This window comes from Streptomyces sp. NPDC029296, assembly GCF_055569255.1.
The window spans coordinates 86,214-195,119 of sequence record NZ_JBVHXT010000001.1 but is presented as its reverse complement, the minus strand read 5'-3'; the positions used below and the strand labels follow the sequence as shown (position 1 = coordinate 195,119).

108 protein-coding genes and 2 pseudogenes are annotated in these 108,906 nt (G+C 74.7%); 44 read left to right on the top strand and 66 right to left on the bottom strand.

The window, feature by feature from the left end; all coding sequences use genetic code 11:
- Positions 1-25: 25 nt before the first annotated feature.
- Positions 26-574, bottom strand: a complete 549-nt coding sequence (locus ACZ4W9_RS00770) for a sigma-70 family RNA polymerase sigma factor (RefSeq protein WP_189989244.1) — start codon at positions 572-574, stop codon at positions 26-28.
- Positions 575-790: 216 nt separating this feature from the next.
- Here ACZ4W9_RS00770 and ACZ4W9_RS00765 point away from each other — a divergent pair, with 216 nt between their 5' ends.
- Positions 791-1,954 carry a CapA family protein gene (locus ACZ4W9_RS00765; RefSeq protein ID WP_467932245.1) on the top strand — a complete coding sequence of 388 codons (1,164 nt, stop codon included), beginning with the start codon at positions 791-793 and terminating at the stop codon, positions 1,952-1,954.
- Here ACZ4W9_RS00765 and ACZ4W9_RS00760 read toward each other — a convergent pair whose 3' ends face one another.
- Together ACZ4W9_RS00760 and ACZ4W9_RS00755 are read right to left on the bottom strand one after the other, a co-directional pair.
- The gene (locus tag ACZ4W9_RS00760) at positions 1,955-3,379 is read right to left on the bottom strand and encodes an amino acid permease (protein ID WP_467932244.1); all 1,425 of its coding nucleotides are present in this window, start codon (positions 3,377-3,379) and stop codon (positions 1,955-1,957) included.
- Between the two features lie 158 nt (positions 3,380-3,537).
- Positions 3,538-4,008, bottom strand: coding sequence for a universal stress protein (locus ACZ4W9_RS00755; RefSeq protein ID WP_467932243.1), 471 nt, complete (start codon positions 4,006-4,008; stop codon positions 3,538-3,540).
- A 191-nt stretch (positions 4,009-4,199) separates the two neighbouring features.
- Between ACZ4W9_RS00755 and ACZ4W9_RS00750 the strand changes: the two genes are divergently transcribed.
- The gene (locus tag ACZ4W9_RS00750) at positions 4,200-5,036 is read left to right on the top strand and encodes a polysaccharide deacetylase family protein (protein ID WP_467932241.1); all 837 of its coding nucleotides are present in this window, start codon (positions 4,200-4,202) and stop codon (positions 5,034-5,036) included.
- A gap of 18 nt (positions 5,037-5,054) precedes the next feature.
- On the opposite strand, the gene ACZ4W9_RS00745 is transcribed toward ACZ4W9_RS00750, so the two are convergent.
- Complete coding sequence (locus ACZ4W9_RS00745) at positions 5,055-5,726, bottom strand: class F sortase (protein ID WP_467932240.1); 672 nt, start codon at positions 5,724-5,726, stop codon at positions 5,055-5,057.
- 330 nt (positions 5,727-6,056) lie between these two features.
- Here ACZ4W9_RS00745 and ACZ4W9_RS00740 point away from each other — a divergent pair, with 330 nt between their 5' ends.
- On the top strand, positions 6,057-7,007 hold the full coding sequence (locus tag ACZ4W9_RS00740; RefSeq protein ID WP_467932239.1) for a hypothetical protein: 951 nt from the start codon (positions 6,057-6,059) through the stop codon (positions 7,005-7,007).
- Between the two features lie 176 nt (positions 7,008-7,183).
- Here the strand turns inward: ACZ4W9_RS00740 and ACZ4W9_RS00735 are convergent, their stop codons facing one another.
- Both ACZ4W9_RS00735 and ACZ4W9_RS00730 read right to left on the bottom strand, forming a co-directional pair.
- Positions 7,184-7,948 (bottom strand): bestrophin-like domain, encoded by a 765-nt coding sequence (locus tag ACZ4W9_RS00735; RefSeq protein ID WP_467932237.1) that lies wholly within the window; start codon positions 7,946-7,948, stop codon positions 7,184-7,186.
- 31 nt (positions 7,949-7,979) lie between these two features.
- A complete protein-coding gene (locus ACZ4W9_RS00730) occupies positions 7,980-8,108 on the bottom strand; it encodes a hypothetical protein (RefSeq protein ID WP_318200072.1) in 129 nt (42 codons plus the stop codon).
- An 847-nt stretch (positions 8,109-8,955) separates the two neighbouring features.
- On the opposite strand from ACZ4W9_RS00730, the gene ACZ4W9_RS00725 reads away from it, so the two are divergent.
- The gene (locus tag ACZ4W9_RS00725) at positions 8,956-9,456 is read left to right on the top strand and encodes a hypothetical protein (protein ID WP_467932236.1); all 501 of its coding nucleotides are present in this window, start codon (positions 8,956-8,958) and stop codon (positions 9,454-9,456) included.
- 8 nt (positions 9,457-9,464) lie between these two features.
- Here ACZ4W9_RS00725 and ACZ4W9_RS00720 read toward each other — a convergent pair whose 3' ends face one another.
- Positions 9,465-9,680 carry a hypothetical protein gene (locus ACZ4W9_RS00720; RefSeq protein ID WP_467932235.1) on the bottom strand — a complete coding sequence of 72 codons (216 nt, stop codon included), beginning with the start codon at positions 9,678-9,680 and terminating at the stop codon, positions 9,465-9,467.
- A 125-nt stretch (positions 9,681-9,805) separates the two neighbouring features.
- Between ACZ4W9_RS00720 and ACZ4W9_RS00715 the strand changes: the two genes are divergently transcribed.
- Together ACZ4W9_RS00715 and ACZ4W9_RS00710 are read left to right on the top strand one after the other, a co-directional pair.
- The gene (locus tag ACZ4W9_RS00715) at positions 9,806-10,618 is read left to right on the top strand and encodes an SAM-dependent methyltransferase (RefSeq protein ID WP_467932234.1); all 813 of its coding nucleotides are present in this window, start codon (positions 9,806-9,808) and stop codon (positions 10,616-10,618) included.
- Entirely contained in the window at positions 10,615-12,759 is a 2,145-nt protein-coding gene (locus ACZ4W9_RS00710; RefSeq protein WP_467932233.1) for a putative bifunctional diguanylate cyclase/phosphodiesterase, read from the top strand. The genes ACZ4W9_RS00715 and ACZ4W9_RS00710 overlap by 4 nt, the downstream gene beginning before the upstream one ends.
- 447 nt (positions 12,760-13,206) lie before the next feature.
- Here ACZ4W9_RS00710 and ACZ4W9_RS00705 read toward each other — a convergent pair whose 3' ends face one another.
- The gene (locus tag ACZ4W9_RS00705; protein WP_467932231.1) at positions 13,207-14,142 is read right to left on the bottom strand and encodes a LysR family transcriptional regulator; all 936 of its coding nucleotides are present in this window, start codon (positions 14,140-14,142) and stop codon (positions 13,207-13,209) included.
- 129 nt (positions 14,143-14,271) lie between these two features.
- Here ACZ4W9_RS00705 and ACZ4W9_RS00700 point away from each other — a divergent pair, with 129 nt between their 5' ends.
- Complete coding sequence (locus ACZ4W9_RS00700; protein ID WP_467932230.1) at positions 14,272-15,162, top strand: NAD(P)H-binding protein; 891 nt, start codon at positions 14,272-14,274, stop codon at positions 15,160-15,162.
- 8 nt (positions 15,163-15,170) lie between these two features.
- Here ACZ4W9_RS00700 and ACZ4W9_RS00695 read toward each other — a convergent pair whose 3' ends face one another.
- The gene (locus tag ACZ4W9_RS00695) at positions 15,171-16,055 is read right to left on the bottom strand and encodes a LysR family transcriptional regulator (protein WP_467932229.1); all 885 of its coding nucleotides are present in this window, start codon (positions 16,053-16,055) and stop codon (positions 15,171-15,173) included.
- A gap of 120 nt (positions 16,056-16,175) precedes the next feature.
- Between ACZ4W9_RS00695 and ACZ4W9_RS00690 the strand changes: the two genes are divergently transcribed.
- From ACZ4W9_RS00690 to ACZ4W9_RS00670, 5 genes are all read left to right on the top strand, one after another.
- Complete coding sequence (locus ACZ4W9_RS00690) at positions 16,176-16,847, top strand: succinate dehydrogenase (protein WP_467932422.1); 672 nt, start codon at positions 16,176-16,178, stop codon at positions 16,845-16,847.
- A 2-nt stretch (positions 16,848-16,849) separates the two neighbouring features.
- Positions 16,850-18,796: a fumarate reductase/succinate dehydrogenase flavoprotein subunit gene (locus ACZ4W9_RS00685; protein ID WP_467932228.1), complete on the top strand. Its 1,947-nt coding sequence runs from the start codon at positions 16,850-16,852 to the stop codon at positions 18,794-18,796.
- On the top strand, positions 18,793-19,542 hold the full coding sequence (locus tag ACZ4W9_RS00680; RefSeq protein WP_467932227.1) for a succinate dehydrogenase/fumarate reductase iron-sulfur subunit: 750 nt from the start codon (positions 18,793-18,795) through the stop codon (positions 19,540-19,542). The genes ACZ4W9_RS00685 and ACZ4W9_RS00680 overlap by 4 nt, the downstream gene beginning before the upstream one ends.
- A 245-nt stretch (positions 19,543-19,787) precedes the next feature.
- Positions 19,788-20,558 carry a GNAT family N-acetyltransferase gene (locus tag ACZ4W9_RS00675; RefSeq protein WP_467932226.1) on the top strand — a complete coding sequence of 257 codons (771 nt, stop codon included), beginning with the start codon at positions 19,788-19,790 and terminating at the stop codon, positions 20,556-20,558.
- Positions 20,558-21,424 carry a lysophospholipid acyltransferase family protein gene (locus tag ACZ4W9_RS00670; RefSeq protein WP_467932225.1) on the top strand — a complete coding sequence of 289 codons (867 nt, stop codon included), beginning with the start codon at positions 20,558-20,560 and terminating at the stop codon, positions 21,422-21,424. Before ACZ4W9_RS00675 ends, ACZ4W9_RS00670 begins: the two co-directional genes overlap by 1 nt.
- A gap of 26 nt (positions 21,425-21,450) precedes the next feature.
- On the opposite strand, the gene ACZ4W9_RS00665 is transcribed toward ACZ4W9_RS00670, so the two are convergent.
- From ACZ4W9_RS00665 to ACZ4W9_RS00655, 3 genes are all read right to left on the bottom strand, one after another.
- The gene (locus ACZ4W9_RS00665; protein ID WP_467932223.1) at positions 21,451-23,781 is read right to left on the bottom strand and encodes an ATP-binding cassette domain-containing protein; all 2,331 of its coding nucleotides are present in this window, start codon (positions 23,779-23,781) and stop codon (positions 21,451-21,453) included.
- A 29-nt stretch (positions 23,782-23,810) separates the two neighbouring features.
- Entirely contained in the window at positions 23,811-24,005 is a 195-nt protein-coding gene (locus ACZ4W9_RS00660) for an antitoxin (protein ID WP_467932222.1), read from the bottom strand.
- 78 nt (positions 24,006-24,083) lie between these two features.
- Positions 24,084-25,091: an LLM class flavin-dependent oxidoreductase gene (locus ACZ4W9_RS00655; protein WP_467932221.1), complete on the bottom strand. Its 1,008-nt coding sequence runs from the start codon at positions 25,089-25,091 to the stop codon at positions 24,084-24,086.
- Between the two features lie 278 nt (positions 25,092-25,369).
- Here ACZ4W9_RS00655 and ACZ4W9_RS00650 point away from each other — a divergent pair, with 278 nt between their 5' ends.
- Positions 25,370-25,861, top strand: coding sequence for a phosphatase domain-containing protein (locus ACZ4W9_RS00650; RefSeq protein WP_467932220.1), 492 nt, complete (start codon positions 25,370-25,372; stop codon positions 25,859-25,861).
- Positions 25,862-25,877: 16 nt separating this feature from the next.
- On the opposite strand, the gene ACZ4W9_RS00645 is transcribed toward ACZ4W9_RS00650, so the two are convergent.
- Positions 25,878-26,093 carry a dodecin gene (locus tag ACZ4W9_RS00645; protein WP_467932218.1) on the bottom strand — a complete coding sequence of 72 codons (216 nt, stop codon included), beginning with the start codon at positions 26,091-26,093 and terminating at the stop codon, positions 25,878-25,880.
- Between the two features lie 211 nt (positions 26,094-26,304).
- On the opposite strand from ACZ4W9_RS00645, the gene ACZ4W9_RS00640 reads away from it, so the two are divergent.
- Positions 26,305-27,564, top strand: a complete 1,260-nt coding sequence (locus tag ACZ4W9_RS00640) for an extracellular solute-binding protein (RefSeq protein WP_467932217.1) — start codon at positions 26,305-26,307, stop codon at positions 27,562-27,564.
- A gap of 10 nt (positions 27,565-27,574) precedes the next feature.
- Here the strand turns inward: ACZ4W9_RS00640 and egtD are convergent, their stop codons facing one another.
- The 4 genes from egtD to egtA are packed head-to-tail and all read right to left on the bottom strand — an operon-like array spanning position 27,575 to position 31,960.
- Positions 27,575-28,537 (bottom strand): L-histidine N(alpha)-methyltransferase, encoded by a 963-nt coding sequence (gene egtD / locus ACZ4W9_RS00635; protein WP_467932216.1) that lies wholly within the window; start codon positions 28,535-28,537, stop codon positions 27,575-27,577.
- Complete coding sequence (egtC, locus tag ACZ4W9_RS00630) at positions 28,534-29,313, bottom strand: ergothioneine biosynthesis protein EgtC (RefSeq protein WP_467932214.1); 780 nt, start codon at positions 29,311-29,313, stop codon at positions 28,534-28,536. The genes egtD and egtC overlap by 4 nt, the downstream gene beginning before the upstream one ends.
- A complete protein-coding gene (egtB, locus tag ACZ4W9_RS00625; RefSeq protein ID WP_467932213.1) occupies positions 29,313-30,650 on the bottom strand; it encodes an ergothioneine biosynthesis protein EgtB in 1,338 nt (445 codons plus the stop codon). Before egtB ends, egtC begins: the two co-directional genes overlap by 1 nt.
- Positions 30,647-31,960: an ergothioneine biosynthesis glutamate--cysteine ligase EgtA gene (egtA, locus tag ACZ4W9_RS00620; protein ID WP_467932212.1), complete on the bottom strand. Its 1,314-nt coding sequence runs from the start codon at positions 31,958-31,960 to the stop codon at positions 30,647-30,649. Before egtA ends, egtB begins: the two co-directional genes overlap by 4 nt.
- Positions 31,961-32,189: 229 nt before the next feature.
- On the opposite strand from egtA, the gene ACZ4W9_RS00615 reads away from it, so the two are divergent.
- The gene (locus ACZ4W9_RS00615) at positions 32,190-33,023 is read left to right on the top strand and encodes a TIGR02452 family protein (protein WP_467932211.1); all 834 of its coding nucleotides are present in this window, start codon (positions 32,190-32,192) and stop codon (positions 33,021-33,023) included.
- Positions 33,024-33,109: 86 nt separating this feature from the next.
- Here ACZ4W9_RS00615 and ACZ4W9_RS00610 read toward each other — a convergent pair whose 3' ends face one another.
- Together ACZ4W9_RS00610 and ACZ4W9_RS00605 are read right to left on the bottom strand one after the other, a co-directional pair.
- On the bottom strand, positions 33,110-33,556 hold the full coding sequence (locus ACZ4W9_RS00610; RefSeq protein ID WP_467932209.1) for a type II toxin-antitoxin system PemK/MazF family toxin: 447 nt from the start codon (positions 33,554-33,556) through the stop codon (positions 33,110-33,112).
- Positions 33,557-33,600: 44 nt separating this feature from the next.
- Positions 33,601-34,047 carry a cupin domain-containing protein gene (locus tag ACZ4W9_RS00605; protein WP_467932208.1) on the bottom strand — a complete coding sequence of 149 codons (447 nt, stop codon included), beginning with the start codon at positions 34,045-34,047 and terminating at the stop codon, positions 33,601-33,603.
- A 109-nt stretch (positions 34,048-34,156) separates the two neighbouring features.
- Between ACZ4W9_RS00605 and ACZ4W9_RS00600 the strand changes: the two genes are divergently transcribed.
- Together ACZ4W9_RS00600 and ACZ4W9_RS00595 are read left to right on the top strand one after the other, a co-directional pair.
- On the top strand, positions 34,157-34,828 hold the full coding sequence (locus ACZ4W9_RS00600) for a helix-turn-helix transcriptional regulator (protein ID WP_467932207.1): 672 nt from the start codon (positions 34,157-34,159) through the stop codon (positions 34,826-34,828).
- A 136-nt stretch (positions 34,829-34,964) separates the two neighbouring features.
- A complete protein-coding gene (locus ACZ4W9_RS00595; RefSeq protein WP_467932206.1) occupies positions 34,965-35,393 on the top strand; it encodes a hypothetical protein in 429 nt (142 codons plus the stop codon).
- Between the two features lie 311 nt (positions 35,394-35,704).
- Here ACZ4W9_RS00595 and ACZ4W9_RS00590 read toward each other — a convergent pair whose 3' ends face one another.
- Positions 35,705-36,262 carry an NAD(P)H-dependent oxidoreductase gene (locus ACZ4W9_RS00590; protein WP_467932204.1) on the bottom strand — a complete coding sequence of 186 codons (558 nt, stop codon included), beginning with the start codon at positions 36,260-36,262 and terminating at the stop codon, positions 35,705-35,707.
- Positions 36,263-36,361: 99 nt separating this feature from the next.
- On the opposite strand from ACZ4W9_RS00590, the gene ACZ4W9_RS00585 reads away from it, so the two are divergent.
- Entirely contained in the window at positions 36,362-37,042 is a 681-nt protein-coding gene (locus ACZ4W9_RS00585; protein ID WP_467932203.1) for a TetR/AcrR family transcriptional regulator, read from the top strand.
- Between the two features lie 176 nt (positions 37,043-37,218).
- Here the strand turns inward: ACZ4W9_RS00585 and ACZ4W9_RS00580 are convergent, their stop codons facing one another.
- Together ACZ4W9_RS00580 and ACZ4W9_RS00575 are read right to left on the bottom strand one after the other, a co-directional pair.
- The gene (locus ACZ4W9_RS00580) at positions 37,219-38,367 is read right to left on the bottom strand and encodes an FAD-dependent oxidoreductase (protein WP_467932202.1); all 1,149 of its coding nucleotides are present in this window, start codon (positions 38,365-38,367) and stop codon (positions 37,219-37,221) included.
- Positions 38,364-39,044, bottom strand: coding sequence for a TetR/AcrR family transcriptional regulator (locus ACZ4W9_RS00575; RefSeq protein WP_467932201.1), 681 nt, complete (start codon positions 39,042-39,044; stop codon positions 38,364-38,366). The genes ACZ4W9_RS00580 and ACZ4W9_RS00575 overlap by 4 nt, the downstream gene beginning before the upstream one ends.
- Positions 39,045-39,170: 126 nt before the next feature.
- Between ACZ4W9_RS00575 and ACZ4W9_RS00570 the strand changes: the two genes are divergently transcribed.
- The gene (locus ACZ4W9_RS00570; protein WP_467932420.1) at positions 39,171-40,184 is read left to right on the top strand and encodes a LacI family DNA-binding transcriptional regulator; all 1,014 of its coding nucleotides are present in this window, start codon (positions 39,171-39,173) and stop codon (positions 40,182-40,184) included.
- Between the two features lie 23 nt (positions 40,185-40,207).
- Here the strand turns inward: ACZ4W9_RS00570 and trxA are convergent, their stop codons facing one another.
- Positions 40,208-40,585 (bottom strand): thioredoxin, encoded by a 378-nt coding sequence (gene trxA / locus ACZ4W9_RS00565; RefSeq protein ID WP_467932199.1) that lies wholly within the window; start codon positions 40,583-40,585, stop codon positions 40,208-40,210.
- 140 nt (positions 40,586-40,725) lie between these two features.
- On the opposite strand from trxA, the gene ACZ4W9_RS00560 reads away from it, so the two are divergent.
- Positions 40,726-42,156 (top strand): dihydrolipoyl dehydrogenase family protein, encoded by a 1,431-nt coding sequence (locus tag ACZ4W9_RS00560; protein ID WP_467932198.1) that lies wholly within the window; start codon positions 40,726-40,728, stop codon positions 42,154-42,156.
- Between the two features lie 8 nt (positions 42,157-42,164).
- Here ACZ4W9_RS00560 and ACZ4W9_RS00555 read toward each other — a convergent pair whose 3' ends face one another.
- Positions 42,165-42,806, bottom strand: a complete 642-nt coding sequence (locus tag ACZ4W9_RS00555) for a peptide deformylase (protein WP_467932196.1) — start codon at positions 42,804-42,806, stop codon at positions 42,165-42,167.
- Between the two features lie 149 nt (positions 42,807-42,955).
- Here ACZ4W9_RS00555 and ACZ4W9_RS00550 point away from each other — a divergent pair, with 149 nt between their 5' ends.
- Positions 42,956-43,354, top strand: coding sequence for a BlaI/MecI/CopY family transcriptional regulator (locus ACZ4W9_RS00550; protein WP_467932195.1), 399 nt, complete (start codon positions 42,956-42,958; stop codon positions 43,352-43,354).
- Positions 43,355-43,359: 5 nt separating this feature from the next.
- Complete coding sequence (locus ACZ4W9_RS00545) at positions 43,360-44,289, top strand: M56 family metallopeptidase (RefSeq protein ID WP_467932194.1); 930 nt, start codon at positions 43,360-43,362, stop codon at positions 44,287-44,289.
- A gap of 367 nt (positions 44,290-44,656) precedes the next feature.
- On the opposite strand, the gene ACZ4W9_RS00540 is transcribed toward ACZ4W9_RS00545, so the two are convergent.
- Together ACZ4W9_RS00540 and ACZ4W9_RS00535 are read right to left on the bottom strand one after the other, a co-directional pair.
- Positions 44,657-45,481, bottom strand: a complete 825-nt coding sequence (locus ACZ4W9_RS00540; RefSeq protein WP_467932193.1) for a cytochrome c oxidase assembly protein — start codon at positions 45,479-45,481, stop codon at positions 44,657-44,659.
- Complete coding sequence (locus tag ACZ4W9_RS00535) at positions 45,481-46,041, bottom strand: DUF2243 domain-containing protein (protein ID WP_467932191.1); 561 nt, start codon at positions 46,039-46,041, stop codon at positions 45,481-45,483. The genes ACZ4W9_RS00540 and ACZ4W9_RS00535 overlap by 1 nt, the downstream gene beginning before the upstream one ends.
- 277 nt (positions 46,042-46,318) lie before the next feature.
- Here ACZ4W9_RS00535 and ACZ4W9_RS00530 point away from each other — a divergent pair, with 277 nt between their 5' ends.
- The 3 genes and pseudogenes from ACZ4W9_RS00530 to ACZ4W9_RS00520 all read left to right on the top strand — a co-directional run bounded on the left by ACZ4W9_RS00530 (position 46,319) and on the right by ACZ4W9_RS00520 (position 46,877).
- Positions 46,319-46,489, top strand: coding sequence for a chaplin family protein (locus ACZ4W9_RS00530; protein WP_467932190.1), 171 nt, complete (start codon positions 46,319-46,321; stop codon positions 46,487-46,489).
- Positions 46,486-46,569: pseudogene (locus ACZ4W9_RS00525) on the top strand (chaplin family protein); the annotation flags it as partial. The gene ACZ4W9_RS00530 and the pseudogene ACZ4W9_RS00525, both read left to right, overlap by 4 nt.
- A 140-nt stretch (positions 46,570-46,709) precedes the next feature.
- On the top strand, positions 46,710-46,877 hold the full coding sequence (locus ACZ4W9_RS00520; protein ID WP_467932188.1) for an LPXTG cell wall anchor domain-containing protein: 168 nt from the start codon (positions 46,710-46,712) through the stop codon (positions 46,875-46,877).
- Positions 46,878-47,030: 153 nt separating this feature from the next.
- Here the strand turns inward: ACZ4W9_RS00520 and ACZ4W9_RS00515 are convergent, their stop codons facing one another.
- Together ACZ4W9_RS00515 and ACZ4W9_RS00510 are read right to left on the bottom strand one after the other, a co-directional pair.
- Positions 47,031-48,245, bottom strand: a complete 1,215-nt coding sequence (locus ACZ4W9_RS00515) for a cytochrome P450 (RefSeq protein WP_467932187.1) — start codon at positions 48,243-48,245, stop codon at positions 47,031-47,033.
- 399 nt (positions 48,246-48,644) lie between these two features.
- Positions 48,645-50,138, bottom strand: coding sequence for a DHA2 family efflux MFS transporter permease subunit (locus ACZ4W9_RS00510; RefSeq protein ID WP_467932186.1), 1,494 nt, complete (start codon positions 50,136-50,138; stop codon positions 48,645-48,647).
- 144 nt (positions 50,139-50,282) lie between these two features.
- Between ACZ4W9_RS00510 and ACZ4W9_RS00505 the strand changes: the two genes are divergently transcribed.
- Positions 50,283-50,714 carry a MarR family winged helix-turn-helix transcriptional regulator gene (locus tag ACZ4W9_RS00505; protein WP_467932185.1) on the top strand — a complete coding sequence of 144 codons (432 nt, stop codon included), beginning with the start codon at positions 50,283-50,285 and terminating at the stop codon, positions 50,712-50,714.
- A gap of 624 nt (positions 50,715-51,338) precedes the next feature.
- On the opposite strand, the gene ACZ4W9_RS00500 is transcribed toward ACZ4W9_RS00505, so the two are convergent.
- From ACZ4W9_RS00500 to ACZ4W9_RS00475, 6 genes are all read right to left on the bottom strand, one after another.
- Complete coding sequence (locus ACZ4W9_RS00500) at positions 51,339-51,842, bottom strand: hypothetical protein (protein ID WP_467932183.1); 504 nt, start codon at positions 51,840-51,842, stop codon at positions 51,339-51,341.
- A gap of 95 nt (positions 51,843-51,937) precedes the next feature.
- The gene (locus ACZ4W9_RS00495; protein WP_467932182.1) at positions 51,938-52,291 is read right to left on the bottom strand and encodes a hypothetical protein; all 354 of its coding nucleotides are present in this window, start codon (positions 52,289-52,291) and stop codon (positions 51,938-51,940) included.
- Entirely contained in the window at positions 52,288-52,971 is a 684-nt protein-coding gene (locus ACZ4W9_RS00490; RefSeq protein ID WP_467932181.1) for an RNA polymerase sigma factor, read from the bottom strand. Before ACZ4W9_RS00490 ends, ACZ4W9_RS00495 begins: the two co-directional genes overlap by 4 nt.
- Positions 52,972-53,915: 944 nt before the next feature.
- Positions 53,916-54,893: a D-cysteine desulfhydrase family protein gene (locus tag ACZ4W9_RS00485; RefSeq protein WP_467932179.1), complete on the bottom strand. Its 978-nt coding sequence runs from the start codon at positions 54,891-54,893 to the stop codon at positions 53,916-53,918.
- 122 nt (positions 54,894-55,015) lie between these two features.
- Positions 55,016-56,377 (bottom strand): VWA domain-containing protein, encoded by a 1,362-nt coding sequence (locus tag ACZ4W9_RS00480; RefSeq protein ID WP_467932177.1) that lies wholly within the window; start codon positions 56,375-56,377, stop codon positions 55,016-55,018.
- Positions 56,374-57,231, bottom strand: coding sequence for an AAA family ATPase (locus tag ACZ4W9_RS00475; protein ID WP_467932176.1), 858 nt, complete (start codon positions 57,229-57,231; stop codon positions 56,374-56,376). The genes ACZ4W9_RS00480 and ACZ4W9_RS00475 overlap by 4 nt, the downstream gene beginning before the upstream one ends.
- Before the next feature lie 193 nt (positions 57,232-57,424).
- Between ACZ4W9_RS00475 and ACZ4W9_RS00470 the strand changes: the two genes are divergently transcribed.
- The 3 genes from ACZ4W9_RS00470 to ACZ4W9_RS00460 are packed head-to-tail and all read left to right on the top strand — an operon-like array spanning position 57,425 to position 59,735.
- Positions 57,425-58,102 (top strand): ABC transporter permease, encoded by a 678-nt coding sequence (locus ACZ4W9_RS00470; protein WP_467932175.1) that lies wholly within the window; start codon positions 57,425-57,427, stop codon positions 58,100-58,102.
- On the top strand, positions 58,099-58,773 hold the full coding sequence (locus ACZ4W9_RS00465; RefSeq protein ID WP_467932173.1) for an ABC transporter permease: 675 nt from the start codon (positions 58,099-58,101) through the stop codon (positions 58,771-58,773). Before ACZ4W9_RS00470 ends, ACZ4W9_RS00465 begins: the two co-directional genes overlap by 4 nt.
- Positions 58,770-59,735 carry an ABC transporter substrate-binding protein gene (locus ACZ4W9_RS00460; RefSeq protein WP_467932172.1) on the top strand — a complete coding sequence of 322 codons (966 nt, stop codon included), beginning with the start codon at positions 58,770-58,772 and terminating at the stop codon, positions 59,733-59,735. Before ACZ4W9_RS00465 ends, ACZ4W9_RS00460 begins: the two co-directional genes overlap by 4 nt.
- 6 nt (positions 59,736-59,741) lie before the next feature.
- On the opposite strand, the gene ACZ4W9_RS00455 is transcribed toward ACZ4W9_RS00460, so the two are convergent.
- From ACZ4W9_RS00455 to rhaI, 7 genes are all read right to left on the bottom strand, one after another.
- Positions 59,742-60,896, bottom strand: a complete 1,155-nt coding sequence (locus ACZ4W9_RS00455; RefSeq protein WP_467932171.1) for an ATP-binding cassette domain-containing protein — start codon at positions 60,894-60,896, stop codon at positions 59,742-59,744.
- A gap of 77 nt (positions 60,897-60,973) precedes the next feature.
- Positions 60,974-61,615, bottom strand: coding sequence for a LutC/YkgG family protein (locus tag ACZ4W9_RS00450; protein ID WP_467932169.1), 642 nt, complete (start codon positions 61,613-61,615; stop codon positions 60,974-60,976).
- Positions 61,612-63,090, bottom strand: coding sequence for a lactate utilization protein B (locus ACZ4W9_RS00445; protein ID WP_467932168.1), 1,479 nt, complete (start codon positions 63,088-63,090; stop codon positions 61,612-61,614). Before ACZ4W9_RS00445 ends, ACZ4W9_RS00450 begins: the two co-directional genes overlap by 4 nt.
- Positions 63,087-63,842: a (Fe-S)-binding protein gene (locus ACZ4W9_RS00440; protein ID WP_467932167.1), complete on the bottom strand. Its 756-nt coding sequence runs from the start codon at positions 63,840-63,842 to the stop codon at positions 63,087-63,089. Before ACZ4W9_RS00440 ends, ACZ4W9_RS00445 begins: the two co-directional genes overlap by 4 nt.
- Before the next feature lie 94 nt (positions 63,843-63,936).
- Positions 63,937-65,403: a rhamnulokinase gene (locus tag ACZ4W9_RS00435; protein WP_467932165.1), complete on the bottom strand. Its 1,467-nt coding sequence runs from the start codon at positions 65,401-65,403 to the stop codon at positions 63,937-63,939.
- Positions 65,400-67,439 carry a bifunctional aldolase/short-chain dehydrogenase gene (locus ACZ4W9_RS00430; protein ID WP_467932164.1) on the bottom strand — a complete coding sequence of 680 codons (2,040 nt, stop codon included), beginning with the start codon at positions 67,437-67,439 and terminating at the stop codon, positions 65,400-65,402. The genes ACZ4W9_RS00435 and ACZ4W9_RS00430 overlap by 4 nt, the downstream gene beginning before the upstream one ends.
- Positions 67,440-67,548: 109 nt before the next feature.
- Positions 67,549-68,709, bottom strand: coding sequence for an L-rhamnose isomerase (gene rhaI, locus ACZ4W9_RS00425; protein ID WP_467932163.1), 1,161 nt, complete (start codon positions 68,707-68,709; stop codon positions 67,549-67,551).
- 292 nt (positions 68,710-69,001) lie between these two features.
- Here rhaI and ACZ4W9_RS00420 point away from each other — a divergent pair, with 292 nt between their 5' ends.
- The 5 genes from ACZ4W9_RS00420 (at position 69,002) to ACZ4W9_RS00400 (ending at position 74,047) form a co-directional block, all read left to right on the top strand.
- The gene (locus ACZ4W9_RS00420; RefSeq protein WP_467932161.1) at positions 69,002-69,322 is read left to right on the top strand and encodes an L-rhamnose mutarotase; all 321 of its coding nucleotides are present in this window, start codon (positions 69,002-69,004) and stop codon (positions 69,320-69,322) included.
- A gap of 15 nt (positions 69,323-69,337) precedes the next feature.
- The gene (locus tag ACZ4W9_RS00415) at positions 69,338-70,681 is read left to right on the top strand and encodes a BNR repeat-containing protein (RefSeq protein WP_467932160.1); all 1,344 of its coding nucleotides are present in this window, start codon (positions 69,338-69,340) and stop codon (positions 70,679-70,681) included.
- Positions 70,682-70,728: 47 nt separating this feature from the next.
- On the top strand, positions 70,729-71,748 hold the full coding sequence (locus ACZ4W9_RS00410; RefSeq protein ID WP_467932159.1) for a LacI family DNA-binding transcriptional regulator: 1,020 nt from the start codon (positions 70,729-70,731) through the stop codon (positions 71,746-71,748).
- A gap of 100 nt (positions 71,749-71,848) precedes the next feature.
- Positions 71,849-73,147, top strand: a complete 1,299-nt coding sequence (locus ACZ4W9_RS00405) for an alpha/beta fold hydrolase (RefSeq protein ID WP_467932158.1) — start codon at positions 71,849-71,851, stop codon at positions 73,145-73,147.
- A 57-nt stretch (positions 73,148-73,204) separates the two neighbouring features.
- Positions 73,205-74,047, top strand: coding sequence for a pentapeptide repeat-containing protein (locus ACZ4W9_RS00400; RefSeq protein ID WP_467932156.1), 843 nt, complete (start codon positions 73,205-73,207; stop codon positions 74,045-74,047).
- On the opposite strand, the gene ACZ4W9_RS00395 is transcribed toward ACZ4W9_RS00400, so the two are convergent.
- Positions 74,009-75,613: a cytochrome P450 gene (locus ACZ4W9_RS00395; protein WP_467932154.1), complete on the bottom strand. Its 1,605-nt coding sequence runs from the start codon at positions 75,611-75,613 to the stop codon at positions 74,009-74,011. The genes ACZ4W9_RS00400 and ACZ4W9_RS00395 overlap by 39 nt on opposite strands.
- Before the next feature lie 117 nt (positions 75,614-75,730).
- Here ACZ4W9_RS00395 and ACZ4W9_RS00390 point away from each other — a divergent pair, with 117 nt between their 5' ends.
- Both ACZ4W9_RS00390 and ACZ4W9_RS00385 read left to right on the top strand, forming a co-directional pair.
- A complete protein-coding gene (locus ACZ4W9_RS00390) occupies positions 75,731-76,339 on the top strand; it encodes a TetR/AcrR family transcriptional regulator (RefSeq protein ID WP_467932153.1) in 609 nt (202 codons plus the stop codon).
- Positions 76,340-76,430: 91 nt separating this feature from the next.
- Positions 76,431-77,156 (top strand): DUF2470 domain-containing protein, encoded by a 726-nt coding sequence (locus ACZ4W9_RS00385; protein WP_467932152.1) that lies wholly within the window; start codon positions 76,431-76,433, stop codon positions 77,154-77,156.
- Here the strand turns inward: ACZ4W9_RS00385 and ACZ4W9_RS00380 are convergent.
- The 4 genes from ACZ4W9_RS00380 to ACZ4W9_RS00365 form a co-directional block, all read right to left on the bottom strand.
- Positions 77,124-78,263 (bottom strand): lactonase family protein, encoded by a 1,140-nt coding sequence (locus tag ACZ4W9_RS00380; RefSeq protein WP_467932419.1) that lies wholly within the window; start codon positions 78,261-78,263, stop codon positions 77,124-77,126. The genes ACZ4W9_RS00385 and ACZ4W9_RS00380 overlap by 33 nt on opposite strands.
- 182 nt (positions 78,264-78,445) lie before the next feature.
- Positions 78,446-79,657: an FUSC family protein gene (locus ACZ4W9_RS00375; RefSeq protein WP_467932418.1), complete on the bottom strand. Its 1,212-nt coding sequence runs from the start codon at positions 79,655-79,657 to the stop codon at positions 78,446-78,448.
- Positions 79,658-79,807: 150 nt separating this feature from the next.
- Positions 79,808-80,296 carry an FBP domain-containing protein gene (locus ACZ4W9_RS00370; protein ID WP_467932151.1) on the bottom strand — a complete coding sequence of 163 codons (489 nt, stop codon included), beginning with the start codon at positions 80,294-80,296 and terminating at the stop codon, positions 79,808-79,810.
- Between the two features lie 99 nt (positions 80,297-80,395).
- Positions 80,396-81,043 (bottom strand): PAS domain-containing protein, encoded by a 648-nt coding sequence (locus tag ACZ4W9_RS00365; protein WP_467932149.1) that lies wholly within the window; start codon positions 81,041-81,043, stop codon positions 80,396-80,398.
- Between the two features lie 263 nt (positions 81,044-81,306).
- Between ACZ4W9_RS00365 and ACZ4W9_RS00360 the strand changes: the two genes are divergently transcribed.
- Both ACZ4W9_RS00360 and ACZ4W9_RS00355 read left to right on the top strand, forming a co-directional pair.
- On the top strand, positions 81,307-84,507 hold the full coding sequence (locus ACZ4W9_RS00360; RefSeq protein ID WP_467932148.1) for a bifunctional cytochrome P450/NADPH--P450 reductase: 3,201 nt from the start codon (positions 81,307-81,309) through the stop codon (positions 84,505-84,507).
- Between the two features lie 215 nt (positions 84,508-84,722).
- A complete protein-coding gene (locus tag ACZ4W9_RS00355) occupies positions 84,723-86,012 on the top strand; it encodes an ROK family protein (RefSeq protein ID WP_467932147.1) in 1,290 nt (429 codons plus the stop codon).
- Positions 86,013-86,165: 153 nt separating this feature from the next.
- Here ACZ4W9_RS00355 and ACZ4W9_RS00350 read toward each other — a convergent pair whose 3' ends face one another.
- From ACZ4W9_RS00350 to ACZ4W9_RS00325, 6 genes are all read right to left on the bottom strand, one after another.
- The gene (locus ACZ4W9_RS00350) at positions 86,166-86,423 is read right to left on the bottom strand and encodes a hypothetical protein (protein WP_467932145.1); all 258 of its coding nucleotides are present in this window, start codon (positions 86,421-86,423) and stop codon (positions 86,166-86,168) included.
- Between the two features lie 36 nt (positions 86,424-86,459).
- Entirely contained in the window at positions 86,460-87,491 is a 1,032-nt protein-coding gene (locus ACZ4W9_RS00345; protein ID WP_467932144.1) for an SDR family oxidoreductase, read from the bottom strand.
- A 181-nt stretch (positions 87,492-87,672) separates the two neighbouring features.
- Positions 87,673-88,260: a nucleotide exchange factor GrpE gene (gene grpE, locus ACZ4W9_RS00340; RefSeq protein WP_467932143.1), complete on the bottom strand. Its 588-nt coding sequence runs from the start codon at positions 88,258-88,260 to the stop codon at positions 87,673-87,675.
- Positions 88,257-90,155, bottom strand: a complete 1,899-nt coding sequence (dnaK, locus tag ACZ4W9_RS00335) for a molecular chaperone DnaK (RefSeq protein WP_467932141.1) — start codon at positions 90,153-90,155, stop codon at positions 88,257-88,259. Before dnaK ends, grpE begins: the two co-directional genes overlap by 4 nt.
- Positions 90,156-90,251: 96 nt before the next feature.
- Complete coding sequence (locus ACZ4W9_RS00330; protein ID WP_467932416.1) at positions 90,252-91,073, bottom strand: VOC family protein; 822 nt, start codon at positions 91,071-91,073, stop codon at positions 90,252-90,254.
- Between the two features lie 135 nt (positions 91,074-91,208).
- A complete protein-coding gene (locus tag ACZ4W9_RS00325; protein ID WP_467932140.1) occupies positions 91,209-91,883 on the bottom strand; it encodes a YdcF family protein in 675 nt (224 codons plus the stop codon).
- A gap of 105 nt (positions 91,884-91,988) precedes the next feature.
- Here ACZ4W9_RS00325 and lpxA point away from each other — a divergent pair, with 105 nt between their 5' ends.
- The 3 genes from lpxA to ACZ4W9_RS00310 are packed head-to-tail and all read left to right on the top strand — an operon-like array spanning position 91,989 to position 94,605.
- Positions 91,989-92,771: an acyl-ACP--UDP-N-acetylglucosamine O-acyltransferase gene (lpxA, locus tag ACZ4W9_RS00320; protein WP_467932139.1), complete on the top strand. Its 783-nt coding sequence runs from the start codon at positions 91,989-91,991 to the stop codon at positions 92,769-92,771.
- Complete coding sequence (locus ACZ4W9_RS00315; protein WP_467932137.1) at positions 92,768-93,820, top strand: UDP-3-O-(3-hydroxymyristoyl)glucosamine N-acyltransferase; 1,053 nt, start codon at positions 92,768-92,770, stop codon at positions 93,818-93,820. The genes lpxA and ACZ4W9_RS00315 overlap by 4 nt, the downstream gene beginning before the upstream one ends.
- Positions 93,817-94,605, top strand: coding sequence for a UDP-3-O-acyl-N-acetylglucosamine deacetylase (locus ACZ4W9_RS00310; protein ID WP_467932135.1), 789 nt, complete (start codon positions 93,817-93,819; stop codon positions 94,603-94,605). Before ACZ4W9_RS00315 ends, ACZ4W9_RS00310 begins: the two co-directional genes overlap by 4 nt.
- 26 nt (positions 94,606-94,631) lie before the next feature.
- On the opposite strand, the gene ACZ4W9_RS00305 is transcribed toward ACZ4W9_RS00310, so the two are convergent.
- The 6 genes from ACZ4W9_RS00305 to ACZ4W9_RS00280 all read right to left on the bottom strand — a co-directional run bounded on the left by ACZ4W9_RS00305 (position 94,632) and on the right by ACZ4W9_RS00280 (position 99,771).
- Entirely contained in the window at positions 94,632-94,802 is a 171-nt protein-coding gene (locus tag ACZ4W9_RS00305; protein ID WP_467932134.1) for a hypothetical protein, read from the bottom strand.
- Positions 94,803-95,558: 756 nt separating this feature from the next.
- Positions 95,559-96,467, bottom strand: a complete 909-nt coding sequence (cynR, locus tag ACZ4W9_RS00300; protein ID WP_467932133.1) for a transcriptional regulator CynR — start codon at positions 96,465-96,467, stop codon at positions 95,559-95,561.
- 52 nt (positions 96,468-96,519) lie between these two features.
- Positions 96,520-97,020: a nucleoside deaminase gene (locus ACZ4W9_RS00295; RefSeq protein ID WP_467932131.1), complete on the bottom strand. Its 501-nt coding sequence runs from the start codon at positions 97,018-97,020 to the stop codon at positions 96,520-96,522.
- Positions 97,021-97,155: 135 nt separating this feature from the next.
- Positions 97,156-97,626: a cyanase gene (gene cynS, locus ACZ4W9_RS00290; RefSeq protein ID WP_467932130.1), complete on the bottom strand. Its 471-nt coding sequence runs from the start codon at positions 97,624-97,626 to the stop codon at positions 97,156-97,158.
- A 79-nt stretch (positions 97,627-97,705) separates the two neighbouring features.
- Positions 97,706-98,290 carry a carbonic anhydrase gene (locus tag ACZ4W9_RS00285; protein ID WP_467932129.1) on the bottom strand — a complete coding sequence of 195 codons (585 nt, stop codon included), beginning with the start codon at positions 98,288-98,290 and terminating at the stop codon, positions 97,706-97,708.
- 146 nt (positions 98,291-98,436) lie between these two features.
- On the bottom strand, positions 98,437-99,771 hold the full coding sequence (locus tag ACZ4W9_RS00280; RefSeq protein WP_467932415.1) for an MFS transporter: 1,335 nt from the start codon (positions 99,769-99,771) through the stop codon (positions 98,437-98,439).
- A 138-nt stretch (positions 99,772-99,909) separates the two neighbouring features.
- Here ACZ4W9_RS00280 and ACZ4W9_RS00275 point away from each other — a divergent pair, with 138 nt between their 5' ends.
- A complete protein-coding gene (locus tag ACZ4W9_RS00275; protein ID WP_467932128.1) occupies positions 99,910-100,269 on the top strand; it encodes an ArsR/SmtB family transcription factor in 360 nt (119 codons plus the stop codon).
- A gap of 189 nt (positions 100,270-100,458) precedes the next feature.
- Here the strand turns inward: ACZ4W9_RS00275 and ACZ4W9_RS00270 are convergent, their stop codons facing one another.
- From ACZ4W9_RS00270 to ACZ4W9_RS00245, 6 genes and pseudogenes are all read right to left on the bottom strand, one after another.
- Complete coding sequence (locus tag ACZ4W9_RS00270) at positions 100,459-100,707, bottom strand: twin-arginine translocase TatA/TatE family subunit (protein ID WP_467932414.1); 249 nt, start codon at positions 100,705-100,707, stop codon at positions 100,459-100,461.
- A gap of 13 nt (positions 100,708-100,720) precedes the next feature.
- Positions 100,721-101,296, bottom strand: a complete 576-nt coding sequence (locus ACZ4W9_RS00265) for a TerD family protein (RefSeq protein WP_467932126.1) — start codon at positions 101,294-101,296, stop codon at positions 100,721-100,723.
- Between the two features lie 154 nt (positions 101,297-101,450).
- Positions 101,451-102,446: a sporulation protein gene (locus ACZ4W9_RS00260; protein ID WP_467932125.1), complete on the bottom strand. Its 996-nt coding sequence runs from the start codon at positions 102,444-102,446 to the stop codon at positions 101,451-101,453.
- Between the two features lie 640 nt (positions 102,447-103,086).
- Entirely contained in the window at positions 103,087-103,800 is a 714-nt protein-coding gene (locus ACZ4W9_RS00255; protein WP_467932123.1) for a B3/B4 domain-containing protein, read from the bottom strand.
- 40 nt (positions 103,801-103,840) lie between these two features.
- A complete protein-coding gene (locus tag ACZ4W9_RS00250; RefSeq protein WP_467932122.1) occupies positions 103,841-104,488 on the bottom strand; it encodes an FMN-binding negative transcriptional regulator in 648 nt (215 codons plus the stop codon).
- Between the two features lie 30 nt (positions 104,489-104,518).
- Positions 104,519-105,073: pseudogene (locus ACZ4W9_RS00245) on the bottom strand (EamA family transporter); the annotation flags it as partial.
- Positions 105,074-105,201: 128 nt separating this feature from the next.
- Here ACZ4W9_RS00245 and ACZ4W9_RS00240 point away from each other — a divergent pair.
- A complete protein-coding gene (locus tag ACZ4W9_RS00240; protein ID WP_467932121.1) occupies positions 105,202-105,786 on the top strand; it encodes a helix-turn-helix domain-containing protein in 585 nt (194 codons plus the stop codon).
- Between the two features lie 307 nt (positions 105,787-106,093).
- Here ACZ4W9_RS00240 and ACZ4W9_RS00235 read toward each other — a convergent pair whose 3' ends face one another.
- Positions 106,094-106,750, bottom strand: coding sequence for an HAD family hydrolase (locus ACZ4W9_RS00235; RefSeq protein ID WP_467932119.1), 657 nt, complete (start codon positions 106,748-106,750; stop codon positions 106,094-106,096).
- A 51-nt stretch (positions 106,751-106,801) separates the two neighbouring features.
- Positions 106,802-107,839: a PHP domain-containing protein gene (locus ACZ4W9_RS00230; protein WP_467932118.1), complete on the bottom strand. Its 1,038-nt coding sequence runs from the start codon at positions 107,837-107,839 to the stop codon at positions 106,802-106,804.
- Between the two features lie 157 nt (positions 107,840-107,996).
- Between ACZ4W9_RS00230 and ACZ4W9_RS00225 the strand changes: the two genes are divergently transcribed.
- Entirely contained in the window at positions 107,997-108,785 is a 789-nt protein-coding gene (locus ACZ4W9_RS00225) for an SDR family oxidoreductase (RefSeq protein ID WP_467932117.1), read from the top strand.
- Positions 108,786-108,906 lie beyond the last annotated feature (121 nt).

Here is a 108,906-nt window from a genome sequence, read left to right as displayed (position 1 = left end):
CCGAGACTTGACCGGCCTCGCGGTTTCACCGCAGGTCGGCCGCGTAACCCGGCAGGACCCGGCGCAGGGCACGCAGCGCGTAGTACGCGCGGGACTTCACGGTACCCGGTGGAATCCCCAGGGTTTCGGCCGCTTCCGCCACACTGGCCCCGCGGAAATACACGAGTACGAGCACGTCACGGTGGGCGGGAGTGAGTGTCTTCACAGCCTCCCGCACGTCGAGCATCGCCGCGGCCCGCTCGGCGTGGTCGGCGGTCACCCGGGCGTTCTCCGGAACCTCGTCGCCGGTCTCGGGCGGCCGAGCCCGCCGCGCCCGCCGGGCGTCGATCGCGAGCCGCCGGGCCACGGTCAGCAGCCAGGGCCGTACCGAGTCGAAGTCGTCGGCGTGCAGGGCCTCCGGATGCTGCCAGGCGCGCACCAGCGTCTCCTGGACGAGGTCCTCGGCGCGCTGGCGGTCTCCGTCGCACAGCCTGAGCAGCAGGGCGAACAGCGGACCGCCGTGCTCGCGCTGGAGCGCGGCCAGCTCGTGCTCGGCGGTCGTCGTCCCGTGGGTGAGTGAGGTTCCGGCCGTCATGGCCGTATGCCAGCGCAGGCCGTGCCCGGCGGACAGGGGGCGGACCGGGTCGTGCGACGGACGGTCGATCGCGTCGGCGAACGGTCGGCCGGGCGGTACACCGGGCCACCGGACGGGCTAACGACGCGACCCGGACTGTTTATCCGACGCATCAGCTTCATACCCATATGCCCGTCACGGCTTCGTCTGTACGGACGACGACCCTGGGGTGAGTTGATGATCGGACGCAGAAAGCAGGTGGCGCTGGTCCTGACCGCCGTCCTCGCGGCGGGGGCGGCCTGCCGGAACCAGCACGAGGAATCCGGCGCGCCGGGAGCCGCGGGACCCCCGGCCTCCCCGGCGCCCGCCGCGGCCGGACCCTTCACCCTCGTCGCCTCCGGGAGCATCCTGCCGCACGCCACCGTCGTCGAACGGGCCGCGTACGACGCCGGCGGCGACGGCCACGACTTCCGCCCCATGCTCTCCGGTGTCCAGCCGGTCGTCTCGGGCGCCGATCTGGCGCTGTGTCACCTCGCCACCGGCTACGGCCCGGCCGGGGACCCCGCGGGCGGGCCCCCGCTGACCGCCCCGCCGCGACTCGCCGAGGATCTCGCCGCCACCGGCTACGACGGCTGCTCCACCGCCTCCGCCCACGCCCTGGACGACGGCGCCGACGGTGTGCGGCGCACCCTGGACGCCCTGGACCGGGCCGGGCTGCGGCACGCCGGGACCGCCCGCAGCGAGACCGAGGCCCGCTCGGTCATGATGCACCGGGCGGGCGGCGCCCGGGTGGCCCATCTGGCCTACGCCGCCGCCTCCGGCCAGCCGCCGCCCGCCGGCCGGCCCTGGGCGGTCGGCCTGATCGACGCCGACCGGATCGTCGCCGACGCCCGCGCCGCCCGGCGGGGCGGCGCCGACGTGGTCGTGGTCTCCCTGGACTGGGGCACCGAGGGGCAGGACGAACCCGACCCGCTCCAGCTCACCCTCGCCGGGCGCCTGACCGCCTCGGCCACGGACGGCCACCCCGACATCGACCTGATCCTCGGCACCTGTCCCCACGTCCCGCAGGCGTACGAGAAGGTCAACGGCACCTGGGTGGTCTACGGACTGGGCGACCAGATCGCCGGCCCGCGCCACGACGGGCGGGGCGCCCCGGACCCGCGCGGCAACGAGTCCACCCTCGGCCGCTTCACCTTCGCCCCGCCGGACCGGCCGGGCGGACCCTGGCGGGTGGTGAAGGCCGAGTTCGTCCCCCAGCTCTACGACCTCGACGCCGGCCGGGTGCTCGACCTCGGCCGGGCCATCGCCCAGGGCGCCGAGCTGGAGGGCGCCCGCGACCGGATCAGGGACGTGGTCCTCAGCCGCGGGGCCGCCCAGGACGGCCTGGTCATGGCGGAGTGATCAGCCGCCGCTCCGCCCGCGGGCCAGCACCGAACGCCGGTAGGAGTAGGCGAAGTAGACGACACAGCCGAGCGCGAACCACACCGCGAACCGCAGCCAGGTCTGCCACTGCAGGAACGTGATCAGCCAGATGGAGAAGAGCACCCCGAGCGCGGGCACGACCGGCATGCCCGGCGTCCGGAAGGTGCGCGGCAGCTCCGGCTGCCGGTAGCGCAGCACGATCACCGCCGCGCACACCACCACGAACGCCAGCAGGATGCCGATGTTGGTCAGCTCGGCCGCCTCGCCGATCGGGACGAAACCGGCGATGAGCGCGGACGCCACCCCGATGATCCAGGTCACCCGGGTCGGCACGTGCCGCGTCGGGTGGGTCTTGGCGAACCACGTGGGCAGCAGCCCGTCCCGGGACATCGAGTACCACACCCGGGTCACGCCCAGCATGAACGTGAACATCACCGTGAGGATGCCGATGATCGCCCCGACGGCGATCACGTCCGCCAGCGCGCCGAGCCCCACCGACTTGAACGCGGTGGAGAAGCCGCTCTCCTTGTCGATCTCCTTGTAGTTCTGCATGCCTGTCAGCACCAGGCAGGCCGCCACGTACAGCACCATCGAGATCACCAGCGAGTAGATGATCGCCTTCGGCATGTGCCGCTGGGCGTCCTTCGACTCCTCGGCCGCCGTCGACATCGCGTCGTAGCCGAACACCGCGAAGAACACCGTCGCCGCGCCCGTGAAGGCCCCGCCGACGCCGTAGGGGAAGAACGGGTGGTAGTTCCCGGTGTTGATGTGGAACACGCCCACCCCGATCACCAGCAGCACCACCAGCACCTTCAGGGCGACCACGAACGTCTCGAACCGGGCCGCGCTGCGGATGCCCAGGGTCAGCAGCCACGCGATGAGCAGGCACAGCACGGCCGCGAACAGGTCGACCCGGTGCCCGCTGCCGGTGCCGGGCGCGCCCAGCATCCACCGCGGCAGATCGGCGCCCAGCTCCCCCACCAGGAACCCGAAGTAACCGGAGATGCCGATGGCCACCACGGACACGATCGCCGTGTACTCCAGCAGCAGGTCCCAGCCGATGAACCAGCCCGCGAACTCGCCGAGCACCGCGTACCCGTAGGTGTAGGCCGACCCCGCCTTCGGGATCATCCCGGCGAACTCGGCGTACGACAGCGCCGCACACGCGCTCGCCACACCGGCGATCAGGAACGACACCAGCACCGCGGGGCCGGCGGTGCCGTTGGCCACCGTGCCGGCCAGCGTGAACACGCCCGCGCCGATGATGCCGCCCACCCCGATCGCGGTGAGCTGCCAGAGCCCCAGCGACCTCTCCAGCCGGGTGCCCTCGCCGACCTCGGTCTCCTCGATGTGCTCGATGGGTTTGCGACGGAGGATCCCCTCACCCGCGCGGAGCCTGCCCATGCGCCTCACCTCTTCGCCGACGGCAACGCCTGACGGCGGATCATGATGTCTCAGCGCCGCCGCCCTGGGAAGACGCCACGCACGGGCCGGGTACGAGGCGCCGTGATCCCTTCCGCGCGGTACGTGCCGGTGCGGTCGCGGGCGTCGCCGACGGCGGCCTACGGCACCACCGTCACCGGCCAGCGGCCCGCCTTCACCAGCCGGATCGCGACCGAGCCGATGATCCGGTGGCCGGCCTGCTCCGACGCGCCCACCACCACGGCGTCCGCCTTCAGTTCGTCCGCCGCCCGCACCAGCCCGCTGTAGGGGTCGCCGCGGAAGGTGTGGAACTCCCAGCGCACCTCGAATATCCCCTTGACCCGCTCGGCCGCCTCCCGGATCTGCGCGATCAGGTCCTCGGCGATCTCGTCGGTCGCCTCCGCCACCGGCGCCCCGAGCGCCGCACCCGCCGCGAGCACCGGCTGCACGTACACCACGGCCAGCAGCGCGTGCTGGCGCCGGGCCAGACCGCCGGCGTACGCGGCGGCGCGCAGCGAGGAGTCCGAGCCGTCCACCCCGACGAGGACGACCTTCGGGCCGTCCGTGCCCCGCTCGAACGTGTGCGAGGGCTGTTCGTGCTGTTCCGTCACGCCCCGAGGCTAGCGGAATCCCCGGTTCCCACCCAGTGCCGGGGCCCGCCCGCCGAGGGCGGGGCTGGTCGTGGACATGGCGGGAAGGCCGCCGGGGGAAGCGTCCCCCGGATCCGCTGTCCGGGTGCATTACCGCCGCCGCACCGATGGCGTTGCGGTGCGGCGGCGTCCGGCCGGGCGACTGATGAGTCATGCAGAAGGATCAGTTGTTCACGCGGCGCCGGATGCTCCTCGCCGGTGTCGCCGCGCTCGGTTCGGCGGGCACGGCGGGTGCCGTGCTGGCGGGTGACGGCGAGGAGACCGTCCGGGCCGCCGTGGCCCCCGCCCCCGGTCCCCAGGCCCGTCCGGCCCTGGGGCCCTCCGTCTTCCGGCTCCAGCCGCTCACCGGATACGGGCCACCGCGCACCCCGCCCCGCAAGCTCAAGGTGCGCAAGGAGCCCATCCTGCGGATCTCCGGACGCGGCCGGCGCATGGTGCTGACCTTCGACGACGGGCCCCACCCCGACTACACCCCGCACATCCTCGACACCCTCGCCCGATACCACGTCCGGGCGATGTTCTTCGTCTGCGGGGAGTGCGTCGTGGACAACCGGGAACTGCTGGCGCGGATGGCCGACGAGGGCCATGTCGTCGGCAACCACACCTGGACCCACCCGCTGCTGACGTCCCTCGGCCGCAAGGAGATCCGCTCCGAGATGGAGCGCACCAGCGAGGTCATCGAGGACACCTACGGCGAGCGCCCCCAGTGGTTCCGTGCGCCCTACGGCGCCTGGAACCGGGCCGCCTTCCAACTGGGCGCCGAGATGGGCATGGAGCCGATGGCCTGGACCGTGGACACCACCGACTGGATGGAGCCCGGCACCGCCACCATCGTCGACCGGGTGGAGAGCGGCGCCGCCCCCGGTGTCGTGGTGCTCTCCCACGACGCCGGGGGCGACCGCTCGCAGACCGTCCGCGCGGTCCGCGAATGGCTGCCCTACCTGCTCGACTCCGGCTACCGGCTCACCGTGCCGAGCCGCCGGGTGTGAGGGCCCCGGCGGGGCGGTTCAGACGACAGCGGCCAGACGGGCGAAGACGACGACGTTGCCCTCGTAGCCGTTCTGCTTCGAGAAACCGCCCCCGCAGGTGATGACCCGCAGCTCCGGTGTGCCCTTGGAGCCGTACACCCGGTCGCCGGGGAAGTCGTTCTTGGCGAAGACCTCGACGCCGTAGATCTCGAACACGGCGGTCTTCCCGTCCTGGCGCGCGACCTCGACCTGGTTGCCCTTCTTCAGCGCCCCGAGGCCGTAGAAGACGGCGGGGCCCTGGTCGTTGTCGACATGGCCGACGATGACCGCGGTGCCCTTCTCGCCCGGGGACACGGCGCCGGTGAACCAGCCGGCCTGGCCCGGGTTCTCCGGCGGCGGCGCGGCGACCCAGCCGTCCGCGTCCAGTCCGACCTGGATGACGGGGGCGTCCACCCGGATCGCCGGGATCCGCACCCGCCGCACGGGCGAGAACGGCAGCGCGGCGGGCGCGGGCGCGAGGGTGCCGAGGGTGGCGCGGGCGTCCGGGGCCGCCGCCGAGGCGGGCTGCGGCGGACCGACGTCGAACTCCCCGGAGCCGTTGCGGATGAGGGCCAGACCGGTCAGCAGCGCCAGCGCTATCACCCCCCACGGGGCGCGCCTCCTCCGCCGCTCCTCCTCCTCGGCAAGCAGGGCCAGCTTGGACGCAGACATTCGCCATCCCCTCTCGACGCGGTCCCGCCACGTCCATCGCGCATGGGAAAACGCTAAGTCCCGCACGAGCGGCGGGCGACGGGGCGATCGGCGAACGGGTGGCCGGCCGCGCGCTCGGTGCGCCATCCGAGTTGCCGTTCCCAGGAATTTTCTGACGGTCCGTGACCTGCGGCAATATCCGATTGTGTGGTGATACGCCGGTGTGTCGGCTCACCAGGACGGACCATTCTCGACATGCGGGCGTGTTCCGCGCGCCCGAGTGTCGTCCCGGGAGGTGCTTCTCGCCGATCCACCGGGGACGGGACCCGGTGACCTCCCGCGGAGGATCACATGCGCAACCAACGTGCCCTGACGGCGGCGTGCACCACGATCGCCGTCCTCGGGCTCGCCGTCCCCGTGGCCGTCGCGGACGGCATGGGAAACGGGGGCGGCCCGAGCGGCGGCACCGACACCACTGTCATCGTCCCCGGCACCGGCAACATCGGCACCTTCAGCGGGAACGGCGTCTTCCCGGGGAACGGCAATGCCAACGGAAACGGCCACTTCAACGGGAACGGCAACGGCAACGGCAACGGCAACGGGAACGGGAACGGGAACGGGAACGGTAACGACAACGGGAACGGGAACGGGAACGGCCATGGCGATGGGGGCTTCGGCAACGGCCGGGGCGGCGAGGGGAACGGGCGCGGCGGCGAGGGCAACGGCCGGGGTGGCGAGGGGAACGGCCGCGGGGGTGAGGGCTTCGGCAACGGCCGGGGCGGGGAAGGCGGGGGCAACGGGCGCGGTGGCGAGGGCGGGGGCAACGGCCGGGGCGGCGAGGGCTTCGGCGACCGGGGCGGCGACTTCGGGCACGGGAACGGCGGCGAGGGCCGGGACGAGGGCTTCGGCAACGCGCACGACATCTTCGTCACCCCCGATGTGCTGCCGGCCGGGGGCCGCCTGACCGTCATCGTCAACGGCTGCCGGGGCGGTACGGCGAGTTCCGACGCCTTCGGCACCATCCGGCTGGAGTCGTTCCGCGACGACACGGCGCGGGGCGTCGCCATCGTCGACCGCGACGCCCGCCGCGGCCGGTACAGCGTCACCGTCCGCTGCGACGGCCGCACCCTGACCCGCCGGGACGCCTTCACCGTGCTCGGCGGCGTCAACGGCGGTCTCGGCGGGAGCCGGACCGTCGGCGCGACCCCCACCGACATGGCGATCGGCGGCGGCCTGGTGACCGCGGCCCTGGTGGGCGGAGGCGCCTTCTGGCTGCGCCGCCGGCACGAGAAGGGGGCCTGAGCCGCCGGTGCCCCCGCGTCCCGCCGCCGGGCACCCGCACCACGGCCGGCCCACGCCCCGGTTCCGCGTTCCGCGCCGGAAGCGGGGGCGCGGGCCTGTCGCGGCCGGGCTCGGGCGAGCGGCTCCGGCGGCCCGGCTCCGGCGGCCGTGCCGGTGGCCGTGGCCGTGGCCGGAAGCTAACCGGTGATGCCCGGGAACATGGTGACGAACGGTTCCGGGGTCACCGCGATGCCCCGGCTGTACGGCGCGTCGAAGTCCCAGATGAGGAACAGCATGAAGGCGATGGTGGCCGAGAACAGCCCGGCGAGGATCAACTCCCGCCCGGTGCGCCGGATCTGGAGGGCGAACACCATGCCGATGGTGATCAGCCCACCGGTGATCAGCCCCCACCACACCACCGGCGGCATGGTGGCCCCGGTGGAGTCGGCGCGCGCGTTGCGGGCCTGGTCGGCGGCGGCCATCTGGTCCAGCAGCGGCTGGTAGGCCTGCGCCTCGAAGTCGTCGCGCGGGCGGTAGTCGGTGACGTCCGCCCGGACCCGGCCCAGCAGTTCGGCGCCGCGCTCCGTGACCTGCTGCTCGCCCGCCATCCGGCGCCACTCGGTGTGGACGACGTACCCGGTGTAGGCGTTCACGTCCTCGCGGACGCGGTCGCGGACGTCCGGCGGGTACACGCGCACCCGCTCCGAGATCTCGTGCAGCGCCTGCGCCTCCGCCTGCACATGGTCCTGCGCGGAGCTGCGGGCCTCCCACACGCCGGCGATGGCCAGGCCCAGGACGATGGCGTAGATGACGCCGATCCACATCGTCATGTACTCGATGACGTCGGGGGTCTCGCTGGGGTCCTCGTCCTCGGACGCCGTCCGCTGCCGCACCAGTGTGATGACGACCACGACGGCGAAGGCCCCCGCCATCGCGAGGACGAGAACAAGCCAATCCGACAACTGGTGCCTCCAGGGGTGAGGGGCCGGTGCGTCAGCGCGGGCGCAGGGCGGCGACGGCCACGATCGCGGGGATGGTGATGAGCAGGACGTAGGTGACGGGAGTGGTGTGGCGGCGCGCCGGGCGGCGGACGGTGTGCGGGTGGTACACCGGGTAGCTCACGGGAGTCGCGGAGGGCCGTGGGGTGGGCTCGGGCGTGGGTTCCGGCGACGGTTCCGGTGGGGGCGCGGGGGTTCGGGCCGGGGTGGGTGCCGGGCGCGGGGCCGGGGGTGCCGGGGCGGGCCGGGCGGGTGGCCGAGGCGCGGGCGCCGGTGCCGGTGTGTGGTGGGTGGGCGTGGGGCTGGGGGCCGGCTCCGGCGGGGTCGGTGACGGCGGGGGCGTCGGCTCGGGGGGCGGTGTGGGCTTCGGCGGGGGAGTGGGCGTGGGCGTGGGCGTCGATTCGGGCGGGCACGGGGGCGGGGGCGGCGGCTTCGGGCAGGGCGGGTCGGGCCAGTGGTGACCGCCGGGCGGGTGGGGACGGTGATGGCCGCCGGGCGGGTGGGGGTCATGGTGGCCGCCGGGCCGGTGGTGGCCGCCGGCGTGGGCCACCGCGACCGTGCCGTCCGGGCCCGTCGAGGCGTACGCGCAGGCGTCGGCCGACGCGCTGGCGGCCGGCCAGCCCACCAGGGCCCAGGTCAGCGTCAGCAGGGCCACCACCCGTGCGGCGGGCGCACGGCGGGTCACTCGGGGTCCATGCACGACGCAGATCATGAGGCGTGGGCGACCGTATTACCCCGCAGTGGCCCGAGATTGCTCCGAAAGAGGGAGATCGAGCGATCCAAGGTTTGCCGCGCGAAAGAGCGGCATATGCGAAACGGGCCCCTGCGGCCCGCCCGCCCCGGGCGCCCCCCCCGCTCCCGGAAAGAACGCCCGGCCGGCGTCGAACGCGGCGGCCCCCTTGCTCCGTACCCATGGCCGTGCGGTGGCGCGGCAGGCGTCGCGGTATCCAGGTGACGATGGGGAGCTGACGATGAAGACCTCCTGGCGGACCGCCTCACTGGTGGCCACGGCCGCCGCGGTACTGGCGCTGACGACGGCGTGCGGTCAGGACGACACCACCACTCCCGCGTCGGCGGTCCGCGACGCCGGGGCGACGGTCGCGGCGGGCGACGGCGGCAACCCGGGCGACGGCACCGCCATCGGCGCGGGCAACGGATACGGCGCCGACGGCGACCAGGGTTCCACGGCTTCGGGCGCCCCGGCCGGCAAGCTGACCGTGGCGGGCGGCCCCGAGTCGGGCAAGGTGCTGACCGACGGCTCCGGCCTGACCCTCCACCGGTTCGACAAGGACACCGCCGACCCGCCGAGGACCAACTGCGCCTCCACCTGGCCTCCGGTCCAACGCCGCCGGTGCCGGGATCGACAAGGCGCTGCTCGGCGAGGTCGAGGTCACCCACGCCGACGGTTCCAGGCAGCTCACCATCGGCGGCCGGCCCGCGTACCGCTACGCCAAGGACGTCAACACCGGTGACGCAACGGTCAGGGCGTGGGCGGCACCTGGTACGCCGTCTCGCCCGACGGCAAGCCGGTCGGCGCGCCGGGCGCGTAGACCACCTCCCCGGGGTCGATCACCCCGTCCCGGCCCGGCGCGCGGCCGAGGATCCGCCCCCTCCGCACCGAGCGGAGGGGGCGGTCGTCGTGCGGGCGGAAGCCGTACGGGTCCCGCCCCGTCACGCACCGGGGTCGCATGGGCACTTGCCGCAGGCAGTGACCGGGAACGGATGGTCAATTTCCGTTTCGGGTCGCTCCTTTGGCGGGCGATCAGTAGCCTCAGCTCGAACACCGGATCGCCTACACCTGTCCACGCTTTGGAGACATACATGGAGCGTCCTGCCTGGGCCCCACGCAGCATCGACATCTCGGTGCCGAGCGTCTCGCGGATCTACGACTACTTCCTGGGCGGTTCGCACAACTTCGAGGTGGACCGGGAGGCGGCGCGCCGGGCGATGGAGTTCATGCCGGGCCTGCCGAAGGTCATGCAGGCCAATCGGGCGTTCATGCGCCGCGCGGTGCGGTTCGCGGCCGGCGAGGGCATCACCCAGTTCCTCGACATCGGCTCCGGCATCCCCACGTTCGGCAACGTCCACGAGGTGGCCCAGGCCGCCGTGCCGGGCGCCCGGGTGGTCTACGTCGACCACGATCCGGTGGCCGTCGCGCACAGCGAGGCGGTGCTCGCGGACAACGACGACGCGGGCGTGATCGCCGCCGACCTCCGCAAGCCCCGGGAAATCCTGTCCAGCCCGCGGCTGGAAGAGCTCATCGACCTGAAGCGGCCGGTGGCGCTGCTGCTCGTTGCCATACTGCACTTCGTGGACGACGCGGACGACCCGTACGGCGCGGTGGCCGAGCTGCGCGAGGCGCTCGCGCCCGGCAGCCTGCTGATCCTCACCCATGCCTCGTACGAGGGAATCCCGCTGCCCGCCGAGCGGGCCGAGGGCGCGGTGGACGTATACAAGGACATTCGCAACCCGCTGATCATGCGCTCGCGCGAGGAGATCGCGCGGTTCTTCGAGGGGTACGACATGGTGGAACCCGGACTGGTGCAGATGCCGCACTGGCGCCCGGATTCGGCGCCGGAGGACGAGGATCCGTATGCCTTCTCCGGGTTCGCCGGCGTGGGGCGTCCGGCGTGAGCGCGGAACCGGACGGGCCGGAGGACAGACTCCACCGGCTCACGACCATCTGGAGCCGGGCGGTCTACCCGGTGACCTCCACCTCGCTGACCCGCGCCGAGTTCGCGGAGGAACTCCTGCCGCTGGCCCGCCGGTTGAGCGAGCTGCTGCGCGCCCGCAACTTCGACGCGGACGCGGCGAAGGCGGTCGGTGCCGCCCTGGTCGGCGCGCACTGCACCGACCCCGAGGCGCTGGCCCGCACCCTGGACTGCGTGGACGCCTATCTGGTCCTGTACTGCGGCGAGGACGGCCCCCAGGACGAACTGCGGCTGCGGTCCTCGAAGTTGCAGCACGCGATGGCCGCCGGCTACGCGCAGGCGCTGCGCGTGCGCACCCGTGCCGAGCAGGAGGCCATCGCCCAGGCCGCGTTGCGGGCCCAGGGCGTGGTCGCCCAGGCGCTGCACGCGAGCGAGGCCCGGTTCCGCGCGGTCTTCGAGGGCGCCGCCATAGGGATCGGCATCGCCGACCTCGACGGCCACGTCCTCCAGGTCAACGAGGCGCTGCTGCGGATGTTCGGCCTGTCCGAGCAGACCCTGCGCGGCCGGCGCGTCCAGGACTGGGTGCACCCCGAGGACGCCCCGCAGATCCGGCGGCTGTACGAGGAACTGGTCCGCGGCGAGCGCGAGCACTACCACGTGGAGAAGGCGTTCAACCGGCCTGACGGAACGGTCCTGTGGACCAATCTGACGGTCTCGCTGCTGCGCGACGCCGACGGGCGCCCGCAGTACCAGCTGGCCCTGATGGAGGACACCACCGAGCGCCGGCTGCTCAACCTGCGGCTGCGCTACGAGGCCACCCACGACGCCCTGACCGGCCTGCCCAACCGCACCCTGTTCTTCGAGCGGCTGGAGAAGGCCCTGAACGCGGGCGAGGGCCAGCGCTTCGGCCTGTGCTACCTGGACCTGGACGGCTTCAAGACCATCAACGACAGCCTGGGCCACGCGGCCGGCGACCGGCTGCTGGTGGAGGTCGCCGACCGGCTCCAGTCCTGCGCGACCGCGCCCGGAGAGATGGTCGCCCGGCTGGGCGGCGACGAGTTCGTGGCCCTGACCACCGGCCCCGGCACCGAGCGCGGGGTCGACGAACTCGCCGAGCGCATCATGAACGCGCTCGTGACCCCCATCAGCGTCGACGGGCGTGACCTGCTGGTCCGCGGCAGCCTGGGCATCGTGGAGGGGCCGGCCGGCGAGCGTACCGCCGCCGAGGTGCTGCGCAGCGCCGACATCACCATGTACCGGGCGAAGTCGGCGGGCGGCAACCGCGCGGAGCTCGCCGACCCCGAGGCCGACGCCCGCGCCATCACCCGGCACGGCCTGACCACGGCGCTGCCGACCGCCCTGGAGCGCGGCGAGTTCTTCATCGAGTACCAGCCCCTGGTGCACCTCGGCGACGGCAGTGTGCGCGGCGCCGAGGCCCTGGTGCGCTGGCTGCACCCGCAGCACGGGGTCCTCGGCCCGGACCGGTTCATCCCGCTCGCCGAGCACACCGGCCTGATCGTGCCGCTGGGCCGCTGGGTGCTGGAGGAGTCCATCCGGCAGGCCCGTGCCTGGCGTGAACGGCACGGCGGGCCGGCCGGCGCCGGACCGCTGCGGATCAACGTCAACCTCTCGCCCTGCCAGCTCGGGCACCCGGGGCTGGTGCAGGACACCGTGGAGATCCTCGAACGCGCGGGGGTCACCCCGGACGCGCTGTGCCTGGAGGTCACCGAGTCCGCGCTCATCGGCGCCGACGACGACCTCCTCAAACCCCTGCGCCGGCTCGCCGAGATGGGCGTCGACATCGCCCTGGACGACTTCGGCACCGGCTACTCCAACCTCGCCAACCTGCGCCGGCTGCCGGTCAGCATCCTCAAGCTCGACCGCTCCTTCACCCAGGGCATGCAGCGGTTCCCCGCCGACCCCGTCGACCTGAAGATCGTGGAGGGCATCGTCTCCCTCGCCCACAGCCTCGACCTGGCGGTCACGGTCGAGGGCGTGGAGACCGGCGCCCAGGCCGAGCAACTGCGCATACTGGGCTGCGACACGGCCCAGGGCTGGTACTACGCCCGCCCGGGCCCACCGGAACGGCTCCACGACCTGGCCCTGGTGGACGCGACGGGCTGAGCGGCGACGGGATTCCCGTGGCCGCCGGTCCTTTCGCCATGAGCGGCGCGCCCCGCCCGGCGCGGAGGTCTCCGCCCGACCCGAGCGCGCCGACGGCGGGGGGCCGCACGACCGCGCCGGCATTCCGCCCGCCGCGCGTGGCCGGGAGCGGCCCGGTGGCGCCCGGTCCCGGTGTCCGTCACGCCGTCCTGTCCCTCGTGCGAGGGGACGTGGCGGTCTCGTGCTCGCGAGGGGGTGGACTGCCGTAGGTCCGCCGGGCCGGTCGGCTACGTGTGGGCGCCCGGGAGCGGCCGGGTGGCCGGGGTCCGCCGCCCGTGCGTGGCCGGAAGCGGCCCGGTGGCGCCCGGTCCCGGTCGATCGTCACACCGTCCCGTCCCTCGCGCGCCGGGACGCGGCGGTCTCGTGCTCGCGAGGGGTGGACTGCCGTAGGTCTGCCGGGCCGGTCGGCTACGTGGCCGGATGGCCGGTGTCCGCCGCGCCGGTCCGCCGCCCGTGCGTGGCCGGGAGGGGTCCGGCGGCCGTGTCCGCGGAGACCGGTACGCCGGCCCCCGCGCCGCGCGTTCCCGCGGCCACGCTCGTGGCCGACCGCACCAGCGCCGCCGTGGCCAGGGAACGGGACTGCTGCGGCCAGGCGATGGCCAGCACCGAGGGCGGCGCGTCCGCGACCGTCCGGTAGACGACCCCGGGACGCGGATAGCGGCCGGCGACGGAGGCCGGCAGCACGGCCACCGCGTCGCCCAGCGCGATCAGCGTGAGCAGTTGGGCGAGGTCCCGGCCCGCGCTCCGGGTCTCCTCGAGGAACCGGTGCAGCTCCCCGGGCCGCAGCCCCAGGTCGCCGAGGGTGACCCCGTCCCGGGCGGCCAGGGGGTGGGCCGCGCCGAGGGCGGCGACCCGGTCCTCGACGAGCAGGGGCTCGCTGTCCAGCCCGGTGCGGTCGAACGGCTCGTGCAGCAGCGCCACGTCGGCCTCCCCGCGCCGCAGCAGCCGGGGCTGTTCCCGCCAGGCGCACAGGCGGACCGCCACCGGCAGCGCGCCCGGCCGGGCGGCGTAGTGCTCCAGGAGGGGCTCCAGCAGGCCCGCGTCGCCGTCGGCCTTCACCGCCAGGACCAGCTTCCGGTCCGGCCCGGCCGCGCGCCGCGCCCGCCGCCCGGCCGCCTGGAGGGCGTCCAGCGCGAACCGCGCCTCGGGCAGCAGCACCTCACCCGCCTCGGTCAGCGCGACGTGGTGCGTGGTCCGGTCGAACAGCGGCACGCCCAGCTCGGCCTCCAGCCGGCGGATCGCGCGGGACAGCGGCGGCGGGGAGATGCCCAGCCGCTCGGCGGCGCGGGCGAAGTTCAGTTCCTCGGCCACGGCGACGAAGTAGTGCAACAGGCGGGAGTCCACCCGCACCCCCTCCGCTCGGTATTGCCCCGAGGGTAACAACCCTGAGCCGGCCGGACCTTCAGTTCCCGGAGGCCCACGGGCAGGCTCGGGCACGTCTTCCTCCCGCCGCAGACCCTTACGGAGCCCCTCATGATCCTCGTGACCACCCCGACCGGCCGGATCGGCGGCCAGGTCCTCGCCTCCCTGCTCGCCGCCGGGGACGCGGCGGGGCCGGTGCGCGTCGTCGTCCGCGACCCCGCCCGGCTCGCCCCGGAGGTACGCGACCGCGTAGAGACCGTCCCCGGCTCGCACGCCGACCCCGACGTCATGGCCAAGGCGTGCGCGGGCATCGACCGGGTGTTCTGGCTGGTGCCGCCGTCACTCGCCGCCGACAGCGTCGAGGGCCACTTCCGCGCCTTCGCCCGGCCGCTGGCCGACGCGGTCGCGGCGCAGGGCGTCGAGCGGGTCGTCGCCGTCTCCACCCTGGGCCGGGGGGTCGCCGAGCGGGCCGGGCAGATCTCCGCCGCGCTGGCCGCCGACGACGAGATCCGGGCCACCGGCGTCCACCACCGCGCGCTGTGCCCGCCCTACCTGATGGAGAACCTGCTCACCCAGGCCGCCGCCCTCCGCGACGGCGGTGAGCTGACCATGGCGGTGCCCGGCGACCGGGTGCTGCGCACCTGCGCCACCCGGGACATCGGCGCCACGGCCGCGCGGCTGCTGCTGGACGGCTCCTGGACCGGCCAGGCCGACGTACCGCTGGCCGGTCCCGACGACCTCACGCCCGAGGGCATGGCGCGGGTGGTGTCCGAGGTGCTGGGCCGGCCGGTCCGCTTCCGCCGGATCGACGCCGACGACCAGCGGGCCGCGCTCCTGCGGTACGGCGCGAGCGAGGACGCCGCCCGGGGCCTGGCCGACATGATGCGCGCCCTCACCCGCCAGGACTTCTACGGCGCCGGCGTGCCCGTCACCCCCGACACCGCGCCGACCGGCTTCCGCCGGTGGTGCGAGGAGGTGCTCAGGCCCGCCCTCCTCGGCTGAGCCCGGGCTCAGCGCTCCAGCAGCATCCGCTGCAACTCCCGCGCCGCCCGCGGCGGGGCCACGTCGCTGCGGTGGGCGAGCGCGATCGTACGGTGCAGACCGGGCCGGGCCAGCGGGGTCACCCGCAGCCCGCGCCCGGCCCGGGTGGCGACCATGCGCGGCACCACCGCCACCCCCAGCCCGGCCCGGACGAAGCCCAGCACCGCGTCCATCTCGCCGCCCTCCACCGCGAAGTCCGGCTCGAAGCCCTCGGCCCGGCACGCGGCCACGGTCAGCTCCCGCAGGTCGTAGCCGTGCCGGAACATCACCAGCCGTTCGCCCGCCAGGTCGGCGATGCGGATCACCCGCCCGCCTCGGCCGGGCGCGGGTGCCTCGGGCGAGGACACCACCACCAGGTCCTCGCGCAGCAGCTCCACCGTGGTCAGCGCGGGCGCCGGCGTCGGCAGCGGCAGCACGACCAGCGCCAGGTCGAGCGCCCCGCGCGCCAGCTCCCGCACCAGGTCGTGCGAGCCGCCCTCCTCGATCAGCAGCCGGATGCCCGGGTACCGGTCGTGGAAGGCGTGCAGCACGTCCGGCAGCAGCCCGGTGCACAGGCTCGGCGTCGCCCCCAGCCGCACCCGCCCCCGCCGCAGCTGCACCAGCTCCTGCACCTCGTGCCGGGCGGTGTCCGCGTCGGCCAGGATCCGCCGGGCCAGTGGCAGCAGCGCCTCGCCCGCGTCGGTGAGCGTGATGTTGCCCCGGGCGCGCAGGAACAGATCCGCGCCCAGCTCCCGCTCCAGCGCCTTGATCTGCTGCGACAGCGACGGCTGGGCCACGTGCACGCGCTCGGCGGCCCGGGTGAAGTGCCGGGTCTCGGCGACGGCCACGAAGTACTGGAGCTGTGGGAACTGCATCCAGCCACAATAGCCACAGACTATGGAAACAAGCTGCATCATGTCTTGGACCGATCGGGACCTTCGGCCCTAGCGTGCTGTCCCATGGCTCTGGCAACGCGGACGGACCGACGGCCGTCCATGGCGCGTACCGTGTGGGACAGCTCCGTCGGCAAGAAGACGGTCATGGCCGTCAGCGGCGTGATCATGCTGCTGTACCTGGTCGCCCACGTCATCGGCAACCTGAAGATCTTCTTCGGGCCCGACGAGTTCAACCACTACGCGCACTGGCTGCGCACCGTCGGCGAACCGTTCATGCACTACGAGTGGACGCTCTGGCTGATCCGGATCGTCCTGATCGTCGCCGTGGTCGCCCACGCCACCTCCGCCTACCAGCTCAGCCGCCGCGACCTCAAGGCCCGCCCCACCCGCTACGTCCACGCCAAGCCGCGGGCGAGCTACGCGACGCGCACCATGCGCTGGGGCGGTGTCATCCTCGGGCTGTTCATCGTCTGGCACATCCTCGACCTGACCACCGGCACCGTGCACCCCGGCGGCTTCCAGGAGGGACACCCGTACCAGAACGTCGTGGACACCTTCTCCACCTGGTACGGCAACGTCGTCTACATCGTCGCGATGCTCGCGCTCGGCCTGCACATCCGGCACGGCTTCTGGAGCGCCGCCCAGACCCTCGGCGTCGGCAGCCGCGCCCGCGACCGCGCCCTGAAGACCGTCGCCGACGTCCTCGCGCTGCTGCTCACGGCCGGCTTCATCGCCGTACCCGTGGGCGTCATGACCGGAGTGGTGAGCTGACCATGACCTACACCGACTACGCGACCGGTGCGCCGGTGGCCGACACCAAGGCCCCGTCCGGCCCGGTCCACGAGCGCTGGGACAAGCGCCGGTTCGAGGCCAAGCTGGTCAACCCGGCCAACCGGCGCAAGCACACGGTGATCGTGGTGGGCACCGGCCTCGCGGGCGGCTCCGCCGGCGCCACCCTCGCCGAACAGGGCTACCACGTCGTCCAGTTCTGCTACCAGGACTCCCCGCGCCGGGCCCACTCCATCGCCGCGCAAGGCGGCATCAACGCGGCGAAGAACTACCGCAACGACGGTGACTCCGTCCACCGGCTGTTCTACGACACCGTCAAGGGCGGCGACTTCCGCGCCCGCGAGTCCAACGTGCACCGCCTCGCGCAGATCTCCGTGGAGATCATCGACCAGTGCGTGGCCCAGGGCGTGCCGTTCGCCCGCGAGTACGGCGGCCTGCTCGACACCCGCTCCTTCGGCGGCGTCCAGGTCTCCCGCACCTTCTACGCCCGCGGCCAGACCGGCCAGCAGCTCCTGCTCGGCGCCTACCAGGCGCTGTCCCGGCAGATCGCCGCCGGGAACGTGGAGCTGCACCCGCGCACCGAGATGCTGGACCTGATCGTCGTCGACGGACGGGCTCGCGGCATCGTCGCCCGGGACCTGGTCACCGGAGAGATCGGCACGTACTTCGCGGACGCCGTCGTCCTCGCCTCCGGCGGCTACGGCAACGTCTTCTACCTGTCGACCAACGCCATGAACTCCAACGCGACCGCGATCTGGCGGGCGCACCGGCGCGGCGCCTACTTCGCCAACCCCTGCTTCACCCAGATCCACCCCACCTGCATCCCGCGCACCGGCGACCACCAGTCCAAGCTGACCCTGATGAGCGAGTCGCTGCGCAACGACGGCCGGATCTGGGTGCCCAAGGCCAAGGGCGACACCCGGCCGCCGCACCGGATCCCCGAGGACGAGCGCGACTACTACCTGGAACGCATCTACCCCTCCTTCGGCAACCTGGTGCCCCGGGACATCGCCTCCCGCGCCGCGAAGAACGTCTGCGACGAGGGCAGGGGGGTCGGCCCCGGCGGCCAGGGCGTCTACCTGGACTTCGCCGACGCCATCGAACGCATGGGACGGGGGGCCGTCGAGGCCAAGTACGGCAACCTCTTCGACATGTACCAGCGGATCACCGACGAGGATCCGTACCAGGTGCCGATGCGCATCTACCCGGCCGTGCACTACACGATGGGCGGCCTGTGGGTCGACTACGACCTGCAGACCACCATCCCCGGCCTGTTCGCCATCGGCGAGGCCAACTTCTCCGACCACGGCGCCAACCGGCTCGGCGCCTCCGCCCTGATGCAGGGCCTGGCCGACGGCTACTTCGTGCTGCCGGCCACCATCAACGACTACCTCGCCCGCAATCCCCACCAGGACCCGGTCACCGACGCGCACCCGGTCGTCCAGGAGGCGCTGGCCGAGACCGAGGACCGGATCAACCTGCTGCTGGCCGTGGACGGCGACCGCACCCCGGACTCCTTCCACCGCGAACTCGGCGAGCTGATGTGGGAGTTCTGCGGCATGGCCCGCACCGACACGGGGCTGCGCAAGGCCCTGGAGCGCATCCCGCAGATCCGCGAGGAGTTCTGGCGGCGCATCAAGGTGCCCGGCACCGGCGAGGAGTTCAACCAGTCGCTGGAGAAGGCCAACCGCGTCGTCGACTACCTGGAGCTCGCCGAGCTGATGTGCCTCGACGCGCTGCACCGCGCCGAGTCGTGCGGCGGCCATTTCCGCGAGGAGTCCCAGACCCCCGACGGCGAGGCCGCCCGCAGGGACGAGGAGTTCTCCTACGCCGCCGCCTGGGAGTTCACCGGCACCGGCGAGGCTCCCGTCCTGCACAAGGAAGACCTGGTCTTCGAGTACGTCCATCCCACCCAGCGGAGCTACGCATGAAGCTCACCCTGCGCGTCTGGCGGCAGAAGAACGCCGGCGCCGAAGGAGCGATGTCCACCTACGAGGTGGACGACATCTCGCCCGACATGTCCTTCCTGGAGATGCTGGACGTCCTCAACGAACAGCTCATCCTGTCCGGTGAGGAACCCGTCGCCTTCGACCACGACTGCCGCGAGGGCATCTGCGGCGCGTGCAGCCTCGTCATCAACGGCGACGCGCACGGGCCGGAGCGCACCACCACCTGCCAGCTGCACATGCGGTCCTTCGCGGACGGCGACACGATCGACGTCGAGCCGTGGCGGGCGTCCGCGTTCCCGGTGATCAAGGACCTGGTGGTGGACCGCTCGGCGTTCGACCGGATCATCCAGGCCGGCGGCTACATCACCGCCCCCACCGGCTCCGCGCCGGAGGCCCACGCCACCCCGGTGCCCAAGGCCGACGCCGACTTCGCGTTCGAGCACGCCGAGTGCATCGGCTGCGGGGCGTGCGTGGCCGCGTGCCCCAACGGCGCGGCGATGCTCTTCACCTCCGCCAAGGTCAACCACCTCAACGTGCTGCCCCAGGGCGCACCCGAGCGGGAGACGCGGGTGCTGGACATGGTGGCCCAGATGGACGCCGAGGGCTTCGGCGGGTGCACGCTCACCGGCGAGTGCGCCACGGCCTGCCCCAAGGGCATCCCGCTGGTGTCCATCACCGGCATGAACAAGGAGTGGCTGCGGGCCACCCGCAAGGCGGGCAAGAGGTAGCCGCCACCTGAGGACGTTCGCCGACCAGTGGCGGGCGGGCGGGGCCGGGGAGGTGCTCACCCGGCCCCGTCTGGTGTTCCGGGCCCCGCCCGCCGAGGACGGCCGACCAAGGCGTTCACCACCCCCACATCCGCGCTCCTGGCACCGGTCACACGCGCGCCAACCGGTCTCGGAAGAACAGGAACGGCGGGCCGCACGCACGGGCCCGCCGCCCCTGCCGACCCGGCCCGTGCCCAGGAGTAGCCATGACCGGCGTTCCCACCCTCGACCGTTCCCCGCAGCCCGCGGCACCCGCCCGCTACACCGTAACCCTCGCCCGCGACGAGGCCGACGTGCGTGCCGCGCAGCGGCTGCGGCACGACGTCTTCGCCGGGGAGATGGGAGCCCTGCTGGGCACCCCGGAACCGGGGTACGACATCGACGCCTTCGACGCCTACTGCGACCACCTCCTCGTCCGCGAGGAGACGACCGGGCAGGTCGTCGGCACCTACCGGCTGCTGCCGCCCGAGCGGGCCGCCGTCGCCGGGCGGCTGTACTCCGAGGGCGAGTTCGACCTCGCCGCGCTCGACACGATCCGGCCGCACCTGGTCGAGGTCGGCCGCTCCTGCGTCCACCCGGACCACCGCGACGGCGCCGTCATCGGCCTGATCTGGGCCGGCATAGCCCGCTACATGACCGAACGGGGCCACGCGTGGCTGGCGGGCTGCTGCTCCCTGCCGCTCGCCGACGGCGGCGCCCTCGCCACCGGCACCTGGCAGCGGGTGCGCGAACGCCACCTGGCGCCCGAGGAGTTCCGGGTCCGGCCGCTGCTGCCGTGGACCGCGCCCGCCGGCGCCCCGGCCGCCCGCACCGAGCTGCCCGCCCTGCTGCGCGGCTACCTCCGGCTCGGCGCCTGGGTGTGCGGCGAACCCGCGCACGACCCCGACTTCGGCGTCGCCGACCTCTACGTCCTGCTGCCGATGCACCGGGTCGACCCCCGCTACCTGCGGCACTTCCTCTCCCTCGTCCCGGCCTGATGAGCGGCTGGCTGCCCACCGCGCCGTGCACCCCGGGCGCCTGCGTCCAGCCCGCCCGGGCCGCCGCGTCCGTCCCCAGGGCCGTGCTGCGGCTGACCGCCGTCGCGGCCCTGGTGCTGGCCGGGATCGCGCTGTCCCCCTTCGGGGAGAGGATCCCCGCCGAGTGGATCCGGCGGTGGTGCCGGCTGATCGTGCGGGCCGCGGGGGTGCGGGTCCGGATCACCGGCGCCGCCCCGCCGGGCGGCGGGCTGCTGCTGGTCGCCAACCACGTCTCCTGGCTGGACGTCCCGCTGCTCGCCGCCGTACGCCCGGCCAGGATGCTCGCCAAGGCCGAGGTCCGGCGCTGGCCCGTGGCGGGCGCGGTCGTCGCGCGCGGCGGGACCCTGTTCATCGACCGGGACCGGTTGCGCACGCTGCCCGGCACGGTGGCCCGGATCGCCGGCACCCTGCGCGGGGGCGGGGCGGTGACCGTCTTCCCCGAGGGCAGCACCTGGTGCGGGCGCGCCCAGGGCCGCTTCCGCCGCGCCGCCTTCCAGGCCGCCCTCGACGCGGGCGTGCCCGTCCAACCGGTCGGCCTGCGCTACCGGCGGCACGACGGGGGCCCCGGCACCGCGGCGGCCTTCGTCGGCGAGGACACCCTGGCGGCCTCGCTGTGGCGGGTGGCCCGGACCCGCGGCCTGGTCGCCGAGGTGGAGATACGGCCGCTGATCCGGCCGGGCACCCACCCCGACCGGCGTACCCTGGCCCGCGCGGCCCAGCCGGCCGCACCCGAGCCCGCCTGGACCCACGCGGCCCTGGTCGCCGGCGCCCAAATCCGGCCGCCCGGCCCCGGCCGACGGGCGGGCCGTGCGGCACTCGGAGCCTGACGGCGGATCCGTGGCGGCCACGGCGCTCAGGGCATGACCCGCGCCAGATAGGGCGCCGTCGCGCTGTCCCCGGCCCGGGACACCCGGTCCGGCGGGCCTTCCGCCACCACGCGGCCGCCCCGGTCGCCGCCGCCCGGGCCGAGGTCGATCACCCAGTCGGCGCCCGCGACCACCGTCATGTCGTGCTCCACCACGACGACCGTGTGCCCGGCGTCGACCAGCCCGTGCAACCGGTCCGTCAGCACCTCCACGTCGGCCGGGTGCAGTCCGGTCGTCGGCTCGTCCAGCAGGTACAGGGTGTGGCCCCGGCGCCCCCGCTGGAGTTCGCTCGCCAGCTTGATCCGCTGCGCCTCCCCGCCGGACAGCTCGGTCGCCGGCTGCCCGAGCCGCAGATACCCCAGGCCCACGTCCAGCAGGGCGCCCAGGCTCCGGGCGGCGCCCGGGGTGTCCGCGAAGAACTCCGCCGCGGCCTCCACGGTCAGGTCCAGCACCTCGGCGATGTTCCGGCCGCGGTAGGTCACCCGGAGCGTCTCGGGGCGGTAGCGGGCGCCGGCGCAGTCCGGGCAGGGCGCGTAGGTGCTCGGCAGGAACAGCAGCTCCACGCTGACGAACCCCTCGCCCTGGCAGGTCTCGCAGCGCCCTCCGGGCACGTTGAAGGAGAACCGCCCGACGCCGTACCCGCGCGCCCGCGCCTCCTCGGTGCCGGCGAACACCTTCCGGACGACGTCGAACAGGCCCGTGTACGTCGCCAGGTTGGAGCGCGGGGTGCGCCCGATGGGCCTCTGGTCGACCCGGACCAGCCGCCCCACCCCCGGCAGCTCCTGCGTCAGCTCCCCGACGAGCGTGGACTTCCCGGAACCGGAGACACCGGTGACCGCGGTGAACGCGCCGAGCGGGAACCGGGCCGTCACCGCGCGCAGGTTGTGCCGGGTCACCGGGCCCACCGTCAGCCAGCCGCGCGGCTCGCGGACCTCGCGCGTCGGCCCGGGCGCCTCGTCGAAGAGGTAGGCGGCCGTCGCCGACCCCGCCACCGACGCCAGCTCGGCCGGCGGCCCGCTGTACAGCACCCGCCCGCCGTGCTCGCCCGCGCCGGGGCCCACGTCCACCACCCAGTCGGCGCCGCGCACCACGTCCAGATGGTGTTCCACCACGAACACCGAGTTCCCGGCCGCCTTCAGCCGGTCCAGGACGGCGATCAGCGCCTCGGTGTCCGCCGGGTGCAGCCCGGCGGACGGCTCGTCCAGCACGTACACCACGCCGAACAGCCCGGACCGCAACTGGGTGGCCAGCCGCAGCCGTTGCAGCTCGCCCGCGGAGAGCGTGGGCGCGGCCCGGTCCAGGCTGAGGTAGCCGAGGCCCAGTTCGACCACCGGCGCGATCCGGGACTTCAGGTCGGCCGTGAGGACCCTCGCCGTCTCGTCGTCCCCGTCCGGCAGGTCCGCGAGGCCGGTCAGCGGCAGCGCCGCCAGCTCGGCGATGTTCCGGCCGCCGTAGGTCACCGCGAGCGCCTCGGGCCGCAGCCGGCTGCCGCCGCAGGCCGGGCACGGGGTGCTGGTCAGGAACCGCTCGGCCTTCGCCCGCAGGGTGGCCGACTTGGTGTCGGAGAACGTCTTCAGCACATACCGGCGGGCGCTCGTGTAGGTGCCCTGGTAGGGCCGCTGGATGCGGTCGGCGTCCCGCACCGGGTGGACGGTGACCACCGGCTGCTCGTCGGTGAACAGGATCCAGTCGCGCTGCTCGGCGGGCAGCTCCCGCCAGGGCCGGTCCACGTCGTAGCCGAGCGTGTCCAGGATGTCCCGCAGGTTCTTGCCCTGCCAGGCGCCCGGCCACGCCGCGATCGCCCCCTCGCGGATGGACAGCGAGGGGTCCGGGACCAGGAGTTCCTCGGTCGTCCCGTGCACCTGCCCGAGGCCGTGGCAGCGGGGGCAGGCGCCGGCCGCCGTGTTCGGTGAGAAGGCGTCCGAGTCGAGCCGCTCGGCGCCGGGCGGATAGCGGCCGGCCCGGGAGAACAGCATCCGCAGTGAGTTGGAGAGGTTGGTGACCGTGCCCACCGAGGAGCGCGAGGTGGGCGACGAGCGGCGCTGCTGGAGCGAGACCGCCGGGGGCAGCCCGGTGATCTCGCCGACCTTCGGGGCCCCGACCTGGTGGATCAGCCGGCGCGCGTACGGCGCGACCGACTCGAAGTACCGCCGCTGGGCCTCGGCGTAGACGGTGCCGAACGCCAGGGAGGACTTCCCCGAGCCGGAGACCCCGGTGAACACGGCCAGTACGTCGCGGGGGATGTCCACGTCCACGCTCTTGAGGTTGTGCTCGCGGGCGCCGCGGACGCGGACGAAGGGGTCGTGGGGGGTGTGCACCGGGGAACTCTATCCGCCCCCGTGCGCCACTACCGCGGGGGGTTGCCGGGGTCCTGCGGCCGGGTGCCGAACTTGTCCCTCAGCTTGTCCTGACCGGTGTCGACCTGCGACCGGTACTTGTTCCCGGTGCGCTGGTCGAGATAGTCGCCGCCCTTGTCGATGCCCTTGTCGGCCGTGCTCTCGTGGCCCTTGAGCATGCCCTTGATCTTGTCCATGAAGGACATGGCAGCCCTCCTCGTCGCTGACAGGCTTGCCCTCCCAGAGTCACCGGCCCGCGCCGGAACCGCATCTCGGAACGGCCTTCACCGGCCGGGCGCGAACAGCGCGGCGAGCCGCCGGTAGGAGTCCAGCAGGGCCGTGCGGTCGTAAGTGCTGGTCGTGACGAGCACCTCCTGGGCGCCCGTCTCCGCCAGCACCGTCTCCAGCTCCCGCGCGACCCGCTCCGGGGTGCCCGCGAGGTGCCCGGTGAGCGCCGATTCGTAGAGGTCCCGTTCCCTCGCCGTCATCGTGCGCGCCCGAACCGACTCGGCGGGAGCGAGCGGCGGGAAGGTGCCGTGGGTGCGGGAGTACGCCAGCGACCAGGCCTCGGGGACCAGCAGCCGGCGCGCCTCGGCCTCGGTGCCGGCGACCGCGACCGTGCCGGAGATCACCACGTACGGCTCGGCCGCCCAGCGCGAGGGGCGGAACAGGGAGCGGTACTGGTCGATGCCGCGCAGCATCTTCTCCCGGCCCCGCAGATTGCCGATGACCAGGGGCAGGCCCGCGCGGGCCGCGACGCGTGCGCCCTCGCCCAGCGCCAGCACGAACGGCGGCACGGTCAGGCCTTCCGAGGGACGGGCCCGCACCCCGGTCGGCGAGCCGCCGGTGAACCAGTCGAGCAGTTCGCCGAGCTGCGCCGCGAAGCCCTCGGCGTCGCCCTTGTCCCGGCCGAGCGCCTTGCGCACCCCGTCCGTGAACCCCACGGAGCGGCCGAGCCCCATGTCGATCCGCCCCGGGAACAGCGCCTCCAGCACCCCGAACTGCTCGGCGACGACCAGGGGCCGGTGGTTGGGCAGCATGACCCCGCCGGTGCCGACCCGGATGGTGCGGGTGGCCGCGGCGACGGCGGCGGCGAGCACGGTCGGCGCGGACCCGGCGACGCCCGGCACCCCGTGGTGCTCGGACACCCAGAACCGGTGGTAGCCGAGCGCCTCCGCCTCCCGGGCCAGCGCGACGGTGTCCCGCAGCGCCTCGGCCGGCGGGCGGCCCTGACGGGTGCGGGAGCGGTCGAGGAGGGAGAACCGGGTCCGGCTGATCACTGTGCTGCTCACACGGGGTTCAACGCGCGGACGCGCACGGGATTCCCGGGCCCGCCCCGGTCGGCGTGCGGCTACGCGCGCGGCCGACCGTGCGGTGCCCCGCGCGGAGGCCGGCGGCAGGGGGCCGGCGCGGCTCGGCGCGGTGGCCGGGCGCAGGCCGGGGCCGAGGCTTTGCGCACGAGGCCGCGCGGACGGCCGGCGGCCCGGTCCGTCCCCGGGCCCCGGCCCCGTTGGCCCCCCGGCCGTCCGGGCGGGTTGCCGGGCGCCGGGGACTGACTAGGGTGGCCCGTGTGACCGACCGCAGCGGGCCGCCGATCGCCGTGTTCGACCTCGACAACACGCTGGCCGACACCGCCCACCGCCAGCACTTCCTGGAGGGCCGGCGGCGGAACTGGGCCGCGTTCTTCGCCGCCGCGCCCGCGGACCCGCCGCTCGCCGAGGGCGTGGCGCTGGCCGTGGAGAGCGCCCGTGCCTGCGAGGTCGTCTATCTGACCGGCCGCCCCGAGCGGTACCGCCGGGACACCCTGGAGTGGCTCGCGGCCCACGGACTGCCGAAGGGCCGGGTGTTCATGCGGGACGACGCCGATCGCAGACCGGCCCGGCTCACCAAGCTGGGGATCCTGCGCCGGCTCGCCCGGGGCCGCGAGGTCCGGGTGCTCGTGGACGACGACGAGCTGGTCTGCGACGACGCCGAACGCGCCGGTTTCGCCGTCGTACGGGCGCGCTGGGCGCGGAAGTCGGCCGCGCTGGAGGAGGCACAGGAGCGGGAGGGCCGCACCTGACGCGCGCCGGGGCGGCTCAGGCGCCGTCCTCGATGCGGAAGCCGACCTTCAGGCCCACCTGGTAGTGCTCGATCCGGCCGTCCTCGATCTGGCCGCGGACCTGGGTCACCTCGAACCAGTCCAGATTGCGCAGCGTCTGGTCGGCGCGGGCGATGCCGTTGCGGATGGCCTGGTCGACGCCCTCGTGCGAGGTGCCGACGATCTCGGTGACCCGGTAGGTGTGGTTCGTCATGCGGGTGCTCCTTACGTGTCACGCCGTACTCCACCGTGCACCATCCGCGCGGTCCGCGCACGGCGTCCCGGGCGTACCACGCGGTAGCGCTTGACCTCTCGATTGGTCCATACCAAAATCCAGCACACCCGTACGAGCCCCCGCGCTCCGCCCCCCACGTCGGGCCCCCACCCCTGTCCCAGGACCCTCGCCAGACAGAACAGGACCCCTCGTGAGACGTCGTCTGCTCGCCCTCCTCTGTGTCACCGGCTCCCTCGTCAGCGCCTGCGGGATGCTCCCCGGCGGCGACGAGGAGCGGACGACCGTCACCGTCTGGCTGATGAAGGACAGCGCCTCCAAGGAGTTCCTGCGGCGGTTCACCGAGGACTTCGAGCGCACCCACGACGACCTGCGCCTCGACATCCGCATCCAGGAATGGACCGGCATCGTCGAGAAGGTCCGCGGCGCGCTCAAGGCACCCTCCGGCGACGGCCCGGACGTCATCGAGGTCGGCAACACCCAGGTGCCGCTGTACGCCGACGGCGGCCGGCTGGCGGACCTCACCCTGGAGTCGATGCGGGACTGGGGCAAGGACACGTGGCTGCCCGGCCTCGCCGAGCCCGGCAAGGACGGCAACAAGCAGTACGGCATCCCCTGGTACGCGGCCAACCGGGTCGTCATCTACCGCAAGGACCTGTTCCGGCAGGCCGGCATCACCCGCCCGCCGCGGACGCGCGGGGAATGGCTCGCCGCCACCGAGAAGCTGAACAGCGGCGGGAACCAGGGCATCTACCTCGCGGGCCAGGACTGGTACACGCTCGCCGGGTTCGTCTGGGACGAGGGCGGCGAACTCGCCGAGGAGAAGGACCACGAGTGGCGGGGCACCCTGGACAGCCCGGCCGCGCTGCGCGGCATGGACTTCTACCGGCGGCTCCAGGCACTCGGCCGGGGCCCCGCGGACGCCGACGAGGAACACCCGCCGCACGCCGGGGTGTTCGCCGGCGGCGAGGTCGCGCAGATCATCGCCCTGCCCGGGCTCGCCCAGTCGATCGTCCGGCAGAACCCCGGACTCAAGGACAAGATCGGCTTCTTCCCCGTGCCCGGCCGCACCGCCGGCCGGCCCGGCACCGTCTTCACCGGCGGCTCCGACCTCGTCGTCCCGCGCAACACCGACGACCAGTTCGCCGCGACCACCGTCGTCGGGGCGCTCACCGGCGCCAAGTGGGACACCGAACTGGCCCGCGCCATGAACTACGTGCCCAACAAGACCACGCTGGCCGGCGAGGTCACCGGCGCGGAGGGGGTCGCCGCCATGGCCGCGGGCGCGGCGCACGGCCGGGCGACCCCCACCACCCCTCAGTGGGCCGACGTCGAGGCCGACAACCCGATCAAGGAGTACATGACCCGGGTGCTCCGGGGCGCCGACCCGGCGACCGAGGCCCGCCGTGCCTCCCGGAAGATCACCGAGGCGCTCGTCCCGGACGTGGGCTGAGCCGCCGCGCTCACCGCGCCACGCTCAGCGACAGCGCGAAGCGGCCCGCCGCGTCCGTCCACCAGTGGGTCAGCTCCAGGCCCGCCGCGGCCAGTTCGGCGGTCACCCCCTCCTTGCGGAACTTGGCCGACACCTCGGTGCGCAGCTCCTCGCCCGCCGCGAAGTCCACCGCGAGACTCAGCGCGGGCACCTTCACGGTCTGGGCGGTACGGGAGCGCAGCCGCATCTCGATCCACTCCCGCTCGGCGTCCCACCGGGCCACGTGGTCGAACGCCTCCGGATCGAAGTCGGCACCCAGCTCACGGTCGATCACGGCCAGCACGTTCCGGTTGAACGCGGCCGTCACCCCGGCCGCGTCGTCGTACGCCCGGACCAGTACCCGCTCGTCCTTGACCAGGTCCGTGCCGAGCAGCAGTCCGTCGCCCGGGGCGAGCAGCGCCCGCACCAGGGTGAGGAACCGGGCGCGCTCGGCGGGCAGCAGATTGCCGATCGTGCCGCCGAGGAAGGCCAGCAGCCGGGGTCCGGGGGTCGCGGGCAGGGCCAGCGGGGCGGTGAAGTCGGCGATCAGCGCGTGCACGTCCAGCCCCGGACGCTCCTCGACGAGCGCCCGCCCGGCCCGGGTGAGCGCGCTCTCGCTGACGTCGACCGGCACGTACGCGGCGAGCGCGGGCAGCGCGTCGATCAGATGGCGGGTCTTCTCCGAGGAGCCCGAGCCCAGTTCGACCAGGGTGCGGGCACCGCTCGCGGCCGCGATCTCCCCGGACCGGGTGGTGAGGATCTCCCGCTCGGCCCGCGTGGGGTAGTACTCGGGCAGCTCGGTGATCCGCTCGAACAGCTCGCTGCCGCGGGCGTCGTAGAACCACTTGGGCGGCAGCCACTTGGGGGTGTCGGTGAGGCCGCGCAGGACGTCGGCGCGCAGCGCGGCCTCCGTGGCGTCCTCGGGAAGGGTGCGGGTGATGTGCAAGGGGCTCAACGGCAGGGCTCCTTCGAGGGTACGGCCGCCGGATCCTCCAGCGGGGCGAGCAGCACGCCGGTGCGGCTCGCGGTGAGCACGGTGCGGTCGGGGACCTCCCGCCAGAGCGGATCGTCGTCGTACGGCTCGGAGGCGACGACCGTGCCCCGGCCGGGCTCCGCGCGGTACCAGAGCGAGTCGCCCCAGGCGGTGGCGGTGATCGTGTCCCCGTCGGTCAGCAGCAGGTTGAGCCGGGAGGCCGGGGCCGCCCGGGCCAGTTCGCGCACCGCGTCCCCCAGCGCCCCCTCCGGCGCCCGACCGGCCCGCAGCCGGTGCAGGACCAGGGCCCAGACGAACGCCGAGTCGGTGCGGGCCTGGAGCGACAGCAGCTCGACCGGGGGCAGCGCGGACACCAGCGGCGCCGCCGCGTCCGGCCAGCCCGCGATCAGCCCGTTGTGGCTGAACAGCCACCGCCCGGCCGCGAACGGCGCCGCCGCGGCCTCGGCGTCCGCCCCCGCCAGGGTGGCGTCCCGGACCGCCGCGAGGACGGCGCCCGAGCGCACCACCCGGGCCAGGTCGGCGAAGGACAGGTCGGCCCAGATCGGCCCGGACCGCCGGTAGCGGGCCGGCGCCGGATCCCCGGGCGCGTACCAGCCGACGCCGAACCCGTCGGCGTTGACCGTTCCGTACCGCTGCCGGCGCGGCGCCCACGACTGCCGGTACAGCCCGTGCGGGGGCTCCACGAGGAGCCGGCCGAGCGGCTCCTCGGGACCCAGGTAGGCGAGGTGACGGCACATCAGACGGCCTCCGAACGGGCGGTGCGGAACCCGGAGAAGATCTGCCGGCGGACGGGATGGTCCCAGTTGCGGAACGTGCCCCGGCAGGCCACCGGGTCCACGGCGAACGAGCCGCCGCGCAGCACCTTCTGGCCGGAGCCGAAGAACACCTGCGAGTACTCCTTGTACGGGAACGCCCGGAACCCCGGGTACGGCAGGAAGTCGCTCGCCGTCCACTCCCACACATCGCCGATCAGCTGCCGCACGCCCAGCGGCGACCGGCCGGCCGGGTAGCTGCCGGCGGGGGCGGGCCGCAGGTGCCGCTGGCCGAGGTTGGCGTGTTCGGGCCCCGGGTCGGCGTCGCCCCACGGGTAGCGCCGGGAGCGGCCGGTGACCGGGTCGAAGCGGGCCGCCTTCTCCCACTCCGGCTCGGTCGGCAGCCGGCGTCCGGCCCAGCGGGCGTAGGCGTCCGCCTCGTACCAGCACACGTGCAGCACCGGTTCGTCCGGCGGCACCGGCTCGGTGACGCCGAACCGGTGCCGCAGCCACCGGTCGCCGTCCCGCCGCCAGAACAGCGGGGCGGTGATGCCGTGCCGCCGGACGTGGGCCCAGCCCCGCGGGGTCCACCACCGCTCGGTGGCGTACCCGCCGTCCTCGATGAACGCCTGGTAGGCCGCGTTCGTCACCGGGACGGTGTCGATCCAGAACGGCGCCACCTCACGGGGGTGCGCCGGGCGTTCGTTGTCCAGCGCCCAGGGCTCGTCGGAGGTGCCCATGGTGAACGGGCCGCCCGGGACGAGGACTTCGGCCGGGCCGGTGAACGGCGGCACCGGCTCCGGGTCCGGCGCGGCGAGTGCCCGGGGGCCCCTCCTGAGCTGATGGGTGATCAGCATGGTCTCGTCGTGCTGCTGTTCGTGCTGGGCGATCATGCCGAAGGCGAAGCCGGCCTCGGTCAGCCGGCTGCCGTGGAAGTCCGCCCCCGCCAGCAGGTCCAGCGCCCGGCCGCGCACCTCGGCCGCGTACCGGCGGGCCTCGGCGGGCGGCAGCAGCGGCAGCGAGGGGCGCTCGGCGCGCGGATGCTCGAAGGCGTCGTAGAGGCTGTCTATCTCCGGCCGCAGGGCCTCCCGGCCGCCGGCCGTCCGCAGCAGCCACAGCTCCTCCTGGTTGCCGATGTGCGCCAGATCCCACACCAGCGGGGACATCAGCGGGGAGTGCTGGGCGGTGAGGTCCGGTTCGTCGACGCAGGTGGTCAGCAGCGTGGTGCGGTCACGGGCGGTGGTGAGGCAGGCCAGCGCCCGCTCGCGCAGGGCCTCGGTGTCCGTCTCGGTGGTCGTGGTGCCGGTCTCCGGGGCGGTCATGTGCGGCTGTCCTTCCTCCCGTGGGCACGGGTGCCTCCGGGTGGGGTTTCGTCCAGCAGGTCGTCGGCCGGGCAGCGGCCACGGGCCACGTGGCGGTCCCGGAAGTCGGCCACCGCGTCGACGACCCGCGTCGTGGCGCCGAGCCGGGGCAGGGCCTCCAGGGCCGCCGCGAAGCAGCCGTCGGCGGCCTCGCGCAGCTCCGGGTCGGCGAGGGCGTGCCGGGCCGCGTCGGCCCACAGCGGATTGTGCGGGGCGGGCCGGTCCAGGGCCCGTTCGGCGAGCGGCTTCACGGTCCGGTAGGCGCTCTCGGCGGCCTGCGGATCGTCGAACAGCGCCGCCGTCACCGCGAGCGGCACGATCCAGCCGTCCTCGCCGGGCTGCGCGTCGATCATCCGCAGCTCCAGATGGCCGCGCGGCCTGACCGGCGGGAACAGGGTGGTCAGGTGGTAGTCGAGGTCCGCCCGGGTGGGCGGCCGGGGCGCCCCGGAGCGCGTCCATTCCCGGAACGTGAGCCCCTCGGGAACCTCCCAGGGGCCGCTGTCCCGGCGCACGCACATCACCGGCGAGTCCAGGACGTGCCGGGCCCAGGCGGCGCGCGGCTCGCCGGCCAGCGGGGGAGCACCGGCCCGGCCGGGACCTATCTCCATCCACTTCAGCTGACGGGTGGACCGCCAGCCGGTGCGCCGCAGGCCGATCAGCGGGGAGTTGGCGAACGCGGCCACCAGGACCGCGCCCAACTGGTGCGCCAGCCACCAGCGCCGGGCGTGCCCCAGCGGGCCCGGCTCCTCCTGCCCGGCGTCCACGCACACCTGGACGGAGGCGGAGGCGCACATCATGTGCCGGCCGGCCGGTCCGGTGCGGTCCAGACAGGCTTCCATGGCGTCGTAGCGGGGTTGGCGCAGGATTCTGCGGGGCGGGTGCCGGGGGTCGTGGCCGATGCCGGCGAGCCCGAGGCCTTCGTCGGCCAGGACGGCCCGTACGGCGTCCAGATCGGCGGAAACGGTGTCCACGCACTCCATCAGGGAGGCGGCGGGCGGCGAGCTGAGCTCCAGTTGGCCGCCGGGCTCGACGGTCAGCGCCGAGGCCAGGGGCAGTTTCCGCACCGCGGCGTAGGCCGCTTCGAGTCGTTCGGGTGGGACCGGGAGCTGTGGCAGCTCCAGCGAGTGGACGAGCCATTCCAGCTCGACACCGAGTGCGCGAGGCGGTCCGGTCTTGAAGCAGATGCCCCGGACCAGGGCCTCCACCTCGGCCTCGGTGACGGCGGTGCGGTGCTCCGTACAGTCGCCACCGTCGCTCTGTATATCGGACATGTCGGGATCCTCCTGAGGTTCCAGCATGCCATCGGCCCGTGGGGCGGGCCGAACCAGCACATCCCAGCCAAGACCCTTCGGCGGACGCGCACAAGAGCGCCGCACCGGCCGTCGCGGGCGCGCCGACAATTCCGTTGCGCCGTCTCCCCAGGATCGCCCAGGATGCGTGCATGAGCACGACGGGGGAGACCGCGCGGCGCGCGGCCGTGGCGCCCACGGGGGTGGCGCCGTGAGCGCGCGGCTGCGCGGGATCGCCGCGGAGACGGAACAGATCGTGGCCGCGGGCCGGTACCGGGCGCCGGACGGCCGGGAGGTGGCGGTCGCGGAGGCGGTCGAGGCCGCGCGGGCGGGTACCCGGATGTTCGGCCCCGCCCCGGTGCCGGTGCCGGTGCCCGCGGTGCCGGCCCCGGAGGGCGGCACGCGGTGCGAGGTCACCGGGGAGAGCAGCCTGGAGGCGGCCCGCCGGCTGGCCGACGCCCCCGTCGCCGTACTGAACTTCGCCTCGGCCCGCAACCCGGGCGGCGGCTACCTCAACGGAGCGCAGGCCCAGGAAGAGGCCTTGTGCCGCGCCTCCGCCCTGCACACCTGCCTGCTGACGGCGCGCGGCTTCTACGACCACCACCGCGCCGACCGCGACCCGTTCTACACCGACCGGGTGATCCACTCGCCGGGCGTCCCCGTCTTCCGTGACGACCGGGGCCGGCTGCTCGCCGAGCCGTACCTCGTGGGCTTCCTGACGGCCGCCGCGCCCAACGCGGGCGTCGTCCGGCGCACGGCGCCGGAGCGGGCCGCCGGACTGCCCGGTGTCCTCGCGGCCCGGGCCGAACGCGTGCTGGAGACGGCCGCGGCCCACGGCTACCGGCGGCTGGTGCTCGGCGCCTGGGGCTGCGGTGTCTTCCAGAACGACCCGGCCGAGGTCGCGGGCGCCTTCCGGGCCGCCCTGGGGCCCGGCGGCCGGTTCGCGCGCTCGTTCGAACACGTGGTGTTCGGCGTGCTGGACCGGACACCGGGTGCGGTGGTGCGGGAGGCGTTCGCACGGGCGTTTCCCGGGGCGCGGGGGTGAACGGCGGTTCCGTGGACCGAATGAGGCGCGACGGCCCGGTCCGGCGCCGGGGGGGCGCGGGCCCGGCATCCGCGGTCGGCCCGGCATCAGGTCCAGCCGTAACGCTCGCGCAGCCGCCGCCGGACCAGGTCGAAGCGCATCCGGTCCAGCGCGCAGGCCTCCCGGCGCATGCCCCGCTCGTGCAGCCGTAGCACCCGGTCCACGGCCACCCAGGAGTCGCGGCCCGACCGGTCCCACGGTCCGCCGCCGATCGGCACCCGGTCCCGGTTGCCGTCGTGCCGCTTGCTCGACAGCCCTACGGCGAGGAAGGTGCCCGCCGCCTCCCGGGCCACGACCAGCACCGGACGGTCCTTGCCCCGGCCGTCGTTCTCCTCGAACGGCACACACGTCCACACGACCTCCCCGGGGCCGGGGTCGCCGTCATGCGCCGGGGAGTACTCGGTGCGCAACCGGCCCACCTCGCGCGGGTCGGCCTCGGTGGTGGCGTGCGGACCCCGGCGGCCGGGGGCGCTCTCGCCGGTGAAGGTGCTCACGCGGACACCCTGACGCCCGGGCGACCCGCCTCCGCCCCCGGGTGTCACGCCGGTGCCACGTCGGGGAGCCGGGTGGGCACGGCATCGGGGCGGGCGCCGATCCGCATGCCGGGGCGCCGGCTGTGCACGGTCAGGTACGTCAGTCCGGCCGGGCCGGCGGTGATGGCACGCGCGGCACCGTGCGGCAGCCAGGCCAGGGAACCCTCGGTCAGCGGCTGCCCCGCGTCGGGGGTGCCGTCGCCGAGCACGCCGTCCCCGGCGACGACCAGCACCAGCACGTCCAACTGCGTCTCGGTGTGCGCCGGGACCCGCCCGCCCGGGGCCAGCCGGACCACGTTCGCGTCGAGCTGGCGCCCGCTCTCGGCCAGCTTCCACAGCACTCCGGCGGACACCGGAGGCGCCTCGGCCAGCGCGCGGGTCTCGCACAGGACGCGCGGCCCGGTCGCCGGGCGGGCGGCCGAGCCGGTGTCGGCCGCGGACGGCGATGTCATCTGGTGTTCCCCTCGGTCTCGCGTTCCCCCGCACTCACTCCCCGCCACCTTACAATTAATACATGTAGGATTCGTGAAAACCGACCGCGGGCGAGAGGGGTGTCCGGACGTGAGCACACGGGAGAGCCCGCGCCGCCGAGCGCTGCTGGACGTGCTGCGCGCCGCGCCCACGCCGCTGGGCGTAGCGCAGGCCGCCGAGCGGATGGGGGTGCACGCCAACACCGTACGGTTCCACCTGGACGCCCTGGTGGCCGACGGCCTGGTCGACCGCCGTACCGAGGAGCCCGCCGGGCCCGGCCGGCCCCGTACCGTCTACGCCGCCCGCCCCGGCATGGACCGCGGCGGCCCGCGCGACTACCGGCTGCTGGCCCGGATGCTGCTCAGCCGCTGGACCACGGGCGACCCCGCCGAGGCGTGCGCCGAGGCCCGGGAGACGGGCCGGACCTGGGGCCGCTATCTCGCGAACCCGCCCGCGCCGGACCAGACGCCGACCCCCGAACGGTCGACGGCCGGGCTGCTCGCCCTGCTGGACGACCTGGGCTTCGCCCCGCTGCCGGAAGGCGGCGGTGAGCCCGGCCGGCCCCCTCGGCGGATCCGGCTGCGGCACTGCCCCTTCCTGGAACTCGCGGAGGAACAGGACGGCTTGGTGTGCTCGCTCCACCTGGGCCTGATCCAGGGCGCGTTGGCCCGCATGGGCGCGCCGCTGACGGCCACCGCGCTGGAGCCGTTCGCGGAACCGGACGCGTGCGTCGCGCACTTGGCGGGCACACCGGCCGCCTGAACCGGACGAACGCGCGGCTCCGTCGCCCCCGGATCAGCAGGCCCGGCTGCCCTGGCCCGGCGACTCGGGGTCGGCCGGGGCGGACCCGCGCACGCGGAGAACCCGCCGCCCCGGCGGAGAAAGGCCCGTACCCCCAATGAACGCCACCTCTGCCGCCACCGCCGGCGCGGTCACCTTCGTCTGGCTCGGGATGGTGCTGGCGATCTCCTTCCTGGAGGCGCCGCTGAAGTTCCGTGCCCCGCGGGTGACGATCCCCCTCGGGCTGGGCATCGGCCGGCTGGTGTTCCGGGCGCTGAACACCGTGGAGGCGGTCCTGGCCGTCGTCGTGATCATCGCGGTGGCCGTGGGCGGCGCCCCGGCCGCGGTCATCGCGCCGACCGCGTCGGTGACGGCCCTCCTCGCCGTACAGCTGGCCGTCGTCCGCCCCGTCCTCAACCGCAGGTCCGACCGGGTGCTCGCGGGCGAGGAACTGCCCCGCTCCCGCGGCCACCTGTGGTACGTGGCGCTGGAGGTCCTGAAGACCGCCACCCTGATCGCCCTGGGAGCGACCCTCGCGGCGTCCTGACGCACACGGCGTTCACCCCGGTCCGCACCGGGCCGCCGCAGGGCCCGCGGACGGGACCGGCCGACCGCGAGAAACGGCTCTTCACGCCGCGACGGGTTTCATCCGCAGCGTCGACGATGCCGTACAGCGTTTCTACGGCCACGTGGTGGTGCTCTTCGACCGCCCGTCCGCGCGGCGCACGTCCGTCAGGGAGCCGGCGACCTCGGCGTGAGGCCGGCGCTCCCGGCCGGTCGCGCGCACGGTGTCCGGGCGGTGAGGGCAAGGGCAGGGGCCGAAGCCGGTGTGGCTTCGGCCCCTCGGGGTGGTGCGGGTCAGGCGGCGGCGCCCACGTTGCCGTGCAGGCGGGCCACGACCTCGGTGAGCTGGGCGGCGACCTCGGCGTCGTCGGACGGGTGGGTCTCGGCGAAGCGGGTGACGGAGCCCGGGATGGACAGCTTGATGTCCTCGATCACCTTGCCGCCGGCGATGCCCACGGCCTTGCGGGTGTCGTCCTGGGCCCACACGCCGCCGTACTGGCCGAAGGCGGTGCCGACCACGGCGACGGGCTTGCCGCCGAAGGCGCCGGCGCCGTAGGGGCGGGACAGCCAGTCGATGGCGTTCTTCAGCACGGCCGGGATGGTGCCGTTGTACTCGGGGGAGAACAGCAGGAAGGCGTCGGCGGCCGTCGCGGCCTCGCGCAGCTTCGCGGCGGCGGCCGGCACGCTGCCCTCCACGTCGATGTCCTCGTTGTAGAACGGGACGTCGGCCAGGCCCTCGAAGAGCTCGACCTCGGCGCCCTCCGGCGCGAGCTTCACGGCCGCCTCGGCGAGCTGGCGGTTGTGCGAACCGGCACGGAGGCTGCCGACCAGCGCGAGGATACGAACAGACATGGGAACTCCAAGGGGCTGAAACATCGCTGTCACGATCCGGACCAAAGTCCGTTTAAGTGTGTACCACCTTAAGCGGACCGCGGTCCAGTTTTCTTCCCGATGCTTTACGCTGGCGTCATGTCCAGCGCTCTGCCGCCCTTCCCGAAGCCTCAGGAGCCCTCCGAAACACCCTCGTTGCTGGAGGTCGGCGCGGCTCCCGACGAGCCGTGCCTGCGCGCCGACGCGGCCCGCAACCGGGCCCGGCTGCTGGAGGCCGCCGCCCGGCTGATCGCCGAGCACGGGGTGGCGGGCGTCACCATGGAGGCGGTCGCCGCGGCGGCCGACGTGGGCAAGGGCACCGTCTTCCGCCGGTTCGGCGACCGTACCGGACTGCTGATGGCCCTGCTCGACCACTCCGCCCGGCAGCTCCAGGCCGACTTCATGGGCGGCCCCCCGCCGCTGGGCCCCGGCGCGCCGCCCCTGGACCGGCTGCGGGCGTTCGGCGTCGCCGTGCTGTACCGCTCGGCCGAACAGCTCGAGCTGCAACTGGCCGCCCAGTCCGAGCCGACCCGCCGCTTCTCCCACCCCGCCGCCGCGGCACTGCGCGCGCACATCACGGTGCTGCTCCGGCAGATCGTCCCCGACGCCGACTGCGACCTGCTCGCCCGCACCCTGCTGGCCTCCCTGGACCCCGCGCTGATCCACCACCTCACCCGGCAGTGCGGGATGCCCATGGAGCGGCTGGAGACCGCCTGGCTCGACCTGGTCGCCCGGGTGACCCGCACGGACCCGCCGGGCTGACCCGCCGGGTGCGGAAGCGGAGCGGGCCGCGCGGACCCACGGTCACCGGTACGGCCCTGGTTCGGCTCCGTGCGCTTCCGGTTCCGCCCGGAGCGGTCGGGCCGGCCGTCGTACGAAGCGGGGCGCCCGCAGAGCGGCCGGACCGTCCCGTGCGGAGTCGTCGAACGGGCGCCCGGTCAGTCCCCCTTGCCCGTGAACATCTCCACCAGCCCCCGGGGGGTGTCCCCGGCGAACAGCATCTCCTGAGTGCGCGCGGATTCCGCCGCCGACGCCTCGGCGCGCGGGAACATCCGGGTCTCGTACGCGGCCAGCGCGGCCTCCGTGTCCCCGGGGTGCGCGGCCAGCGCGAGGCCCAGTTCGGCGCCGTCGAGCAGGGCCAGGTTGGCGCCCTCGCCTGCGAACGGGGACATCAGATGGGCGGCGTCCCCGAGCAGCGTCACCCCGGGCATCCGGTCCCAGCGGTGGCCCACCGGCAGCGCGTGGATCCGGCGGGGCACCAGCGCCCCGTCCGCGTCCCGGACCAGCGCCCGCAGCCGCTCGTCCCAGCCGTCGAACTCCTTCAGCACGGCCGCCTTCGCCGCCCCGGTGTCGGCAAAGTCGATGCCGTCCAGCCAGTCCTCCGGCGCGACCACGGCGGTGTACACGTGCAGGCTGCCGTCGGGCTCGCGGTGCGCGAGGAAGCCGCGGCCCGGGCCGAGCGCGAAGAGCATGCCGCCGCCGACCACCTCCGCGCTCTCCGGGTGGCGCCGGCCGGCCTCCCGCAGATCCGCCTCGACGAACGACACGCCCGTGTACGCGGGCCGGGCGGCGGAGACCAGTTCCCGCACCCGGGACCAGGCGCCGTCCGCGCCGACCAGCACGCCGGTGGTGAACTCGGAGCCGTCCGCGAGCGTCACCCGGTGCCGTCCGCCGTCCAGCGGGCGGGCGCCGACGATCTTGGCGCCCCACCGGACCGTGCCCGCGGGCAGCGAGCCGAGCAGCAGTTCCCGCAGGTCGCCCCGGTCTATCTCGGGACGGCCACCGCCGCCGTCGTCGGGCGCCGCGAACCGGACGGCACCGTCCTGCCCGAGGACCCGCGTGGCCTGGCCGCCGGCGTGGACGAGGGTCAGGAACCGCTCGTGCAGCCCGGCCGCCCGCAGCGCCTCCTGCCCGGAGTCGTCGTGGATGTCGAGCATGCCGCCCTGGGCCCGGGCGTCCGCCGACGCGTCCAGGTCGAACAGCGCGGCCTCGATGCCGTGCACATGCAGCACACGGGCGAGGGCGAGCCCGCCGAGGCCCGCGCCGACGACGGCGACGGGGTGGTGGGGGAGAGGTGCGGTGGTCATGTGGCCTCCTGGCCTTCGGTCGGTACGGCGGTCCGCTCGATGCCGGTGATCAGGGTCTGGAAGGCCCATGACATGCGGGCCCCGGGCGTGCCGGACAGCAGCGCCCCGGCGTCGGCGGCGATGTGCGGATGGGTGGCGGCGGGCGCCTCGCGCAGGGCCCGGGCCGCCGCCTCCCAGGCGGCCGGCGACTCCTCGCCGGCGTGCTCGGCGGCGGTCGCGGTGGCGTGCTGGAGCAGCAGGTCCACGCCCCAGGCGGCCTGCGCGTGGGGTACTCCGCCCTCCCGCAGCAGCCCGAGCAGCGTCTCGATCAGGCGCAGATAGTGCGGGCCGCTCGGCCGGGCGGTCAGTGCCGACCGGGCCAGGGAGGGGTGCTCCAGGAGCATCGCGGTGTAGCGGGTGAGCACCCGCTCCAGCCGCTCCCGCCAGCCGCCCTCGGCGGGCGCCGGGCCGACCGTGCCGAGCAGCTCGTCCAGGACGGCCGCGTGCAGTTCGTCCGTGCTGCGGACGTACACGTAGAGCGAGGCGGGGCCGGTGTCGAGTTCCTGCGCGAGCCGGCGCATCGTCACCTTGCGCAGTCCTTCGGCGCGCAGGATCGCGACGGCCGCCGCGACGATGCCCTCCCGGGTCAGGGCGGGCTTGGCGGGGCGTTCTCGGCGGGAGCGGGAGGCAGCGGTCATGCCGCAACGGTAACGAACATGTTCGTGGCGAACAAGTTCGTGACGAACATGTTCGCCCGCCCGCGTGTTCGTCGAAGGGTGAACCACCTCGCCCCGCCCGCCCCCGGCCCCCGCCCCTCTGCCAAGATGCGGTCCGTCATGGTGCACATACCGAATACGCCCACGAGCGCCGATGTCGCCCGCCTGGCCGGAGTCTCCCGCGCGACGGTCTCCTACGTCCTCAACAACGCCGACGCCGTACGCATCAGCGAGGAGACCCGCCGGCGCGTGCGCGAGGCCGCGCGCGAGCTGGGGTACGTCCCGCACGCCGCCGCCCGCAGCCTGCGCGCCGGACACAGCCGTACGGTCCTGATGCCCGCCCCGGTGATCCCGGTGGGTCCCCTCTACAGCGGGTTCCTCAACGAACTCCAGTGGGCGCTCGGCCGGCTCGACTACACCGTCGTCCAGTACGGCAGCGTCGGCCTCCAGGGTGACGAAGCCGCCCGCGCCTGGGCCGAGTTACGCCCCGTCGCCGTTCTGGTGCCCGGAGCCGGAATCGGCCCGCAGGGCGTCGCCGTCCTCAAGCGGGCCGGTGCCCGCGCCGTGGTCACGCTCGGCCCCGTACGCGTCGAGGGAGCCCACGCCGTCCTCATGGACCACGATGCCGTCGGCCACTGCGCGGGCACCCACCTGTACGCCCGGGGCCGGCGCCGGATCGGCGTCGTGATGCCCGAGGGACCCGGGCTCGACACCTACGCGCGGCCCCGGCTGGCCGGCGTCCGCAAGGCGCTGCGCGGCACCGGCGCCACCGTCACCGAGCTGCCGCTCGCCTACACCGAGGAGGCCGCGGCCGAACTCGCCGCCCGCTGGCCCGGGTCGGGCCTGGACGCGGTCTTCGCCTACAACGACGAGTACGCCATGCTGCTGATGCGCGCCCTCCAGGACGACGGCGTACGCGTCCCCGAGGACGTCGCCGTGATCGGCGCCGACGACCTGATGCTCGGCCGGCTGCTGCGGCCCCGGCTCAGCACCGTGCACATCGAACTGCCCTCCGGGCGCGCCCTCGCCGCGCTGGTCGACCGCGCGGTCCGCGACCCCGGAGGCGAACCCGGGACGCACACCGTGCTGGGGGCCCGGGTGGTGCGGCGCGAGTCCACCTGACCCGCGCCCGCACCGGGGAGGTCCTACTGCTGGGCCTGGCCCTGCTGGGCGGCGATGCTCTTGCGGACCTCGTCCATGTCCAGCGCGCGGGCCTGCCCGATCAGGCCGGCGAGCGCCGGCGCGGGCAGGGCGCCCGGCTCGGCGTAGACCGCGACCTGGTCACGGACGATCATCAGCGTCGGGATGGACGAGATGCCGAAGGCCGCGGCCAGCTCCGGCTGCGCCTCGGTGTCCACCTTGCCGAACACCAGGTCCGGGTTCTCCTCGGCCGCCTTCTCGTACACGGGCGCGAACTGCCGGCACGGCCCGCACCAGGACGCCCAGAAGTCGATCAGAACGAACTCGTTCCCGGAGACCGTCTCGTCGAAGTTCTCCTTGGTCAGTTCCACGGTGCTGGTCATGGCGTGATTCCCTCTTCCTGGTGTGGGGTGTGCCGACGGCGCAAACACGGCCGCCGGGCCGCCTATTCCACCCGCGCACGCCGGTGTTCCGCGCGCGTACCCATGTGGCCGGGGCGCACACCACCCACCAGACTGACCCCATGACGGAAACGGAATCCAACGTGTACGACGTCGTGGTGATCGGGGCCGGTCCGGTGGGGGAGAACATCGCCGACCGGACCCGGGCGGCCGGCCTGACCACCGCCGTCGTGGAGAGCGAACTGCTCGGCGGCGAATGCTCGTACTGGGCCTGCATGCCCAGCAAGGCCCTGCTCAGGCCGGTCATCGCCCGGGCCGACGCACGCCGCCTGCCCGGCCTCGCCCAGGCCGTGCGCGCCCCCCTCGACACCCCGGCCGTACTGGCCCGCCGGGACGAGTACACCTCCCACTGGCAGGACGACGGCCAGGTCTCCTGGCTGGCGGGCACCGGCGCCGACCTGTACCGCGGCCACGGCCGGCTCGCCGGTCCGCGCACGGTCGCCGTCACCGGCCCCGACGGCACCCGGACCACGCTCACCGCCCGGCACGCCGTCGCCGTCGCCACCGGAACCCGCGCCCAGCTGCCCGGCCTGCCCGGCCTCGCCGAGGTCCGGCCCTGGACCAGCCGCGAGGCCACCAGCGCCAAGGCGGCCCCCGGACGGCTCATCGTGGTCGGCGGCGGGGTCGTCGCCGCCGAGATGGCCACCGCCTGGCAGGCCCTCGGCTCCCGCGTCACCGTGCTGGTCCGCGGCAAGGGCCTGCTGGGCCGCATGGAGCCGTTCGCCGGGGAACTGGTCGCAGAGGCCCTCACCGGGGCGGGCGCCGACATCCGCACCGGCACCTCCGTGGAGTCCGTCCGCCGCGAGAACGGCACCGTCGTGGCGGTCACCTCCGCCGGCGACCGGATCGAGGCCGACGAGATCCTCTTCGCCACCGGACGCGCCCCGCGCACCGACGACCTCGGCCTGGAGACCGTCGGCCTGGAACCCGGCTCCTGGCTGGACACCGACGACAGCCTCCGCGTCACCGGCACCGACTGGCTGTACGCGGTCGGCGACGTCAATCACCGCGCCCTCCTCACCCACCAGGGCAAGTACCAGGCCCGCATCGCCGGCGCCGCCATCGCCGCCCGCGCCGCCGGCGACACCCTCCTGGAGGAGCCCTGGGGCGCCCACGCCGCGACGGCCGACCACCACGCCGTCCCCCAGGTCGTCTTCACCGACCCCGAGGCCGCCACCGTCGGACTCTCCCTCGCCGAGGCCGAACAGGCCGGCCACCGGGTGCGGGCGGTGGACGTCGAGTTCTCCTCCGTGGCGGGCGCCGGCCTCTACGGCGAGGGCTACAAGGGCCGCGCCCGCATGGTCGTCGACCTGGAGGAGGAGATCCTGCGCGGAGTGACCTTCGTCGGCCCCGGCGTCGGCGAACTGATCCACTCGGCCACCGTCGCGATCACCGGCCGCGTCCCGGTCGGCCGCCTGTGGCACGCGGTTCCGTCCTACCCCACCCTGAGCGAGGTATGGCTGCGCCTGCTGGAGGCGTACCGGGACAACTGACCGCCGCGCTACGGCAGTCGGAAGCCCAGCGCCTCGGCCGCCGGGTGCGGGGTCGGGTGGGGCCACAGGGACGCCACCGCCTCGTTGGTCGACAGGGAGCGCGGCTCCGCGCGGTCCAGGTACAGGGTGCCGTCGAGGTGGTCCGTCTCGTGCTGGACGATCCGGGCCGGCCAGCCGGTGAACACCTCGTCCAGCGGGCGGCCGCGCTCGTCCTCGCCGCGCAGCCGCACCTCGGCGTGCCGGGCCACCACCGCCTGCCAGCCCGGCACGCTCAGGCAGCCCTCGAAGAACGCGGCCCGGGCGGTGCCGACCGGCTCGTACACCGGGTTGACCAGCACCCGGAACGGCTGCGGGACCCGGCCCCGGGCCGCCGCCACCTCCGGCGGCACCGGCGCCGGGTCCTCGATGACCGCGATCCGCAGCGGGATGCCGACCTGCGGGGCGGCCAGGCCCACCCCGGGGGCCGCGCGCATGGTGGCGCGCAGCGCCTCGACGAACCGGGCCAGCAGCGCGGGGCCGAGCTGACCGTCGTACGGCTCGGTGCCGCGCCGCAGCACCGGCCGGCCGGCCGCGACGATGGGCAAGGGACCGCCGGCGGCGAGGAGTTCCTCGACCCGCTCGGCGAGCGGTGTGTCATCTCGGGGTGCCATCGCGTCAGCATGCCACGCCCGGCCCCGCCCCCGGCGGCACCCCGGGGGCGTCGGCGTGCGCACCGTGCGGCCACGGCGTTGTCAGTGGCGTGAAGTAGCGTGGGAGGGGTCGGTGAGCGAGCAGCGGGAGACGGGGGAGGGAACCGGAGATGACGGGGCAGGACGGCCGGGCCCGGCGGCGCGGCCAGGGCGAGCTGGAAGGGCAGGTGCTCGGCGCGCTGCGCGAGGCGGACGGACCGGTCAGCGCCGCCTGGGTGCAGCAGCGCCTCGGCGGCGACCTCGCCTACACCACCGTCGTCACCATCCTGACCCGGCTGCTCGCCAAGGACGTCGTCTCCCGCGAGCGGCACGGCCGGTCCTTCCTGTGGACGCCGACGGCCGACGTCGCCCGGCTGGCCGCCCTGCGCATGCGCCGCCTGCTGGACGGGGAACGCGACCGCGAGGCGGTCCTGGCCAGCTTCGTCACCGCCCTGCCGCCCGGCGACGAACAGGTGCTGCGGGCCCTGCTCGACATCCCCGCCCCGGACGCCGGCGGCCCGGGGGACTGAGCGCCATGGGGGTCTTCGTCTTCCTGCCGCTGGTGCTGCCGCTGTCCGCGTGGCCGGTCGCCCGGCTCGCCGAGACCCGGCTGCACCCGCGCACCGCCACCCGGCTGCTGACCGCGGTCGCCGTCGTCATGGCCGTGTGCAGCACCCTGTGCCTGGCCCTGCTCATGGTGGTCGGCACCGCGCAACTGCCCGGCAACCCGCTGCCCGACGGCTGGTCCGACCCCGAGGTGCGGGCCGCCGTCCCGCACGACGAGGTGGCCGGGCGGGCCGCGATACCGGCGCTCGCCGCGGTCGCCGTCGCCTGCGCCCGCACCCTGCGCCGGCACCGCCGGGTCACCCGCCGCGCCCGCCGGGCCCTCGCCGGGGTGCCGGGCTCCACGGTGGCGGTGCTGCCCGACAGCACGCCGTACGCGTACGCGCTGCCCGGCGGCCGGGGCCGGATCGTCGTCAGCACGGCCCTGCTGGCCGGGCTCGCCCCGGCCGAGCGGCGCGCCCTGTTCGCACACGAACGCGCCCACCTGACCGCCCGCCACCACCGGCATCTGCTCGCCGTGCACCTGGCCGCCCGCGCCAACCCGTTCCTGCGCCCGCTGCGCACCGCCGTCGTCTACACGGCCGAGCGGTGGGCGGACGAGGAGGCGGCCCGCGCGGTGGGCGACCGGCGCACGGTCGCCCGGGCCATCGGCAAGGCGGCCCTGCTGTCCCCGCCCACCCCGGCGCCCACGCTGGCGGCGCTCGCCGCGACCGGGCCCGTGCCGCGCCGGGTGGCCGCGCTGCTGGCGCCCGCCCCCGTGGCCCGCACCTGGCCGTCGGCGTTCACCACGGTCGGCCTGGCCGCCTGGGGCGCCGCCGCCGGGGCGCTGGCCTCGGCCATGTCGTCGGCGAACTCGGCCGTCACCCTGGTCCTGATCCTGCGCGCGGCCACCCCCCTGTGACCGGCAGGCGCCCATGCCGCCCACGGCACGGGCGCCGGACCCGGGCCCCTCGGGACACCGGGGGGAGAGGGCCGACTCCGCCACCCGCCCGGCGCACGAGGACCGCGGGGGCGGAACCGAGCGGCGAAGGAGCGCCGGGCGCGCGGGGGCAGGGGGGACACGGCGCCGTGCACGGCGGCCCGGACCGCGTCGGCCGGTGCCGGTCGCCCGGCCCGCCGCACCGCGCCCCCGCTCACACATCGCCGCGTCCACGAGGCCGCCGCCCCGCCCCGCCGGTCCACCGGCTTCCCCCCGCCCGGCGGCGTGCCGTGGGCCTGCTCGGGCGGGCCCGCGCCGCGCCCGAGCGCCGGCAAGAGCCGCCGGAGGGTCACCCGGACGGCCGGGCCGGCCCCAGCGGCACCGGCCGGGGGAGCGGACGGCGTCCGGGGCGCCAGGTGGCGACCAGTGCCGCCGCCAGCAGCAGTTCCGCGATGTCACCGCCGTAGTACATGATCTCCGCGCCGCCCCGGACCTGGGACGCGGGTGCGTCGACGTGCACCCGGAAGCCGCCGTACATCAGCTGCGCGGCCACCGCGTGCACGGCGATCGCGCAGCCCAGCCAGACCAGCCGGGCGGGCACACCGGGCCGGGCCGGAGCGGGGTCGGGACCGGCGACGGCGTGCGCGAACAGGCACCCGGACAGCAGGAAGTGCGCGTGCACCAGCCAGTGCCCGGCCGGGTGCGCCGTCGCGGTGTCGTACAGCGGGGTGAAGTACAGCACCGGCAGACTCCCGGCGGACAGCGGCAGGGCCACCGCCGGACGCGTCAGCAGGCGCGCCGGGCCACTGTGCAGCACGGCGGTGAGCCGGCGTGCGCGGGGCGCGGACACGGCGCGCAGCACCAGGGTGACCGGGGCGCCGAGCACCAGGGCGAGCGGGGCGTACATCCCGATGAGCAGGTGCTGCACCATGTGACCGCGGAAGTCCCGGTGCGCGAAGGGCGCGACCGGCGGCAGCAGCGCCACCGCCAGCAGCACCACGCCGGCGCAGAACGCGGCGGTCCGCCAGGCACTCCAGGCCCGCACCGGATTGCGCCGCCGGGCCCGGGACGCCAGCAGCAGATAGCCGCCCGCGCACACCAGCAGGGCCAGGACCGGCAGGACGACGTCCGGCGCGCCACCGCCCGCCGGGTGGGAGGTGTGGTGGTGACCCATCAGGCGAGACGCCCCTCACCCGCGGCGCCGGAAGTCCCCGGACCGGCACAACGGCCGCCCCGCGCGAGCAGCAGGCCGCCGGCCACCAGCAGCGCCCCGAAGGCCAGGAAGGCCATGTCCCACCACACCTGGTACGACCCGCCGCGCACGTGGTGGATGCCCAGGACCTGGTGGTCCAGCAGGCCCTCCACCAGGTTGAACAGGCCCCAGCCGACCAGGACCCGGCCCCACAGCACCCGCGAGGCCCACACCCGCCGCCGGTCCGTAGTCACCCGGGCGTACAGCACCGCGAGCCCGGACAGGACGGCGAGCCAGCACACGGTGTGGAAGACGCCGTCCCACAGGGTGTTCATCTCCAGCCCCGGAACGCTCTTCGGGTCGTAGTACTTCACGCCGACGCGGTCGTGGTCGGTGCTGCTCAGCATGTGGTGCCACTGGAGGAGTTGGTGCAGCAGGACCCCGTCGACGAAGCCGCCGAGGCCCACCCCGAGCAGGATGCCGGGCAGGCGCAGACTGGCGGGCGCGGTGTCGCTCCTGGTGTCGCGTACGGTCGTTGCCATCGCTCCTCGTCTCGGTCGATTACCGGGCGGACCGGCTCCGGCTGAGGTGCCCCCACGACAGCTACCAGTTCCCGGGCGCCACCGCTGCCGCGGGCTCGGCCATCTGCGCGGCCCCGCGGAACGGCCGACTTGTGACGGGCCGGGGACGCCCGCCGGGCGCGCACATCCGTCCCTGGTACCCGGCGAAGGATTGATAAGCCATAACTTGCGTGCTCTCACCTGCGTTTCACCGGGTGCGGGCGACTGCCCGCGACCGTATCCGAAGGACAGGGAACCGATGACGAGGGTTACCCGAAACAGTGTCATCGCCTTCGCCGCCGCCCCGGGCGCGATGGCCATGGCCGGGGCGGCGCACGCCGACTCCGCGGCGGGCGGTCACGCGGGCGGCTCGTCCGGGCTGATCTCCGGCAACGGCATCCAGCTGCCGGTACATGTGCCGGTGGAGTGATCTCCGGCAACGGCGTCCGGCTCCCGGTTGATCCGCCGGTGCACGTCAGCGGCAACACCGTGGACGTGGTCGGGATCGGCGACCCCGTCTTCGGCAACCAGTCCGTGAACACCTCGGGCCCTCGCCCCGAGGGCCCCGGCCGGTCCACGCCGAAGCCGCCGCGCGGCACACCCCGCCGGTCCGCCACCAGCCGTCGTCGCACCCGGCCCCGGCCCGCCCGGTGCCCCACCCGGCGTCCAGCGTCGTACGGCAGCGCACGCCCGGCACCCTCGCCCGCACCGGAGCCGACGGCACCTGGACGGCCGCCGCCGCGGGCCTGGTGTCGCTGATGGGCGGAACCGTGCTCTACCGGCGCTTCCGGCCGGGGGCGACCGGCGACGAGAGCTGAACCGGGCCGCCGCCCCCTCCCGGTGAGCCGGGGAGGGGCGGCCGCCCCTCCCGTCCGCCCCCCCCGGTCCTGTCGTCACGCCCACGAGAGGCCGGCGGACGGCGCCGTGTGACAACCGGGGCCGGCGACGTACGTCACCAGGGGCGAGGTCTCTCACCAGGTGACCGGCAGCCGCAGCGGGAAGCGGCGGATGGTGCCGGTGTCCCACTGGATCTCGTCCGGACCGACGGCGAGGCGCAGCGAGGGGAAGCGGGTCAGCAGGCCGGTGACCGCGCTGTCCAGCTCCGCCCGCGCGAGCGGCGCGGCCAGGCAGTGGTGGCCGCCCCAGCCGAACGTCATGTGCGGGCGCACCGGCCGCCGGAGGTCCAGCCGGTGCGGGTCGGGGAAGACGGCCGGGTCGCGGTTGGCCGCCAGGTAGGACACGTGGACGTAGTCGCCGGCGCTGATGAGGGTGCCCTCGACCTCCGCGTCCTCAAGGGCGATCCGGGGGATGCCCACGCCCTTGCGGAAGGGGATGAACCGCAGCAGCTCCTCCAGCGCGCCGGGGAACCGGCCGGGGTCGCGGGCGAGCGCGGCCCGCTCCTCGGGCCGGGTCAGCAGCAGATAGGCGATGTCGCTGATCTGGCAGGTCGCGGTGTCGTTGCCGCTGAGGATGAGCGTCACGGCCAGCACCGCCAGCTCGTCGTCGCTCAGGGGCTCCTCGCCCTCCGGCACCGGGGCCGTGGCCAGCGTGCTCAGCAGGTCCTCGCCCGGCGCCCGCCGCCGTTCCGGGACCAGCCCCGCGAAGTACGCCCGCAGCGACGCCTTGGCCTCGGCCGCGGTCTGCCGGGCCTCGGCGGAGGTGGCCAGCAGCCGCATGGTGCGGTCCCGCAGCTCGTCGCGGTCGGTCTCGGGCACGGCCAGCAGCTCGCAGATCGTCAGATGGGGCAGCGGCACCGACAGATGGGTCACCAGGTCGGCGGGCGGCCCCGTCTCGGCCATCGCCGTGAGCAGCCCGGCCACCACCCGGTCCACCGCCGGCCGCATCGCCGCCACCCGGTCGCGGGTGAACGCCTGGGCCGCCACGTGCCGCAGCCGGGTGGCGTGCGGCGGGTCCGTCACGTTGATCGACTCCGGTGACACGATGGGCTCGGGCGTCATCCTCGGATAGTCGCGCCCGACGATCGCCGCCCGGCTGAACCGCGGGTCGCACGTCACCTGACGCACCCCGGCGAAGCTGGTCACGAGCCACGCCTCGGCCTCGCCGTAGGGCAGCCGGATCCGGCTGACCGGGCCGCGCCCCGCCAGCTCGGCCAGCTCCGGGTCGTAGTCCAGCGCCTCGGCGAAGTCGAAGGGGCATTCGAGCACTGCCGGTTCCTGGAACGCCATCACAGCCTCCTTTGTGCGCCGCCGGGCGCGCTCCTGTGTGCCCGGCCGGGCACGTCCGCTTCCGGGGGCGCCGGCGTCGCCCGGGCCGGCTCCGGCGGGACAACGTTGTCCGCGGTGCCGTCGAACCCGCGGGGGACGACGTGGTCCGCGGCCGTCGACCGCACCGCGGACACGTGGTCCGGGGCGCCGCCGGCCGCACCGGTGCGCGCCGTCGACGCCGCCGGCCGGATGCCGGTCGTCCGCCCTCCCGTGCCCGGGGCGGTGCGCGCAGACGCCGGCCCGGCCGGGCGCGGCCTCGTCCCTGAGAGAGTCACCTTCCCCAATATGCGGGAGGTCGACGGGGACCGCACCACGGACGCCCGCCGCGCGCCCGGCGCCGGGAGCCGCCGCAGAAACCTTTCAGGCGTCGACCCGGTCCCGCCCGCGCCCGCGGAGGGCGGACCGGCCGGACACCTCGCCGCCGCCTCGGGCGGCGGCGCGGGCCGGGCCGTCGGGCAGGGTGAAGGCGAAGACCGCCGTGACCGCCGCGAGGGCGGCCAGGGCGAGGAACGCGTGCTGGTACGCGGCGACGGGCGGGGCCGTGGCGGCGCCCGCCGGGGTGCCGAGGACGAGGACCGTGGTCACCGCCGCGGGCGCGAGCGCGCCGCCGGTCTGCCGTACGACGGTGTTCAGCATCGTGGCCTGCGCCAGGTCCGCCCGGTCGATGGTGGCCAGCGAGGCGACCGTCGTCGGCATGAAGAAGCAGCCGATCGCGGCGCCGAACAGGAACATGTAGCCCCGGAAGGTCCACAGCCCGGTATCCGCGTCGCAGGTGGCGAGCAGCAGCAGGACCGCGCTGACACCGGCCGTTCCGACGCCGACGATCAGGCGCGGCCCGACCCTCGCGTACAGCGCGCCGGCGACCTGCACGGTCAGCAGGACGCCGAACGCCTCGGGGAAGGTGGTCAGGCCCGACTCCAGCGCCGTACGGCCCTGTGCCTGCTGGAGAAAGAGGGGGCCGAGGTACAGGGCGCCCATGATGGGTATCAGGCCGACCAGGTTGACGAGGTTGGTGTCCCGGAAGAGCCGGTCGGTGAACAGGCGCAGCCGCAGCAGGGGATGGGCCGTGCGCAGCTCGACGGCGACGGCCGCCGCCAGCAGCACCGCGCCGAGTACGAGGCAGGTGAGGACGGCGGGGGAGGACCAGCCCCGGTTGGGCCCCTCGCAGACGCCGAACATCACGGTGCCCAGGGCTCCCGCGCTCAGCAGCAGTCCGGGCAGGTCGAAACGGCCGGGCCGGCCGCCGCGGTCACCGGCCAGGAACAGCGCGCCGAACACCACGGCCGGCAGCCCCACCGGCAGGTTGACGTAGAACACCCACCGCCACGACAGGTGGTCCACCAGCAGCCCGCCCAGGACGGGGGCGGCGGCCGGGGCTATCTGCTGCGGAATGATCATGTAGCGGGAGACGCGGACCTGTTCGGCGGAGGTGAAGGTGTCGAACAGCAGCGCGGTGGAGGCCGGGAAGAGGACGCCGGCCGACAGCCCCTGTACCGCGCGGTAGGCGACGAGCTGACCGAGTCCGGCCGCGGCCCCGCACAGCAGGGACGAGCCGAGGAAGCCCACCAGGGCGACCAGCAGGACGCGTTTGCCGCCGAACCGTTCCACCAGCCAGGCGGAGGCCGGGATGGCCATGGCCAGGCAGACCGGGTAGGCGATGACCACGCCGTCCAGTGCGGCGGCCGTCAGCCGGAACTGACGGGCGATCGAGGGCAGGGCCACGGTGGTGATCGCTCCGTCGACGATCGCGATGAACGTCACGCTGACGCAGACGACGGGGACGACCAGGCGCTGGCTGAGCCGGGACGGCAGGAAGGAGGGCGTAAGGGACGGCACGGAGGGACGACGGCGCATATGCTGAGCATACGCACTATGTCGTTGCTCAGCATATGGCTTTCGGCGTGCACGGTGCGGGACAGGGCCTGGCGGACCGTCACCGGGCAGCGCGGGGCGAGGTTCGATGGCCCCGGCCGCGCGGGACAGGAGAGACTGGACACCATGGCAGTGCACGGCAGCAGCGACATCCTCATCGACGAGCTGTACGAGACGACCAACCGGCTACGACAGTTCGTGGAGACCCGGCTGCGGGAGAAGGGCGCCTCGGTGGCCCGGCTGCGCGCCCTGCGCATGCTCGCCCGGGCGCGGGAGCCCCTGCGGATGCGGGACCTCAGCGAGATGGCGGGCATCGCGGCCCGCACCACCACCACGATCGTGGACAGCCTGGAACGCGACGGCCTGGTGGAGCGGGTCCGCCACCCCACGGACCGGCGCGCGTTCCTGCTGCGGCTCACCGAGGACGGGCTGCGCTGCCACCGCGAGGCGGAGGAGACCGACCGCCTCGCCCTCGCCGAGGCCACGGCGACGCTGGACGCGCGGGAGCGGGAGCAGCTGCGGGTCCTCTTGGCGCGCATCCGGGACAACACGGGCTGACGACGGCCTGCCGGTGCCGTGACCGCTCGGGTCCGCCGGATCGAGCGGCCCCTGCGAGGGACAGGCGCCGGACTCGTGCGGTGAGCCGGTGGACACCTCCCGGTGCCGGCCGGTGCCGCCGGAGGATGACGGCCATGGCGTCGCGCGGATCCCCGGGCATGGCGTGCGGCTTCTTCGGGACCGTGTCCGGGCTCGGCGGGGCCGTCCGCGAACAGGCCGTCGTGACGCTCGTCGGCGCCCCCGCGGCCGCTCCGCAGCGGCCGGTACCGCTGCTCGCTCAGGGAGGACGTGGTCACCGTGCCCGTCGAGGGCGTCGACCCCTGCCAGGTCGTCGTCGCCGCGCGCCGGGGCGTCCCGACCGGCTGGTCGCCCACTGCGTCGAGGCCGCGCGGCGTCGTCTCGTCCGCGAGGCATGACGGGCCGATGGGCTCCCCGGAGCGCCTGCGCGCGGCCGCGGACGGCTGTCGCGTCGGATGACGACGCACATCCTGGTCACCGTGGACTCCGCTACGACGGCGACCGGGGCCTCGCGTCCGACGGCCTACCGCGTCGACGGCCGCGCCGACGGCCCGCTTCCGCCACGGCTCCCCGCCGATGCCGGCCACTACCGGGAAGGCCGGCGGCTCACGCCGTGTCGATCCGCCAGGCGATCATTCCGCTTGCCCGGGTGCCGCCTTGGACGTCGATGCCCAGGGTCTCGCCGCCCGTGAAACGCGCGAGGACCACGGAGCGATCGCAGGGGACGGTCTTCCCGGGTGCCGCCGCCCTGCCCGGCGTGAAGGCGATCTCCGCTTCTCCCGTGCCCGCGCAGACCACGGTCAGCCGGTAGCGGCGGCCCGCGGAGAGCCGGGGCCGGGAGTGGATGCCGTCGGAGACGCGCTCCACCCCCGACTCCACCATGGAGCCGCCCCGTTCGGCGACGGCGTCGAGCGCCGACCGCGCCTGCTCGGTGAGCGTGTCCTCCCGCGAGGTGACCGTGCCCGGGTGACGGGCCGTCGCCGCCGGGCGGCGGGACGCGGCACCCCCGTCGGACGCGCAGGCGGACAGGCACAGCACCAGCACCGGCGCGGCACCGAACAGCCACAACGGTACGGGTCTCAGGGCCGAGCGGCGCATGCCGAGGCTCATGTGCGTTCCCCCTCTTCCGCCGCACGCCCCGGTCACGGGCGGCACCTGGACCCTACGGACCGCGTCCCGTCCGCGGCAAGCAGACCGCGGGGTGTTCAGGGGAGGGCCGCCCTCGGTGTGGGGGCCGCCGGGGTGGGGGGCGTCGCGGTCGGGGCCGGGGACGGGGTGCCGGCCGTCGGGTGCGGGCGCGGGCGGGGGGAGTGGGCCGGCCGGGTCGGCTCCGGATGTCCGGCGCGCGTCGTGAAGAACACCAGCGCGGCCACGGCGGCCAGGGCCAGCACGCCCACCACCACCCGGCGCACCGGCGTCCGCCGTGACCGCACCGGCCCGGCCGGCGGGGACAGCGGCCGCAGGTCGGCCGGGCCGACGGCGTGCGCACGCGCGGCCAGGGCGGCTCGCAGCCGTTCCTCGACCGGCGTCCCCGTGGTCCCCGTACCGGACTCGTTCATCGCAGCCCCTCCAGACGCCGGCCCAGCGCGTCCAGGGCCCTGCTGGCCGTGGACTTGACGGTGCCGCGCGACAGGCCGAGCGTCGCCGCGATCTCGGCCTCGGTCAGATGCGACCAGTAGCGCAGCACCAGCACCTCCCGCTGCCGCCGGGTCAGCGTACGCAGAGCCGCCAGCACCTCCCGGTGGTCCTCGTGCAGCAGCACGTCCTCCTCCGGGGCGGGCGCGTGCTCCTCGGGCGCCGGGGTGTGCGCCCGTACGGTCCGGCGGCGGCGCAGCACGGAGCGGGCCGCGTTCACGACACTGGTCCGCAGATACGCCTCCGGGTCGTCGAGTGCCGCGAGCCGGTGGCCGTACCGCCGGAACAGCGCGGTGAACGCGTCCTGGACGACGTCCTCGGCCGTGGGCAGATCGTCCACCAGCAGCAGCGCGAGGCGCACCAGGGACAGCCGGCGGTGGTGGTACAACTCCTCGATTCCCGGCGGGGTTTCGGCCCCGGCGGCACCGGTCGCCGCCCCGGCCCCGGGCTCGGTGGCGGCGGCCGGTGCCGTCCTCATGGGGGCGCGGGCGAGGACACGGGTCCGTACCGCGTGGCCGAACCGCCGCCGCCAGGACGCGGAGTGCTTCGGGGCGCCGGCGCGTTCCCAGGGCAGGACCGTGGCCGGTGGTGTCGCTGTCGTCATGGATCTCCCGGTGCCGGGTGCCGGTGCGGGGAGCCGCCGCGCGACGGCTCCCCGCACCGGACCTGCCTCAGTGCTGCTGCGGTACCGGCGCCGGTGCGGCGGGGCGGTGGGGACGGGGCGGGGCGGGTGCCGGACGGGCCGGCCCCGGTACGGGGGAGGGGGTGGCCGCAGACGGTACGGGGGAGGGGGTGGCCGGTGCCGGTGCGGGGCGCGGCGTACCCGTCGGCGGGGGCACCGGGGCGGGGGTTTCCGTGCGGACCGGGGACGGCACCGGGGACGGGGTCCCGGCGTGCGCCGGCGGTACCGGGGCCGGAGTGCCCGCCCGGCCGTCCGCCGGTACCGGCGCCGGAGCCGGTGCGGTGGCGTGGCCGTGGCGGACGGGGGAAGGGGCCGGGGCGGGGGCGTCGTCCTGGGCCGCCTGCGCGGTCATGGCGCCGGCGACGGCCAGGGCCGCGCCTACGGCGGAGACCCCCAGGGCGGCGCGCAGCCGGTGTGTGCGGTGCGTTCGGGGCGGGCGCGGGGCACGGTGTGCGGACATGTGTTCCTTCGTTCGCTCGGGTCGGACATCTGGTCTAGGCGGAGGCCTCCACCCCGACAGACGTCCGGCCCGGGGCGAGGTTGCGGGTCGCGACCGACGAATTTCTCCCGCGCCCGCGTCCGTGCGCCCGCGCGTTCCTGTGGCGAGCGGCGAGCGGCGAGCGGCGAGCGCGGGCACGGGCGACTGGTGAGCCACCGCCCCCACCCGATGCTCCCGGACAGCGGGCTCCGCCCCGACGGCCCGGACCGGTGGTCCCCGACGGCGGGCCTCAACTGGAGGTCCCCACCCAGCGGCGTCCGTCCGGCGGCGCTCCGGAAGGCAGCCCTCCGGAAGGCGGCGTTCAGGAAGGCGACTCCCACCCGGCGACTCCCATCCGGCGACTCCCACCCGGCGGCCCCCGCCGGCCTCACCCCTCGAAGTCCGCCGCCCCCTCCTCCGCGAACGCCACCGCCGTCGGGTGGCCGAACAGGCCGGGCAGGCCGCCGGTGTGGAGGAGGACCGTCTTCTCGCCCGGGCGGATGTCGCCGTCCTCGACGGCCGCGCGGAGACCGGCCAGGGCCCGGCCCGTGTAGACCGGGTCCAGGACCAGGCCCTCGGTGCGGGCGGCGAGGCGCAGCGCCTCCCGCACCGGGCCGGTCAGGGCCGCGTACCCGGCGCCCACCTGGTCCCGGCGCACCCGCAGCCCCTCCGGCGTGACCGCCTCGTCCGTGAGCGGCGCGGCGAAGCCGGCCACCGCCGCCGCCGGGTCGGCCAGCGCGCCCACGTCGACCCCGAGCACCGACCCGCTGCCCAGGGCCGCGACCAGCCCCGCCATGGTGCCGCCCGAGCCGAGCGCGACCACCGCCGTGCGCAGCCGGGGCACCTGCTCGCGCAGTTCCGCCCCGCAGCCCGCATAGCCCTGGGCCGCCAGGGTGCTGGACCCGCCGAAGGGGATCGGCGCCGGGCGGGCACCGGTGGCCCGCAGCCGTGCGCACACGTCGTCGGCCACCGCGTCCAGCCCGGCCCGGTCCACCTCGCCGGCCCAGGCGAGCCGCGCCCCGAACAGCCCGTCGAGGGCGAGGTTGCCGGAGCGCGAGCCGCCCGGGGAGCCGCGCAGGACGAGGACGACGTCCAGCCCCAGCCGGGCGCCCGCGGCGGCGGTCAGCCGGGCGTGGTTGCTCTGCGGGGCACCGGTCGTCACCAGGGTGTCCGCGCCCTCGGCGAGCGCCGCGCCCACCGTCCACTCCAGTTTGCGGATCTTGTTCCCGCCGCCGCCCAGACCGGTCAGGTCGTCCCGCTTGACCCACAGGTCGTCCGGTCCCAGCCCCAGCGCGACGGCCAGCCGGGGCGCCGGTTCGACGGGGGTCGGGAAGGTGCCCAGCGGCACGGGCGGGTGCTGGCTCATCGCAAGTCCTCGGGTCGGTGGGCGGCGGGCGGGGCACCGGGGTGGCCGGGCGCCGCGGCCAGTCGATCACGGCCGGCCGCCCCCCGTCACCCGCCCGGGCGGGCATGTCCCGGGCACCGGCCTCACACCGGCAGCAACCGCGCGATCAGTGCCCCGAGCTGCCGGGCCGTGCGGCACTCGTGCATCTCGACCAGGCCGGCGTACGCGGGCGCGGCCGAGTCGCCGGTGCCCCAGCGGTCGCGCGGCTCGGGGTTCAGCCAGTAGACGCGCCGGGCCCGCCGGGCGATGTCCCGTACGGCGGACAGGTTCGGGTCGCTCATGTTCGTCCGGGCGTCACCGAGGACGAACACCGTCGTACGCGGGCCGACCGCGGCGCCGTAGCGCTCGGCGAACTCGCCGAGCGCCATGCCGTAGTCGCTGCTGCCGTGCCAGCCGGTGAGCGTGGCCTCGGCGCGGATGCGGGCGCCGAGCCCGTCGGGGTCGGCGCGGCCGTGGCCGAGCAGGCCGGTGACCTCGTCCAGCCGGTTGACGAAGGCGAACACGCGCACCTTGGCGAACTCCTCGTGCAGTGCCTGGACGAGGAGCATGGTGAAGTCCGAGAACCCGGACACCGAACCGGACACATCGCACAGCAGCACCAGTTCGGGGCGGACCGGGCGGCGCCGGCGCAGTACCGGCCGCATCGGCACCCCGCCCGTGGCCAGCGAGGAGCGCAGGGTGCGGCGCAGGTCGACGGTGCCGCGCGCGGCCCGGCGGCGGCGCGCGGCGAGCCGGGTGGCGAGCCTGCGCGCGAGCGGCTGGACGGTCCTGCGCAGTTCGGCGAGCTGGTCGCGGCCCGCGGACAGGAAGTCGATCCGGTCGGCGGTCGGCCTGACGCCCCGCCGGGCGATCTCGTCCCGCCCGCGCCGCTCCGCCACCCGGCGCCGCGCCTCCGCCCCGACCAGCCGCCGGAACTCCTCGATGCGGCGCCGGATCTCGTCGTCCAGCAGCCGGTCCGCGAAGTCCGCCGCCCCGCCCGTGCCGCCGCCCCGGGCCCGGACGTCGGCCCGTACCCGGGCCAACAGGGTCTGGGGGCGCAGCCGTTCCAGGGTCTGGTATGCCGACCAGCCGTCCGAGCCCGCCGGACTCCCGTATCCGCCGAGCCCGTCGACCGCCTCCGCCGCCAGCCGGGCCAGCAGCGCCCGGTCGTCGGCGGCCAGTGCCCCGGCGAGCCGGTCGCGCAGCTCGTCCCGGTCGCCGGAAGCGGCTCCCGGGCCGCCCACACCGCGCGGGAAGTACAGGTCGAAGACCGAGTCGAACAGGGCCTGTTGGCCGGGGCCGTGCAGCAGTGTCGCGGCCAGGCCCTCGCGCAGCAGCTCCCGGTCCGCGAGGCCCAGTACGGCCGCCGCGCGTGCCGCGTCCACCGTCTCCCCGGTGCCGATCCGCACCCCGTGCGCGCGCAGCGCCCCGACCAGGCCCGTGATCCGGCCGGCGACGGCGGTCACAGCGCGTCCAGGTCCAGCTTGGCCGCCGCCTTCAGGATGTCGTCCTGGTGCTTGAGGATCACCCCGAGGGTGTCCCGTACGACCCCCTCGTCCAGGGTGCCGGCGCCCAGGGCCAGCAGGGTGCGCGCCCAGTCGACGGTCTCGGCGACGGACGGCGCCTTGCGCAGGTCCATCGCGCGCAGCGCCCCGGCCACCCGCACCACCGACGCGGTCAGCGCCTCGCCGAGTTCGGGCACCTTCAGCCGTACGATCCGCCGCTCCAGCTCCTCCTCCGGGAACCCGATGTGCAGGAACAGGCAGCGGCGGCGCAGCGCCTCGGACAGCTCCCGGCCGGCGTTGGAGGTGAGGACGACGAACGGGCGGCGGGTGGCGGTGACCGTGCCCAGTTCGGGGACCGTGATCTGGAAGTCGCCGAGCACCTCCAGCAGCAGCCCCTCCATCTCGACGTCGGCCTTGTCGGTCTCGTCGATGAGCAGCACCGTCGGCTCGTCACCGCGGATGGCGGTCAGCAGGGGGCGGGGGAGCAGGAACTCCTCACCGAAGATGTCGGTACGGGTCTCGTCCCAGCTCTCGCCGCGCCCGGCGCTGATGCGCAGCAGCTGCTTGGCGTGATTCCACTCGTACAGGGCCCGGGACTCGTCCACGCCCTCGTAGCACTGGAGCCGTACCAGCCGGGCGCCGGCCACCTCGGCGACGGCCTTGGCCAGTTCGGTCTTGCCCACCCCGGCGGGCCCCTCCACCAGCAGCGGCTTGCCCAGCCGGGCGGCGAGGAACACGGTCGTGGCGACGGCGGGCGAGGCGAGGTAGCCGGTCTCGGCGAGGCGGGCGGAGACGTCGTCGACGGACGTGAACAACGGGGGCCTCCGGCGGGTCGGGAGCAGTGCGGTCCCGGGAGCGGACCCCCAGGGAAACGTTCCGGCCCTATCTAAGCGCTTGTTCAGCTCTCGCGCCACGGTTCCCGGCGATCGGCCGCGCCGACCACGCCCGCACCCCCATCCAGCCCACTCCGACGCGCCCCCGGCCGCCCCCGCCCGCTGCAATGGATCCGTGATCCCGCTCCCGGACGACTGCCTCACGCGCAACGAGTGGATCTGCGGGGCCTATCTGAGCACCCGCCGGCAGATCCTGCTCGACGCGGTCGGCCAGCACCTGCGGCTGACGTTCCTGTCGGTGGCGATCGGCCTGGTCATCGCGGTGCCGCTCGCGGTGCTGGCCCGCCGGGGCTGGGCGGCCCCTCCCGTGCTGGCCGTGACGACGATCCTGTACACCATCCCGTCGCTGGCCATGTACTCCCTCCTCCTGCCCCTGTACGGCCTGTCGGCCACCCTCGTCGTCGCAGGGCTGGCGCTGTACTCGCTCACCGTGCTCGTACGCAACGTCCTCGCGGGCCTGCGCGCCGTCCCGGAGGAGACCCGGCAGGCCGCGCGCGGCCTCGGCTACGGCCCCGTCCGCCTCCTGCTCGCCGTGGAGCTGCCGCTCGCCCTGCCCGCCGCGATGGCGGGCCTGCGCATCGCGACCGTCTCGGCGGTCTCCCTCGCCACGGTCGGCGCGATCGTCGGCTACGGCGGCCTCGGCAACCTCATCTACGCGGGCATGAACAGCTACTTCAAGGCCCAGGTGCTCACCGCGTCCGTGCTGTGCGTGCTGATCGCCGTCGCCGCCGACCTGCTCCTGCTGGGCGCGCAGCGGCTGCTCACCCCCTGGACCAGGACGGCCCGCGCATGAGCGCCCTCGCCGCCGCCTGGGACTGGCTCGCCGACCCCGCGCACTGGCCCGGCGAGGACGGCATCCGGCACCGGCTGCTCCAGCACCTGGCGCTCACCGTCGTCTGTCTGCTCCTCAGCTGCGCGGTCGCCCTGCCCGTCGCGCTCGTCCTCGGCCATCTCGGCAGGGGCGGCGCGCTCGCCGTGAACCTGTCCAACGTCGGCCGGGCCGTCCCCACCTTCGCCGTCCTGGTGCTGCTCCTGCTGACCCCCGTCGGACGGTGGGGCGAGGGACCCACCGTGATCGCCCTCGTCCTGTTCGCCGTACCGCCGCTGCTCACCAACGCCTACGTCGGTGTGCGCGAGGTCGACCGCGGCGTGGTCCGGGCCGCCCGGGGCATGGGGATGACCGGCCGGCAGCTGCTGTTCCGCGTGGAACTGCCCCTTTCGCTGCCCCTGCTGCTGAACGGGGTCCGCATCGCCGCCGTCCAGCTCGTCGCCACCGCCACCCTCGCCGCGCTCGCGGGCGGCGGCGGACTCGGCCGGATCATCACGGCCGGCTTCAACCTCGCCAGCACCCCCCAGGTGGTCGCGGGCGCGTTCCTCGTCGCCGTGTTCGCCCTCGTGGTGGAGGGCGCCTTCGTACTCGCCGGACGACTCTCGCCGGCCCGGGTGGGGGGCGGCCCGCCATGAGAGGCCCCGGCACACCCGTCCGTGCCGCGCTCGCCGCCCTCGGCCTCCTCGCCCTGCTCCCCCTCGGCGCCTGCGCCACCGGCCCCGCCCTGGAGGACCGGGGCCGGGTCACCGCCGCGCCCGGTGACAGCCGCAGCCTGACCATCGGCTCGGCCGGTTTCACCGAGAGCGACCTGCTCGCCCAGCTGTACGCCCGGCTGCTCGAGGACGCCGGGTACCGGACCTCCCTCCTCACCGTCGCCAACCGGGAACTGTACGAACCGGCCCTGGAGACCGGCCGGATCGACGTCGTACCCGAGTACGCGGCCACCTTCGCCGACTGGCTGAACGCCAGGACACACGGCGCCGACGCGGCGCCGGTGGGCTCGCCCGACCTCGGCGCCACGATGAAGGCGCTGCGCGCCCTCGCCACGCCCCGCGGCCTGACCGTCCTCGCGCCGGGCCGGGCCGTCGACCAGAACGCCTTCGCGGTCGGCGCCGGCTACGCCCGGCGGCACCGCCTGAGGACCCTCGGCGACCTCGGCGCCGCCGGGCTGCCGGTACGGCTCGCGGCGGGCGACGAGTGCGTCCGGCGGCCGTACTGCGCCCCGGGCCTGCGGAAGGTGTACGGCATCCACATCACCGGGATCGACCCCAAGGGCGTCGGCACCGCCCAGGCCAAGCGGGCCGTGCAGCAGGGCCGGGACCAGATGGTGCTGACCACCAGCACCGACGCCACCCTCGACTCCTTCGGCCTGGTCCTGCTCGCCGACGACAAACGGCTGCAGAACGCCGACCACATCGTCCCGGTCGTCAACCGCGCCCGCGCCGGCGGCCCCCGGGTGGCGCAGGCCCTCGGCCGGCTCGGCGCCGTGCTCACCACCGCCGACCTGGCCGCGATGAACCGGCAGGTGGACGGCGCGCGGCGGCTGCCCGCCGACGTGGCCCGCGCCTATCTCCGGGACAAGGGCCTGCTGGAGTAGCCCGTCTCAGGCGTCCGCCACCGAGTCGAACGGCACCTGCCGCCGTGTCACCCCGCGCGCGTCCGCGTCCACCGAGCGGCGCAGCGCCTCGTGCAGCTTCGCCGGGGTCAGCACGCCGAGGAACCGCGCCCCGTCCAGCACGGCGACCCACCCGGCGTCGTGCTGGAGCATCACCCCCAACGCCTGCTTCAGCGGTGCCCCGACCGGCACCCGGGCGGTCATCCGGTGGGCCAGGTCCCCGACCGTGCCGCCCGCCGTCAGCTCCCCGGCACCCACCCAGCCGTACAGGTCGCCGTCCGCGTCCAGGACCACCGCCCACCGGGCACCCTCGGTCCCGAGCCGTTCCCGGGCCCGCGCGGCGGACTCCTCCGGGCGGGCCACCGGCGGCTGCTCCAGGTCGTCCGGTTCGATCGCGGTGACCGACAGCCGCTTCAGCCCGCGGTCGGCTCCCACGAAGGAGGCGACGTACGGCGTGGCGGGCGCCCCGAGGACCGCGCCGGGCGTGTCGAACTGCTCGATACGGCCCTGCCCGTACACGGCGATGCGGTCGCCGAGCCGGACGGCCTCCTCGATGTCGTGCGTGACCAGCAGCACCGTCTTGCGCACCGCGGCCCGCATGCGCAGGAACTCGTCCTGCAACTGCTCGCGCACCACCGGGTCGACCGCGCCGAACGGCTCGTCCATCAGCAGCACCGGGGGATCGGCGGCCAGCGCGCGGGCCACGCCGACCCGCTGCCGCTGCCCGCCGGACAGCTGGTGGGGATAGCGCGGCCCGTACGTCCCCGGGTCCAGGCCCACCAGGTCCAGCAGTTCGGCCGCCCGGGCCCGGGCCCGCGCCCGCTTCCAGCCGAGCAGCGCGGGCACGGTCGCGGTGTTGTCCAGGACGGTGCGGTGCGGGAAGAGGCCCACCTGCTGGATGACGTAGCCGATGCGGCGGCGCAGCCGCACCGGGTCGACGGACGCGATGTCCCGGCCCTCGACGAGGATCCGGCCCGAGGTCGGTTCGATGAGCCGGTTCACCATCATCATGGTGGTCGTCTTGCCGCACCCGGACGGCCCGACGAGCGTCACCAGTTCACCCTCGGCGACCTCGAAGGAGAGGCCGTCCACGGCCGTCGTCCCGTCCGGATACCGCTTGGTGACCTGCTCGAACCGGATCATTCCGCCACGCTACGGCAGCCGGTCCGGGGCCTCATCCCGTCGTGGCCCGACCGGCGGACCCCGCGTACCGAGGGCGGTCAGCCGAGCAGGATCACCTCCAGGGTGCGGGGGCCGTGCACGCCCTCCACCCGGTCCAGCTCGATGTCGCTGGTGGCCGACGGGCCCGAGATCCAGGTCAGCGGGCGGGCCGGATCGAGGCGTTCGAGGGCCTGGGGGACGGAGGAGACGACCTGGTCCGGGACGCGGACGACACAGATGTGGTGGTCCGGGATCAGCGAGACGCGGCGCCGGCCCTGGTCCGGGGAGCCGTCGAGCACGAGCGTGCCGGTCTCGGCGATCGCCACGGCGCAGCCGGTCACCACGCTGTCCACCCGGTCCAGCCGCCCGGCGGTGTCCGCCGCCCGGTCGGGGACCCGTACCGCGTCCGCGGCGGACAGCCACTCCTCGGGCAGCCCCGGCGGGACCAGCACCTCCCGGGCACCGCGCCCGGCCAGCAGTCGCATGACCAGCGGCGGCAGTTCCTCCGCGGTGCAGCGGTGCACGAGCGCCCGGTAGTCCGCCAGGTTCTCCGCCAGCAGCTCCACCGTCTCCTCGGCGGTCCGCTCCCCGTGCTCGCGCAGATACTCCCGGGGCACGGCCTCCTCGTAGGGCCGCTCGTCCGGTGCCACGTCCGCGAGGGCCCGCCGCACCCGGCCCAGGACCCGTTCCCTGCCGTTCACCTGCCGCCGTCCTTTCCGCCGCGCGTGCGCTGCCACCAGTCCCGGAAGGGCTCCGGGGGCACGGCCGGCAGATCCCGCGCGCCGCTCCACGCCCGGCCCGGACCCGGCAGGGTGCGCGGGTGCAGCCGGCGGGTCCGGGAGGCCAGCCGCTGGCCCGCGCGCAGCGCCCCGGGGTGGGCGAACGCCCAGCGCGCCGCCCGCATCGCCGCCCGCTCGGCCGCGTGCCCCTTCGCCGGCTTCAGCAGCACCTTGTTGCCCCGCAGCACCGCCGGACCGCCCTCCACCACCCGCTCCCGCAGGTGCACCAGCACCTCGGGGATGTCGATGGCGACCGGGCACACCTCGTAGCAGGCCCCGCACAGCGACGAGGCGTACGGCAGGGAGGCGTCGATCTCGCTGCCCGTGCCGCGCAGCTGGGGGCTGAGGATGGCGCCGATGGGGCCCGGGTAGACCGAGCCGTAGGCGTGCCCGCCCGCCCGCTCGTACACCGGGCACACGTTCAGGCAGGCCGAGCAGCGGATGCAGCGCAGCGCCTGGCGGCCGACGGCGTCGGCGAGGGTGTCGGTGCGGCCGTTGTCGAGCAGCACCAGGTGGAAGGCGCGCGGGCCGTCCTCGCCGGCGGTCCCGGTCCACATGCTGGTGTACGGGTTCATGCGCTCGGCGGTCGAGGAGCGGGGCAGGGTCTGGAGGAAGACCTCCAGGTCCCGCCAGGTGGGCACGACCTTCTCGATGCCCACGACCGAGATCAGCGTCTCGGGCAGGGTCAGGCACATCCGGCCGTTGCCCTCGGACTCGACGACCACGAGCGTGCCGGTCTCGGCGACCATGAAGTTGGCGCCGGAGACGCCGACCTTCGCCCGCAGGAACTTCTCCCGCAGGTGCAGCCGGGCCGCCTCGGCGAGATCGGCGGGTGTGTCCGTCAGGTTCCCGGGCGCGGGCCGGCCCCACTCGCTCATCTCGCGCGCGAAGATGTCCCGGATCTCGCCCCGGTTGCGGTGGATGGCGGGAACGAGGATGTGCGAGGGGCGGTCCCTGCCCAACTGCACGATCAGCTCGGCGAGATCGGTCTCGTAGGCGCGGATGCCCGCCGCCGCGAGCGCCTCGTTCAGCTCGATCTCCTGCGTGGCCATCGACTTGACCTTGACGACCTCCGACTCGCCGGTCTCCTTGACCAGTTCGGTGACGATCCGGTTGGCCTCCCCGGCGTCCGCCGCCCAGTGAACCGTACCGCCGGCCGCGGTGACCGACTCCTCCAACTCGAGCAGGTACCGGTCGAGGTGGCGCAGGGTGTGGTCCTTGATCCGCCGGCCCGCCTCGCGCAGCGCCGCCCAGTCGGACAACTCGCCGACGGCCTTGGCCCGCTTGGCGCGGATGGTGTGCGTGGCGTGGCGCAGATTGCCGCGCAGCGTGGGGTCGTGGACGGCGTCGCGCGCGGCCTTCGGAAAGGCCGGCATGCCGACGAACGTACCGCTCATACCGCCGGTTCCTCCTCCGTGCTCGCCAGGATCTCCGCGATGTGCACCGGCCGCACGCCGCTGCGCAGCCGGCTCATCGTGCCGCCGATGTGCAGGAGACAGGAGTTGTCGGCCGCGCACAGCACCCCGGCGCCCGTCGACTCCGCGTTGCGCACCTTGTCGACGCCCATCGCCGCCGACACCTCGGCGTTCTTCACCGCGAACGTGCCGCCGAACCCGCAGCACTCCTCGGCCCCCGGCAGCTCGACCAGTTCCAGCCCCTTCACCGCCTCCAGCAGCCGGCGCGGGCGGTCCCCGAGCCCGAGGCCGCGCAGCCCGTGACAGGTCGGGTGATAGGTGACCGTGCGCGGGTAGCAGGCGCCCACGTCCGTCACCCCGAGCACGTCGACCAGGAACTCCGTCAGCTCGTACGTCTTCGGCACCACCGGCGCCAGCGCCCGGGCGAGCCCTTCCCCGCGCCCCTCGGCCCGGGCCCGTTCGCCCAGCCGGGGATACAGCTCCCGCACCATCGCCCCGCACGACCCGGACGGGGTCACGATCGCCTCGTAGCCGCCGAAGACATCGGAGAAGTGCCGGGCCAGCGGCTCGGCCTCATGACGGTAACCGGTGTTGTAGTGCGCCTGTCCGCAGCAGCTCTGGCCCATCGGGAAGTCGACGTCGACACCCAGTCGGGTCAGCAGCTTCACCACGGCCCGGCCCGTGTCCGGATACAGCGTGTCGTTGACACAGGTCAGGAACAGGGCGACACGCATCGCGGCTCCTCGGTGCCGGTCGTCGGACGGGGGAAACGGATCATCGGACCAGTGCAGGGTAGTCGGCGGGGTACGGCCGCGGGCAGAGGGCGGCTCACCGCGCGGCGAGCCGGTCCTCGGCCGCCCGCCACCGGCCGGTGTCCCCCCACGGCGTGTACCGGGTGAGCGGCTGGGTGCGGGTGAGCAGCCGGCGCAGCGCGGGCAGATCGCCGGCGAGTCCGTGCGCGCGGGCCTGCACCAGCACGTTGCCGAGCGCCGCGGCCTCGGTCGCGCCCGCGACGACCGGCAGCCCGCAGGCGTCGGCCGTCAGCTGGCACAGCAGCGCGTTGCGGGTGCCGCCCCCCACCAGGTACACCACGTCCACCGGATGGTCGGCCAGCCGGGCCGCGTCCAGCACGGCCCGCCGGTGGGCGAGGGCCAGCGAGTCCAGGATGCACCGGGTCACCTCGGCCCGGGTCACGGGCACCGGCTGCCCCGTGGCCCGGCACGCCTCGGCGATCCGCTCCGGCATCCGGCCTGGCGCGAGGAACGCCGCGTCCCCCGCGTCCACCACCGACCGCAGCGTCGGCACGGCCGCCGCCTCCCGCAGCAGCAGCCCGAGATCCGGCTCCCCCCAGGCCCGTACGCACTCCTGGAGCAGCCACAGCCCCATGATGTTGCGCAGATAGCGGACCGTGCCGTCCAGCCCCAGCTCGTTGGTGAAGTTCGCCGCCCGGCTCTCCTCGGTGAGCACCGGCGCCGACAGCTCCAGGCCGGCCAGCGACCAGGTGCCGGTGCAGATGTAGGCGAACCGCTCGCCGGCCGCCGGGACGGCCACCACCGCCGACGCGGTGTCGTGCGAGCCGACCGCCGTCACCGGCACCGGTCCGCGCAGCCCGGTCTCCGCCAGCACCCGGGGCAGCAGGGTCCCGGCCGGATCGCCCGGCTGCCGCAGCGGCGCGAACAGGGCGAGGTCGATGCCCAGCCGGCCGGCGACCCCGTGCGCCCAGGTCCGGGTCCGCGGGTCGACGAGCTGGGTGGTGGAGGCGTTGGTCAGCTCGGTGCCCTGCTCGCCGGTGAGCCAGTACGTCAGCAGGTCCGGGACGAGCAGCACCCGCGCCGCGTGCGCGAATCGGGCGGTCGGGCGGTCGGCCGTGAGCTGGTAGAGCGTGTTGAACGGCGCGTACTGAAGGCCCGTCGCCGCGTACAGCTCCGCCGCCGGGACGGTCGCCCACACCTTCTCCGCGACCCCCTCGGTGCGGGCGTCGCGGTAGTGGACCGGGTTGCCGAGCAGCGCCCCGTCGGCGTCCAGCAGGCCGTAGTCCACCGCCCAGCCGTCGATGCCGACGGAGGCGAGCGTCCCGTCGGCGCAGTGCGCGCCCGCCGCCCGCAGTCCGTCCAGGACGCCCCCGTACAGCGCGAGGATGTCCCAGCGCAGCCCCTCCGGGAGGCGCACCGGCCGGTTCGGGAACCGGTGCGCCTCGGTCAGCTCCACCGAGTCCGGGCCCACCCGGCCCACCATGACCCGCCCGCTGGACGCGCCCAGGTCGACCGCCGCGTACGCCTTCACCCCCGTGCTCATCGCAGGAACGCGGCCGCCACGCCCGCGTCGACCGGGAGGTGCGCCCCGGTGGTGTGCGTGAGGTCCCCGCCGGTCAGCGCGAACACCGCGTTCGCCACGTGCTCGGGCAGCACCTCGCGCTTCAGCAGGGTCCGCCGCGCGTAGAACTCGCCCAGCTCCTCCTCCGGCACCCCGTACACGGCGGCCCGCCGCGCGCCCCAGCCCCCGGCGAAGATCCCGGAGCCGCGCACCACGCCGTCCGGGTTGACCCCGTTCACCCGGATCCCGTGCTCGCCCAACTCGGTCGCGAGCAGGCGTACTTGATGGGCCTGGTCGGCCTTGGTGGCCGAGTAGGCGATGTTGTTCGGCCCGGCGAAGACGGCGTTCTTCGAGACGATGTACACGATGTCGCCGCCCAGCCCCTGCGCCGTCATCACCCGGGCCGCCTCCCGCGACACCAGGAACGAGCCGCGGGCCATGATGTCGTGCTGGAGGTCCCAGTCCCGGGCGGTGGTCTCCAGCAGCGGCTTGGAGACGGAGATCCCGGCGTTGTTGACGACGAGGTCGACCCCGCCGAACGCGAGCGCCGCGGACCGGAACGCGGCGGCGATCCGCTCCTCGGAGGTGACGTCCACGGTGACGGCGACGGCCTTGTCCGGCCCGCCCAGTTCCTCGGCGACCCGCGCCGCGCCCTCGGCGTTCAGGTCGGCGACGACGACACAGGCGCCCTCCGCGACCAGCCGGTGCGCGACGGCCCTGCCGATGCCGCTGCCCGCGCCCGTCACCAGCGCGACGCGCGTGGCGAGCGGCTTGGGCTCCGGCATCCGCCGGAGCTTGGCCTCCTCCAGCGCCCAGTACTCGATGCGGAACTTCTCCGCCTCCTCGATGGGTGCGTACGACGAGACCGACTCGGCGCCCCGCATCACGTTGATCGCGTTGACGTAGAACTCGCCGGCCACCCGGGCGGTCTGCTTGTCCTTGCCGAAGCTGAACATGCCGACGCCCGGGACCAGCACGACGGCCGGGTCGGCGCCGCGCATGGCGGGGGAGCCGGGCAGGGCGTGCCGCCGGTAGTAGGCGGCGTACTCCTCCCGGTAGGCGGCGTGCAGCTCCTCCAGCCGGGCGACGGCGTCCGCCAGCGGCGCGGTGGGCGGCAGGTCCAGCACCAGCGGCCGCACCTTGGTGCGCAGGAAGTGATCGGGGCAGGAGGTGCCGAGCGCGGCCAGCCGGGGGTGCTCGGCACGGGCCAGGAAGTCCAGGACGGCGTCGGAGTCGGTGAAGTGCCCCACCTGCGCCCGGTCCCGCGAGGCCAGGCCCCGCACGTACGGCGCGAGGGCGGCGGCCCGCTCCCGGCGCTCGGCCTCGGGCAGCGCCTCGTACCCGGCGACGACCGGGCCGAACGGCTCCGCCCTGCCCCGCTCGGCGAGGAACGCCTCGGCGGTGCGGATGATGTACAGCGAGTTGCGCTCGCACTCCTCGGACGAGTCGCCCCAGGCGGTGATCCCGTGCCCGCCGAGGACGCATCCGACGGCCCGCGGGTGGGCGGCCTTGACCGCGGCGATGTCCAGCCCGAGCCGGAACCCGGGCCGCCGCCACGGCACCCACACCACCCGGTCCCCGAAGCACTCGGCGGTCAGCTTCTCCCCGTCGGCCGCGCAGGCGAGCGCGATCCCGGAGTCCGGGTGCAGGTGGTCCACGTGCGGGGCGTCCACCAGGGCGTGCATGGCGGTGTCGATGGAGGGCGCGGCCCCGCCCCTGCCGTGCAGGCAGTAGTCGAACGCCCCGACCATCTCGTCCTCGCGCTCCACACCCGGGAAGACGCCGGCGAGCGCCCGCAGCCGGTCCAGCCGCAACACGGCGAGCCCGTCCTCGGTGAGCGTCCCGAGGTCGCCCCCGGACCCCTTCACCCACATCAGCTCCACCTCACCACCGGTGACGGGATCGCTGGCGGTGCCTTTCGCGGAGGCGTTCCCGCCGGCGTAGTTGGTGTTGCGGGGGTCGGAGCCGAGCCGGTGCGAGCGAGCGAGGAGAGCGGCCACTTCGGGATGGGTGGTCATGCGTACGGGTTCCTTTCCGGAGGAGGTGAGTGTCCAAAGGGGCGCGGGGAACTGCGTGAACGGCCACGACGGACCCGCACCCCGCGACGGGGCTCCAGCGGCAGACGCCTCACGCCCCCCAGCCGGCCTGCTCGCCCCCGACCCGCTCGGCGACGATCCTCTCGGCCCATCCGGACCGGGCGTACGCGGCCATCGGGTCGGGGTCCACCCCCATGTCCTCCCGCACCTCGCGGAGCAACGGCCGCACATCCGTGTTGTACGCGTCCATCAGCACCGCGTTGGCTCCCAGCACATCCCCCGAAGCCTGGGCCCCGGCCAGCGCGGTCCGGTCCACCAGCAGCGCCTTCGCCGTGGCCTCCTGGACGTTCATCACCGAGCGGATGATCGCCGGGATCTTCGGCTCGATGTTGTGGCACTGGTCGAGCATGAACGCGACGTCCGGGGTGAACCCCCCGCCCCGCACCACCTCGTACATGATCCGGAACAGCTGGAAGGGGTCCGCCGCCCCCGCCATCAGGTCGTCGTCGGCGTAGAACCGCGAGTTGAAGTCGAAGCCGCCGAGCCTGCCCTCTCTCAGCAGCGTGGCGACGATGAACTCGATGTTGGTGCCCGGCGCGTGGTGCCCGGTGTCGACCACCACCCGCGCCCTGTCGCCGAGTCTGAGGCAGTGGGCGTAGGCGGTTCCCCAGTCCGGCACGTCCGTCGAGTAGAACGCCGGCTCGAACAGCTTGTACTCCAGCAGCATCCGCTGCCCGTCCCCGAGCCGCGCGTACACCTCGGCCAGCCCCTCCGCCAGCCGGTCCTGGCGGGCCCGCACGTCGTCCTGCCCGGGATAGTTCGTGCCGTCCGCGAACCACAGCTTCAGGTCGCGGGACCCGGTGGCGTCCATGATGTCGACGCAGCGCAGCAGATGGTCCACCGCCTTGCGGCGCACCGCCGCGTCCGGGTGGCAGATGCTGCCCAGCCTGTAGTCGTCGTCCTGGAAGGTGTTGGAGTTGATCGCGCCCAGTCGCACCCCCCGCTCCCCGGCGTACTTCGCGAGCGCCGCGTAGTCCTCCACCGTGTCCCAGGGGATGTGCAGGGCGACGGAGGGCGCCACGCCGGTGAACGCGTGCACCCGCGCCGCGTCCTGGAGCTTCTCCCACGGCGAGCGCGGCACCCCCGCCTGCGCGAACACCTTGAACCGGGTGCCCGAGTTCCCGTACGCCCACGACGGCGTCTCGACGGCCTGGGTCTTGAGCGCGGCCTTCACCGCGGCGAGGTCGGTCACTTCGGGGCTCCTGTGGAGGTCGGCGTGCGACGGACTGAGCGTATGAAACGATTCAGAACGGCAAGCTAGGGGCCGCCACCAGGGGTGTCAAGCACTCCGGCCGACCCGGACGTCGCGACCCCTCCGCGACCTCCCGCGGTCGACGGTTTTTCGACATGGGCCCATTGACGGGGGGCGGTCGCGGTGCCTACGGTCCCGGCAAGCTGTTTGAAACCTTTCACGAGGGCACCTGCACCCTCGGCGGGAACGGTGTGGTCGACCCGTACGACTTCCGAGAGAACGGGAGCGGTTCATGCAGCGCGTGTGCTTCCTGCTGAAGGTCAGGGCGGACCGGCTCGACGAGTACCGGGCGCGGCACGCGGCCGTCTGGCCGGAGATGCTCGACGCCCTGTCGGCGGCCGGCTGGCACAACTACTCGCTGTTCCTGCGCGAGGACGGCCTGCTCGTCGGCTACCTGGAGACCGAGGACTTCGCCGCCGCCCAGGCCGGCATGGCCGCCACCGGGGTCAACGCCCGCTGGCAGAAGGAGATGGCGCCCTTCTTCGAGTCCCTGGACGGCGCACGGCCCGACGAGGCCATGCGACCGCTCACCGAAGTGTTCCACCTGGCCTGACCGGGAGCCGCGCCGATGAGACCCTCGCTGACCGGGCCGGCCGTCACCCGGCTCGACGCCCGGGCCCTGTACTTCGTCTCCTACGACGGCCTGGTCAACACCAACTCCTTCCAGAAACACGGCCTGCTGACCCACCGGGGCCACCAGTACGCGGTCTGGTACACGGCGAGCCGCGAGGCGGTCGTGGCCCGCCGCCGGCTCGGCACGGCCACCTGGTCGGCCGTCCGCCTGCCCCACCTGCTGAAGGCCGACGACTCCCACAACGTCATCTGCATGGGCGTCTCCCCGGCGGACGGCCGCCTGCACCTGAACCTCGACTCCCACAGCGACGGCTTCCACTACGTCAAGTCCGTCGCCGGACTCCTCGACGACCCCTCCGGCACCGCCTGGGGCCCGGCCGCCTTCGGAGCCGTACAGACCACCCTGGACGGCCTGCCGCTCACCGAGCGGTTCACCTACCCGCAGTTCCTCACCACACCCGAGGGCCGGCTCCAGCTCGCCTACCGGGCGGGCGTCTGTGGGAACGGCCGCAACGCCCTCGCGGAGTACGACGGTTCCCGGTGGAGCGCGCTCGGCGAGTGGTCCGGCGCCACCGGCACGTACACCACCGCGCACGGCTCCAGCTCCGCCCGCAGCATGTATCCGCACGGCCTCGACTACGACCGGCGCGGCCGGCTGCACGCCCTGTTCACCTGGCGGGAGCGCGACCCGGCCGTCCTCGGCGGCAGCGGCGGACTGACCAACCACGACACCGGCTACGTCACCTCCGACGACCGCGGCCGGACCTGGCGCGACGATGCGGGCACTGTGGTGGGCACCACCGGCGGACCGGACCGGGTCCGCGTCACCGACCCCGGCCTGGTCGTCGACCCGCTCGGCCCGGACCACTGCCTGATGAACCAGGAGAGCCAGTGCGTCGACTCGGCCGGCCGGCCGCACGCGGTCGTCAGCCACCTCCCCGTCCGCCTCGGCCCGGCGACCACCGGCTACGCCGCCGCCCGCACCGCCCACGCCCGCGCCCACCACCTGCGCAAGACCGCCTCCGGGGCCTGGCTCAAGACCGAGATCCCCGTCCCGCTCCGCTCCAGCCAGCGCACCCGACTGGTCCTGGACCGCCACGACAACGCCTACGCCGTGCTGCCCCGCGGCCGGATCGCCGCCGCCTCGGCGGCCTCCGGGTACACCGACTGGACCCTGCTGTTCGACGGCGCGGGGCTCGACGCGTTCGGCGAGGTGGTGGTCGACGAGACCCGGATCGCGGCGGACCACGTCCTGTCGTTCCTGTACCAGGAGAAGTCCGCCGGCCGGACGCCCTCGCCGCTGCACGTGGCCGACTTCGCCCTGCCGGCCCGACGGTAATGTGAAGCGCGTCCCGCCGCGTCCCGTCCCTGGAGGTCCGAAGCCCGATGGCCCAGTCGGTGGGTATCAAGGACGTCGCCCGCGCCGCCGGAGTGTCGGTGGGCACGGTCTCCAACGTCATCAACCGCCCGGACACCGTCGCGAGCGAGACCCGGGCCCGGGTGCTGTCCGCGATCGACCGGCTCGGCTACGTCCGCAGCGAGTCGGCGCGCCAGCTGCGCGCGGGCCGCAGCCGGATCATGGGCCTGCTCGTGCTCGACATGGGCAACCCGTTCTTCGTGGACGTGGCCCGCGGCGCCGAACGCGCGGCCCGGGAGGCCGGGCTCGGCGTGATGGTGTGCAACAGCGCCCAGGACGCGGCCGAGGAGGCCGAGTACCTCTCGCTCTTCGCCGAACAGCGGGTCCGGGGCGTGCTGCTCACCCCGGCTGACGCCACCGGCCGCAACATCGCCGCCTTCCGCCGGCACGGCATTCCGTTCGTGCTGGTCGACCGGGTCGCCGAGGGCACCACCGAGTGCTCGGTGTCGGTGGACGACATCGCGGGCGGCGCGCTCGCGGTGCGCCACCTGGTGGACGCCGGGCACCGCTCGATCGCCTACGTCAGCGGCCCGCCCGGGCTCAACCAGGTCCGCGACCGGCGCACCGGCGCGCTGTCCGCACTCGCCGAGGCCGGGCTCGGCCCCGGGGCGCTGCGCGAACTGCCCACCGACCGCCTCGACGTGGCCGCGGGCCGGGACGCGGGCGCCCGCCTGCTCGGCCTCGCCGACCGCCCCACCGCCGTCTTCTGCGCCAACGACCTGCTCGCCCTCGGCCTGCTCCAGGCCATGTACGCGGCGGGCGTCACCGTCCCCGACGACCTGGCGATCGTCGGCTACGACGACATCGAGTTCGCCGCCGCGGCGGCCGTCCCCCTCACCTCCGTGCGCCAGCCCGCCGTCACCCTCGGCACCCTCGCCGCCGAACTGCTGCTGGAGGAGACCGAACAGGGCGAGCGGGCCCACGAGCACCGCCGGGTGGTGCTCCAGCCGGAGCTGGTGGTGCGCCGCTCCAGCCTCGTCGCCCGCTGACCGCCGCGTCCGGCGGCCGGCGGTGATCCCGGGCGCCGGGCCGCGCACGCTCATGTGCTGAACTGGGACGCGTCCGCATCGGCCCGTCCCGGGAGACCCGTTGAGCCTCAGCTACCGCCAGCCCGGTGTCGTCCTCACCGACCACCACTTCACCGTGCCCCTCGACCACGCCGACCCCGGGGGCGAGACCATCGAGCTGTACGCCCGCGAGGCGGTGGCGAGCGACAAGGCCGGGCAGGACCTGCCCTGGCTGCTGTACCTCACGGGCGGTCCCGGTTTCGGGGCGCATCGCTTCGTCGGGCGCCAGTCCTGGCTGGACCGGGCCCTGCGGGAGTACCGCGTCCTGCTGCTCGACCAGCGCGGCACCGGCCGCTCCACCCCCGCCACCCGGCAGACGCTGCCGCTGCGCGGCGGCCCCGCCGCCCAGGCCGACTACCTCACCCGCTTCCGCGCCGACTCCATCGTCCGCGACTGCGAGGCCATCCGCCCCCGGCTGACCGGCGGCGCCCCGTGGACCGTGCTCGGCCAGAGTTACGGCGGCTTCTGCACGGTGACGTACCTCTCCCTGGCCCCCGAGGGCGTGCACACCGCGCTCGTCACCGGCGGACTGCCCTCCCTGCACGCCCACGCCGACGACGTCTACCGGGCCGCCTACCCGCGCATCGAGCGCAAGGTCGCCGCCCACTACGACCGCTACCCGCAGGACGTGGCGGCGGCCCGCCGGATCGCCGACCACCTCCTCACCCGCGACGTGGTCCTGCCGAACGGCTACCGCTTCACCGTCGAGGCCTTCCAGTCCCTCGGCCTGATGCTCGGCACGAACGACGGCAGCCACCGCCTGCACCACCTGCTGGAGGACGCCTTCGCGCGCACCCCGTCCGGCCCGGAGCTGTCGGACGCCTTCCAGGAACAGGCACAGGCCCTGCTGTCGTACGCCGCCAACCCCCTCTACGCCCTCGTCCACGAGACGATCTACGGCCAGGACGCCCGCCCCACCGCCTGGGCCGCCGAACGCGTCCGGGCCGAGTTCCCGCGGTTCGACGCGGCCAAGGCGCTCGCCGGGGACGGCCCGGTGCTCTTCACCGGCGAGACCGTCCACCCCTGGATGTTCGAGACCGACCCGGCCCTGCGGCCCCTGCGCGAGACCGCCGGCCTGCTCGCCGCCCGCACCGACTGGGGCCCGCTGTACGACCCGGCCCGCCTCGCCGCCAACGAGGTGCCCGTCGCCGCGGCCGTCTACCACGACGACATGTTCGTCGACGCCGGCCACTCCCTTCGGACCGCGGCCGCGATCCGCGGCCTGCGCCCCTGGGTCACCAACGAGTACGAGCACGACGGCCTGCGCACGGCACCCCGGGTCCTGGACCGGCTGCTGGCCCTGGTCCGCGACGAGGTGTGACGGGCGGCCCGGCCCGCGGCGCACCGGGCGCTTTGGCAGGTCAGTAGGCTGGTCCCCATGCCGGACCAGACAACCGACCTCGCCGACCTGCGCGGCGACTGCGCCCAGTGCTTCGGACTGTGCTGTGTCGCCCTGCCCTTCGCCCGTTCCGCCGACTTCGCGGTGAACAAGCCCGCGGGCACCGCCTGCTCGAACCTCCGGGACGACCACCGCTGCGGCATCCACGCCCGCCTGCGGGAGCGGGGCTTTACCGGCTGCACGGTCTACGACTGCTTCGGCGCCGGGCAGAAGGTGTCCCAGATCACCTTCGGCGGGCGGGACTGGCGTACCGGACCGAAGGACGACGCGCGCCGGATGTCCGACGTCTTCCCGGTGGTCCGGCAGCTGCACGAACTGCTGTGGTACCTCACCGAGGCGCTGGGCCTGCCCGCCGCCGCGCCCGTCCACCCCGAGCTGCGCCGGGCGCTGGAGCGGACCGAAGGGCTCACCCGACAGAGCCCCGGGGAGCTGGCCGCGCTGGACGTGGCCGCGCACCGGCAGGAGGTGAACGTGCTCCTGCTGCGCACCAGTGAACTGGTCCGGGCCGGCGCCCCCGGCAAGGGCAGGGGCAAGGGCAAGGACCGGCGGGGCGCGGACCTGATCGGCGCCCGGCTCAGGGGCGCCGATCTGCGCGGGGCGAGCCTGCGCGGCGCGTATCTCATCGCGGCCGACCTGACCGGGGCCGATCTGCGCGGCGCGGATCTGATCGGCGCCGACCTGCGGGACGCCGACCTCACCGACGCCGACCTGACCGGGGCGTTCTTCCTCACCCAGCCTCAGGTGAACGCCGCGCGGGGCAGCGCCGGTACGCGGCTGCCGGTGTCAGTCACCCGGCCGGTGCACTGGGCAGCGGCCGGCTGACCGGGACCCGTCCGGTCCGTGCGGGTCCCGCCGCCGGTCGTCCGTGACCGCGTCGCGACCCGGGCACGCGGGCGCGGCCGCACCGCTGTCGGCGGCGCCCGGCGTCCCCAGGGGGCGCTGCCGCCGTCGTTCCAGCCGCAGCCGCAGCCCTTCCGGCATCAGAGTCAGGCGTTCGGCCACGGTCAGGCGGTAGCCGGGGTCGAGGTGCAGGTCGTAGCGGCGCAGCAGCAGGCCGAGGACCAACGTCGCCTCGTGCAGGGCGAACTGCCGGCCGATGCAGGCCCGCGCCCCGGTGCCGAACGGCTTGAAGGTGTGCGGTGGCCGGGCGCGTACGGCCGCCGGGGCGAAGCGGTCCGGGTCGAAGCGCTCGGGGTCCGCGCCCCACACCTCCGGCGCGCGGTGCAGCATCGGCGTCAGCACCAGGGCCCACGCGCCCCGGCGCATCGGATGCTCCCCGGCGAGGACCGTGTCGTGCCGGGCCTCGCGGGCGAAGGCGGGCGCGGTCGGCCACAGCCGCAGCGACTCGTCCAGCACCCGGCGCACATAGCGCAGCCGGGCCACCTGGTCGTAGCGGGGGTGCGGGGCGTCGCCCCAGACGCGGTCCACCTCGGCGCGGGCCCGGGCGGCGATCTCCGGGTGCCGGGCGAGGTAGTACAGGGCGAAGGAGAGCGCGCCCGAGGTGGTCTCGTGGCCCGCCACCAGGAACGTGATCACCTGCTTGCGGACGTTCTCGGCGGACAGCCGTTCCTCGGTCACCGGGTGCCTGGTGGCCAGCATGCGGTCCAGCAGGTCCCCCTCGCCGTCCCCGGACCGGCGCCGGGCCGCCACCAGTTCGTCCACGGTGCGGTCGAGGCAGGCCATGTCGGCGGCGTTGCGCCGGGCCGCGGAGCGCAGCAGCAGCGGGGCCAGCGGTCCGGGGACGGTGTTCAGCCGCTGGGCGTAGCCGAGCGTGCCGACCATCGCGGTGACGAAGGGGTGCGGGCGGTCGCGTTCGAAGGAGCCGAAGTCGTGCCCGAAGCCGGTCCGCGCGATCGTCTCCAGGGTCAGCCGGGTCATGTCGCCGGGCACGTCCACCGCGTGCCCGGCCGCCAGCCGCCGGTCCCAGTGGTCGGTGAGCCGGCCGGCCACGGACAGCATCATCCCGTGGTAGCCCTCCATGGCCTCCCGGCTGAACCCGGGTGCCAGGACGTCGTGCGCCAGCTGCCAGTTGGGTTCGTGGTTGTAGGCGGTGAACAGGCCGTCCCCGGCCACCGGGCGCAGGTTGGCGACGCCGAGGCCGACGTGCTTGGCGAACCGTGACTCGTCGGCGAGGTCGGCGACCAGCCGCGCCCCCCACACCAGCACGAACTCGTTGCCGAAGGCCCGGCGCCGGTAGATCGGGCCCAGTGCGCGGGCGTGGCGCAGGGAGTCCTGGAGCGGGCGGTGACGGTCGGCGCCGAGCACGTCGCCGAGCAGCGGCAGCCGGCGCGGCGGGTGCGGTATGCGATGCAGTTCGGGCCAGCCCCGCTCGGCGCTCCGGAAGCCCTTCGGCGGCCGGTTCCCCGTGGTCTTCGTCGTCTCCGCCATGGCGTGATCCCCCTTGATCCAGCGGATGGTTGACGCCGCCCCGCGTGTTGGACGTGGGTTCAATAACACGTTTCAGTGTGCTGCCGTTGTTGAACCGGCGTCAAGTAAAGTGACGCCATGCCCGCGAACGAGGAGGAGCGCGCCCGGCGCCGGCTCAGTACCGAAGAGCGCCGCGAGCAGTTGCTATCGGTCGGCGCGAGACTGTTCTCGGAGAGCGCCTACGACGATGTGTGGATCGAGCGGGTCGCCGAGATCGCGGGAGTTTCGCGGGGGCTGCTGTATCACTACTTCCCCACCAAACGGGACTTCTTCGCCGCGGTCGTGGAGCGCGAGAGCGAGCGGATGCTGCGGATGACGGCGGCCGTGCCCGGGGTGCCGGTGCGCGAGCAGCTGACCGCCGGCCTCGACGCCTACCTCGGCTATGTCGAGACCCACGCCCAGGGTTTCCGTGCCTTCCACCGCGCCGACGCGGCCGGCGACCAGGCCGTGCGCCGCGTCTACCAGCGGGCGCTGGCCGCGCAGGAGCGGCAGATCCTGGCCGCGTTCGCCGCCGACCCGGAGTTCGGGCCGGTCGTCGAGGCCGCTCCCGGGGTGCACCTGGCGGTGCGCGGCTGGCTCGCCTTCACCACCGCCGTCTGTCTGGAGTGGCTGCGCGGCGAGGGGGAGTTGAGCCGCGCGCAGGTGCGCGACCTGTGCGCCCGCGCGCTGCTGGGCGTCCTCGCGTAACCCGGAACGCTTCCGTCCGCCGGTGCGGCGTGGTTGGCGTGCGCTCCGAACTCCGATAAGTTAGGCAAGGCTTACCTAAGGAGATCTCGGGATGGATGAGACGCAGGACTGGACGGCCGCCCCCGGCGCGGCGGAACGGGCACGCTCGCTGTTGTCCGTCGCGTGGTCGTGCGCGGTGACCGCGGACGGCGTGCGCGAGGAGTACGCCGGCGCGCACGCCGTGACCGAGGACGGCCGGGTGCGGCTGACGGTGCCCGACGACAGCGGTCTGCTCGCCGCGGCCCTGTGCGCCCCGCGCCAGGAACCCTCCGCCCTGCTGGAGTTCGCCGACGTGGCCCCCGTACCGGTGCGCCATCGCGTCCGCGCCCGGCTCTGGCTCTCCGGCCGGCTCGCCCCGTCCGAGGGCGACCTGCTCTTCCGTCCCACCCGGGTGGTGCTCCGGGACGCCTGCGGGCCCGTGGTCGTCGGCCTCGACGAGTTCGCCGCCGCCCGCCCCGATCCCCTCGCCGGGGCCGAGGCCCGGCTGCTCACCCACCTCGCCGACGCCCACCCGGACGCCGTCGAGCGGCTCACCCGCCTGGTGCGGCCGGAGAGCCTGCACGCCGCGACCCGGGTGGCACCGCTCGCCGTCGACCGGCACGGACTGACCCTGCGCATCGAGCGCACCCGCGCCCACGGCGACGTACGACTGCCCTTCCACACGCCCGCCGACGACGTCCCCCAGCTCACCGAGCGGATGCACGCCCTGCTGCGGCAGGCCGCCGCCGCGGCCTGCCCCCGGGCGCTACAGCGGCAGCGCGCAGACGGCGACGGGTGACGCGAACGGCTCGCCCGCCGGGCGCAGTCCGCCGCCGTCGGGGTCCACGTGGAAGACGGTGACCGTGCCCGAGCGCTGGTTCGCCGCGAACAGCAGCCGGCCGTCCGGGGAGAACGCGATCTGCCGCGGGAAGTCCCCGCCCACCGGCACCGTGCCGAGCAGCCGCAGCCGGGCCCCGGCGGACTCCACGGCGTACCGGGCGATGCTGTTGTGGCCCCGGTTGGCCAGGAACGCGAACCGTCCGTTCGCCGTCACCAGGATCTGCGCCGGATAGTTGGTGCCGCCCTGAGAGCCCGTCGGCTGCGGCGGGCCCACGCGCAGCCGGCCGGAGCGCGGATCGTAGGCGCAGACGGCCACGGTGTCGTCCACCTCGTTGGCCAGGTAGGCGTACCGGCCGCCCGGATGGAAGGTCAGATGGCGCGGCCCCGCGCCCGGCCGGGTCCCTGCCCGGGCGGCCTCCGTGAGCGTGCCGCGCACCGGGTCGAGGCGGTAGGTGTAGACGGTGTCGGTGCCCAGGTCCACGGCGAGGACGTGCCGCCCGTCCGGGCTGGTCGTGAACTGGTGGGCGTGCGGGCCCCGCTGACCGGGGCCGGGCGGCGGAGAGGTGTGGGTGACCCGGTCGGTGCGCTCGCCCAGGGCGCCCGAGGCGTCGATCGGGTGCACGCAGACGCTGCCCGAGCCGTAGTCCGCGCTCAGCAGCCAGCGCCCGCCGGGGTGCACCGACAGATGACAGGGGCCCGCGCCGCCGGTGCTCCGGGTGCCGAGCACCCGCCGGTCCGCGAGGCGCACGGCCGTCACCCCGCCCTCCTCACGCTCGGCCACCGCGTACAGCGTGCGGCCGTCCGGGTGCACGGCGAGGTACGACGGGTCGGGCACCCCGGTGAGCGTGCCCGCCCCGGTGATCCGGCCCGAGCGGGGGTCGTACGACGCGAGGCCGATGCCGGTGCCGCCGCCCTCGACGGAGGTGTAGGTGCCCACGTACAGCGGGCGCGGCCCGGACGGCGCACGCGACGGCGCGGCGGGTTCCGGCGTGCCCCGGGTGGCCGGAGCGGCGGCCCGCGGGGCCGCCCGGGTCGTGCACGCGGAGACCGCCGCCGTGCCCGTCACCGCCCCGACGAACCGGCGCCTGGTCCAGCCGCCTGCGCGCTCCCGGCTCCGCTGGGGTGTCCGTGACTCCGTCTCCATGCCCCACCTCAGGTCGTCGGTCGGCCCGCTCACGGCAGCCACCTTGGCCCGCACCCGTCACCAGGGGCAAGCGTGCCCGGCCCGGACGGCCCCCGCCGCGCGCCTCACCGGGACCGGCTGCCGAGGCCCGCGCGGTTGCGCCACAGCTCCTCCTGGACGCCGAGCCAGTCGCGCAGCCGGGCCGGCCGGGGCAGCTTGGCCCGGTGCTCGCGGGAAACCCGGTCCAGCTCCTCCAGCAGCCGCCGGGTGCGGTGCTCGGTGTTCAGCTCGTCGATGATCCTGGTCGTCTCGGTCAGCACGGCGCCCAGCAGCTGCCAGTCGGTCCAGTCCTCGGCGATCTCCTCCCGGAGCAGCTCCGCCAGCCGGTCCCGGGTGCCGGCCGCCGTGTGCAGCTCGGCCGACAGCCGGGCTTCCGCCGACTCGGCGTCCTCGCTCAGGTGCGTGGTCACCAGCACCGCGAAGCTGACCACCGCGTCGGCGATCTCCGACAGCAGCCGTTCCACGGTCGCCCCCACCCGGGGCGGGAACAGGTCCTGGGAGCCCCGGGCCTTCGCCAGGTCCGTGAACGAGCGGGCCAGCACCCGCAGCACCACCGTGCAGATCTCCAGCGTGTCCAGACCGGTGCGCAGCACCACCCGGTGCAGCAGCCCCTCCTTGACGCGCGGATTGAGCCGCAGGCTGTCCTCCGCCTGCCGCAGCGCCGAGTCCACGCCCGTGATGTCGTGGTCCAGCCGGCGTGCCTCGTGCAGCCGCTCGGCCGCCTGCTGCCAGGGGACGCGGCCCGCGGCCTCCTCACCCATCCGCAGCATCAGCTGGCGCACCCGACGGGCCAGGCCCTCGATGGACCGGCCGGCCTCGTCCACCCACACGGGCGGCGGCAGCAGCAGGTTGCAGGCGGTGCCGACGGCCGCACCGATCAGCGTCTCGACGATCCGCGCCCACGCGGTGTAGCCGACCGTGGCACCGAGCACCAGCATGGCGCTGATCGCCACCTCGGCCACGTACTCGTCCACCCGCACCAGGCGCCCCACGGCCAGCGAGGCGATGATGAGCAGCGCCAGGCTCCACCAGGTCAGCCCCACCAGCACACTGAACGCGATGGCGACCAGCACACCGGCCACCACCGCGTTCACCCGGCGGATGCCGTTGGTCAGCGTGGCGTAGAACGTCACCTGGACGACCAGCAGCGCGGTCAGCGGCGCGGTCAGCGGGGCCGCCTCCGGACTCAGCCGGAGCGCGATGACGTAGGCGACCGACGCCGCCGCGGCCGACCGCAGCGTCTGGACGACCACCGGTTCCCGGCGACGCCTCAGCATCCGCCGCAGTCGCGAGGTCCAGCCCGGGGTCCACTTCCGTACGTTGATCATCCTTTGGCCTGTTCCCGTTCATCGGGCAGGTCGAACGTGGCCGTTCGCGGACTGTTTCCGGCCATGTCCGCCACGCCGTGGACCGGGCGGCCCTCGGGCCTACAGCTTGTCGAGGAAGGCGGAGAGGTTGGCCCGGGCCCGCTCGATCCGCTCCTCCACGGTCAGGCTCTCCTCGAACCGCACCCCGGACTCCGGCGCCTTCCTGCCCCGCAGATACAGCGAACAGGCCAGGTCGGTGCACATGTACAGCCCGACCGAGTTCCCCTCCCGGCCGGCCGCGCCCGTCTTCCGCGCGGTCATCAGCGACACTCCGCCGCCGGAATGCGTGGTCAGGCACACGGAGCACAGGCTGCGGTGCAGGAAGCCGCGCTGCGCGGCCGGATACCGCAGGGCCACACCGACGAGCCGGCCGTCGCGTTCGGTGACCAGATAGCTACGGTCCGGCGCACCGGGATCGCGCCAGCCGAGGAAGTCCAGGTCGTCCCACCGGCGGTCGCCGAGGTCCCGCGGCACGGTCAGGCGCTTGGCCTCGCCCTTGGAGCAGTTGACGAAGCAGGCGCGGATGTCCTGCTCGGTGAGCGGTCTCATCGGGGGAGGGTCCTTCCGGGAACGACGACAGGCTGCCTAGAGATCCTAGGCAGATGGCTATCGTATGTAGCCTCACAGGGGAGGGCCAATGGTTTTCCGTTAGGGCTGATCGGCCTCGTCGGACCGCGCCCGCGGGGGCCACACCCCCGGCAGCAGCACGCCCAAGGCATAGGCGCGGGCGACCAGTTCGGTGCGGTTGGCGGCGCCCCAGCGCGCCGACAGCCGCCGCAGGTGATAGGTGATGCCGTCCCTGCTGAGACCCAGCTCACGGGCGGCACGGGCGGTGGTCGCACCGCCGGCCAGCAGCGCCAGCACCCGCCGTTCCACCTCGGTGGTGGGCACCGGCTCCGGACCGGGCGCCGGCCGCTCGCCCAGCACGCGCAGCATCACCAGCAGCGCCGGAGTCTCCTCCGCGCTGTCGCTCACCGGATCCGCGGTCAGCTCCCCGTACCGCTCCGCCCCGCCGGGCGCCCGCCAGCACACCGACACCTGATAGCGGGACCGGTGCCGCAGCCGCAGCGCCTCGGCGATCCGCTCCACCTGGCCGGCCTCCTGCGGCCGGAACAGCTCCAGCACCTGCCGGCCGCGCAGCCGGCCCGGGGTCGTACCGCACTCCGTGGCCATCGCCGGGTTCGCCAGCACCACCCGGCCGTACACATCGCACACCGCCACCGGCACCGACACGCGGTCGAACACCAGCAGCGCGCGGTTGCGCCACGTCACCGCGTCGGCCCGTCCCGCCTCCATCGCACCTCCCGGTCCGCCGGCCGCCCGCCCATCAAAGAGGAAGAGGCAGGTCAGCGGCAACCCGGGCCTCGGCGGGCGCGGCCTTTCCGGCCGCTCGGCGACCGGCCGCAGCCCGCTCCGGGCGGCGGATGCGCGCGGGTGGCGCAAGTGCCGCCGCCGACTTTCCCCTACACGATCGTGTAGGGCCGTGGCGCGGGTCCGGGCCGCGCGTCGAGCACCCTGGAGCGCAGGAGTCCGCTACCGCGAAAGGCAGTTGTCGCGTCATGCCCCCCACCGCACCGCACCCCCGGCCCGCCGCAGCCCTGCCCGGCGTGCCCGTCGTCGACATCTCCGCCACCGGCCCCGGCCGGACCCCCGTCCAGCAGGTGATGGAGCTGATGCGGGAGCACGGCCCGGTGCTGGTGCGCCGGCTGCACGGCCGGGAGGCTCTGTTCGTCGCCGACGCGGACCTGGTCGCCGACCTGGCCGACGAGGAGCGGTTCGCCAAGCACGTCGGACCCGCCCTGGAGAACGTGCGCGAGTTCGCCGCCGACGGCCTGTTCACGGCGTACAACGACGAGCCCAACTGGGCCAAGGCGCACGACATCCTGATGCCCGCCTTCGCGCTCGGCTCGATGCGCACCTACCACCCGGTGATGCTGAAGGTGGCCCGGCGGCTCATCGACTCCTGGGACCGGGCGGCCCGGGCCGGCCGGCCCGTCGACGTGCCCGACGACATGACCCGCATGACGCTCGACACCATCGGACTGGCCGGCTTCGACTACGACTTCGGCTCCTTCGAACGCGCCGAGCCGCACCCCTTCGTCGAGTCGATGGTCCGCTGCCTGGAGTGGAGCATGACCCGCCTCGCCCGCACCCCGGGCCGCGACCACTCGGCCGCCGACGCCGCCTTCCGGGCGGACGCCGACTACCTCGCCCGGGTCGTGGACGACGTCATCGCCGCCCGCACCGGCACCGACCAGAGCGGCGCCGAGGACCTGCTCGGGCTGATGCTCTCCGCCCCGCACCCCGCCGACGGCACCACCCTGGACCCGGCCAACATCCGCAACCAGGTCATCACCTTCCTGATCGCCGGGCACGAGACCACCTCCGGCGCGATGTCCTTCGCCCTGTACTACCTCGCCAAGCACCCCGCCGTGCTCCGCCTCGTCCAGCGCGAGGCCGACGCGCTGTGGGGCAGCGCCCCCGACCCCGAACCGACGTACGACGACATCGGCCGGCTCACCTACACCCGCCAGGTGCTCAACGAGGCGCTGCGGCTGTGGCCGACGGCCGCCGCGTTCAGCCGGCACGCCCGCGAGGACACCCTGCTCGGCGGCAAGATCCCGCTGCGCGCCGGCCAGGCCGTCACCGTCCTGTCACCGATGCTGCACCGCCAGCCCGTATGGGGCGACAACCCCGAGCTGTTCGACCCCGAACGGTTCACCCCGGGTGCCGAGGCGGCCCGCCCGGTGCACGCCTTCAAGCCGTTCGGCACCGGTGAACGCGCCTGCATCGGACGGCAGTTCGCACTGCACGAGGCGACCATGCTGCTCGCCCTGCTGGTCCACCGCTACCGGCTGCACGACCACGCCGGCTACCGGCTCACCGTGAAGGAGACGCTCACCCTCAAGCCCGAGGGCCTCACCCTCACGCTCACCCCGCGCACCGCCGCCGACCGCGCGCACGCCCCGCTGCCCGGCACCGCGCCCGCGCCGGCCCGGGACACCCCGGCCCCGGACGCCCTCCCGGCCCGGGTCCGTCCCGGCACCCGCGCCCTGTTCCTGCACGGCAGCAACTACGGCACCTGCCGCGACTTCGCCGCCCGGCTCGCCGACGAGGCCGCCGCCGTCGGCTGCGCCACCGAGGTCGCCGCGCTGGACGCCTACGCGGACGGCCTGCCCACCGACCGGCCCGTGATCGTCGCCGCCGCCTCCTACAACGGCCGCCCCACCGACGACGCCACCGCCTTCGCCGCCTGGCTCGACGGCGACCCCGACCTGACCGGCGTGACCTACGCCGTCCTCGGCGTCGGCGACCGCAACTGGGCCGCCACCTACCAGCAGGTCCCCACCCGCATCGACGCCCGCCTCGCCGAACTCGGCGCCACCCGGCTCACCGGACGCGCCGCCGCCGACGCCTCCGGCGACCTCGCCGGCACCGTACGGGAGTTCACGGACCGCCTGCGCACCGCGCTGCTCACCGGGTACGGCGACCCGGAGGCCGAGCCCGGCACCCCGGACGAGCCCGCCCACGCCTACACGGTGCGCACCCTGACCGGCGGCCCGCTGGACGCCCTCGCCGAACGGCACGGCCTGGTCCCGATGACGGTCACCGAGGCCCACGACCTCACCGCGCCCGGCCACCCCCGCGTCAAGCGGTTCCTGCGCATCGCCCTGCCCGAGGGTGTCACCTACCGCACCGCCGACCACCTGACCGTGCTGCCCGCCAACGCCCCGGAACTGGTGGACCGGGCGGTCGCCGCGTTCGGCCTCGACGCCGACACGGTCCTGGACATCCGGAGTGCTCGGCCGCGCCGCGCGAGCGAAGCCGGGCGTGGGGGAGGCATCGCCGTGGACCGTCCGCTGACGGTACGCGAACTCCTCACGCACCACGTGGAGTTGCAGGAGCGGCCGACGGACCGGCAGCGGGCGCTGCTCGCCGGGGCCAACCCCTGCCCGCCCGAGCGCGCCGCCCTCGCCGCCCTGACCGGCGACGACCCGCGCACCCTGGTCGAACTGGCCGAGGACCACCCCGCGCTGCGTGGCGCCCTCGACTGGCCGCACCTGCTCGACCTGCTGACCCCGCTGCGCCCCCGCCACTACTCCATCTCCTCCGCGCCCACGGCCGACGCCCGCCACGCCGACCTCATGGTGTCCGTGCTCGACGCCCCGGCACGCTCCGGCAAGGGCCGCTACCGGGGCACGGGTTCAGGTCACCTCGCCGCCCTGCGGCCCGGCGACACCGTGTACGCCCGTGTCCAGCCCTGCCGCGAGGCGTTCCGGATCGACGGCTCGGCACCCGTGGTGATGGTCGCCGCCGGAACCGGTCTCGCGCCGTTCCGGGGTGCCGTCGCCGACCGCCTGGCCGCGCTCCGCACCGGCGCGCAACTCCCGCCCGCGCTGCTGTACTTCGGCTGCGACGCCCCCGACGCCGACTACCTGCACGCCGACGAGCTGCGGGCCGCCGAACGGGCCGGCGCCCTCTCGCTGCGCCCGGCCTTCAGCGCCGCCCCCGTCGACGGCGCCGCCTTCGTCCAGCACCGCATCGCCGCCGAGGCCGACGAGGTGTGGCGGCTGCTGACCGCCGGCGCGCGGGTGTACGTGTGCGGCGACGGCGCCCGCATGGCCCCCGGCGTCCGCGACGCCTTCCGTGCCCTGTACCGCGCGCACACCCCCGGCGCCGACCCGGCGGCGGCCGCACGCTGGCTCGACTCCCTGGTGGCGGAGGGGCGTTACGTGGAGGACGTGTACGCGGCCGGGTGAGCCGGGGCCGCGGCGGGGACCCGGGGCCGCGCCGGCTCCGGGTCCCCGCCCGGTCGGTTCCCGCTCGCCTCCGCCGGGCCGGAAGTCGCCGCCGCACCGGACGGCATCCGGCCCTCCGCTTAGCTCACAGCATGAACTAAGGCGTGGGTTAATGTCGCGCCCCGCTGCCCGAAGGGGTATGTTGCAGGTCGGGCACGGTTCGTGAAGGGAGCCATATGGCGGGGCGCAACGGGCGCACGGTACGCGACCTGAGACGAGGCAACCGTACGGCGGTGCTCCAGCGACTGTACTTCGACGGCCCCCTCAGCCGCTTCGAGCTGGGACCGGCCACCGGACTCAGCTCCGGCTCGGTCAGCAACGTGGTCGCCGACCTGATCGCGGACGGCCTGGTCGAGGAGGCCGGCAGCGTCGACTCCGACGGCGGCCGGCCCCGCACCCTGCTGCGCGTCGCCCCGCACAGCGGACAGATGATCGGCGTCGACGTCGGCGAGACCCGCGTACGCGTGGAGCTGTTCGACCTCGCGCTGACCGAACTGGCCCGGGTGGAACGGCCGCTGACCCCGCAGGGCTACGACGTCGAGGTCATCGCCGGCCACATCCGCGACGGCGTCGCCGAGGTCCTCACCGCCGAACGGGCCGCCCCCGAGCGGCTGCTCGGCGTCGGCGTCGGCGTCCCGGGCATCGTCGAGCACACCCCCGACCAGGGCGCCGTCGTCCACGGCCAGACCATCGGCTGGGACGCGGTCCCGCTGGAGCGGCTGCTGCGCTCCGCCTCCCCCCTCCCCGACGGGGTGCCGTATCTCATCGACAACGGCGCCAAGACCCTCGGTCAGGCCGAGATGTGGTTCGGCGCGGGGCGCGGCGCCCGCAACGCCGTCGTCGTCCTCTTCGGCTCCGGTGTCGGCGCCTGCCTGGTCACCCCCGAGGTGGAACACGGGCGAGCGGTGGAGTGGGGCCACCTCACGGTACGGGTGCGCGGCCGGCGCTGCCGCTGCGGCGCCCCCGGCTGCCTGGAGGCGTACGCCGGCGCGGAGTCGCTGCTCGCCCGCTGGCGCGAGGAGGGCGGCCGGCCGCCCGGGGACACGGACGAGGAGACCGCGCTCACCGCGATGCTCGCCGCCGCGTACCCGCCCGAGGGCACCGCGCCGGACCCGGTCGCGCTGGCCGTCCTGGAGGAGACCGCCGAGTACCTCGGCGCCGGCCTGTCCGACCTGATCAACCTCTTCCAGCCCGAGCGGATCCTCATCGGCGGCTGGGCCGGTCTCCAGCTCGGCACGCGCTTCCTGCCCGCCGTGCGCCGGCACGCGGCGACGTACGCCCTGCGTCACCCGGCCGACCAGGTGACCATCGACCTCGGCCGGCTCGGCCCGGACGCGGTCACCGTCGGCGCGGCGATCCTGCCCCTGGCCGACTTCTTCGCCAGCGGCGGCCGCCGCCCCGAACCGATCACGCAGAGCCCTCTCCCCCCGTGGCACACGGCCCTCCAGGAACGGGCCCCGCACTGAGGCAACGCGCCGGCCGGGGCTTCGCGGTACGCCGGGACGGGGCGGGGTCCGTCGGCACAACGGACCCCGACCGCGCGTCATCCGCGCCTCCCCACGGCCCGGAGCGGACCATGCCCGCCGGCACGGCCCGTCCGGTTCGGCGCGCGAGGGGTCTCAGGCCGGCGGCTCGTCCGGGCCGGGGTGTTCCGGGTGCACCGTGCCCGACCGGGGCGCGCCCCGGGGACCGGTGCCGGCCTCGTCCGTGTCCGGCGCGGTGGCCTGGTCGCCGGCGTGCTCGTCCCGCTCGTCGCGGGCCGGCCGGCCCGGGTCGACGTCCCAGCGGTCCTCCCGGGCACCGGCCTGCTGGTCCGGCATGTCCCGGGGCACCGGCCGCTCGCCGTCGCCGGGTCCTGATTCCCGTACAGCTGCCATCGTGTTCCCACTCCTCCGTCGGCTCGGGGGCCGGTGTCAGCCGACCTTCCGCCCCCGCATCGGTTCGGTCTCCATCCCGCCGCCCTGCCGCAGGCCCTCCAGGAACTCCTGGATCACCTCGGTCGCCGTACGCCGGGGCTGCCAGCCCAGTTCGGTACGGGCCCGCGCGCAGTCCATCAGCGGCAGCCGCAGCACGGCGTCGAACAGGTGCGGGGAGGCGGGCAGCAGGTGCAGCCCCCAGGCCGCGGCGATCGCCGAGCGGGCCGCCGTACGCGGCAGCCGGACCGGCCGGGAGCCCAGCAGCCCGGCGAGGACGGCGGCGTCCAGCGGGGGATCGGCGGCCAGATTGAACGGACCCCGGGCGTTGTCCGAGCGCACGGCGAGCCGGTAGGCCTCGGCCGCGTCGTCGGTGTGCAGCGCCTGCACCCGCAGGCCGGGGATGTCCGGGAGGAACGGCAGCAGGTCCGGCCGGGCCAGCGGGCCGGGCAGGAACCGCCCGCCGAAGATCCGCCGCTGCTCGCTCGCCGACTGCCACTTGAACAGGAACGCCGGGCGCATGCGCACCACCCGTACCTCGGTGTGGTCGCGCTCGAACACGTCCAGCGTGCGCTCCAGATAGGCCTTCTCCCGGCAGTACGCGGCGTCCGGCCAGCCATGCGTCGGCCAGGACTCGTCCACCGCGCGGTCCTTCGGCCCCGGCGAGTACGCGCCGACGGACGAGGCGTGCACCAGCACCGGCACCCGGGCCGCGGCGACCGCCTCGAACACCCGGATGCCACCCAGCACATTGGTCCGCCAGGTCTTCACCGGATCGTGCGTCGGCTGGAACGCCCAGGCCAGATGGATCACGGCGTCGGCGCCCTCGAACCGTTCGGCGAGGTTCTCCTCGTCGGATCCCAGGTCGACGGCCGCCCACTCGGTCTTGGGCGGCGACCACTCGGGCGTCCGCCGGGCCAGCCCGCGTACCGACTCGACCCCGGGATCCTCCGAGAGCAGGCGCACCACACTGGTCCCGACATTGCCCGTGGCGCCGGTCACGACCACCCTGCTGCCCGCTGGACTGCTCACCTTCGGCTCCTCTCGTCGGCGCGGCGGAGCTGCGACGAGCGCCCGGGTACCCGGGCGCCGGGCACGCACACGCGCCACCCCGCTCGGCCCGGGCGGGCGCGGGAGGCGGAATCCGCTGCCCCCGGGTCCCGGTCGCGGTCGGTGGCGTCGACGCCGGACCACCGTCGGCCGCCCCGCGCGGCTACCGCCCGGTCTCCGGATCGGCGACCTCGACCTGAGCCGGCCGCAGAAGCTGGTCCCCGACCCGGTAGCCGGGGCGCAGGACGACGGCGCAGGTGGGCCGGTCGACGTGCGCGGAGCGGGTGCAGGAGACCGCCTCGTGCCGGACGGGGTCGAACGGCTCGCCCGCCGTACCGAACGACCGCAGCCCCAGCGCCGCCAGTTCCTTCTCCAGGACCTCGGCCACCCGGCGGAAGCCGCCGGTGACCTCGCCCTGCCCGCGGGCCCGGTCGATGGCGTCGAGGACGGGCAGGAGACCGGTGAGCACGTTGGCCACGGCTATCTCGCGCACCGCCAGCCGGTCACGGCCGACCCGTCCGCGGTAGTGGTCGTACTCCGTCCGCACCCGCCGCAGGTCCGCCGCGCACTCCCGCAGCCGCGCGCGCAGGAGGTCGGCCTCGTCCGCGGCCGGGGCCGCCGCCCGCCGGGCGGGCTCGACATCGCCGCGGCGGCGGGGCTCCAGGCTGGTCCCCGCCTCCGGCCGCCGGGTGCCGCCGACGACCGACAGCGCCGGGCCGTCACGGCGGCCGGTGCCGCTCGGCCGGGTCATCCGGCACCGTCCTGCCGCTTGTCCTCGTCGACGATCTCCGCGTCGACCACGTCCTCGTCCGGCCCGCCCGCACCGGACGCGCCGCCGCCCGCGTCACCGTCGGCCGCCTGCGCGCCCTGGTCCTGGTCCTGCCGCGCCTGCGCGTACAGGGCGGTGCCCACCTTCTGGGCCGCCGCGGTGACCTTGTCCGTCGCCTCCCGCAGGGACGCGGAATCCGCCGACTCCGTCTTCAGCGCCTGCTTCAGCTCCGCCAGAGCGGCCTCGACCTCGCCCCTGACGTCGGCGGCGACCTTGTCGGTGTCGTCGGCGGTGTCGGCCAGCAGCCTCTCGGTCTGGTACGCCACCTGCTCGGCGCGGTTGCGGGTCTCGGCGGTCTCGCGGCGCCGCCGGTCCTCCTCGGCGTACTGCTCCGCGTCCCGCATCATGCGGTCGATCTCGTCCTTGGCCAGCGAGGAGCCGCCGGTGACGGTCATCTTCTGCTCCCTGCCGGTGCCGAGGTCCTTCGCCGTGACGTGCATGATGCCGTTGGCGTCGATGTCGAAGGAGACCTCGATCTGCGGGACGCCGCGCGGCGCCGGCGGCAGACCGGTCAGCTCGAACATGCCGAGCTTCTTGTTGTACGCCGCGATCTCGCGCTCGCCCTGGAAGACCTGGATCTGCACCGACGGCTGGTTGTCCTCGGCCGTGGTGAAGATCTCCGAGCGCTTGGTCGGGATCGTGGTGTTGCGCTCGATCAGCCTGGTCATGATGCCGCCCTTGGTCTCGATGCCGAGGGACAGCGGGGTGACGTCGAGCAGCAGGACGTCCTTGACCTCGCCCTTGAGCACACCGCCCTGCAGGGCCGCGCCGACGGCCACGACCTCGTCCGGGTTGACGCCCTTGTGCGGGTCCTTGCCGGTCAGCTCCCGCACCAGCCCGGTCACCGCCGGCATCCGCGTGGAGCCGCCGACCAGGATGACGTGGTCGATGTCCGACACCTTGATCCCGGCGTCCTTGACCGCGTTGTGGAACGGGCCCTTGCACCGCTCCAGCAGATCACCGGTCAACTGCTCGAACTGGGCGCGGGTGAGCTTCTCGTCCAGGTGCAGCGGGCCCTCGGCGGACGCCGTGATGTACGGCAGGTTGATCGTCGTCTCCGAGGACGACGACAGCTCGATCTTCGCCCGCTCCGACGCCTCCCGCAGCCGCTGCACGGCCATCTTGTCCTTGGCCAGATCGACGCCGTGGTGGTTCTTGAACCGCTGGACCAGGTGGTCCACGATCCGCTGGTCCCAGTCGTCACCGCCGAGACGCGTGTCGCCGTTGGTGGCCTTGACCTCGACCACGCCGTCGCCGATCTCCAGCAGCGACACGTCGAACGTGCCGCCGCCCAGGTCGAAGACGAGGACCGTCTGCTCGTTCTCCTTGTCCAGGCCGTAGGCCAGGGCGGCGGACGTGGGCTCGTTGATGATCCGCAGCACCTTCAGCCCGGCGATCTCGCCGGCCTCCTTGGTCGCGGTGCGCTGGGAGTCGTTGAAGTACGCCGGTACGGTGATCACCGCGTCCGTGACGTCCTCGCCGAGGTACGCCTCCGCGTCCCGCTTCAGCTTCTGCAGCACCCGCGCGGAGATCTCCTGAGCGGTGTACCGCTTGCCGTCGATGTCGCCCTGCTCGGGGAACCGCCACTGTGTGTCCCCCATGTGCCGCTTGACCGAGCGCACGGTGCGCTCCACGTTGGTGACGGCCTGGCGCTTGGCGACCTCGCCGACCAGCACCTCGCCGTTCTTGGCGAAGGCCACCACCGACGGGGTGGTCCGCGCCCCCTCCGTGTTGGTGACGACCGTGGGCTCGCCACCCTCCAGGACCGAGACCACCGAGTTCGTCGTGCCCAGGTCGATTCCCACTGCGCGTGCCATGGCCTTCTCCTCCATCTGAGTCCCAGACCCGGAGCAGACACCTCTCGTCAGAGCCTGGATAAGGTCCCCGGCCCGACTTGTCAAGAAATACAGACTTTACGGGTGGTTTCCGGGGCGATCCGCCGGCCTCGACGTCACGGCGAACCGGGCGCCGTCGGGGTCGCGCAGAACAGCCTCGTGCTCGCTCTCCTCCAGGACGCTGCCGCCGTGCCGCTCCGCGGCCCGCGCGCACGCCGGCACGTCGGCCACCGGGAAGGAGACCTGCCAGTGCGGCCGTACCGAGGGGTCGGGGGCCGTGTCCGACTCGCCCGACTCGATGCGCGCGACGACGAGGCCCCGGCCGCGCAGCAGCACCTCGTCGGCCTCGTACTCGACCTCGCAGGTGCCGGGGCGGTCCGAGGCCCAGTCGAGGACACCGCCGTAGAACATGGCGGCGTCGAAGGCGTCGCGGGTGTGCAGGGTGAGGCAGATCGGGGCCGCCCGCCGCCAGGCCTCCCAGCGGCTGAACAGCTCCCCCTCCCAGATGGCGAAGGTGGCTCCGTGCCGGTCGGACAGGAGCGCCACCCGTCCCGGCGGCAGCCGCAGCGGGCCGACGCCCGCCGTGCCGCCGCGCTCCCGGGCCCGTGCCGCGGCCTGGTCGGCGTCGGGGACGGCGAAGTACGGCGTCCAGGCCACCCCCGTCTGGCGCAGCGCGGGCAGCACGGCGATCCCGGCGACCGGCACCGAGTCCACCAGCGCGATACGGAAGTGGTCGCCCGCCCCGGCCGGGCGCCAGCGCCAGCCGAGGACGGCGCCGTAGAAGCGCTGGGCCGCCTCGAGATCGTGGCTGGTCAGACTGACCCAGCACGGCGCACCGGCCACGGAGGACGTGGAGACGGCGTCCGTGATCCCGGAGGGCTGTGTGTTGCCGTGATGCATGGCCATCGTGCCTGGCCTCCTGCCCCCGCCGCCATCGCTCTGCGACCGATGTACCGGCGGGAATGCGAAACCTGAAGCGTCAGCGTACCCCCACCGCACGCACGGAAACGGCCACCACCCGCCCCGTCCGTGGTGTCACCCCGCGGGGGAGGGAATCCGCGCTCGGCCGTCGTACCCGGATTCGATCAGTTCCGAGAACGCCGCCCGGACGCCGGGCGGAATCCGCTGCGGTTCGATGTGGCCGCGTTCCGCGTAGTCCTGAATTCTCCGCAGCTCACCTACGAGCACATTAATCATAATATCCTCATGGATGCCCGCGTGAGTGAATTCCGAAAGAGTGAACGGATTGGGTACGCACAAGAACTCCGCGTCCGGCCACAATGCGCGGGCCGTGGCATAAGGGCGTAGCGGTAACCAGGACACCAGGAGTACGGTGGCCGGCTCGATTTCCGCGTCACGCAGGAGTTTCCGGGTCAGCCGGATGTTCTCCGCCGTGTTGGCGGCCTGCGGCTCGACCAGGATGTCGCGTGCGGGAACGCCGAGGGAGACCGCGTGGTCACGGTAGTGAACCGCTTCTCCCCGGGGGAACAGGCGCGCGGTGTACGGGTTGTTCGCGCCGCTGAACACCAGGAGGGGAGCGAGTCCGGCGTGGTACAGCCCGGCGCAGGTGGCCGCGGTGCGCACACCGACGCTTCCCAGGCCGACGACGACATCCGCCGGGCGGGGCTCGTGCCGCATCCGGAGGAAACTCGCCACCAGCATCGCCCGGTTCCGGTCGGCTTCCGTCACCGGTCGCGTGCGCGGCCCCATGTTCACTCCTTCGGCCCAGCGGGCGGCGAATGCCGCGGATAACTTCGGTTACGCTACATGGCCTGACGGAATTGGTCTTTTGCTTCGACGGGGAGAACCTGAGCGATGGATATCCACCCTACGGCGATCGTCTCCTCCGAAGCCATATTGGGTGCGTCGGTCTGCGTCGGCCCGTACGCGGTCGTCGAAGCCGGAGCCCGGCTCGGGGACGGCGTCCGCCTCCAGTCCCACGCGGTCGTCCACGGTTCGGCGTCCGTGGGCCCGGGAGCCACGATCGGTGTGCACGCGGTGGTGGGGGGCGACCCGCAGGATCTGAAGTTCAACCCGTGGGTGACCACCGGTGTCGAGATCGGGGCGGGCACCGCGATCCGCGAGGGCGCGACCATCCACCGCTCGACCAGCTCGACCCCCACCCGCGTGGGGCGCGACTGCCTCGTCATGGGCGGTGCGCACATCGCCCACGACTGCCGCCTCGGGGACCGGGTGACCGTCAGCCAGGGCGCGGCGCTCGGCGGACATGTCGCCGTGGAGGACGAGGCCGTCATCGGCGGCGCCGTGGCCGTCCACCAGTTCTGCCGCATCGGACGGCTCGCGATGATCGGCGCGCTCACCAAGGTCACCCGGGACGTCCTGCCGTTCACCGTGCTCGACGGATCACCCGGGGTGCACTGGCAGGTCAACATGGTGGGCCTGCGCCGCCGCGGCATCCCCGCCGGCGAGCAGATGGCCCTGCGCCGGGTGTTCCTGGCCCTGCAGCGCGGCGAGACGGAGCCCGGGGAAGGCGCCAGCGAGCTGGTGCGGCACCTGCTCGCCTTCCACGCCACGGCCTCGCAGCGCGGCATCGCGGACTTCGCGCGCCGTGCGCGGCTCACCGGGAGGAAGCCGTGACGACCTGGACGCTCGCCGAGCTGGCACACCGCTTCGACGGCCGGCTCACCGGTGACCCCGGCCTGCGCGTCCGCCCGGTGCCCGCCGAGGCCGACGACCCCCACGGCATCGCCTTCTGCGAGGCGAAGTCCTACCTGAAACGGGCCACCAAGGTGGGGGCGCTGCTGCTGCCGCCCGGCCTGGCGAGTCCCGGCAAGCCCACCATCCACGTCGACGATCCACGGGCGGCCTTCGGCGTGCTGCTGGCGGAGCTGGACCGCCCGATGCCCCTGGCCGACGGTGTGCACCCCACCGCCGTGGTCGACCCCCGGGCCGTCGTGGACCCCTCCGCGGACATCGGCGCCTACACCGTGGTGGAAGCCGGCGCCGTCCTCGGCCCGCGCGTACGCGTGCTGCCCTTCTGCTACGTCGGCGAGAACTGCCGGATCGGCGCCGACAGCGTGCTGCACCCGCACGCCGTGCTGTGCCGTGACGTACGGCTCGGGGAACGCTGCTCGGTGCACCCGGGCGCCGTCGTCGGCGTGGAAGGGTTCGGCTTCCGCCGCGGCGAAGAGGGCTGGCGCCGCGTGCCCCACGTCGGCGAGGTGAACATCGGCGACGACGCCGAGATCCGCGCCCTGGCCTCGGTCGAGCGTGCCACCAGCGGCGTCACCGACATCGGACGCGGCGCCAAGATCGGCAACCTGGCCCAGGTGGGCCACAACGTCCGCATCCACGAGCACGCGATGATGGTGCCCATGTCCGGCATCGGCGGCAGCTCGGTACTGGGCCGCCGCTCGGTCATGGGCGGAGGAAGCATGGCGGGCGACCACGTGGACATCGCCGCCGACGTGAGCCTGGGCGCCGGGGCGTGTGTCACCCGTGACGTCCGCGACGCCGGCGTCTACCGGGGCTACCCCGCGCGCCCGCTGGCCCAGCAACTGCGCGTCGAGGCCGTCCAGCCCCGGCTGCCCGACCTCCTGCGTCGGCTGGAACGCCTGGAACGCCTGGTCGCGGCGCGCGACGCCCGGCCCCACGGACCGTCCGGCGAACCCGGCCCGCCGCGGTGAACCGGAACACCCTGCGCGCACCCCTGACCCTGCGCGGTCTCGGCCTGCACAGCGGAGAGCCCGTCACCGTGACCATGCGCCCCGGCGGCGACGGCATCGCCTTCCACTACCGGGGCGAGCGCGTTCCCGCCGTCCCGGCCAACGTGACCGGCACCAGCCGCTGCACCCGCCTGGGGCCGGTCTCCACCGTCGAGCACCTCATGAGCGCTCTCGCCTGCGTACAGATCACCGACTTGGAGATCAGCGTCACCGCATCCGAACTGCCCGGCCTGGACGGCAGCGCCCTGCCCTACGTCCGGGCCCTGCGGGCCACCGGGCTGCGCCCCCTCGCGGCCGCGCCCGCCCCGCGGCTACGGCACCCCGTCAGCTACGCGCACGGAGCCACGTACGTCGAGGCGTGCGCCGGGACCGGCCGGTGGACGTGCGTCTACCACCTGGAGGGCCACCCGCTCGGCGCCCAGTCCCTCACGGTGCGGCTCCCCGACGACCACCCCGATCACATCGCGCCCGCCCGCACCCTCGTCCTCGCCGAGGAGATCCCCGCCGCCCGCGCCCACCGGCTGGGCCGCGGTCTCGGCCCCGACAGCGTGGTGGTCATCGGCGCACAGACCTACGAGGGCCCGGTGCGCTTTCCCGACGAACCGGTCCGGCACAAGATGCTCGACCTCATCGGCGACCTGTACCTGACCGGGATTCCTCCGGCGCACCTCGACGTCACGGCCCACCGCAGCGGACACCGGGCCAACGTGCGCCTCGCGCAGGCCCTGGCGGACGCGATCACCTGACCCCGCTCCCGCCCGCCCGGGGCCGCTCAGCCGCCGGCCGTCCCGCACGACGCTGGTCCCGTGCCGGCCGCCTCGTCGATCCGCGCCTTGGTGAGGTGCGCGAGTGCGCGCCGGTCGGCGCACCCCGACGGATCCACCGCCTCCAGCGCGCTGATCTCGATCTCCACGTCCCTGATCCGCAGCACGCGGCGGAACATGGCCACGAGGCTCTCGTCGCCGGGAAAGTAACTGCCCCGCGCCGTCGGCCCGCTCCCGCGTACGACACAGCGCGTCAGCAACGGCCGTACGGGGGCCTCCGCGTCGAGCGCGGCCTGCAGTACCGCCGGCGGGAACGCGCCGCCGGGCGGCCGGCAACTGAACGTTCCCCGGGGGTAGCGGGTTGCGGGCCGCGCTCTCGTTGGTGACGACGAGCAGGCCGGGAAACCCGGCCGTGATGGCCATCCCGTCGAAAAAGGTGACATGGTTCGACACCAGCAGCGCCGGTCCCGACCGGGGCAGGCTCCCCCGGACCCGGACGGAGATTCCCGCGGCCGCCAGCAGCGAGCGCGTCCACAGCCGCAGCAGCCGGTGCGCGCCGCGCTGTCCGCACAACACCGCGAGCCGGCCGAGCAGCGGCGTCAGCAGGAGGACGGCGGTCAGCGCGGTCAGCCGGCCCACGTAACGGATCCGGCCGACGTGCCGTACGACATCGTCCCGGCCGACGCACCGCGGGCCGCATGCGGTGGCGGTCATGGGCGGCACGCCTCCGCGGCCGGTCCCACCCGCCGGCGCACCGGCCGTCCACTGGCTGACTCGCGCACGCTCACGCTGTGTTCACTCTCCGCACGACACCGGTCCGCCCGCCGACGGCACCAACGCCCCAACGGTACGGCCCCGTCCCGGCCCGGTAGCGCAGCCAAGACCGTGGCGTGTCCGTTCGGCTGACCGCCGGGCCGGGGCGTATCACCGTCCGTTCAGCCCGGGCGGTACCCGCGGAGCCCGACCACGTCGTCGACGATCCGGGTGAAGGCGCGCACGGCGGCGCTCCGGTAGGCGTGGGCCCGTGCGAGGAGGGTGACCTCGCGGGCGGGCAGCGCGGGCCGGAGCGGAACGGGCCGCAGCCGGGGGTGGTCGTGGGTGACGGCGTCGGGCAGGACGGTGGCGAGCGCGGTGCGCTGGACGATCTCGATGAGGGCCTGGACGGAATTGGCCTCCATCGCGATGCGGGGGGTGACCGCGTGCCGGGCGAGATGGTCGTCGATGTGCCCGCGCGTCGCGAAGTCCCCGCTGAGCAGTACCAGTTCCGTGTCCGTCAGCTCCCGCAGGTCCATGGGCGCCGAGGGGCCGGGGGCGCCGTCGGGATCGGCACGGACCACGAGGCCGAGGGTCTCGGTGTACAGGTCGGTGGCCTCGATGCCCTGCTGGTGCGGGCCGGCGAAGGCGATCCCGAGGTCGATGTCGTCGGCGAGCAGCGCCGATTCCATGCTGTCCTGCGTGGTTTCCCGGAGGGTCAGGGTGATCCCCGGGTGCCGGTCGTGGAGTTCCGCCGCGAGCGGCCCGACGAGGTACGCCGTGAAGGACGGTGTGACGGCGAGCCGCAGCCGGCCGCGCGAGAGGTCCCGCAGGTCGTGCAGGGCCCGTTCGCCGGCCGCCAGGTCGCGCAGTGCCCGCCGCGCGTGCCGGACATAGGTCTCGCCCGCGTCGGTGAGCCGCACGCTGCGCCCGGTCCGGTCCAGCAACTGCACCCCGAGCGTCCGTTCCAGCTGTCTGACCTGCTGGGACAGGGTCGGCTGGGAGATGTACAGCTCCTCCGCCGCCCGGGTGAAGCTGCCCTGGTCGGCGACGGCGAGCAGGTAGCGCAGGTGACGCAGTTCCACGGACACCCCGTCAATATACGAGCGGTGCGCCGGACCCTCGCGCGGCGGCGCCACCCGTTCAGGAGGAGGTGGGAGCGTCCGCGACGTGTCGGTCGCCGCCGTTGTGCTCCTGCCAGAGCCGGTAGACGTCCACCGCGGCGTCGCGCGGCTCGTGGCGCATGGGCAGTCGCCGCTCGGTCCAGTCCTTGGCGAACTCGTCGTAGAACGTGGCCAGTTCGAAGTACTTGCGGTCGTCCACGTAGTGCGGTTCGTAGGCGTCCCGGGTGGTGAGGAAGACGACCTCGTCGGGCGAGCAGTAATACAGCGCGCCCAGGCACATCGGGCAGGGGTGGGCCAGCACGTAGATCGTGGCGCCGACGAGGTGTTCGGTGCCGAGCTTCACGCAGGCCTCGCGGATGGCGAGGATCTCGGCGTGGGCGGTGGGGTCGCCGGTCTGGGCCACCTTGTTGGGGCTTTCGGCGAGGATCTCGCCGTCCTTGACGATGACGGTCGCGAACGGCCGGCCGCCCTCGGTGACGTTGCGGCGGGCGAGGTCGATGGTGCGTCGCGTGAAGTCCATGTCGGCTCTCCTCTGTGGGGGGCGGTGGTGCGTGCCGGATGCCACCGGGCGGACGTGCGGTGGCGGGGGCCCCGGACGGGCCAGGGGTGGGGCCCTGACCCGTCCGGGGAGACCGTTCGGGGCGAACGGACGGGATCAGAAGGGCTTGAGCGGCAGGTACTTGCCGTCCAGGGTGATCACGGCGCGTTCGCCGCCCTCGGGGTCGGCGACCTTCTTGACGTCCAGCTTGAAGTTGATGGCGGAGATGATGCCGTCCCCGAACTGCTCGTGCACCAGGGCCTTCAGCGTGGTGCCGTAGACCTGGAGCATCTCGTAGAAGCGGTAGATGGTCGGGTCGGTGGGAACGGCGCCGGCCAGGGAACCGCGCGTCGGGATCGTCTGCAGCAGCAGCACCGCGTCCTCGTCCAGGCCGAGCAGCTCGCCGACCGCGCGGGCGGGCGCCTCCGGCAGGGCCTGCTGGCCGAGGACGGCGGCGGTGGTGAACGCGACCGACAGGCCGGCGGCGTCGGCGATCTGCTGCCAGGTGAGGTCCTTGCGGGTCTTGGCCTCGACCGCGGCGATGGCCACGGCCTGACGTGCGGCCGGGTCGAGCTGGGCGTGCGTCATGGATGTCTCCTTCGGCGGGGAAAACGGGAGGCGGACTCGTGCGCCGTCCCGAGGGGGAGGGGGAAGGGGCGGGCCGGGGTCAGGCCGCGGTCGCGCTGTCGCGGGCGTCCGCGTCGAGGACGTCGACGGCTCCGGTGGCGATGTCGAAGACCCAGCCGTGCAAGGTGACGGAGCCGTCGGCCAGCGCCCGGGCCACCGAGGGATGGGTGGTCAGGTGGTCGAGCTGGGTCCGCACGTTCGCCCGCACCAGGCCGGAGACGTCCGTCGGTGCGGGAACCCGGGCACCGGCGTGCCGCAGCCACCGGGCGACCGCGGGGACCGGACCCAGATCGTGGCGCTCGGCCAGCGCGGTCATCGCGCCGCAGGCGGAGTGCCCGCACACGACGATGTCCGACACTCCCAGGACCGCGACCGCGTACTCGATGCCCGCGGCCACCGCCTCGGCGCCCGGGCCGTGGACCGGCACCAGGTTCCCGGCCGTGCGCAGCACGAACAGCTCGCCCGGCTCGCTGTGCGTGATCAGTTCCGGGACGACACGGGCGTCCGAACAGCCGATGAACAGCGTGTGCGGGGCGTGGTTCCCGGCGAGGCGGGCGAACAGCTCCGCCTTGCGCGGATGGACGTCTCGCTGGAAACGCCTGACGCCCTCGGCGAGGTCACGCATGGATCACTCCCTTCGGTGGGTGGTGCCGGCCCGCTGGCCGACATCAACCACCATGCGTGACGTGTGTGTATAGAGTCCAAGACGCGATGTCGATGTGACCTATTGACGCCGTCAATAGGGCGGCTTCGTCACCTCCGGCGCGCCCGTCAGGTCCGTGCGTGAAGTCCGTCGGCCGGCCGGGGGTGGCTGTGCCGCCAGCCGTGCGGAACGCGTACGGCGTCCGCGAGGTGGGGGTGGTCGTCGCGCAGGTCCCGGTGCTCGTGCTCGACGACCGGCGCCTCCTCCGGCGGCCACAGGCGTACCGCCAGCAGACCCGCGACCAGGGTGATCAGCCCCAGGACGAGCACCACCGACCGCAGGCCCGCGGCCGTGCCCAGCCACCCGGCCAGCGGATACGTCAGCAGCCAGCAGCCGTGGGAGAGGGAGAACTGGGCGGCGAAGGCGGAGGTGCGCCTCTCCGGCGGGGCCGAGCGGCGGACCAGCCGCCCCGCCGGTGTCAGCACCATGGAACAGGCAGCCCCGAAGGCCGCCCAGACCGCCAGTACCGCGGGCCAGCGCCAACCGCCGCCGCCCGCCGCCAGGAGCGCGCCGAGCGCGGCGAAGACGACGCTGATCAGCAGGGCCCCGCGCAGCATCACCGTGCGGTCGGTCACCCGGTCCAGGACGCGGGGCAGCAGCAGCGCGACGGCCATCGAACCGCCGCCGTAGGCACCGAGCGCCCAGGACACGTCGGCCGCGCCCCGGCCCAGGTGGTCACGGACGTACACCACGCTGTTGACCGTGACCATCGCGCTCGCCGCCGCCACCGCCAGGTTCAGCGACAACAGGGCCCGCAGCCGCGGCACGGCGAGGAAGAGGCGGGCGCCGGCGGTGGCCTCGGCGTACGCGCGGCCGCGCCCGGCCGCCGTGCGCGGCTTCGGCAGGACGGCGCAGACCACCAGCGCCGCCGAGGCGAGGAAGCCGGCGACGGTGCCGAGGAACAGCCGGCCGTAGGTGACCAGCGTCAGCAGGCCGGCGGCGAGAGCCGGGCTGAACAGGCTCTCCAGGTCGTAGGCGAGGCGGGACAGCGACAGTGCCCGCGTGTAGTCGCGCTCGGCGGGCAGCACCTCGGGGATGACGGCCTGGAAGGCGGGGGTGAACGCGGCCGACGCGGACTGGAGCAGGAAGATCAGGGCGTAGACCTGCCAGACCTGGTCCACGAAGGGCAGCGCCAGCGCGGCCCCGGCCCGGACCAGGTCCGCGCCGGCCATCAGGGCCCGGCGGGGCAGCCGGTCGGCGACCGCGCCGATCACCGGGGCGATCACCACGTAGGCCACCATCTTGATCGCGAGGGCCGTGCCGAGGACCGCGCCGGCGTCGGCGCCCGCGATGTCGTACGCGAGCAGGCCCAGCGCGACCGTGGCCAGGCCGGTGCCGACCAGGGCGATCACCTGGGCGGTGAAGAGGTGCCGGTAGGTGCGGTCGCGCAGGACGGAGAGCATGCGGCGGTCCCTCGGCAGGTCGGAGACGAGCACGGCCGACTCCCACTGTATCCATAGGTGCGCACTCGTGCACATATGGAGACGGGAGGGAACCGCCGGGCGCAGACCCTGCCGTGATCCGGCCTCTAGGCTGTGTGCATGCCTGCACGCGAGACCTTGCCCACTGCGCCCGGTGCGCACCTGCGCCCCCCGGACAGCGCGCGTCTCGCGGAGGCGACCGAGGTCTTCGCGATGCTGTCCGACACGACCCGGCTGCATCTGCTGTGGCTGATCGCGCAAGGGGAGTCGGACGTCGGCTCGCTGACCGAGCGGTGCGAGGCGTCGAGGACGGCGGTGAGCCAGCATCTGGCCAAGCTGCGGCTCGCGGGCCTGGTGGAGACGCGGCGCGAGGGGCGGCACGTGTACTACAGCCTGCGGGACGGGCACCTGCGGCGGCTGGTCCTGGAGGCGCTCAGCCACGCCGACCACCGGGTCAGCGGCCGGGCTCCGCACGCCTGACGGGCCGACGGGGCCCGAGCGCCGCACGGGGCCGGCGAGGAGCGGCGCTCGCGCGGGCGCGGCGCCTGGGCGCCGTACCCGCCACCGGCACCGGGACCACGCGAACCGCGGCGGGCGAGGCCGACGGCCTCGCCTCCCCCGCCGCGTACCGGTACCGGCCGGCCCGGGCCGACTACCGGGGGAGGCCGGTCAGCGAGCCCTCTCGTCGGCCGGCGGCCGGGGTGACCCCCGGTCCGGGCCGGGGGATGCCGGGGGCACGGTCTCTCCCCGGATCACCCGTCGCCCCGCCGACGGCTGTTCCTCCCGCGCCGCCCTGGCCTCCGCCTTGAGGATGCGCGCCGACTTGCCCGCGGACCGGGCCAGTCCGGGCAGCTTCTTCGCGGCCAGGACGGCGATGACGACGATGAGGAGGACCGCCAGTTCACTCAACCCGAACATCACGGGCCGCCGGTCAGACGTTGACGCCGAAGTCGGACGCGATACCGGCGAGCCCGGAGGCGTAACCCTGCCCGACGGCGCGGAACTTCCACTCCGTGCCGTGCCGGTACAGCTCGCCGAAGACCATGGCCGTCTCGGTGGAAGCGTCCTCCGAGAGGTCGTAGCGGGCGATCTCCGCGCCGCCGGCCTGGTTCACGACGCGGATGAAGGCGTTGCGGACCTGGCCGAAGCTCTGGCCGCGGCCGTCGGCGTCGTGGATGGACACCGGGAAGACGATCCGGTCGACCTCGGCGGGCACGGCGGCCAGGTTCACCTTGATCGACTCGTCGTCGCCCTCGCCCTCGCCGGTGAGGTTGTCGCCGGTGTGCTCGACCGAGCCGTCCGGGCTGGTCAGGTTGTTGTAGAAGACGAAGTGCCGGTCCGACAGGACCTTGCCGGACGCGTCGAGCAGCAGCGCGGAGGCGTCGAGGTCGTAGTCGGCGCCGGTGGTGGTCCGCACGTCCCAGCCCAGTCCTACCAGGACGGCGGTCAGGCCCGGCGCCTCCTTGCTGAGTGAGACGTTGCCACCCTTGGACAGGGAAACTCCCACTGCTCTCCTCCTCGGTGAGACGATGACTACCGGAATGAATCTACAGGACTGTAGAAGAAGCGTGGATGGCCCGAGGGTCCGGCGGAGTCCACGCGCGGCGAGGACGCCGGCCGCCTCCCGGAGACGGCCGGCGCCCGACGCCGGCCGCCGGGAATCAGTCCTCGCCGCCCTCGTCGTCCTCGAAGAAGTCGCCGATCTCGTCCACGGCCTCGGCCGCGACCATGCCGCCCACGACGCCGACCGCCAGCCCCGCCGCACCGGCGGCGACCGCGGTGCCGATGCCCGGACCGGAGCGGTGCTGCTCGTGGTGGTGGTGCTCGTGATACCCGTGGTCGCCCGCGTACGGGGCGCCGTGCCCGTACCCGGCGTGGGAGCCGTATCCGGCGCGGTGCTCGACCAACTGGCGCATCCAGCCGTCGACTTCGGCGCTCCAGTCACGCGAGTCGTGGTGACCGACGGTGAACCGGGTCAGCGCGTCGTGGCCGGAGGAGAAGAGACCGGCGCGCTTGTCGGCCTCCAGGACGACCTCCAGGCCGGCGGGGGAGGCGAGGAAGGTCAGTTCGATCTCGCTGACCTGGTGCGCGTAGCGCGGGGCCGGGGTCAGCTCGATCTCCTGGTAGAAGGGCAACTGCTGGCCCGTACCGCCGATGTGACCGTACTCCAGGTCGGCGGACCTGAAGCCGAAGCCGAGCTGTCCCAGGGCCTCCAGGATCGCCTCCTGGGCGGGCAGCGGCCCGACGGTCAGCTGGTCGAGGTCGCCCTTGTCCTTGGCCCCGGCCACGCCCAGTTCGGTGCGCACGCCGAGCACGATGCCCAGCGGCTGGCCGTACAGCTCGGTGACCGGCGTCTCCCAGGGCAGCGTCACGCCGAACGGGACGCTGCGCCGCTCGCCCGCCGCGAGCCGGAAGCCGCCGCCGACCGTGAACCGGTCGAAGGCGACGACACCCTCGCTCTCACCGCCGTCGTGCTCGGCCTCGACGCGCGCCACGAGTTCGAGCGTGATGTGGTCGATGTCGAAGTCCGCGTCCCCGCCCTGGAGATGGACCTGACCGGTCAGGCCGTGGCCCGGCAGGGCGGGACCGGGGTCGAGGACCGTGTCCACCGAGGGTCCGCCGATGCCGAGCGAGCCGAGCAGCCGTTTGAACACCATCGCGGCGTCCACTCCTTCATGTGCGTATGTCTGCGATGTCCGTGAGAACCGCCGGGAAGCCGGCCGTTCTCTACAAGCATGTAGAAGCATAGGGTCGTCGCGCGCACCGTGGCGGCCTTGCACGGGCTCGCGGCGCGGGAAGATCCGAAAGGGGGAGGCCGCCCGCCGCGGGCGCCCGTTGCCCACGGGACGAACGGCTCCGCTTCGCGGGCCGGTCCGGCCGCCCCGGACGGCACTTCCTGCCGCCCGCCACGGCCGGGAGTACGCTGACTACACCGAGAGCTTTCCGGGCGCACGACCGCGGCGGCGCGTTCCCGGCGAGTGGCTAGCGGGCAGCGGCACAGCAGCCCGGGACGGGATCCACGAGGGACGCCATCACCGGACCCGCCGAAGGCACGCCAGGAGAGCACGCGCGCCCACCGCATGCCCCGGCCCCGGCCGGAGCGGACCCCGCCGGAGAGCGCACGAGCGCGTTCAACGGTGCCGGGGGACCGCCCCGCCGTCCCCCTCGGCCGCCTCGTCACCACCCCCTGTGCCTGCGTGCCGGACAGCCGGGACGGGCTCCTGGTGTGCGCCGCGACGACCGCCGCCGCGGCCCTCCTCGGCCTCTGCGTCCCGGACGTCCGCCGCGTCGACCGCCTCACGGAGCAAGGGCGATGTGCGGATGCGCGGCGCTGAGGCAGTGGACCGTGACGTGTCCGGTGTGGGGGAGGAGCAGGGCCCGCAGTTCCTCCGCTGCCGTCTTGAGGAGGTGGCCGTCCCGGGCGGCGTGCAGGGTCTCCAGGACGAAGGCGACGCGTGCGGAGTCCTCGGTGACGCGGGTGCGATGGGCGTCGCGGTGGTTCCAGTGGCGGGTGAGGACGCCCGTGGTGTCGGCGTAGACGATCTCGCCGGGCTTGGGGTTCTCCACCGTGCCGGGCTCGCCGAGCGGGGTGAACTCCTCGCTGCCGTCGGCGGGCCGGATGTCGACGTCGCCGGTGACGTGGTCGAGGTCGAAGGCGCCGGCGGGCAGGCCGTGGCGGACGGAGACGGCGTTGTAGGAGTCGACGGCCGGGTTGATGCGCGGCAGGACGCCCTTCTTGGCCATGCGGCGGCCGAGGGCGTCCACGCTGGGGCGGACGCGGCGGGGGTTGGTGCCGAAGGAGCGGTAGGCGGCGTGCCACGCCTCGATGCGCGGGTCGCTCTCGTCGGCCGGCTGCCAGGTGCCCGCCGCGAGTCGCCCCTCCAGGTCCTCCAGGGCGGTGTCGGTGGCGGGCCAGGGCTCGCGGCCGCGCAGGCCGGTCGCGGTGACCAGGGCGATGAGCGTGTCGGGGAAGGCGTCGGCGACGGCGGGGCTGATGCGGAAGGCGGTCATGGCGGGGTCCTGTCGTTCTGAGCGGGTGCCGGTGGCGGGGTCAGGGGGTCCAGGGGCCGACGCGGTCCAGTCGGCGCAGTTGCCGGCGGGCGGTGGGCAGGTCGAGGCCCTGCCCGCGCCGCGTGAGGCGGTCGGCCACGGCGGCGCGGTGCCCGACGTCCTTGTGGTCGTCGTACTTGAACTTGGCCCGCACGCCGAGCACGTCCAGGCGCAGGCCCCGGATACCGGGGAGCATCCGGCCGTACGGGGGCCGGTCGGGGGCGACGGGGGCGTGGTCGCCGTCGGGCTGGAAGTGTGCCAGCTGGCGGCGCAGCAGGTCGGCCTTGCCCTCGGGGTCGTCGACGATGTGGGCGCGGCAGGTGAACTGGACGGCCGCGTAGTAGCTGGTGGGCACGCCCTCCGTGGGCGGGGTGTCCGGCTCGGCGCGCCAGGGGCCGGGGACGAAGGCGTAGTCGCCGATGACGGTGAAGGCGACGTCCGGGTCCCGCTCGATCGCCTGCCAGACCGGGTTGGGGCGGGCCAGATGGATCAGCAGGCGGTCCTCGTCGGGCGCGAAGTGGGTGGGGACGACGACGGGCGGCCCGCCCGGTGTGCCGTTGACGGCGAGCTGGCCGAAGTCGTGGCCCTCGGCGATCCAGGTCTGCCATTCGGCGTCGTCCAGGCTCGCGTCCCAGGGATGGATGAACATGCGGCTCCCTGCGGGGGTGAGGGGGGCGGGTCAGGTGAGGGCGAGCAGGCCGGCGGCGACGGCGGCGGTGCCCAGGCCGGCGAGCCGGCTCCGGTGGACGCGTTCGGCGAGCACGGCGCGGGCGGGCAGGACCGTGCCGGCCGGGTACGGGCGGTGATCACGGCGACGACGGTGAGGTCCCCGCCGAGGGCGGCGAGCCGCCACCGAGCCGAGCATGCCGGCGGCGCCCGGGATCGCGTAGGCGGACCTCTCGGGGCCCGGCCCGTGGTACGTCACCGTGGGCGCGGCCGGGGTGACGGCCGAGGACACCGCCCGGCCGACGACCGGCGGAGCGACGCCGCTGCCGGACGCCGCGGGCGGGAAGGCCGGTTGCAGGGCGATGGCGGCGCCCGCGCCGAACGCCGGCGGCGGCACCGTCCGGGAGGGCCGTGCGGAGCCGGCCCCGTGACCGGCGCCGGCATGGACCACCGCCGCCGGCGCGGGCGGCGGGCCCGGGTGCTCGCCCGGCACCAGGCGCACGGCGCCGGGCGGCGCGGCGGAGACCAGGGCGGTCACCGGGGACGGCACGTTCATCGGGCCGGTGGCCGGCGGAGTGAGCACGAGAGGATCCCTTACTATCAATGGAACGACTGAACCGTACAACGTACCGACCGGGGCGTGTCAATCGAACGACCGATCGGTGCAGTGCGGTGGCCCATTGAGGATGTGATCGGATGGCAGAGACCGAGGCGGCGCTACGGACCCTTGCGCGGAACGTCCGGGCGGCCCGCACCCGCGCCGGCCTGTCGCTGGACGAACTCGGCCGGCGGGCCCAGGTCAGCAAGGGGGCCCTCGTCGCGCTGGAGAAGGCTCAGGGGAACCCGAACTTCGCCACCCTGGTACGGCTGGCCGACACCCTCGGCGTCTCCGTCTCCGCCCTGCTGGAGGGCCGGACCGAGGGGCGCGTACGCGTCGTGGCCGCCGGTGGCCTGACCCCGCTGTGGACCGGGCCGCAGGGCGGCGAGGCCCGGCTGATGCTGACCACCCCCGGGCCGGCCCCGGTCGAGGTCTGGCGCTGGACGCTGGAACCGGGCGAGGAGTACCCGAGCCACCCCCACCAGGCCGGTGTCGTGGAGACCGTCAGTGTCACCTCCGGCCGGATGACGCTGGTCGTGGACGGCGCCGAGCACCCCGTGGCGGCCGGCGAGACCGCCGCCTTCGACGGCGACGCCCCCCACACCTACCGCGGCGCGGGCACCGGGACCTGCCACCTGATCATGACCGTTCACCTCCCGCCCGGCCCCGGCTCCGCGGGCTGATACGCGCCGGCCGGGACACCGCCTCGCCGGCTCCGCCCGGGGACGCGCGCCGAGGGCGTGGGAACGCGAAAGCCCCGGCCGTGACGGGGGTTTCACGGCCGGGGCGGTCGGTGGTGGGCGCGGACGGCGGTCGCCTCGCGGCGAAGGGCTCCACAGGGCTTCAGCCGAACGATCTTCCCTGTGGGCGAAAGGTGAGGCCCGGGGACACTGTCCCGTCCGCACCCACGGCCTGTTCAACGGGCAGCCGCCCCATGGTGTTCCGTCCCCCCGCGTGACCCGCGTCACCGGCTCGCAGGGGTGCCGCCGCTCACCCCAGCGCGCTCCCCGTCAGCCGCGCCAGCAGGTCCGCCGGGTCGGCGTACACCGCCTCCGCCCCGGCCTCCTCCAGGTCCGCCCGGGGGATCCCGCCGCACAGGACCCCGACGCAGCGCACCCCCGCCTTGCTGCCCGCCCGCATGTCCCACACCGTGTCCCCGACGAACACCGCCCGTGAGGCCGGGACCCCGGCCAGCTCCAGGGCGTGCTCCACCGGCTCGGGGGCCGGCTTGCCCTCCTGGACGTCGTCGGAGCTGGCCGTTGCCGTGATGGCGTCGTCCGCGTCGATCGCCCGGCGCAGCGCGCCCAGCTCCGCGCCGCTCGCCGAGGTGGCGAGGACCACCGCCCAGCCGTCCCGGTGCAGCCGCCGCAGCAGCTCCCCGGCGCCCGGCAGGGCGGGCAGCCGGTCGAAGTACTGGCCGTACAGCGCCGTGTGCGCGGCGCTCAGCTCGTCGTCCCGCTCCCGGTCGCGGCCGTCGCCGAGCAGGTGCGCGATCAGGTCCGAGGAGCCCAGGCCGACGGCCCGGTGCACGGCGTGCATGGGCACCTCGTGCCCCGCCTGGCGGAACGCCTCCCACCAGGTGACGACATGCAGATGATTGGTGTCGACGAGGGTTCCGTCCACGTCGAAGACGGCGGCTCGTTCCATGCGGGATTCCTTTCCGGTGCTCACTGCGGGACGGGTACCACGCCGGACGGGTCAGGAACCCGGCACCCGGGCCGGGAGGCGGCCCTCGCGGGTCCAGGCCAGCAGGTCCTCGGCCGGCCAGGTGGTCACCACCCGCTCGGGCGGCACCCCGCACTCCTCGGCCCGGGCGCAGCCGAGGATCTGCCAGTCCAGCTGGCCCGGCGCGTGCGCGTCGGTGTCGACGGCGAACAGCGCCCCCGCCTCGACCGCCCGGCGCAGCAGCCGCCGCGGCGGGTCCAGCCGCTCCGGGCGGCTGTTGATCTCCACGGCCGTCCCCGACTCGGCGCACGCGGCGAACACCTCGTCCGCGTCGAACCGCGACTCCGGCCGCCCCCGGCCGGTCACCAGGCGCCCGGTGCAGTGCCCGAGGACGTCGGCGTGCGGATCGCGCACGGCGGCCACCATGCGCCGGGTCATGGACCGGGCGTCCATCCGCAGCTTGGAGTGCACCGACACCACGACCACGTCCAGCCGCTCCAGCAGCTCCGGCTCCTGGTCCAGCGAGCCGTCCTCCAGGATGTCGCACTCGATGCCGGTGAGCAGCCGGAACGGCGCCCAGCGGGTGTTCAGCTCCGCCACCACGGCCAGCTGCTCCCGCAGCCGTTCGGCCGACAGGCCGCGGGCCACGGTCAGCCGGGGCGAGTGGTCGGTCAGTGCCACCCACGCGTGCCCCAGCGCGGCCGCCGTCCGCCCCATCTCCTCGATCGGGCTGCCCCCGTCGGACCAGTCCGAATGGGTGTGACAGTCCCCGCGGACCAGTGCCCGCAGCCCGGCCCCCGGGCCCTCGGGCGGTGCCCCGGCCTCCTCCTCCAGCCGGCTCAGGTACCCGGGCACCTCCCCGGCCAGCGCCTCCCGCACCACCTGCGCGGTCTTCGGCCCGACCCCCTTCAGCGACTCCAGCGTCCCGGCGGCGGCCCGCTCGGCCACCTCGTTCCCGGGCAGCGCGGCCAGCGTCCGCGCGGCGGTACGGAAGGCCCGTACCCGGTAGGCGGGCGCGAGCGCCCGCTCCAGCAGAAAGGCGATCCGGTCGAGAGCGGCGACGGGTTCCATGCCACCAGGTTCACACCAGGCGCCCCACCGGGGCGCGCGGAACCAACGGGACCCGCCGCGCACCACCACGCGCCCCCGCCCCGGTGGCGCGATCCGTTTGCCCGCCCCGCCCCCGGGTAGTGCGAGAACCCACGCTCACGGAAGCAGGAGGCTGGTCATGCCCAGCGCAGCCATCGTCACCGGCGCGGACTCCGGCATCGGCCGCGCCACCGCCGTACGCCTGGCCGAGGCGGGCCTGGACGTCGGGATCACCTGGCACACCGACGACAAGGGCGCCGAGGAGACGGCCGAACGGGTCCGCGCGCACGGCCGCCGCGCCGTCGTGACCCGGCTGGACCTGACCCGGCTGCCCGAGGCCGCCGACACCGTGGACGAGCTGGCCGGGGAACTGGGCCGGCTCGACGTCCTGGTCAACAACGCCGGCACGGGCACCATGACGCCCTACCTCGACCTCACCCTGGCGGACGTCCGCCGGGTCCTGGACGTCGACCTCGTCGGCCCCTTCCTGCTCGGCCAGCGGGCCGCCCGCCGGATGATCGAGCAGGGCGAGGGCGGCCGGATCGTCAACGTCACCTCGGTGCACGAGCACCAGCCCCGGGTCGGCGCGGCCCCGTACTGCGCGGCCAAGGGCGGCCTCGGCCTGCTCACCCAGGTGATGGCCCTGGAACTGGCCGAGTACGGCATCACGGTGAACGCGGTCGCACCCGGCGAGATCGCCACCCCGATGACCGGCCAGGAGGACGTCGACGTGCACACCGTGCGCCGCCCCGGCGTGCCGCTCGGCCGGCCCGGCGACGCCCGCGAGGTCGCCGCCGTGATCGCGTTCCTGGCGGGCCCCGACGCCTCGTACGTCACCGGTGCCTCCTGGAGCGTGGACGGCGGCATGCTGCGCATGGGCCCGCAGGCCGGGTCCCATCTGACCGGCGACGAGTGGCGCCGCCCCTGAACGTCCGGCCGGGGGGGGGGGGGGGGGGGGGGGGGGGGGGGGGGGGGGGGGGGGGGGGGGGGGGGGGGGGAGAGGGGGGGGGGGGGGGGGGGGGGGGGGGGAGGAGGGGGGAAGCGACCCG

Excerpts from the sequence above, each read along its gene's own strand:
- ACZ4W9_RS00260 (WP_467932125.1), bottom strand. The coding sequence starts at position 102,446 with ATGGTGTTCAAACGGCTGCTCGGCTCGCTCGGCATCGGCGGACCCTCG.
- ACZ4W9_RS00465 (WP_467932173.1), top strand. The coding sequence starts at position 58,099 with ATGAGCGCCCTCGCCGCCGCCTGGGACTGGCTCGCCGACCCCGCGCAC.
- ACZ4W9_RS00440 (WP_467932167.1), bottom strand. The coding sequence starts at position 63,842 with ATGCGTGTCGCCCTGTTCCTGACCTGTGTCAACGACACGCTGTATCCG.
- ACZ4W9_RS00230 (WP_467932118.1), bottom strand. The coding sequence starts at position 107,839 with ATGGAACCCGTCGCCGCTCTCGACCGGATCGCCTTTCTGCTGGAGCGG.
- ACZ4W9_RS00495 (WP_467932182.1), bottom strand. The coding sequence starts at position 52,291 with ATGAACGAGTCCGGTACGGGGACCACGGGGACGCCGGTCGAGGAACGG.
- ACZ4W9_RS00420 (WP_467932161.1), top strand. The coding sequence starts at position 69,002 with ATGCAGCGCGTGTGCTTCCTGCTGAAGGTCAGGGCGGACCGGCTCGAC.
- ACZ4W9_RS00675 (WP_467932226.1), top strand. The coding sequence starts at position 19,788 with ATGACCGGCGTTCCCACCCTCGACCGTTCCCCGCAGCCCGCGGCACCC.
- ACZ4W9_RS00375 (WP_467932418.1), bottom strand. The coding sequence starts at position 79,657 with ATGCTGAGGCGTCGCCGGGAACCGGTGGTCGTCCAGACGCTGCGGTCG.
- ACZ4W9_RS00295 (WP_467932131.1), bottom strand. The coding sequence starts at position 97,020 with ATGGACTTCACGCGACGCACCATCGACCTCGCCCGCCGCAACGTCACC.
- trxA (WP_467932199.1), bottom strand. The coding sequence starts at position 40,585 with ATGACCAGCACCGTGGAACTGACCAAGGAGAACTTCGACGAGACGGTC.
- ACZ4W9_RS00550 (WP_467932195.1), top strand. The coding sequence starts at position 42,956 with ATGACGGGGCAGGACGGCCGGGCCCGGCGGCGCGGCCAGGGCGAGCTG.
- ACZ4W9_RS00330 (WP_467932416.1), bottom strand. The coding sequence starts at position 91,073 with ATGCATCACGGCAACACACAGCCCTCCGGGATCACGGACGCCGTCTCC.
- ACZ4W9_RS00490 (WP_467932181.1), bottom strand. The coding sequence starts at position 52,971 with ATGACGACAGCGACACCACCGGCCACGGTCCTGCCCTGGGAACGCGCC.
- ACZ4W9_RS00430 (WP_467932164.1), bottom strand. The coding sequence starts at position 67,439 with ATGACCACCCATCCCGAAGTGGCCGCTCTCCTCGCTCGCTCGCACCGG.
- ACZ4W9_RS00510 (WP_467932186.1), bottom strand. The coding sequence starts at position 50,138 with ATGCGCCGTCGTCCCTCCGTGCCGTCCCTTACGCCCTCCTTCCTGCCG.
- ACZ4W9_RS00410 (WP_467932159.1), top strand. The coding sequence starts at position 70,729 with ATGGCCCAGTCGGTGGGTATCAAGGACGTCGCCCGCGCCGCCGGAGTG.
- ACZ4W9_RS00325 (WP_467932140.1), bottom strand. The coding sequence starts at position 91,883 with ATGGGGCCGCGCACGCGACCGGTGACGGAAGCCGACCGGAACCGGGCG.
- ACZ4W9_RS00575 (WP_467932201.1), bottom strand. The coding sequence starts at position 39,044 with ATGACCGCTGCCTCCCGCTCCCGCCGAGAACGCCCCGCCAAGCCCGCC.
- ACZ4W9_RS00690 (WP_467932422.1), top strand. The coding sequence starts at position 16,176 with ATGGCGCGTACCGTGTGGGACAGCTCCGTCGGCAAGAAGACGGTCATG.
- lpxA (WP_467932139.1), top strand. The coding sequence starts at position 91,989 with ATGGATATCCACCCTACGGCGATCGTCTCCTCCGAAGCCATATTGGGT.
- ACZ4W9_RS00530 (WP_467932190.1), top strand. The coding sequence starts at position 46,319 with ATGACGAGGGTTACCCGAAACAGTGTCATCGCCTTCGCCGCCGCCCCG.
- ACZ4W9_RS00535 (WP_467932191.1), bottom strand. The coding sequence starts at position 46,041 with ATGGCAACGACCGTACGCGACACCAGGAGCGACACCGCGCCCGCCAGT.
- ACZ4W9_RS00395 (WP_467932154.1), bottom strand. The coding sequence starts at position 75,613 with ATGGCGGAGACGACGAAGACCACGGGGAACCGGCCGCCGAAGGGCTTC.
- ACZ4W9_RS00725 (WP_467932236.1), top strand. The coding sequence starts at position 8,956 with ATGAAGACCTCCTGGCGGACCGCCTCACTGGTGGCCACGGCCGCCGCG.
- ACZ4W9_RS00670 (WP_467932225.1), top strand. The coding sequence starts at position 20,558 with ATGAGCGGCTGGCTGCCCACCGCGCCGTGCACCCCGGGCGCCTGCGTC.
- ACZ4W9_RS00745 (WP_467932240.1), bottom strand. The coding sequence starts at position 5,726 with ATGTCTGCGTCCAAGCTGGCCCTGCTTGCCGAGGAGGAGGAGCGGCGG.
- ACZ4W9_RS00595 (WP_467932206.1), top strand. The coding sequence starts at position 34,965 with ATGAACGCCACCTCTGCCGCCACCGCCGGCGCGGTCACCTTCGTCTGG.
- ACZ4W9_RS00350 (WP_467932145.1), bottom strand. The coding sequence starts at position 86,423 with ATGGCAGCTGTACGGGAATCAGGACCCGGCGACGGCGAGCGGCCGGTG.
- ACZ4W9_RS00240 (WP_467932121.1), top strand. The coding sequence starts at position 105,202 with ATGGCAGAGACCGAGGCGGCGCTACGGACCCTTGCGCGGAACGTCCGG.
- ACZ4W9_RS00515 (WP_467932187.1), bottom strand. The coding sequence starts at position 48,245 with ATGGCGTTCCAGGAACCGGCAGTGCTCGAATGCCCCTTCGACTTCGCC.
- ACZ4W9_RS00435 (WP_467932165.1), bottom strand. The coding sequence starts at position 65,403 with ATGAGCACGGGGGTGAAGGCGTACGCGGCGGTCGACCTGGGCGCGTCC.
- ACZ4W9_RS00605 (WP_467932208.1), bottom strand. The coding sequence starts at position 34,047 with ATGACATCGCCGTCCGCGGCCGACACCGGCTCGGCCGCCCGCCCGGCG.
- ACZ4W9_RS00270 (WP_467932414.1), bottom strand. The coding sequence starts at position 100,707 with ATGTTCGGGTTGAGTGAACTGGCGGTCCTCCTCATCGTCGTCATCGCC.
- grpE (WP_467932143.1), bottom strand. The coding sequence starts at position 88,260 with ATGACCCGGCCGAGCGGCACCGGCCGCCGTGACGGCCCGGCGCTGTCG.
- ACZ4W9_RS00540 (WP_467932193.1), bottom strand. The coding sequence starts at position 45,481 with ATGGGTCACCACCACACCTCCCACCCGGCGGGCGGTGGCGCGCCGGAC.
- ACZ4W9_RS00580 (WP_467932202.1), bottom strand. The coding sequence starts at position 38,367 with ATGACCACCGCACCTCTCCCCCACCACCCCGTCGCCGTCGTCGGCGCG.
- cynS (WP_467932130.1), bottom strand. The coding sequence starts at position 97,626 with ATGACGCACGCCCAGCTCGACCCGGCCGCACGTCAGGCCGTGGCCATC.
- egtA (WP_467932212.1), bottom strand. The coding sequence starts at position 31,960 with ATGTCCGATATACAGAGCGACGGTGGCGACTGTACGGAGCACCGCACC.
- ACZ4W9_RS00660 (WP_467932222.1), bottom strand. The coding sequence starts at position 24,005 with ATGTCCTTCATGGACAAGATCAAGGGCATGCTCAAGGGCCACGAGAGC.
- ACZ4W9_RS00590 (WP_467932204.1), bottom strand. The coding sequence starts at position 36,262 with ATGTCTGTTCGTATCCTCGCGCTGGTCGGCAGCCTCCGTGCCGGTTCG.
- ACZ4W9_RS00280 (WP_467932415.1), bottom strand. The coding sequence starts at position 99,771 with ATGCTCTCCGTCCTGCGCGACCGCACCTACCGGCACCTCTTCACCGCC.
- ACZ4W9_RS00715 (WP_467932234.1), top strand. The coding sequence starts at position 9,806 with ATGGAGCGTCCTGCCTGGGCCCCACGCAGCATCGACATCTCGGTGCCG.
- ACZ4W9_RS00680 (WP_467932227.1), top strand. The coding sequence starts at position 18,793 with ATGAAGCTCACCCTGCGCGTCTGGCGGCAGAAGAACGCCGGCGCCGAA.
- ACZ4W9_RS00415 (WP_467932160.1), top strand. The coding sequence starts at position 69,338 with ATGAGACCCTCGCTGACCGGGCCGGCCGTCACCCGGCTCGACGCCCGG.
- ACZ4W9_RS00360 (WP_467932148.1), top strand. The coding sequence starts at position 81,307 with ATGCCCCCCACCGCACCGCACCCCCGGCCCGCCGCAGCCCTGCCCGGC.
- ACZ4W9_RS00750 (WP_467932241.1), top strand. The coding sequence starts at position 4,200 with ATGCAGAAGGATCAGTTGTTCACGCGGCGCCGGATGCTCCTCGCCGGT.
- ACZ4W9_RS00365 (WP_467932149.1), bottom strand. The coding sequence starts at position 81,043 with ATGGAGGCGGGACGGGCCGACGCGGTGACGTGGCGCAACCGCGCGCTG.
- ACZ4W9_RS00285 (WP_467932129.1), bottom strand. The coding sequence starts at position 98,290 with ATGCGTGACCTCGCCGAGGGCGTCAGGCGTTTCCAGCGAGACGTCCAT.
- ACZ4W9_RS00235 (WP_467932119.1), bottom strand. The coding sequence starts at position 106,750 with ATGGAACGAGCCGCCGTCTTCGACGTGGACGGAACCCTCGTCGACACC.
- ACZ4W9_RS00760 (WP_467932244.1), bottom strand. The coding sequence starts at position 3,379 with ATGGGCAGGCTCCGCGCGGGTGAGGGGATCCTCCGTCGCAAACCCATC.
- ACZ4W9_RS00645 (WP_467932218.1), bottom strand. The coding sequence starts at position 26,093 with ATGACGAACCACACCTACCGGGTCACCGAGATCGTCGGCACCTCGCAC.
- ACZ4W9_RS00770 (WP_189989244.1), bottom strand. The coding sequence starts at position 574 with ATGACGGCCGGAACCTCACTCACCCACGGGACGACGACCGCCGAGCAC.
- ACZ4W9_RS00765 (WP_467932245.1), top strand. The coding sequence starts at position 791 with ATGATCGGACGCAGAAAGCAGGTGGCGCTGGTCCTGACCGCCGTCCTC.
- ACZ4W9_RS00695 (WP_467932229.1), bottom strand. The coding sequence starts at position 16,055 with ATGCAGTTCCCACAGCTCCAGTACTTCGTGGCCGTCGCCGAGACCCGG.
- ACZ4W9_RS00370 (WP_467932151.1), bottom strand. The coding sequence starts at position 80,296 with ATGAGACCGCTCACCGAGCAGGACATCCGCGCCTGCTTCGTCAACTGC.
- ACZ4W9_RS00485 (WP_467932179.1), bottom strand. The coding sequence starts at position 54,893 with ATGAGCCAGCACCCGCCCGTGCCGCTGGGCACCTTCCCGACCCCCGTC.
- ACZ4W9_RS00585 (WP_467932203.1), top strand. The coding sequence starts at position 36,362 with ATGCTTTACGCTGGCGTCATGTCCAGCGCTCTGCCGCCCTTCCCGAAG.
- ACZ4W9_RS00570 (WP_467932420.1), top strand. The coding sequence starts at position 39,171 with ATGCGGTCCGTCATGGTGCACATACCGAATACGCCCACGAGCGCCGAT.
- egtB (WP_467932213.1), bottom strand. The coding sequence starts at position 30,650 with ATGACCGCCCCGGAGACCGGCACCACGACCACCGAGACGGACACCGAG.
- ACZ4W9_RS00685 (WP_467932228.1), top strand. The coding sequence starts at position 16,850 with ATGACCTACACCGACTACGCGACCGGTGCGCCGGTGGCCGACACCAAG.
- ACZ4W9_RS00305 (WP_467932134.1), bottom strand. The coding sequence starts at position 94,802 with ATGTTCCGCCGCGTGCTGCGGATCAGGGACGTGGAGATCGAGATCAGC.
- ACZ4W9_RS00545 (WP_467932194.1), top strand. The coding sequence starts at position 43,360 with ATGGGGGTCTTCGTCTTCCTGCCGCTGGTGCTGCCGCTGTCCGCGTGG.
- ACZ4W9_RS00500 (WP_467932183.1), bottom strand. The coding sequence starts at position 51,842 with ATGAGCCTCGGCATGCGCCGCTCGGCCCTGAGACCCGTACCGTTGTGG.
- dnaK (WP_467932141.1), bottom strand. The coding sequence starts at position 90,155 with ATGGCACGCGCAGTGGGAATCGACCTGGGCACGACGAACTCGGTGGTC.
- ACZ4W9_RS00740 (WP_467932239.1), top strand. The coding sequence starts at position 6,057 with ATGCGCAACCAACGTGCCCTGACGGCGGCGTGCACCACGATCGCCGTC.
- ACZ4W9_RS00560 (WP_467932198.1), top strand. The coding sequence starts at position 40,726 with ATGACGGAAACGGAATCCAACGTGTACGACGTCGTGGTGATCGGGGCC.
- ACZ4W9_RS00355 (WP_467932147.1), top strand. The coding sequence starts at position 84,723 with ATGGCGGGGCGCAACGGGCGCACGGTACGCGACCTGAGACGAGGCAAC.
- ACZ4W9_RS00700 (WP_467932230.1), top strand. The coding sequence starts at position 14,272 with ATGATCCTCGTGACCACCCCGACCGGCCGGATCGGCGGCCAGGTCCTC.
- ACZ4W9_RS00385 (WP_467932152.1), top strand. The coding sequence starts at position 76,431 with ATGGATGAGACGCAGGACTGGACGGCCGCCCCCGGCGCGGCGGAACGG.
- ACZ4W9_RS00390 (WP_467932153.1), top strand. The coding sequence starts at position 75,731 with ATGCCCGCGAACGAGGAGGAGCGCGCCCGGCGCCGGCTCAGTACCGAA.
- ACZ4W9_RS00505 (WP_467932185.1), top strand. The coding sequence starts at position 50,283 with ATGGCAGTGCACGGCAGCAGCGACATCCTCATCGACGAGCTGTACGAG.
- ACZ4W9_RS00400 (WP_467932156.1), top strand. The coding sequence starts at position 73,205 with ATGCCGGACCAGACAACCGACCTCGCCGACCTGCGCGGCGACTGCGCC.
- ACZ4W9_RS00225 (WP_467932117.1), top strand. The coding sequence starts at position 107,997 with ATGCCCAGCGCAGCCATCGTCACCGGCGCGGACTCCGGCATCGGCCGC.
- ACZ4W9_RS00460 (WP_467932172.1), top strand. The coding sequence starts at position 58,770 with ATGAGAGGCCCCGGCACACCCGTCCGTGCCGCGCTCGCCGCCCTCGGC.
- ACZ4W9_RS00445 (WP_467932168.1), bottom strand. The coding sequence starts at position 63,090 with ATGAGCGGTACGTTCGTCGGCATGCCGGCCTTTCCGAAGGCCGCGCGC.
- ACZ4W9_RS00255 (WP_467932123.1), bottom strand. The coding sequence starts at position 103,800 with ATGACCGCCTTCCGCATCAGCCCCGCCGTCGCCGACGCCTTCCCCGAC.
- ACZ4W9_RS00555 (WP_467932196.1), bottom strand. The coding sequence starts at position 42,806 with ATGGCACCCCGAGATGACACACCGCTCGCCGAGCGGGTCGAGGAACTC.
- egtC (WP_467932214.1), bottom strand. The coding sequence starts at position 29,313 with ATGTGCCGTCACCTCGCCTACCTGGGTCCCGAGGAGCCGCTCGGCCGG.
- ACZ4W9_RS00275 (WP_467932128.1), top strand. The coding sequence starts at position 99,910 with ATGCCTGCACGCGAGACCTTGCCCACTGCGCCCGGTGCGCACCTGCGC.
- ACZ4W9_RS00250 (WP_467932122.1), bottom strand. The coding sequence starts at position 104,488 with ATGTTCATCCATCCCTGGGACGCGAGCCTGGACGACGCCGAATGGCAG.
- ACZ4W9_RS00455 (WP_467932171.1), bottom strand. The coding sequence starts at position 60,896 with ATGATCCGGTTCGAGCAGGTCACCAAGCGGTATCCGGACGGGACGACG.